The sequence below is a fragment of the Streptacidiphilus sp. EB103A genome, assembly GCF_041261405.1.
Lineage (GTDB): Bacteria > Actinomycetota > Actinomycetes > Streptomycetales > Streptomycetaceae > Streptacidiphilus.
This window is the reverse complement of the sequence record NZ_JBGCAQ010000024.1, coordinates 1-114,747: the sequence shown is the minus strand read 5'-3', so window position 1 is coordinate 114,747 and position 114,747 is coordinate 1. Positions and strand designations below refer to the sequence as shown.

The following is a 114,747-nucleotide window of genomic DNA, read 5'->3' as shown; positions in this document are numbered from 1 at the left end:
CGTCTCGGCGACGAGACGCGTGCCCCGATCGAGGTCATCCCGACCGGCTCGATCGCGCTGGACATCGCCCTCGGCGTCGGCGGCCTGCCGCGCGGCCGGGTGGTGGAGGTGTACGGCCCGGAGTCCTCCGGCAAGACCACCCTCACCCTGCACGCGGTGGCCAACGCCCAGAAGGCCGGCGGCATCGTCGCCTTCATCGACGCCGAGCACGCGCTCGACCCCGACTACGCCAAGAAGCTCGGCGTGGACACCGACGCGCTGCTGGTCTCCCAGCCGGACACCGGTGAGCAGGCGCTGGAGATCACGGACATGCTGATCCGTTCCGGCGCGGTCGACCTGATCGTCATCGACTCGGTGGCGGCCCTGGTGCCCCGCGCCGAGATCGAGGGCGAGATGGGCGACTCGCACGTCGGTCTGCAGGCCCGGCTGATGAGCCAGGCGCTGCGCAAGATCACCGGTGCGCTGAGCCAGTCCAAGACCACCGCGATCTTCATCAACCAGCTCCGGGAGAAGGTCGGCGTGATGTTCGGCTCCCCGGAGACCACCACTGGTGGCCGGGCGCTGAAGTTCTACGCCTCGGTGCGGCTGGACATCCGCCGGATCGAGACCCTGAAGGACGGCACCGAGGCGGTCGGCAACCGCACCCGGGTCAAGGTGGTCAAGAACAAGGTCGCCTCGCCGTTCAAGCAGGCCGAGTTCGACATCATCTACGGCCAGGGCATCAGCCGCGAGGGCGGCCTGATCGACATGGGCGTGGAGCAGGGCTTCGTGCGCAAGGCCGGCGCCTGGTACACCTACGAGGGCGACCAGCTGGGCCAGGGCAAGGAGAACGCCCGCAACTTCCTCCGGGACAACCCCGAGCTGGCCGATGAGATCGAGACGAAGATCAAGGAGAAGCTCGGCGTCGGGCCGCGCAAGGTCGAGGGCGCCACGCCCGCGGTCAAGGAGATCACCCCGGTGGTGAAGTCGGTGACCACCCGCGCCAGCAAGGCCAGGGCGGAGAAGGCGGCCGCGGCTGCGGCGACCCCCGTGGTTCCCGAGCCCGCTGCCCCGGAGGCGGCCCCGGCCGCTCCCGCGACGCCGGCCGAGCCGGTGGCTGCCGCGGCCAAGTCCTGACCGTGCTGCCGGAGCGCGAGGCCTGGGGGCCGCTCGACTGGTCGGTCAACGGTGTCGGCGGGGAGGGGTTCGATCTCCTCCCCGCCGACACCGAGCCCCTGCCTGACCCGTCAGTGGACGAGCAGCCCGAGGAGCAGGCCCCCGACGGGCTCCCGGGTGAGCCGAAGGACCCGGTCGCGCAGGCGAAGGCGCTCTGCCTGCGGCTGCTCACCGGATCGTCGAAGACCCGGAAGCAGCTCGCCGACGCGATGCGCAAGCGGGAGATCCCGGACGACGTCGCCCAGGAGGTGCTGGACCGCTACGAGGAGGTCGGGCTGATCGACGACAGCGCCTTCGCCGGCGCCTGGGTCGAGTCGCGGCACCGCGGCCGGGGCCTGGCACGCCGGGCCCTGGCGATGGAGCTGCGCAGCCGGGGCGTGGACAACGGGGTGGTGGCCGAGGCCGTCGCCCAGCTGGATCCGGAGCGCGAGGCGGAGACGGCTCGCGAGCTGGTCGAGCGCAAGCTCCGTTCGACCCGGGGTCTGGAACGGCAGGTCCGGATCCGGCGCCTCGCCGGGATGCTGGCCCGGCGCGGCTACTCGGAGGGGCTGGCGCTGCGGGTCGTCCGAGCCGCGTTGGACCGGGAGGAGCTGGACCAGGAGGGGCTGGAGCAGCAGGACGGGGATCCACTGGAGTGAACACCTGGAGGACAGGGCAAGGAGGTTGTGTAAACCGGCTGGTGACGGATGGTCAGATCTGATCGCTATCTTGACCGTTTCGTAACCTACCCGTAGCCTCGCCTTCAGTGAGGGAGGGCCAATGGAGATCGCGCTTGTCGTATTGGCCGGTCTGGCCCTGGCGGCGATGCTGTACGCCGTTTTCACCCATCGCCGCCGCAGTCGCGAGGAAGCGGCCGGACTGCGCACCGAATGGGAACGCCGCGAACTCCGCAGTACCGAGCGCGAACGACGACTGGACGAGGAGCAGCGGCGGCTGCACGCCTGCGCCGTGGACGCGGCCGAGATCCAGGCGGTACTCGCCAGGCAGCGCGAGGAGCTGCGGGCCGAGGCGGCCCTGGCGGAGGCCGAACGGCGGCTGGCCCTGGAGCGGGTCGCCGGTCTGACCGGTGCCCAGGCCAGGGCCGAGATCGTGCGTGCGGCCGAGGAACAGGCCAAGCGGGAGGCGGTCCGTACGGTCCGCGAGATCGAGCGCAGGGCCCGTGTTGAGGGCGAGGCCCGGGCCCGGGAGATCGTCGCCACCGCCGTCCAACGGGTGGCCGCCCAGCAGACCGCCGAGTCGGTGGTCGCCACGGTGCGGCTGCCGGGGGACGACATGAAGGGCCGGATCATCGGCCGCGAGGGCCGCAACATCCGCTCCTTCGAGTCCGTCACCGGTGTCAGCCTGGTGATCGACGACACCCCCGCCTCCGTCCTGCTGTCCTGCTTCGATCCGGTGCGCCGGGAGGTCGGCCGACTCACCCTTGAGGCCCTGGTGGCGGACGGCAGGATCCAGCCGCTGCGGATAGAGGAGGAGTACGAGCGCAGCCTCGCCGCGGTGGAGCGGCAGTGCGAGCGGGCGGCCGAGGACGCGCTCGCCGAGGTCGGCGTCGGCGAGATGCATCCCGAGCTGCTGCGGCTGCTGGGCCGGCTCCGCTACCGCAGCTCCTACGGCCAGAACGTGCTGGGCCATCTGGTCGAGTCCGCCCACATCGCCGGGATGATGGCCGCGGAGCTGCGGGTGGACCCGGCGCTGGTGAAGCGCTGCACGCTGCTCCATGACGTGGGCAAGGCGGTCACCCACGAGGTGGAGGGCAGCCATGCGCTGATCGGGGCCGAGTTGGCGCGCCGCTACGGTGAGGCGGAGGAAGTCGTGCATGCGATAGAGGCGCACCACAACGAGGTCGACCCGCAGACCGTCGAAGCGGTGCTGACGCAGGCGGCGGACGCCTGCTCCGGCGGGCGCCCCGGTGCGCGCCGGGAGTCGCTGGAGCTGTACGCCCGTCGGCTGGAGCGCCTGGAGCAGATCGCCCGCCGCCACGAGGGCGTGCACAAGGTCTTCGCCATGCAGGCCGGGCGGGAGGTCAGGGTGATGGTGCTGCCGGAGGCCGTGGACGACCTCCAGGCCCAGGTCATCGCCAGGGACGTGGCCAAGCAGGTGGAGGAGGAGCTGACCTATCCCGGGCAGATACGGATCACCGTGATCAGGGAGAGTCGGGCCACCGAATTCGCCCGGTAGGACGGGGGTTTCTGTTTGGACTTCGGCTGCGGACCGTAGCGGGCATGTCGCGCAGTTCCCCGCGCCCCTGGGGGCTGCAACTGACCCACTGTGAGAAAATTGCACTATCAGGGGCGCGGGGAACTGCGCGACCAGCCAATTACGGTCCGCGGCCGAAAACGGTCAGAAACCCCCGTGCGCCGTCACCGGAAGGCCGGCCGCCGCCCAGGCTTGGAACCCGCCGATCAGGTCGGTGGCGCGGCTCAGCCCCAGCGCCTGCAGCGAGCGGGCCGCCAGGCTGGAGGCGTAGCCCTCGTTGCAGAACACGATGATCCGCAGATCGTGCCCGGTCGCCTCGGGCAGCCGGTAGTCGCACAGCGGATCCAGACGCCACTCCAGTTCGTTCCGTTCCACCACCAGCGCTCCGGGAACGGTCCCGTCCCGGTCCCGCAGCGCCGCGTAGCGGATGTCCACCAGCACGGCCCCGGACTCCGACACCGCCGCGGCGGCCTGCTCGGGGCTCAGCCGGTCCAGCTTTTCGCGCTCGCGTTCGAGCAGTTCATCGATGCCGACCGCCATGGGTCACCACTCCTCGGGGATCTCGACCAGCGCCAGCCGCAGCACGTCGCCGCTGCGCTCATAGCGTCGCAGCCTGGGCAGCGGCGGGTAGTAGCAGTGCACCGAGACGGCGTGCCGATCCTCGGAGGGGTTGATCACCTGGTGCACATGGTGCGGACCGAAGGACCGGCCCCGCCCCTCGGGCAGGCTGCGCTGCCGGTCGACCCCCTCCTCCAGTTCCAGGCTGCGCCAGCCGTCGGTGGGGATGGGCAGCCCCAGCGACAGCTCGCTGAGCTCCCCGTCCACGGTGACGAAGGCCCCGCTGGAGCCGCCGTGGTCGTGCCAGCCGGTCTCCGACCGGGGCGGCCAGCCGATCAGCCAGGCCTCGCTCCCGAGCGGACCTTCGAGGCGGACCCAGGTGCGCCGCCCGGGGTCGAGCGGCAGCTGTGCCAGTGCCGCCGGATCGGCGGCGGTCGCCCTGACGAAGTCCAGCATCTCGGTGAGGGTGGGGGCCGGCGTTCCTGTGCGGGTACGGGTGGTCGACATGGGGGCATCCTGAGGTCTGAAGGCGGCCGGGTGCGCGGAAGCGATGCGCGGCGCCGCGCACGGCCGCACCGACGGCAGGAGGAGCTGCCGGGGTGCGGGAGGACACGGAGCTGCGGGGGTACGGCACAGCGACCCCGGGAACGGGGCGTGCGCGAAGGTGCGGCGAAGCGGCCGCGACAGGTGCGGTGGGATCTACCGGGGCAGGACGGCTGCTAGCCGGCCGTACACAGGGCGCCTACGTACCGGACCAGGTCCAGGTGGGCGCGGCGGACCAGACGGACGCTGGTCGCACCGGTGAGGGGCAGCACTCCGACGTCCCGGGGGGCGACACCCGAGCTCTCCGCCGAAACACCGAGTGGCCGAAGCCACCTGCACTGCTGCCGCATGGGCGCCAGTGAAGCACGGAGCAGGGTGATCGTCAACACTGATCCTGCGTCAGATACCGGTCGGACAGCCCTGGAATCGCAGCCCTGCCACGGCCCGCCGAGCTGCCGCGTGCCGCTCAGGCCCGGTCACTGCCGACGCGCGTGTCGGTGGGCCGGGCCACACCGGCGGTCCGCGGCGTCGGCAGCTCGGCGGAGCCGCCGCGGGCCCGGTCGGCGAGCGCCCACAGATCGTCCGGACGGCAGCCGCGGAGCGCGGCGACCAGATGGCCGTCCGGGCGGATCAGCAGCACGGTGTGCGGCGGGGCGGACGGGTACTCCTCGGTGACCAGCAGTTCGGCGGGCAGCGGCAGCGCCCTGGTGGCCTCGCTGAGCTGCGGCATCAGACCGGCGCCGAGCCAGTGCTCGACCGCCCACACCCCGGTGCCCGGGGCGACCAGCACCACCAGGAACCCCCGGCCCAGCCTGGCCCGCAGCCGGTCCGCGGAGCCGTCCGGGGTCACCACCGGAACATCGGGGACCAGCACTCCCGGGCTGGTCGGCGACAGCGCCGGGCTCAGCGACGGACGGTTCCGCTCGGGGTAGGCCGGGGCCGCGCCGAGCCGGCCGCGTCCCAGGCTCCCGTCGGACAGCAGGGTCGCGTTGCGGCGCAGCGATCCGGAGAGCACGCTGCGCCGGGCCTCCAGCAGCGGTGTGGCCGGTTCCAGCAGCGGCATGGCCTGGTCGACCGCCCGCAGCCGGGCGATCACCGAACTGCGGCGCTCCTGCTGATAGGTCGTCAGCAGCCTCTCGGTGGCGCAGTTGTGCCAGACCAGGGCGAGTTTCCAGGCCAGGTTGTCGGCGTCGCGCAGGCCCTCGTCCAGGTTCTGCATCCCGAGCGCGCCGAGCAGGTGCGCCGCGTCGCCGGCCAGGAAGACCCGGCCGACCTGGAAGCGGGTGGCCAGCCGCTGCTGCACGGTGTAGTCGGCGGTGGTGACCAGCTCGTACCCGGGGACGGTGCCCTCGTGCCAGCTGGCCAGGGTGGCCTGGAGCTGCTCGACCAGGGCGTCGGGGGCGAGCGGCCGCTGCCGGACCGGCAGCCGCCAGTCGAGCCGCCAGACGCCGTCCGGCAGCGGGCGGGCGGTCACCTCGCGGCTGACCTGGGCCCGGTCGCTGTGCGCGTCCCGGTGCAGCCGGGCCTCGCCGGGGAAGGGGAGGTCGACGCGGACGGTGGCGACGGCGTAGTGGTCGGCGGCGGTTCGCCCGGGGAAGCGCAGCTGCAGCTGCTTGCGCACAGTGGAGCGCGGTCCGTCGCAGCCGACCAGATGGCTGCCGCGCCACCAGGTGCGCCGGGCGTGCACACTGACCCCGTCCTCGTCCTGTTCGATCTCGCTGACCGGCGAGTCGTGGACCAGCTCGATCAGCGGGGTGGCGGACACGGCGTCGCGCAGCCCGCGCTCCAGCCGGTGCTGGGCCAGGTGCAGCAGCTCGTCGTCGGGCAGCGGCAGGTGCAGCAGCTCGCGGTTGCGCCGCAGGGTGCGCCAGGAGGTCCAGGCGCGGCCGTCGGCGGCGACCCGGGCGTAGCCGATCCTGGCCAGGAACTCGGTGGTGTCGGCGCGCAGCACGGTCGAGCGCGCCCCCTCGGGAGACACTCCGGCGCCGTCGTCCAGGACGACGGTGGGCACCTGGTGGCGCGCGAGCGCCAGAGCCAGCGCCAGCCCGACCGGGCCGGCGCCGACGATGATCACGGGGTCCACGGCTGCCTCTCGACTCCGACGGGGCCGCCCGCGGCCTGGACGCCGACGGGTGCCGGACTTCCGGTGCGGGCAGGACCGGTCCTGGAGTCACTGCAACAGATCGCCTGGTGCGGCGTCAAGCAGCTTCGGGGGTACGCCGGTTCGTGGCGCGGCCCACCCGCGCTCGCGCCGCGCCCGCCCCGGCGGGCACGTCAGCGCTGCGCGCCCCCACTCGCCCCACCGGCCAGGAAATCACGGGCGCGGGCGGTGCGCGGGGTGGTGAAGAACTCCTCCGGGGTGGCGCGCTCGATGATGCGGCCGCCTGCCATGAAGAGGATCCGGTCGGCGGCGGCACGGGCGAAGGCGGGATCGCTGGTGGCGAGCAGTGCGGCCATACCGTCGGCGGCGAGGCCGCGCAGCACGGTGGGGGCGCCGGGGCCGCAGGGCTCGTCCAGCAGCAGCAGCCGGGGATTGGCCGCCAGGGCCCGGGCTATCGAGACCAGCTGGCGCTGGCCGTTGGTCAGCTCCCAGGGGTAGCTGGCCGCGCAGTCGCCCGCGCCCACCTGTTCGAGCAGGCCCTGCGCCCGCCGGGTGGCCTCGGCCTGGGTCAGCCGCCGTAGCCAGGCCTGTCCCAGGGTGACGTTCTGCAGGACGGTCCGGTAGGCGAACAGCTCTCCGGGACCCGGAGCGGGACGGTGCCTTCCGGGCAGCCAGCGCCGCCGGGGGAGCAGCTTCCGGCCCTCGACGCTGATGCTTCCGGAGTCGATCCGCTCGACCCCGTTGATCGCCCGGAACAGCGTGGACTTCCCGGCGCCGACCGGGCCGAGCACCGCGACGATCTCCCCGGCGCGCAGATCGAGGTCGATCTCGTGCAGGACCTGCACCAGTCCGTGGCGCTTGCTGACACCGCGCAGGGCGACCAGGCTTGCGTCCTCCTGCTGCACGCCGTCGCGCACGTCGGTGCCCCCTCGCCCACTGGTGATCAGCTCAGACGATATGCCTGCTCGCGGGAGTGAAGCGAAACATCTGAGCGGGATTTGAGGTAGCAGGGTTCCATCGCAGCATCGCAGCTCGGTAACGGTCCGTGTGCTCCCGGGGACTGCCCCTTGACCGGGAGGGCACAACCGGGATGGGGTACTGCACACGGGAATGCCCGGAACCGACCGGCCCGAGGGCCCCGACCGTAGAGGAGTCGACCGTGCGCCTGCTCCTCGTCGAGGACGACGACCATGTGGCCGCCGCGCTGGTGGCCGTGCTGACCAAGCACGGCTTCGAGGTGCGCCATGCCAGGACCGGCAACGAGGCACTGGACGCCCTGGTGCCGGACGGACGCGGCCCCTACCGGGTGGTGCTGCTGGACCTGGGGCTGCCCGACCGGGACGGCTTCGACGTCTGCGGCCAGATCCGGCGGCGCGGCGGCATCCCGGTGATCATGGTCACGGCGCGCTCGGACATCAACTCCCGGATCCACGGACTGAACCTCGGCGCCGACGACTACGTGGTGAAGCCCTACGACATGGGCGAACTGCTGGCCCGGATCCACGCGGTCGCCCGGCGCGGCACCGCTCCGCAGCCCGCCGCCGACCAGGCGCGCCCGGCCGAGACGGCCGCCGAGCGGATCAGCCGCTCCTGCGGTCTGCGGCTGGACCCGGCCGCCCGCCGGGCCCTGGTCCACGACCGGGACGTGCCGCTGACCCGCAAGGAGTACGACCTGCTGGCGCTGCTGGCGCAGAGCCCCGGGGTGGTGATCCGCCGCGAGCAGATCATCAGCGAGGTCTGGCGCAGCAGCTGGGAGGGGACCTCACGGACCCTGGAGGTCCATGTCGCCTCGCTGCGGCAGAAGCTCGCCGTCCCCTCGCTGATCGAGACGGTGCGCGGGGTCGGCTACCGGCTGGTCATCGACTCCGATGGGGAGCAGAACCCGCCGGCCGCTCCGGCCGCCGGTTGATGCGTACTCGCCTGCTCGGCATCCTGCTGGCCCTGATGGCCTGTGTGCTGGTCGCCCTCGGTCTGCCGCTCGCTGTCAGCGAGGCGGCCGCCGAGCAGCAGCGCCTGGTCGTGGACCGGATCGACGACACCGCGCGCTTCGCCGCTCTGGCCCAGAACCCGATCGGCCAGTCCGGCACGTCGACGGCGCAGGAACAGCTGCGCACCCTCACCACGGAGCTGCGCCGCTACTACGACGTCTACGGCATCAGGGCCGGCGTGTTCGGGCTCTCCGGAAAACCGGTCACCGCCGACCCGTCCAACTGGACCGACGCCGCACAGGGCGCATCGGCCCAGGCCTTCATGGAGGCCCTGGACGGGCGGCGCAGCCACGACCCGGCGCAGGCCTGGCCCTGGCAGTCGCACCGCGAACTGGTGGTCGCCTCGCCGGTGGTCTGGGACGGGGACGTGGTCGCCGTGGTGGTCACCGAGTCGCCCACCGGGGCGCTGGACGCCCGGATCCTGCGTCACTGGCTGCTGCTCGCCGGGGGTGAGGCAGGCGCCGTGCTGGTGGCCGTCGCTGCCGCGGTGCTGCTCACCGGCTGGGTGCTGCGTCCGGTCCAGGACCTGGACAAGGTGACCCATGACATCGCCACCGGACGGCTCGCCTCGCGGGTCGCCCCGGCCGGCGGGCCGCCCGAACTGCGGCGGCTGGCCCGGGCCTTCAACGAGATGGCGGACCATGTCGAGCAGGTCCTGGACCAGCAGCGGGCCTTTGTCGCGGATGCCTCGCACCAACTGCGCAATCCGCTGGCGGCGCTGATGCTGCGGGTCGAGGCCATGGGGATGGAGCTGCCGGACGGCCATGACGACGAGCTGGCCGGGGTCCGGGTGGAGGGGCGCAGGCTGGCCTCGGTGCTGGACGACCTGCTGGGCCTGGCCGTCGCGGAGCACGCGGGTCACGGCGCCGAGCCGACGGACCTGTCCGCGCTCGCCGCGGTGCGGGTCGAGGGCTGGACGGCGCTGGCCGGCGAGCGCGGGGTCGGCCTGGACTTCGAGCAGCCGGCCGGCCCACTGCTGGGGCTCGCCGACCCGGTCGGATTCGGCAGCGCGCTGGACGCGGTGATCGACAACGCCCTCAAGTTCACCCCGGTGGGGGAGCGGGTGCGGGTGTCGGTGCTGGCCGAGAGCGCTGCCGGGCGGGTCGCGGTCGCGGTCTCGGACGCGGGTCCCGGCCTGACCGAGGAGGAGCTGGACCGGATCGGCGACCGCTTCTGGCGCAGCCCGCGCCACCAGAACGTGGACGGCTCCGGGCTCGGTCTCTCCATCGCCAGGACCCTGCTGGCCGCCTCCGGGGGCTCGCTGGAGTTCGACCCCAACGAGCCGCGCGGGCTGACCGTCACCCTGGCCGTCCCCTCGGCAGGTGGGTCGGCAGGCGGGTCGGTAGCTGGGTCGGCGTCGGCGGAACGGCGGACCTGACGGTCAGACCCGGCAGAGCACCTCGCCGTGCAGCACGCTGAACCAGCCGTCCGGGTCGGCTGCCCAGCTGTCCCAGCCGGCCGAGATCCGCTTCAGGTCGTCCTCGGTGGCGAAACCCCCGTCCACGGCCTGGGCGGCGATCGCCGAGGCAGTGATCCGCTCCGCCCACATGCCGCCCCACCAGGCACGTTCCTCGTCGGAGGCGTAGCACCAGGTGCTGGATCCCGAGTGGATCTCCTCGAAGCCGGCCGCCCGCGCCCAGGACCGCAGCATCCGTCCCGCCTCCGGCTCCCCGACGTTGCTCCGGGCGACGCGGTGGTACAGCGCGTTCCACTCGTCCAGCTCGGGCCGGGCCGGGAACCAGGTGAAGGCGGCGTAGTCGGAGTCGCGGGCCGCGACCACCCCGCCGGGGCGGCAGACCCGGCGCATCTCCCGCAGCGCCTGCACCGGGTCGGCGACATGCTGCAGCACCTGGTGGGCGTGGACCACGTCGAAGGAGTCGTCCGGATAGGGCAGCGCGTGGACGTCGGCGGTCCCGAAGACGATGCCCTCGACGCCGGCCTCGACGGCCGTCCGCTCGGCCTGCGCCACCACCTCGGCGGAGCTGTCCACGGCGGTGACCCGGCCCGGGGCCACCAGCCCGGCCAGGTCGGCGGTGATGGTGCCGGGGCCGCAGCCGACGTCCAGCAGCTCCTGACCCCGCTTCAGCTCCGGTACCAGGTAGGCCGCGGAGTTGGCGGCGGTGCGCCAGCTGTGCGAGCGCAGCACGGAGGCGTGGAACCCGTGGGTGTAGGTGGCCTTGCCGCTCATCATGGTCTCCCTGTCGGTCCGTCAGCAGAACTTCCGTCACTCCGAACTCTAGGCAGTGTCTCTCTGGTCGAGAAGATTTGTCTCGTACCATGGGACGCCGAATTGCCTCGGCGCAACCATTGACCACGCCAGTGCCCACTGGCACATTGGCGCGTGACAGGGAACCGCGCAGGCGGAAGGGAACGACGATGATCCCCGGGGCCACCGAGCACCGAGTGCCCGCAGGCGATGTGGAGCTCGACGTTGTCGAGGCCGGCGACGCCACCCGGCCCACGCTGCTCTTCCTGCACGGCTACCCCGACTGCAAACAGGTCTGGGAACCGGTGATGAGCCGGCTCGCCGACCGCTACCACGTCGTCGCCTATGACGTCCGCGGCGCCGGGCAGTCCACCGCGCCCGCGCCCCGCGCCGAGAACTACCTGCTGGAACGGCTGGAGGACGACGTCCTCGCGGTCCTCGACGCCCTCGCTCCCTACGGTCCGGTCCACCTGGTCGGCCACGACTGGGGCTCGGTCCAGGGCTGGGAGTTCGCCACCTCGCCCCGGCTGTGCGGCGGCCTCGCCTCGTTCACCAGCATCTCCGGCCCCTGCCTGGACCACTTCGGCCTGTGGATGCGGGCCCGGCTGCGCCGTCCCACGCTCCGTCACCTGGTCCAGGCCGCCGGGCAGGGGATGCGCTCCTGGTACGTCTACGCCTTCCAGGTGCCCAGAGTGCCCGAGCTGCTCTGGCGCGGTCCGCTGGGGCGGCACTGGCCCGCGGTGCGCCGTGCCCTGGAGCGGCTGCCCGCGGCGGACGACCGCCCCTCGGCCACGCTGCCGGAGGACGCGGCCAACGGCACCTGGCTCTACCGGGCCAACGTCCGGACCCGGATGCGTCATCCGCGCCGGGACCGGGTCGCCACCGTGCCGGTCCAGTTGATCGTCCCGCTGCTGGATCCCTATCTGTCGCCGCATCTCTACGACGATCTGGACCAGTGGGCTCCGGTACTCCGTCGGCGCACCGTCCGTGCGGGCCACTGGCTCCCGCTGACCCGGCCCGACGAGCTGGCCGAGCTGATCGGCGGCTTCGTCGACGAAGTGCGTTCCGGCCTCGTAACCTCGCCCACACGCCCTCCGAAACCGGCGGTACGCTCGGTTCCGCGCTAGGGCCCTGCCGACGCACCTTTGCGGGCCGCGCTGGGGGAGTGGAGGAGCACGACGTGACGACGGTGCCCAAGCGGCGCGCGGAGTACCGGATCGACGACCTGGCCAGGGCGGCGGGAACCACCGTCCGCAATGTGCGCGCGTACCAGGACCGCGGCCTGCTCCCCCCGGCGGACCGGCGCGGCCGCGCCAACGTCTACCAGCAGGAGCATCTGGAACGGCTGCGGCTGATCGCCCAGCTGCTGGACCGCGGGCACACCCTGGCCGGGATCAAGGAGCTCCTGGACGCCTGGGAGAGCGGACGCGGCCTGGGCGGCGTCCTCGGCCTGGTCGCCGAGGTCACCGCGCCCTGGACGGACGAGGCCGCCGAGCGGATCAGCCGGGAGGCGCTGGTGGCCTCCTTCCACGGGGTGGAGGACCACCAGGCGATAGCCGACGCGGTCCGGCTCGGCGTACTGGAGCCGGAACCGCCCCTGGTCGACCCGGCCGAGGCGGACCTGTTCCTGGTGCCCAGCCCCGGCCTGCTCGCCGTCGCGGTGGAGCTGCACGAGCTGGGCGTCCCGCTGCCCGCGATCGTCGCCCACCTGGAGGAACTGCGCGGCGACATCGACCATCTCGCGCGCCGTTTCGTCGAGTTCAGCGCCATCCATGTCTTCGTCCGCTACGCCGGACACCAGCTCGGCGACGCGGAGGCGGCCGAGGCCATCGGCACCGTACGCCGGCTGCGGCCGCTGGCGCAGTCGGTGGTGGACGCCGAGCTGGCTAGGGCGATGCGGGTGGAGGCCACCCGCCTGCTGGAGGCCGCGGTGAGCGGCCCGCTGCGGGAGATGGTGCAGCACGAACTCGGCGGCGGATCGGATGGCGCCGGGTCGGATGGCGCCGGGTCGGGTACAGCCGGGGCACAGACGGCTCAGGGCTTGGCCGACACGTAGTACCTGCGGGCGCCCTCGGCCAGCGGCAGCGGGTCGGTGTAGATCGCCGAGCGGATGTCCACCAGCTGCGCGGAGTGCACCTGCTTCCCGATCGAGTCCCTGCTGTCGATCATCGCCGCGGTCACCCGCTGCACCAGCCCCAGCGGGACGTCCGCCCTGGTCACCATGAGGTTGGCGACGGCGATGGTGGACACCGCCCGGTCCGGGACGGTGTTCTGGTAGGCGCTGGCCGGCATGGTCGAGCTGCGGTAGATCTGGCTGTTCCGCGCCTCCGGGTCCTCCTGGGAGGCCAGCGTGTCCAGCGCGGTTGCCAGGGTGCCCAGCGGCACCAGCCGGACGTGGAAGGTGTCGGTGAGATTGGCGACGCCGGAGGTGGGGATGCCGCCGGACCAGAAGAACGCGTCGATCCGGCCCTGGGAGAGCTGCATCGGCGCCTCGTTGATGCCCAGCGACACGGCGGTCAGATCCCCGTTGGCCGGGTCGAGGCCGGACACCCGGAAGATCCGCGAGGCGATCAGCGCCACCCCGGAGTTGACCTGGCCGATCGCCACCCTCTTGCCGCGCAGGTCGGCGACGGTCCTGATGGTCGAGGCCGTCGGCACCACCAGCTGGACGTAGTCGTCGTAGAGCCGTCCCATCGCCCGCAGCTCGCCGGCGTCGGCCCCGCGGTAGTGCGCCACCGCGTCCGCGGTCGCGATGCCGAAGTCGTCCCTTCCGCTCGCGATCCGGGCCAGGTTGTCCGGGCCGCCCGCCGACGGGTCGAGCCGCAGCTGCACCCCGGGCAGGTCCTGGTCCACTTTCGGCCTCAGCAGGTGCCCGTACTTCTCGTAGACACCTCCGCTGGCACCGGTCGCCATCCCGTACACGCCCCGGGGGTAGGCCACCCCGTTCGGTGCGACCAGCCAGTAGCCGAGCGCGGCGGAGGCCAGCGCCACCATCACGGTCAGCACCCGGACGGCGGGTGAGCGCACCCCTCGGGAGAGGAGGTCGTGGAGCCGCCAGGTATCCGCCATGCGGGTGATCCTGCCAGTCGTACCCCCCTTCGGGAAGCTCGGGATCTGGGCGCTCCGCCCTGCCCGTACCCTTGGGGGCGTGGGTACCGCAGAAGCTTCCAAGACCTATGAGATCCGCACGCACGGATGTCAGATGAACGTCCATGACTCCGAGCGGCTGGCCGGCCTGCTCGAGGACGCCGGCTATGCCAAGGCGCCCTCGGGCGACAGCGCCGACGTCGTGGTCTTCAACACCTGCGCGGTGCGTGAGAAGGCCGACAACCACCTCTACGGCAATCTGGGGCAGCTGGCCTCGGTCAAGGCGGTCCGGCCGGGGATGCAGATCGCCGTCGGCGGCTGCCTGGCGCAGAAGGACCGGGACACCATCGTCAAGCGCGCCCCCTGGGTCGACGTGGTCTTCGGCACCCACAACATCGGTCACCTGCCGGCGCTGCTGGAGCGCGCCCGGGTCCAGGAGGAGGCCCAGGTCGAGATCCTGGAGTCGCTGGAGGTCTTCCCCTCCACCCTGCCCACCCGGCGCGAGTCCGCCTACGCGGCCTGGGTGTCGATCTCGGTCGGCTGCAACAACACCTGCACCTTCTGCATCGTCCCGGCGCTGCGCGGCAAGGAGAAGGACCGTCGTACCGGCGACATCCTCGCCGAGGTCGAGGCGCTGGTCGCCGAGGGCGTGGTCGAGGTCACCCTGCTCGGGCAGAACGTCAACGCCTATGGGCAGGACATCGGCGACCGGCAGGCGTTCTCCAAGCTGCTGCGCGCCTGCGGCGGGATCGACGGCCTGGAGCGGGTCCGCTTCACCTCGCCGCACCCCAAGGACTTCACCGACGACGTGATCGCGGCCATGGCCGGGACGCCGAACGTGATGCACCAGCTGCACATGCCGCTGCAGTCCGGATCGGACGCCGTGCTGCGGGCCATGAAGCGGTCCTACCGGCAGGAGCGGTACCTCGGGATCATCGAGAAGGTCCGCGCGGCCATGCCCGACGCGGCCATCTCCACCGACATCATCGTGGGCTTCCCCGGCGAGACCGAGGAGGACTTCGAGCAGACCATGCACGTGGTCCGCGAGGCCCGGTTCGCCCAGGCGTTCACCTTCCAGTACTCCAAGCGGCCCGGCACCCCTGCCGCCGACATGGAGGCTCAGGTTCCCAAGGAGGTCGTCCAGGAGCGCTATCTGCGTCTGGTCGCGCTGCAGGAGGAGATCTCCTGGGAGGAGAACAAGAAGCAGGTCGGCAAGGTCCTGGAGGTCCTGGTCGCCGAGGGCGAGGGCCGCAAGGACCAGCACACCGACCGGCTCTCCGGCCGCGCGCCCGACAGCCGCCTGGTCCACTTCACCCGCCCCGCCGAGGGCGTCCGCCCCGGAGACGTCGTGCAGGTGGAGATCACCTACGCCGCTCCGCACCATCTGCTGGCCGAGGGCGCGCCGCTGTCGGTGCGGCGCACCCGTGCGGGTGACGCCTGGGAGAAGCGGCAGGCGGCTCCGCCCGCTCCCGCCGGGGTGATGCTGGGGCTGCCGTCGGTCGGCGTCCCGGCCCCGCTGCCGGTGGCCGAGGCCCCCAGCTGCCGCTGAGCGGGACCGGGAGGCGCTGCAGAGGCTCGACCGACGACGGTAGGGTCGGACCCATGCTGGTCGCCGCCGCCGTCTGCCCCTGCCCGCCGCTGCTGGTTCCCGAGGTCGCCTCGGGCGCCGCGCCCGAACTGGACGGTCTTCGCAGCGCCTGCGACACCGCCCTCGGCGCGGTGCTCGCCGCGGAGCCCGAGGTGGTCTGGGTGGTCGGGCCCGACGCCGAACACAGCAGCTTCGACGAGGGCAGCACCGGCTCCTTCCAGCCGTACGGGGTCGACGTCTCGGTGACGCTGGGCGACGGGGCCGCTCCGGAGGCTCTGCCCGCCTCCCTCACCGTGGGAGCCTGGCTGCTGCAGCGCGCGGGCTGGCACGGGCGGGCCCGCGGCCTGGCCGTGCCCGACTACCTGGAACCGGCGCTGTGCGCCGCGAACGGCGAGCGGCTGGCGCAGTCGGCCGACCGGGTGGGCCTACTGGTGGTCGGCGAGGGCAGCGCCCGACGCTCGCTGAAGGCCCCCGGCTACCTGGACGAGCGGGCCGAGGGCTTCGACGCGGTGGTCTCCCGCGGTCTGGCCACGGCGGACGCCCAGGGCGAGCTGTCCACGCTGGACGACGAACTGGCCTACGAACTGATGGCCTCGGGCCGGGCGCCCTGGCAGGTGCTCGCGGGCGCCGCGGCGGGTTCGCTCGACGCCGAGCTGCTCTACGAGGACGCCCCGTACGGCGTGGGCTACTTCGTCGCCGCCTGGACCTGATCCCGCTCGGATCAGGTGGCCGGCGGGTCCTCGCGCTCCACGGTCTCGCCCTGGACGGTCTTCGGTTCGTGGTGGACCTTGTCCAGGGCCTCCTTGGCCTTGTCCCGGCCCGTAGTGATCTTGTCGCTGTACTTGTGCTTGGTGGCCTTGTCGGCCATCTCGCCGACCTTGTCCAGGCCGGAGTCGATGGTCGAGTTGTGCTTCTCCGCGAACTCGGTGGCCTTCTCCTTGGCCTGGCCGAGCGCGCCCTTGAGAGTGTCCGAGAGACCCATGGTTGCTCCTGCGTAGCGGGGCCGGGGCGACTTGGTCCAGCAACTGGACAAAACACCCTTACTTAGGGCATACCGTACTGTCGATCGCGGCGTAGCGCAGCAGTGGGGCGGGTGCCTGCGTGCGTTTGGGAGACTGAAGGGGTGAACAGCCCCCGCGCCCCTCGTGTCATCGCCGTCGTCGGCGCCACCGCCGCAGGCAAGTCGGACCTCGGCGTGGCCCTGGCCAGAGAGCTCGGCGGCGAGGTGGTCAACACCGACTCCATGCAGCTGTACCGGGGCATGGACATCGGCACCGCGAAACTCACCGTCGAGGAGCGGCACGGCGTCCCGCACCACCTCCTGGACGTCTGGGACGTGACGGTCGCCGCCAGCGTCGCCGAGTACCAGCGGATGGCGCGGGCGACCATCGACGCGCTGCTCGCGCAGGGGCGTACACCGGTGCTGGTCGGAGGCTCGGGGCTGTATGTCCGCGCCGCCATCGACGAGCTGGAGTTCCCGGGTACCGATCCGCTGGTGCGGGCGCGACTGGAGCAGGAGCTGGACGAGGTGGGTCCGGGCGAACTGCATCGCAGGCTCGCCGGTCTCGACCCGCTCGCGGCGCAGGCCATCCTCCCCAGCAACGGGCGGCGCATCGTCCGGGCGCTCGAGGTCGTGGAGATCACCGGGAAGCCCTTCACCGCCAGTCTGCCGGGCCACGACTCGGTCTACGACGCGGTCCAGATCGGTGTGCTGGTGCCGCGGCCCGAGCTGGACCGGCGGATCGCCCTGCGGGTCGACCGGATGTGGGAGGCCGGACTCGTCGCCGAGGTGGAGAAGCTGTCGGCGGTCGGGCTGCGCGAGGGCCGCACCGCCTCCAGGGCCCTCGGCTACCAGCAGGCCCTGGCCCAGCTGGACGGGGACTGCGGCGAGCAGGAGGCCCGCGAGGAGACGGTACGGGCCACCAAACGGTTCGCGCGCCGGCAGGAGTCCTGGTTCCGCCGGGACCCCCGGGTGCACTGGCTCGGCCGGGAGGACTCCGCCGACGAGTCGGACCTGTTGCGGCGTTCGCTGGCGCTGGTGGCCGGAGACCGAACGGTCGCCCCCTGACGCTCGGTGTCTGGCAGTCGGTGCCTGACGCTCGGCGACTGACAGCCACCGCACAGCGAGAGTCGCTGCCCAGAGGCGTGACGGCTCGCCAAAGTGCGCCCCCGGCGCACATCCGGGTGTACGCGTGGAGCCTTGCGGGGGCGGGCGGTTACGGGCTGATCACGTCATGGCCACGGATCACCGATCCGGCCCGAGAGAGCGTGGTCGCGCGGGGCCCGCGTGCCATCATCGAGCTCTGAGGGAGACATTCCGCCGTCGTGGATCACCACCGGCACCAATCGCCAGGGAGGCCGCGTGTCGATGGATACCGGCCCCGAAACGCATCGTCTGCCCGACGACCCCTTCGGCCTCGACGGATCGCCCGAGCCGCATCCGGCGCTGATCGACCTGTCCAAGCGCCCCCAGTCGGAACTGACGCCGCTTCCGCCGGCCGACAGCTTCGCCGAGGCGGCGCTCGAAGGCCGGGAGCTGCGACCCGCAGGTCTGCTCCGGCTCTGGCAGATCATCCCCATCGCCACCCTGGCCATCTTCGGTTCGCTGCTGTTCGCCTTCCCGCTCGCCTTCCAGTCGGGGGACGCCGGTCGGTTCGTGGGCATGCTGGGACTGCTGCTGACCACCGCCTCGGCCGGATGGGGCGGCATGGCCGCCCGCCGGGCCGGCTATGCCTGGCCGGGGCTGCCCCGGCAGGGTTCGGGACGCCGGGCCGGCTGGCGCGCCCTGCTCGCCTACGCGGCGCTGGTGGTGCTGGCGCTGGCGCTGGGCTGGTGGCGGGTCGCCCGCATCGGAGCCTGAGCCGGAGTCCTGAACGGGCGTCCTGAACAGGAGTCCCGCACTCGGCCCTACGATGGAGGGGTGAGTGAGATCTTGAACGACGTGCGACTCCTGCAGGGCCTCAGGTTCCTCAAGGGGCACGGAACGGAGAACGACTTCGTCATCCTGCCCGATCCGGACGGCGCGCTGGACCTGCCGCCCGCCCTGGTCGCCCGGCTGTGCGACCGGCGCGCCGGGATCGGCGCGGACGGCGTGCTGCGGGTCGTGCGCTCGTCCGCCCATCCCGAGGCGCTGTCGATGGCCGCCGAGGCGGAGTGGTTCATGGACTACCGCAACGCCGACGGCAGCATCGCCGAGATGTGCGGCAACGGCGTCCGGGTCTTCGCCCGCTACCTGGTACTGGCCGGGCTGGCCAAGGGCGGCGACCTGGCGGTGGCCACCCGGGCGGGCGTCCGGCAGGTCCATGTCGCGGCCGACCGCCCCGGGCTGCCGGGCGAGGTCACCGTGCAGATGGGACGGGCCGAACTGCCGGGCCCCGACGCCATCGTGGTGACGGTGGGGGAGCGCAGCTGGCCGGCGCTCAACGTCAACATGGGCAATCCGCACGCGGTGGCCTTCGTGGACGACCTCGCCCAGGCCGGCGACCTGTACGCGGCGCCGGCCGTCGCACCCGCCTCGGCCTACCCGACCGGTGTGAACGTGGAGTTCGTGGTGGACCGCGGACCCCGCCATGTCGCCATGCGGGTGCATGAGCGCGGCTCCGGCGAGACCCGCTCCTGCGGCACCGGGACCTGCGCGGTCGCGGTCGCCGCGGCCCGCCGGGACGGCGCCGACCCGGCGCTGACCGGGAAGCCGGTGACATACACCGTGGACGTGCCCGGCGGTCGGCTGGTGATCACCGAACGGACGGACGGCGTCGTCGAGATGACCGGGCCCGCGGTGATCCTCGCGGAGGGCGAGCTGTCCGCGGACTGGCTGCGGTCCTGAGGTTTCTGACGCTGCGGTTTCTGACGCTGCGAAGTTTTCGCGCAACCTTGGAGCCTTGCCATTTCCGCGCCGGTTCAAATCCCCCGAACGGGTGATCAAGGTGACGTTGGGAACACGCGGCATGGCTGCGCGTGTTGCAATCGCTAGCATGGACCATCGGGGTGCCGAGCCGCTCCGGTGATCGCTGCCGGAGGTGTGCATGAACGTCGATGCCGGTGATCTCCCAGCCGTTCCCCTGGGCGGTCGCAGAACCGTCTCTCCACCGAGCCAGGGCGGCGAGGCCGCCAGCGGTGGCCTGCGCCGGGCCAGGGCGCGTTCCGGACTGGGCCGGGCCGGATTCGCCGCGCTGCTCGTCGGCGGCGGGCGGCCGCAGTTCCCCGACGCGCTGGAGCCCGTGCTGCGGGCGCACCGGTCGCACCATCCCCAGGCCGACTTCGCCCTGCTCGACCGGGCCTACCAGCTCGCCGAGGCATCCCACCGCGGCCAGACCCGCAAGAGCGGCGAGCCGTACATCACCCACCCGCTCGCCGTCACCATGATCCTGGCCCAACTCGGCGCCGAGACCACGACCCTGGTCGCCTCACTGCTCCACGACACGGTCGAGGACACGGCGGTGACGCTCGATCAGGTCAGGGAGGGCTTCGGCCAGGAGGTCGCCTACCTGGTCGACGGCGTCACCAAGCTGGAGAAGGTCGACTTCGGCGCCGCCGCCGAGGCGGAGACCTTCCGCAAGATGCTGCTGGCCACCGGCGAGGACGTCCGGGTGATGGTCATCAAGCTGGCCGACCGGCTCCACAACATGCGCACCATCCGGCATATGAAGCCGGCCAGCCGGATCAGGATCGCCAAGGTCACCAGGGACGTGCTGATCCCGCTGGCGGAGCGGCTCGGCATCCAGGTCGTCAAGACCGAGTTGGAGGACATCGTCCTCGCCACCCTGCACCCTGAGGAGTACGCGGAGACCCGTGCGCTGATCTCCGCCAGGGAGGCCGCCCAGCAGGAGGGGATCGACCCGCTGGCGGAGTTCGCCGGCGCGCTGCGCCGCCAGCTGCGCGAGGCCAGGGTGCAGGCGGAGGTGACGGTACGCCCCCGGCACGCCGTCTCGGTGCACCGCAGCCGGCTGCGCCGGGGCGAGCTCGCGCCCTGCGACTTCGCCCGGGTCCTGGTGGTCGTGGAGGAGAACGCCGACTGCTACGCCGTCCTCGGCGAGCTGCACACCTGCTGGTCCCCGCTGCCGGGGGAGTTCAAGGACTTCATCGCGGCGCCCAAGTTCAACCTCTACCAGTCGCTGCACACGGCCGTCGCCACCGCGCCCGGCGGGGCCGGCGAGGACGTCGTCGAGGTGCTGGTGCGCACCGCGAGGATGCACCAGGTCGCCGAGTTCGGCGTGGTGGCCCTGAGCAGCCCGGGGGCCCGCGCGGACGAGGCGCACGCCGAGGAGGCGGCCGCCGGCCGGGACGAGCTGGACCGTACCGACCCGGCCCGGCCGGGCTGGCTCAGCCGGCTGCTGGAGTGGCAGCGGGAGACGCCGGACGCGGACACCTTCTGGTCCGCCCTCACCGCCGACCTCTCCGGCGACGGCGAGCTCACGGTCGTCACCGAGGACGGTCGCACACTGCACCTGCCGGTCGGCTCCAGCTGCGTGGACGCGGCCTATGCACTCGGCGAGGAGGTCGGCCACCGATGTATCGGGGTGCGGCTCGGCGGCAGGCTCGCCGCACTCTCCACCGAGCTGCACGACGGCGACGTCGTGGACGTGCTGACCGAGGACGCCCCCGTCGGGGCCGGGGAGCCGGGCGGCCCCGCCCCGGAGTGGCTGGCGCACGCGCGGACGGCGTCCGCGCGGATCGCCATCGAGCGCTGGCTCGCCGAGCATCCCCAGCCGGTCCAGGATGCGCCCGGGGCCGCCGAGACGGAGGCGGGGGTAGGGGCGGGAGCGGAGCGGGTCGGCACAGAGCCTTCGTCCGTCCCGGGCCGGGACGTCCGGGACCGGGCCCTGGTGATCGCCGCGGGCCGGCCCGGCGCCTCGGTACGGCTGGCCCGGTGCTGCACCCCGGTCCCGCCCGACCCGCTGCTCGGCTTCGCGGTCAAGGGCGGGATCGCGGTGCACCGCAGCGGTTGTCCGACCGGCAGCGGCATGGCCGGCGGCGGCCGCGCTCCGGTCGAGGTGGCCTGGGCGCACGACGCCCTGGGGCAGGACGCCGCGCCGGTCGGCTACATGGTCACCGTCCAGGCCGACGCCCTCGGCAGGCCGCGGCTGCTGGCCGACCTCACCGCGGCGATCTCCGCCGTCGGCGCCGACATCGTCTCGGCGTCCGTGGAGCCGCCCCAGGAGCTCCGGGTGCGGCACCGCTACACGGTCGAGCTGCCGGACGCCGGGCTGCTGCCGGGGCTGATGAAAGCGATGCTCCGGGTGGCCGGGGTCTACGACGTCTATCGGGCGGTCCCGCAGACGGCAAATCCGGATGACGGTCCAGGAGAGGGCGTGCGACCATCGTCGTCGTCGGGAATCCGCAGCAGTGCTGGAGCGTTGTCCGACGAGGAGGCGGTTCTCCCGCTTCCTGGACCTGATCCCTTCCGCTAAGGATGCAATGACCTCCACGTACGAAACCCGCGACGCCGCCACCGAGCAGGACCCCCAGCAGGACCCCCGGCGGACTCCTCCGCAGGACCGGGCCACCCGCCGGGCGGACGCACTGATGGACGAGGACCTCGCGGGATTCGACGAGGCCCTCGGCGGCGCAGGCCGCGGCAACGACTACGACGGCGACCAGTTCGAACGCAGCGACCGGGCCTCGCTGCGCCGGGTGTCCGGGCTCTCCACCGAGCTCCAGGACGTCACCGAGGTCGAGTACCGCCAGCTCCGCCTGGAGCGGGTGGTCCTGGTCGGCGTCTGGACCGACGGCACGGTGGAGGAGGCGGAGAACTCCCTCGCGGAGCTGGCCGCGCTCGCCGAGACGGCCGGTTCCGAGGTCCTCGACGGCGTGATCCAGCGCCGTGACCGGCCCGACCCGGCCACCTACATCGGCTCCGGCAAGGCCCGTGAGCTGCGTGAGATCGTCGAGGCCACCGGTGCCGACACCGTGGTCTGCGACGGTGAGCTCAGCCCGGGCCAGCTGATCCACCTGGAGGACGTGGTCAAGGTCAAGGTGGTCGACCGCACCGCCCTGATCCTGGACATCTTCGCCCAGCACGCCAAGTCCCGTGAGGGCAAGGCCCAGGTCTCGCTCGCGCAGATGCAGTACATGCTGCCGCGGCTGCGCGGCTGGGGCGCCTCGCTCTCCCGGCAGATGGGTGGTGGCGGCGGCTCCTCGGCCGGCGGCGGTGGCGGTATGGCCACCCGCGGTCCCGGTGAGACCAAGATCGAAACGGACCGGCGACGGATCCGCGAGAAGATGGCGAAGCTCCGCAGGGAGATCGCCGACATGAAGAAGGGCCGCGACACCAAGCGGCAGGAGCGGCGCCGCCACCAGGTCCCCTCGGTGGCCATCGCCGGGTACACCAACGCGGGCAAGTCCTCGCTGCTCAACCGGCTGACCGGGGCCGGGGTGCTGGTCGAGAACTCGCTGTTCGCGACGCTGGACCCGACGGTGCGCCGGGCCGAGACGCCGGGCGGCCGGGTCTACACCCTGGCCGACACGGTCGGATTTGTCCGGCACCTGCCGCACCACCTGGTCGAGGCCTTCCGCTCCACCATGGAGGAGGTCGGCGACGCCGACCTGATCCTGCACGTGGTGGACGGCTCGCACCCCGAGCCGGAGTCCCAGCTGGCCGCGGTACGCCAGGTCATCGTCGAGGTGGACGCCCAGAGCGTCCCCGAGATCGTCGTGATCAACAAGGCGGACGCGGCGGACCCCGAGGTACTGGCCCGGCTGCTGCGCCGCGAGCGGCACGCGATCGTGGTCTCCGCCCGCACCGGTGAGGGCATCGAGGAACTGCTGCGGCTGATCGAGGACCAGCTGCCGCGGCCCGCGGTCGAGGTGACCACGCTGGTCCCCTACACCAGGGGCGACCTGGTGTCCCGGGTGCACCGGGACGGCGAGGTGCTCTCCGAGGAGCACACCGGCGAGGGCACCCTGCTCAAGGCCCGGGTGCTGCCGGACCTGGCGGCCGAGCTGGAGCGCTACAGCCTGGCCGGCCAGGCGAGCTGACCCGGGCCTCAGGCGTCTTGCGAAGGGCGGCCGCTCCCCACGGGGAGCGGCCGCCCTTCGCTGTGTCGGGCGGATTCGTGATCGCGCGTGATTGGGAGGGTCCTGGCTCGTTAGACCAAAGGGGCGTCACCCGAGGGGGTGCCCATCCCAGTGCGCGGTGCGGTCCCTCCGGGGGCGGCTCCGAGCCCTGCGGACCGCCCTGACCAGCCAGGAGGAACCGAGGCCGTGCCGCCGACCGTCCTGCCACCAGCCGCTGCCGCGTCCGCCGTCGATCCCGAGGCGATCCTCGGCCGCCAGGCCGCCCGCGAGTCCGCAGCCCGTACCTACGCCCGCTCACTGCCGATCGTTCCGGTGCGGGCGCGCGGTATGACGGTCGAGGGCGCGGACGGCAGACGCTACCTGGACTGCCTCTCCGGAGCCGGGAGCCTCGCCCTGGGCCACAACCACCCGGTGGCGCTGCAGGCGATCCGCGAGGTGCTCGACTCCGGGGCCCCGCTGCACGTGCTGGACCTGGCGACCCCGGTCAAGGACGAGTTCACCACCGAGCTCTTCGCCTCGCTGCCGGAGGAGTTCGCCCGCGACGCCAGGATCCAGTTCTGCGGCCCGGCCGGTACCGACGCCGTCGAGGCGGCGCTGAAACTGGTCCGCACCGCCACCGGGCGCAGCGGCCTGCTCGCCTTCACCGGGGCCTACCACGGCATGACCGCGGGGGCGCTGGCCGCGGGCGGCGACAGCACCGCCGGTACCGGGCCCGGCGGTTCTGTGGGCCGGCCGGTACGGCTGCCGTTCCCCTACGACTACCGCTGCCCGTTCGGGCTGGGCGGCCCGGAGGCCGCCCGGATCGCCGCATGCTGGACCGAATCCCTGCTGGCCGACCCCAAGGGCGGGGTGGAGCCGGCCGCCGGGATGATCGTCGAACCGGTCCAGGGGGAGGGCGGCGTCGTTCCCGCCCCCGACGCCTGGCTGCGCGAGATGCGCCGGATCACCGCGGCGCACGGTATCCCGCTGATCGTCGACGAGGTGCAGACCGGCGTCGGCAGGACCGGGGCCTTCTGGGCCGTGCAGCACTCGGGCGTCCTCCCCGACGTCATGGTGCTGTCCAAGGCGATCGGCGGCAGCCTGCCGCTGGCCGCCATCGTCTACCGGGGCGAGCTCGACGTCTGGGCGCCCGGCGCGCACGCGGGCACCTTCCGGGGCAACCAGCTCGCCATGGCCGCCGGGGCCGCAACGCTTCGCTTCGTCCGCGCGGAGCGGCTGGCGGAGCGGGCGGCCGCCCTCGGCGAGCGGATGCTCGCCCGGCTGCGTGCGCTGCACTGCCTGCTGCCGGCCATGGGGGACGTGCGGGGACGTGGCCTGATGCTGGGTGTGGAGATCGTCGATCCGCAGGCGGACGCCGATGCGCTGGGCGCGCGTCCGGCCGCACCCGAGCTTGCCGCGGCGGTGCGGCAGGAGGCGCTGCAGCGCGGGCTGATCGTGGAGCTGGGCGGCCGCCACCACAGCGTGGTGCGGCTGCTGCCACCGCTGACCATGACCGACGAGCAGTCGGAAGCCGTGCTGGAACGCCTCGGAGAGGCCGTCCATGCCGCCTCCGCGGCGCACCGGACGGTGCCCGCAGCCCGGGCGGGAGAGTGCGGGTGATCGCGCCGGGTACGCCGGACCCGCTGCCGGGAGCCGCACTGGCCGGCGGGGTCGCGGGCCCGGACGCGCTGGAGCCGCTGGTCTCCGAGGCGCTCGCGGCGCTGCGCCAGGGCGCCGGACATCGGGGCGGTCCGCTGCCGCCGGGCGGCCCTGCGGCCGTGGCGGACGGGATGCGGGCGCTGCTGGAGCCGTCGGAACTGTTTCCGGAGCAGGGCGACCCGTCCGCGCTGGGCAGGCTGGTCGAAGCACTGGCCGCCACCGCGGCCGATCCGGCCGACCCCGCCTGCGCTGCCCATCTGCATGTGCCGCCGCTGGCCGTCGCCGTCGCGGCGGAGCTGGCGACCGCCGCGGTCAACCCCTCGCTGGACTCCTGGGACCAGGCCCCCGGCAGCACCTCGGTGGAGCTCGCGGTGATCCGCGTGCTGGCCGGGCTGGTCGGCCTGCCCCGGCCCGAAGCCGCGGCCGGCGTCCTCACCAGCGGAGGCACCGAGTCCAATCTGATGGCGCTGCTGCTGGCCCGCGACTCCTTCCCGCGTGAGCAGTTCACCTCGGGACGGCTCACCGTCCACTGCTCGCAGGCCGCCCACTTCTCCATCGCCCGGGGTGCCGCGCTGCTGGGTCTGGACCGGGACGCCGTCGTCCCGGTCCAGACCGGGCCCGACGGCCGGATGGATCCCCGAGTGCTGGACTGGGCGCTCACCGACGCCCGGGCCGCCGGACGGGTGCCGATGTGCGTGGTCGCCACGGCCGGGACCACCGACCTAGGCGCCGTCGATCCGCTCCCCGCGGTCGCGGCCGTCGCCCGCCGGCACCGGGTGCGGCTGCACGTCGACGCCGCCTACGGGGGCGGCGCGCTGTTCTCGCGGCGCCTGGCACCGCTGCTGGACGGCCTGGGGGAGGCCGACACCATCGGCCTGGACCTGCACAAACTCGGCTGGCAGCCGATCGCGGCCGGGGTGCTGCTGGTCCGCGAGGCGGCGATGTTCGCCCCGCTGGAGCAGCGTGCCGCCTATCTCAATCCGGAGGACGACGAGGAGGCGGGCTACACCTCGCTGCTCGGACGTTCGCTGCGGACCACCCGCAGGGTGGACGCCTTCAAGATCGCCGTTACCCTGCGCACCCTCGGGCGGGCCGGCCTCGGCGCCCTGGTGGACCGCTGCCACGACCTCGCCGGGTACGCGGCGCAGCGGATCGCCGCCGAACCGCGGCTGGAACTGACCGTCGAACCCGTGCTCACCACCGTGCTGTTCCGGTATCTGCCGTCGCAGGGCATTGCGGGCCCGGTGGTGGCGGACCGGGTGAACGCCGCGCTGAGACGGCGACTGCTCGAACAGGGGAGCGCCGTCGTGGGCCGTACCGAACTCGGGCGCGGGCCGGGCTCGGTGCGGCTGAAGCTCACCCTGCTGAATCCCCGCACCACCACGGCGGACCTCGACCGCCTGATCGCACTCGTCCTCGCCGCAGGCGCCGCAGCCGAGGACGCCATCGAACAACCGGAGACCAACACATGAGCACTGCTGCCCGTGGCGGGGTTCCCACGCAGGGCCAGCCTGGACCGCTCCCGGCCGTGGCCGACCCCGACCCGCTGCTGCATCCGGACCCGGCGGTGGCCGCCGACTGCGCGGCCACCGAGAGCCTGCTGCGCTGCTGGGTGCGGGAGAGCGGCATCACCGATCCGCCGGGCAGCCTGCTCACCGTGGCCCTCGGTGACGGACTGCACCTGGTGATCCCGGTCCGCTACTGGTCGCCCTGCGGCTGGCACCGCTTCGGCCGTGCCGCTCTGGTCGCCGGAGCCGGCGAGTACGAAGGCGGCCACCCGGTCGACGCGGTCACCGTCGCCGCGCTGCTGGCCCGAGGCGGTTCCGGCGGCGAACCCGTCGCGCCGCGCCATGTCGCGGACCTCGCCGGGCGCGTCGTCGACTCGGTCCGGCGCACCGCCGCGTTCATCACCGAGCACCGGCGGGCGCCGGAGCCGCCGCCCGGTACCAGCCCGTTCCTGGACGGCGAACAGGCGCTGCTGCTGGGGCATCCGTGCCATCCCACCCCCAAGAGCCGCGAGGGTCTCGGAGAGTCCGAGGCAGCCGCCTACTCGCCCGAACTGCGCGGTGCGCACCGGCTGCACTGGTTCGCCGTCGACCAGGACCTGGCCGCCTCGGACTCCGCGCTCCATTCCCCGGCCGCGGCCATCACCGCCGCGCTGCGCGGGCCCGATGCCGGACCGCTTCCGTCCGGAACCGTGGCCCTTCCCCTGCATCCCTGGCAGGCCCGGGAACTGACGCACCGACAGGACGTCCACCGATTGTTCGGCGAGGGGCGGCTGCACGACCTGGGCCTGGCCGGACCGCTCTGGTACCCCACCTCCTCCGTGCGGACGGTCCACCGGCCCGGCGCCCCGTTCATGCTGAAGCTGTCGTTGGGGCTGCGGATCACCAACTCCCGCCGGGAGAACCTGCGCAAGGAACTGCACCGGGGCGTGGAGGTGCACCGGTTGCTTGCCGGCGGACTCGGCCAGGAGTGGCAGGCCGCCCACCCGGGGTTCGACATCGTCCGCGACCCGGCCTGGATCGGTGCCGACCTGTCGGCCGGAGTCGGCACGGCTGCCGCCGGCGGCCTGGACACCGTGATCCGGCAGAACCCCTTCGGCCCCGAGGACCGGGTCCTCTGCGTGGCCGGCCTGGTCGCCGAGCGCCCGAGCCGCACCGAGGGCGGCGTCCCGGCCGGCTCCCGGCTGAGCGACCTGCTGCACCGGCTCGCGGCCCGTACCCGGCGCCCGACCGCGACCGTGGCCACCGAGTGGTTCCTGCGTTACCTCGACGTCGTCGTACTCCCGCTGCTCTGGCTGGACGGACAGGCCGGGATCGCCCTGGAGGCGCACCAGCAGAACAGCCTGGTCCTGCTGGACGCCCACGGCTGGCCGGTCGGCGGCCGCTACCGGGACAACCAGGGCTACTACTTCCGTGATTCGTGTGCCGCAGCCCTGGACGCCAGGCTGCCCGGGATCGGCAGACGGAGCGACACCTTCGTCCCGGACGCGGTGGCCGACGAGCGCTTCGCCTACTACCTCGGCATCAACCATCTGCTGGGCCTGGTCGGGGCGTTCGGCTCGCAGCGGCTCGCGGACGAACGCGTGCTGCTGGCCGCACTGCGCAGGTTCCTCACCGGATCCGCCGCGGCCGCCACCGGGTCCACCCTGCCTGCCCTGCTGCTCGACGCGCCCACCCTGCGCTGCAAGGCCAATCTGCGCACCCGGCTGAACGGACTGGACGAACTGGTCGGCCCGGTCGAGACGCAGTCGGTCTACGTCACCATCGACAACCCCCTGGCGGAGGTGACCGCGACCGCGGCCGTCACCGCCGCACACGCCCCTGGGGCCGCCCGGTGAACCGGCCGCCGATTCCCGGGCCCGGATCAGGGTCGGGGTCGTGGCCCGGACACCCGGTGCCGCCGTACCAGGTGCTCAACCCGCACCACCTCCGAACGTCCCGAGCCCCCGTCCCGGCGCAGGCCGCGGCACGCCCGACCCGGCCCCGGCTGCCCGCCGCCGACCTGCTCGACGGGGTCAGCCGCTGGGGCGTGATGGACACCCCGGTCGGCCAGTTCCGGCTGCACCCGGTACGGCTGCCACGGGACCTGGCCCTGGTCGCCGCCTGGATGAACGATCCGGTGGTCGCCGCCTTCTGGGAACTCTCCGGGCCGACAGAACTGACGGAGCAGCACCTCAGGACGCAGCTCGACGGCGACGGCCGCAGCGCGCCCTGCCTCGGACTGCTGGACGGCACCCCGATGAGCTACTGGGAGCTCTACCGGGCCGATCTGGACCCGATCGCCCGGCACTACCCGTCCCGGCCGCATGACACCGGGCTGCATCTGCTGCTCGGGCCGCCGGAGTGCCGGGGCCGCGGATTCGGCCCCCGGCTTCTCCGGGCCGTCGCCGAACGCGCCCTGAGGGAGCGTCACTCGGCGGGACGGGTGGTGGCCGAACCCGATGTGCGCAACATCCCCTCGGTGCGGGCCTTCCTCAGAGCGGGCTTCCGCTACGAGCAGGACCTCGACCTGCCCGCCAAGCGGGCCGCCCTGATGGTCCGCGACCGCCTCTGACCGTTCGTCACCAACCCCATTCCCCCTGACCGAAAGCACCTCCGCCGTGGACACCACCACCGACGCCCGCAGCGCCGCGCCCTACGACCTGGTGGGCGTCGGCCTGGGGCCGTTCAACCTCTCCCTGGCCGCCCTCGCCGACGGCGTCGCCGACCTCCGGACCCTGTTCCTTGACGCCAAGGCCGAGTTCAGCTGGCACCCAGGCCTGATGGTCGAAGGGGCGACCATGCAGGTGCCCTTCCTCGCCGACCTGGTCTCCCTGGTCGATCCCACCAGCCCCTGGACCTTCCTCGCCTACCTGCGCGAGCACGACCGGCTGTTCCCCTTCTACTTCGCGGAGCGGTCCCATCTGAGCCGCCGCGAGTACGAGCACTACTGCCGGTGGGCCGCCGCGCGCCTGCCCAACTGCCGCTTCTCCAGCCCGGTCCACGCCGTCGCCTGGGACGCGCGCACCCGGCTTTTCCGGATCGGGCTGCCGGACGGCGAGGCGGTCGCCGCCCGCAACATCGTCCTCGGCATCGGCACCGAGCCGGTCGTTCCGGCGGCCTTCGCGGAGCTTCACGCGGCGGGCGCGGTGCACCACGCCGAGGACTACCTCACCGTCCGCGACACGCTGGCGGACAGTACGGACGTCACCGTCGTCGGCTCCGGCCAGTCCGGCGCCGAGGTCTTCCTGGACCTGCTCCGCAGCCGCGGCCACGCGCCCGGCCGACAGCTGCGCTGGCTCACCCGTACCCGGGCCATCGCCCCGATGGAGTACTCGAAACTCGGCCTGGAGCACTTCACCCCCGACTACACCCGGTACTTCCACGGCCTGCCGTCCCACACCAAGGACGCCCTGGTGCCCGCCCAGTGGCAGCTCTACAAGGCGGCCAGCGCCGAGACCCTCGCCGACATCCACTCCGCCCTCTACGACCGCACACTCGGCGCGGCCGCCGCCGACGTGGAGATCCTGCCCGGAACCGAGGTCGAGGCCGCCCGACGCGGTTCCTGCGGCGGCCTGGAGCTGCACTGCCGGCACCTGCAGACCGGTATCACCTACACCCGTCGCACCGGCGCGGTGATCCTGGCCACCGGCCATGCCTCGCGCCACCCCGCCCTGCTGGACCCGCTGGGCGAGCTGGTCATCCGGGACGACCAGGGACGGCTGGTAGTGGATCTGGAGCACCGGGTCGGCCTGGACGACGACGTCACCGGCGGGATCTACGTCCAGAACGCGGAACTGCACACCCACGGGGTGGGTACGCCCGACCTCGGCCTCGGCGCCCACCGGGCCGCCACCATCCTCAACGCCGTCGCCGGTCGCCCCGTCCACCGCCTGCCGCCCCGCACCGCCTGGACCACCTTCGGCGTGCCCCGGCCCGGTGCGCCCGCTTCCGAGCCCACGCCCGCTTCCGCATCTGTGCCCGCGCCCCGGAGCGCCCCCGGGTCCGGCCGGCTGCCGCAGCGCTCGGTACGCTGACCATCCATGGACCAGCACCCCGCCGCCGGCCTGACCGTCGCGGCAGGCCAGGCCGCCTGCGCGGCCCTCGATGTCGCCGCCAACACCGCCACCGCCGTGGATCTGCTGCACCGGGCCGCCGACCAGGGCGCACGACTCCTGGTGCTCCCCGAACTGTGGCTCACCGGCTACGAGTTGCCGGACATCGCGGCCGACCCGGACGGCCGCACCATCGCCCCGGACGACCCGCGCCTTGACCCGCTGGCCGCGGCCTGCGCCGACACCGGCACCGCGGTCGTCGTCGGCGCGCCGACCCGGGCTCCCGACTCCGGCGAGCTGCGGATCTCCGCCCTCGTGATCGACGGCAGCGGACAGCGGGTCGCCCGGTACGACAAGCAGCATGTCACCCCCAGGGAGCGTGCCAACGGGTTCACTTCCGGCGCCGGCGGCTGCACGCTCGACGTGGACGGCTGGCGTCTCGGCCTGGGCATCTGCTGGGACCTCGGCTTTCCCGAGCACGCCCGCGCCGCCGCCCTGGACGGCTGCCACGGTTACCTGGTCGGGGCCATGCTCGGCCGGGGCAGCGGGGCCAGGGAGCGCGCCGTCCGGCTCCCCGCCAGGGCCCTCGACAACACCTCCTACATGCTGCTGGCCAACCACAGCGGACCGTCCGGCCCCTACCTGGGCTGCGGCGGCAGCGCCGGCTGGAACCCCGACGGGACCCTGCAGAGCGACGCCGGCGAGGCCGACCCGGGCATCGCCGTCGCCTTCCTCGACCCGGACGCACTGGCGGCGGCCCGGGCCGAGGAGCCGGTCCTGGTCGACCCCTCGCTGCGTGCCGCGACCGGCCCGCGGCTCCACACCACCCTGCGCTGATGGCCGCCTGTCAGTGCCGACCTCTACGCTGGGCAAGCCATGACTGAACTTCCCACGCCCGGCGAGGGCGCCACCGACGACACCCCATCGGCCTCTCCGGCAGGCGAGGGGGAAGCCCCCGCCGGGTCCGGCCGGATCGGGGAACTCCTGCACGCCGCCGTCACCGCAGTCGGCGGCGTCGAACGCCCCGGGCAGATCGCCATGGCGGAGGCCGTCGCCGCCGCCGTGGACGGCGGCGAGCATCTGCTGGTGCAGGCCGGCACCGGAACCGGGAAGTCGCTCGCCTACCTCGTTCCCGCCCTCGCCCACGGCGACCGGGTGGTGGTGGCCACCGCGACTCTCGCCCTGCAGCGGCAGCTGGTGGAGCGGGACCTGCCACGCACCGTGGACGCGCTGCAGCCGCTGCTGCGCCGCCGCCCCCAGTTCGCCATGCTCAAGGGCCGTTCCAACTACCTCTGCCTGCACCGGGTGCACGAGGGCGCGCCCAGCGACGACGGGGACGGGCTGTTCGACCCGGCGGAGGTGCTCGGCGGTCCCACCAGCAAGCTCGGCCAGGACGTCATCCGGCTCCGTGACTGGGCCGATGAGACCGAGACCGGCGACCGTGACGACATGTCGCCCGGCGTCTCCGACCGGGCCTGGGCGCAGATGGCGGTCAGCTCCAAGGAGTGCCTGGGCGCCACCCGCTGTCCCTATGGGGGCGAGTGCTTCGCGGAGTCCGCCCGCGAGCGGGCCAAGCTGGCCGACGTGGTCGTCACCAACCACGCGCTGCTCGCCATCGACGCACTGGAGGGGGCCCCGGTCCTCCCCGAGCACGAGCTGCTGATCGTCGACGAGGCGCATGAGCTGGTCTCCCGGGTCACCGGGATCGCCACCGCCGAGCTGACCACCGGCGCGGTCAACCGTGCGGTGAAGCGGGCGGCCAAACTCGCCAACGAGAAGGCGGTGGACCAGCTCCAGGCCGCCGCCGAGAACTTCCACGGCCTGATGGAGATCGCCCAGCCCGGCCGGGTCGAGGAACTGCCGGAGAACATCGGCTACGCGGTCGCCGCAATCCGCGAGGCGGCACGGGCCGTCATCACCTCGATCGGTGAGGTCCGCGACAAGGGCGTCAGCGACGAGGACGCGGTCCGCAAGCAGGCGCTGGCCTCGGTGGAGACCGTCCACGACACCGCCGACCGGATGCTGGAGGGCTCCGAGTACGACGTGCTGTGGATCGAGAACAACGACCGCTTCGGCGCGGGTACCTCCTCGCTGCGGGTCGCCCCGCTGAGCGTCTCCGGACTGCTGCGGGAGAACCTCTACAAGGAGCGCTCGGTCGTCCTCACCTCCGCCACGCTCAAGCTGGGCGGGGACTTCAACGGTGTCGGGCTCTCACTGGGCCTCGGCCCCGAGGGCCGCGTGGGCGAGGACGGCAGGGCCCCCGCCGCCGGTGCGGGCCGTGACGACATCGGTGAACCGCTGGCGGAGTCGACCCCCGCCTGGCGCGCCATGGATGTCGGCTCGCCCTTCGACTACCCCAAGCAGGGCATCCTCTATGTCGCCCGGCATCTGCCGCCGCCGGGCCGTGAACCCGACCGTCCGGCGATGCTGGACGAGCTCGCCGAGCTGATCGAGGCCGCCGGGGGCCGCACTCTGGGCCTGTTCTCGTCGATGCGCGCGGCCAAGGCGGCCGCCGAGGCGCTGCGGGAGCGGGTGCCCGGCGAGATCCTGCTCCAGGGCGAGGACACCCTGGGGGAGCTGATCCGGAACTTCTCGGCGTCCACCGAAAGCTGCCTCTTCGGCACGCTCTCGCTCTGGCAGGGGGTCGATGTCCCCGGCTCCGCCTGCCAGTTGGTGGTGATGGACCGCATTCCCTTCCCGCGGCCGGACGATCCGCTGATGAGCGCCCGGCAGAAGGCGGTCGAGGAGCACGGCGGCAACGGCTTCATGGCGGTGGCGGCCACCCACGCCGCGCTGCTGATGGCCCAGGGCGCGGGCCGCCTCATCCGGGCGGCGGAGGACCGCGGCGTGGTCGCGGTGCTCGACTCGCGGCTGGCGACGGCCCGTTACGGCGGCTTCTTCCGCTCATCCATGCCGGACTTCTGGTACACCACGGACCGCAACCAGGTCCGCCGTTCGCTGGCCGCCATCAACGCCGCCGCCGCGCCGCCCCGTCCGGTCAAGGCCCGGTAGCGCAGGGCCCGGTAGCGCAAACGGTCTTGCGGCGGTCACCCTCCTCCGGGGACCGCCGCAAGACCGTTGTGTCGCCGGCCTGAGCCGTCGAGTTCAGAGCCGGCGGAGCACCGCCACGACCTTGCCGAGGATCGTCGCGCTGTCGCCGGGGATCGGCTCGTACGCTGCGTTGTGCGGCATCAGCCAGATGTGGCCGTCCTCGCGCTTCAGACGCTTCACGGTCGCCTCGCCGTCGATCATCGCCGCGACGATGTCGCCGTTCTCGGCCACCGGCTGGCGTCGCACGGTGACCCAGTCGCCGTCCATGATCGCTGCCTCGACCATCGAGTCGCCGCTGACCTTGAGCACGAACAGTTCGCCATCGCCGACCAGTTGCCGGGGCAGCGGGAAGACGTCCTCCACCGACTGCTCGGCGAGAATCGGCCCACCGGCGGCGATCCGCCCGATCAGCGGGACGTACGAGGTCGCCGGGCGTCCGGTGGTGCTTTCCGGCACCGGGCGGACCACATCCATACCGCGTACTTCGTAGGCGCGCGGACGATGCGGGTCGCGGCGCAGGAATCCCTTGCGCTCCAGCGCCATCAGCTGGTGGGCGACCGACGAGGTGCTGGAGAGGCCCACGGACTGGCCGATCTCCCGCATGCTCGGCGGATATCCGCGCCGCTGCACGGAATCCCGGATGACCTCGATGACCCGGCGCTGCCTTTCGGTCAGCCCGGCCTCGTCGGTGCGGATTCCGGGCGGGCGGCCCGGGAGGGAGCGTGCGGGGCTTTCACCCGCAAGGGTCTCGTCCACGGCGATGTCGGCCGCGGCATTCTCTGGAGCGTCCAAGGAGTGTCCCGAGGAGTGGGGTTCGGAGTGGGGTTCGGAGGAACCGGACGACTGGCTCGGAAGGAGTCCCGAGACGGTATTCCCGAGGTCTTCCCGGCTACGGGTCCGGGTCTGGCTGCTGTTCGCGGTGCTGGAGTGCTGGGAGCTTTCCTGCACCGGGACGGTGCTACTTTTTGCGGTGGTCACGGCGGCCCCTCTCGACGGACGTTCTCCCTTTGAATAGGCCAACGGTATGACCGATCGAAAGGTTGCGCCAAACACACGTTCGAGTGAATTATTCCTGGGTCGCCTGACGTGATCAAGGTTGGCGGTGTACAAGGCGCGGGTACGGCTGATGATGCGATCGTTTGTTCGAGCAGCAGGATCTCATGAAACCCGGCGCAGTGGTCCCTTCCCGTGCTTTTCGTGCCTCGCGGGCCAACCGGGTGAGAGTTGCGCGGACGCTCCGGCAGCCCCTCCGGCCTGACCTGCGGTGATCGCTGGGCGTGAGCTGCGGGCTACGACACGCGGTAAGCGAAGGCTTGGCGCGAGCACCAGATCTAGTGGTTACATAGGTCTCCGACGGCCACAGGTAGTGGTTCCCCGGGTGGAACCCGTCCTCGGCCATCGCCTAGGATCAGAGTGGAAACCCGGGGCCCGTACGGCCGGGAAGCGGACGACAGAAGGGACACCAGCACCATGCACTGCCCCTTCTGCAGGCACCCGGACAGCCGGGTGGTCGACTCCCGTACCACCGACGACGGCACCTCGATCCGCCGCCGCCGCCAGTGCCCGGACTGCAACCGCCGCTTCACCACGGTGGAGACCGCGGCCCTGATGGTGATCAAGCGCAGCGGGGTCACCGAGCCGTTCAGCCGCGACAAGGTGATCAGCGGCGTACGCAAGGCCTGCCAGGGGCGCCCCGTCAGCGAGGACGCGCTCGCCCTGCTCGGCCAGCGGGTGGAGGAGTGCGTCCGGGCGACCGGCAGCGCCGAGCTCTCCACCCATGACGTGGGCCTGGCCATACTCGGCCCGCTCAAGGAGCTGGACGTGGTGGCGTATCTGAGGTTCGCCTCGGTGTACCGGGCCTACGAATCGCTTGAGGACTTCGAGGCCGCCATCGCGGAGCTCCGCGTGGACCGGCCTCCAGCGGCGGAGGAGGGCGCAGCCGTGCCCGCTCCCGCCACCGCGTCGCAGTAGGCACCGTTCCAGCAGCCTGAGCGCGCACCACACGACACGGCACGCACCACACGCCAACGCACCAGGGACGCCCGAGGGGCGCTTCTGCCTGCGCGGAATTGATTTGCGGATTTTGCGGATACGACGGGTCCCCGGGAAGCAGCGGGGCGCCCAGGGCGTTTGCCCAGGAGGAGGCGGCAATGACGGACACCACCAGCGGTACCCGGGCAGGCAAGGGCGGTGCGGCCAAGGGCGGCAAGGCCACCGGCTCGAAGGCCGGCGCGGGTCTCCGCATCGAGCGCATCTACACCACTCCCGGCGTGCACCCCTACGACGAGGTCCAGTGGGAGCGGCGCGACGTCGTCATGACCAACTGGCGGGACGGCTCGGTCAACTTCGAGCAGCGCGGCGTGGAGTTCCCCGACTTCTGGTCGGTCAACGCCACCAACATCGTCACCAGCAAGTACTTCCGCGGTGCGCTGGGCACCGAGCAGCGTGAGTGGAGCCTCAAGCAGATCATCGACCGGGTGGTGCTGACCTACCGCGCCGCCGGTGAGAAGCACGGCTACTTCGGCTCCCCGGCCGACGCCGAGATCTTCGAGCACGAGCTGACCCACGCCCTCCTCCACCAGGTCTTCAGCTTCAACTCGCCGGTCTGGTTCAATGTCGGCACCCAGCAGCCGCAGCAGGTCAGCGCCTGCTTCATCCTCTCCGTCGACGACTCCATGGACTCGATCCTGGACTGGTACAAGGAAGAGGGGATGATCTTCAAGGGCGGCTCCGGAGCCGGCCTGAACCTCTCCCGGATCCGCTCCTCCAAGGAACTGCTGACCTCCGGCGGCAACGCCTCGGGCCCGGTCTCCTTCATGCGCGGCGCCGACGCCTCCGCCGGAACGATCAAGTCGGGCGGCGCGACCCGCCGCGCGGCCAAGATGGTCGTGCTGGACGTGGACCACCCCGATGTCGAGGCCTTCATCGAGACCAAGGTCAAGGAGGAGGAGAAGATCCGCGCCCTTCGTGACGCGGGCTTCGACATGGACCTCGGCGGTGACGACATCACCTCGGTCCAGTACCAGAACGCCAACAACTCGATCCGGGTCAACGACGAGTTCATGACCGCGGTCGAGAACGGCTCCGAGTTCGGCTTGCGGGCCCGCCTCACCGGCGAGGTCATCGAGACCGTCGACGCCAAGGGCCTGTTCCGCAAGATGGCCGAGGCCGCCTGGGCCTGCGCGGACCCCGGCATCCAGTACGACAGCACCATCAACCACTGGCACACCTGCCCGGAGTCCGGCCGGATCAACGCGTCCAACCCCTGCTCCGAGTACATGCACCTGGACAACTCCAGCTGCAACCTGGCCTCGCTGAACCTGATGAAGTTCCTCCGTGACGACGACAGCTTCGACGCGGTCACCTTCGCCAAGGTCGTCGAGCTGGTCATCACCGCGATGGACATCTCCATCTGCTTCGCGGACTTCCCGACCCAGAAGATCGGCGAGACCACCCGCGCCTACCGCCAGCTCGGCATCGGCTACGCCAACCTCGGCGCCCTGCTGATGGCGACCGGCCACGCCTACGACTCCGACGGCGGCCGGGCCCTGGCCGGCGCCATCACCTCGCTGATGACCGGCACCGCCTACCGGCGTGGCGCCGAGCTGGCCGACATCGTCGGCCCGTACGACGGCTACGCCCGCAATGCCGAGCCGCACCAGCGGGTCATGCGCCAGCACGCCGACGCCAATGCCGAGGCCCCGCGGGGCGACGAGCTGGACGCCCCGATCTGGGCGGCGGCGACGGAGACCTGGCAGGACGTGCTCCGCCTCGGCGCGAAGAACGGTTTCCGCAACGCCCAGGCGAGTGTGCTGGCGCCCACCGGCACCATCGGCCTGGCAATGTCGTGCGACACCACCGGTGTGGAGCCTGACCTCTCCCTGGTCAAGTTCAAGAAGCTGGTCGGCGGCGGCTCCATGCAGATCGTCAACGGCACCGTGCCGCGGGCGCTGAAGCGCCTGGGCTACCAGGACGAGCAGGTCGAGGCGATCGTCGCGCACATCGCCGAGCGCGGGAACGTCGTGGACGCCCCCGGCCTCAAGCGTGAGCACTACGAGGTCTTCGACTGCGCGATGGGCGAGCGTCCCATTTCGGCCCTGGGCCACGTCCGGATGATGGCGGCGATTCAGCCGTTCATCAGCGGCGCGATCAGCAAGACCGTCAACATGCCCGAGTCCAGCACGGTCGAGGACGTCGAGGAGATCTACCTCCAGGGCTGGAAGCTGGGCACCAAGGCGCTCGCCGTCTACGTCGAAGGCAGCAAGGTTGGCCAGCCTCTGTCAGTCAAGAAGAACGACGACAAGGCCGAGGACGACACCATCGCGACGGCAGCCCCCGCCGCCGTGGAGAAGATTGTCGAGTACCGCCCGGTCCGCAAGCGTCTCCCCAAGGGCCGTCCCGGCATCACCACCTCCTTCACGGTGGGCGGCGCCGAGGGCTACATGACCGCCAACTCCTACCCGGACGACGGCCTCGGCGAGGTCTTCCTCAAGATGTCCAAGCAGGGCTCGACCCTCGCGGGCATGATGGACGCCTTCTCCATCGCGGTCTCGGTCGGCATGCAGTACGGCGTCCCGCTGGAGACCTACGTCTCCAAGTTCACCAACATGCGCTTCGAGCCGGCCGGTCTGACCGACGACCCCGACGTGCGGATGGCCCAGTCGATCGTCGACTACATCTTCCGCCGCCTGGCGTTGGACTTCCTGCCCTTCGAGACCCGCTCCGCGCTCGGCATCCACTCCGTCGAGGAGCGTCAGCGGCACCTGGAGACCGGCTCCTACGAGCCGACCGACCAGGACGTCGACGTCGAGGTCGAGGGCCTGTCCCAGTCCGCCCCCCGGGCCGTCACCAGGCCCCAGGCGGTCCCCGCCGCTCCGACCGCCCCGGCTGCTCCGGCGGCCGTGGTCCAGCCGCTCCCCACCCCGGTGGTGCACAACTCCACCGAACTCCTGGAGCTCCAGCAGGGCATCAACTCCGACGCCCCGCTCTGCTTCTCCTGCGGCACCAAGATGCGCCGCGCGGGCAGCTGCTACCTCTGCGAGGGCTGCGGCTCCACCAGTGGCTGCAGCTGATCCTGCCCAGCCGTGACGTGGCCCCCGGAGCCCAGCGCTTCGGGGGCCGCGCCCTTTCCCGGCGCGCTGCGGAGCAGCACGGCGGCGACCACCAGGGCGGTGGCCAGCAGTCCCGCGCCGACGGCGAAGGCCAGGTGGTAGCCGCCGGTCAGTGCGGCGGCCGGGGTGCTGCCGTGGGAGAGCAGGCGACCGGTGCGTGCGGCGGCGAGAGTGGTGAGGACGGCGACGCCGAGGGCCATGCCGATCTGCTGGGTGGTGTTGAACAGCCCTGAGGCGAGCCCGGCGTCGTCGGACTTCGCGCCGGACATGCCCAGCGTGGTCAGCGCGGGCAGGGCGAGCCCGAAGCCGGCGGCGAGCAGCATCACCGGCAGCAGGTCGGCGGCGTAGTGGGCGCGGACCGGGATCCGGGCGAGCAGTCCGAGGACGCCGACCAACAGGGCCAGCCCGGTCAGCAGGACGGCGCGCTCGCCGAAGCGGTCGTTGAGCCGGGCGGAGACGCCCAGCGACACCACGCCGATGACGACGGCGGCCGGGAGCATGGCCAGGCCGGTCCGGGTGGCGCTGTAGCCGAGCACATCCTGCAGGTAGAGGGCGACCAGGACCTGGAACGAGAAGAGCGCGGCGACCATCAGCATCTGCACCAGGTTGGCTCCGGCGACGGCACGGGAGCGGAACAGGCGCAGCGGCACCAGCGGGTTCCGGGCCGTCGCCTGCCGGACGGTGAACCCGGCGAGCAGGGCCGCGGCCAGGGTGCCGAAGCCCAGCGTGCGGGCCGAGGTCCAGCCGTACTCCTCGACCTTGACGACGGTGTAGATGCCCAGCATCAGCCCGGCGGTGACCAGGACGGCGCCCATGGCGTCGGCTCCGGCCTTCAGGCCGAGTCCCCGGTCGGCGGGCAGCACGACCGCGGCGACAGCCAGGGTGGCGAGCCCGATCGGCAGGTTGATGAAGAAGATCCAGTGCCAGTCGAGGGCGTCGGTGAGGACGCCGCCGAGGACCTGGCCGATCGACGCGCCGGCCGCGCCGGTGAAGCTGAAGACGGCGATGGCCCTGGAGCGTTCCCGTGCTTCGGTGAAGAGGGTCACCAGGATGCCCAGGCCGACGGCCGAGGCCATGGCGCTGCCGATGCCCTGCAGGAAGCGGGCCGAGATGAGCAGGGCAGGGGTGGTGGCGGTGCCGGCGAGGACTGAGACCGCGGTGAACACGGCGGTTCCGGTGAGGAACATCCGTTTGCGGCCGATGAGGTCGCCGAGCCGTCCGGCGAGCAGCAACAGGCTGCCGAAGGCGATCAGGTAGGCGTTGACGACCCAGCTCAGCCCGGCGGCGGAGAAGCCGAGGTCGTTCTGGATGGCCGGCATCGCCACGGTCACGATGCTGCCGTCGAGCACGACCATGAGCAGGCCGGTGGCGATGACGGCGAGAGCGAGTGTGCGGGAGTGGGAGTGGGAGCGGGTGCTGGGTGTGGCAGGCATGCGGACTCTCCTGTCGAAGGGGCGGCAGAAGAGACGCTAGCAGATGGTTTCGTTATAGACGATCTGTTTCAGTTCTAATTCTCGCGCTGCCGTGCCCGGCGGGCCGACCTCGGGGCCGCGGCCGGCACTGCCAGATGGTCGCTGACCAGCAGGTTCAGGGCGTTCAGCAGCGCTTCGCGGGCTTCCTTCGGCAGGGTGGCGAGAGCACGCTGGTGGACCCCGTCGACGATCTGCTGGCTCTGTTCGGCGATCCGGGCGCCCTCCTCGGTCACCGCGATGATCCGGGCCCGTCGGTCCCGGCTCGACGGGCGGCGCTCGGCCAGTCCGGCCTGCTCCAGGGCGTCCACGGTGACCACCATGGTGGTCTTGTCCATGTCGCCGATCTCGGCCAGCTGGGCCTGGGTCCGCTCCTCCTCCAGGGCGTGGATCAGCACGCAGTGCATCCGTGCGGTCAGCCCGATCTCGGCCAGCGCCGCCGACATCTGTGTCCGCAGCACATGACTGCTGTGGTCCAGCAGAAAGGACAGGTCGGGCTCGGTGCGGGTGGGCGTCATGGAGGTCATGCCCACCAGGGTAGCAATTCGATTTGTAGCGGATTATCCGGAAGGGAACATTGCAGGAGGGGGCGCCGCGCCTGCCGTGAAACGGCCGGTTAGGGTGGTCGCATGGCACGTCCACAGCGCATTGTGCTGGTCAGGCATGGGGAGTCGCAGGGGAACGTCGACGAGACGATCTACGAGCGAGTACCGGATCATGCGCTGGAATTGACCGCGAAGGGCCGGGAGCAGTCGCGGGCGGTGGGGGAGGAGTTGCGGGCGCAGTTCGGACTGGATCCGGTCCAGGCGTATGTCTCTCCCTATCTGCGCAATCGGCAGACCTATGCGCTGCTGGGGATGAATCCGACGCGGACCCGGGTGATGGAGGAACCGAGACTGCGGGAGCAGGACTGGGGGAATCTCCAGGACGCCGAGGACATCCGCCGGCAGCGCAAGGCGCGGGACGCCTACGGGCATTTCTTCTACCGGTTCACCCAGGGCGAGTCGGGCGCCGATGTGTACGACCGGGTCGGTGCGTTCTTCGAGACCCTGCACCGCAATTTCGAACGCCCGGACTATCCGCCGAATGTGCTGCTGGTGACGCACGGTCTGATGATGCGCCTGTTCTGCATGCGCTGGTTCCACTGGTCGGTGGAGGAGTTCGAGGCGCTCTCCAATCCGGACAACGGCGAATGCCGGACCCTGCTGCTGGGATCCGATGACCGCTACACCCTCGACCGGCCCTTCGATCGCTGGATGTGAGTGGCCAGTCCGGTCAGGCCGGGACTGTCGCCAGGGCGCCGGCCATCGCTGCGGTGAGTGCGGCGGTCAGTTCCGGTGAGGCGTCGACCAGCGGCAGCCGTACCGGACCGGCGGGCAGTCCCCGGTGGCGCAGCAGGGCCTTGCTGGTGACCGTGCCGGGGGCGCGCGTCATCATCGCCTCCGTCAGCGGGATCAATCGCTGGTTGAGTCGGACGGCCGCGCGCGGATCGCCGCCGGTGTGGGCGACCAGGACAGCCCTGGTCTCGCCGGGGGCCACATTGGCTACGGTGCTCACCGCGCCGACGGCGCCCAGGGCGTAGAGCGGGAGGTTCAGTTCGTCCGTGCCCGAGTAGTACTGCAGATCGGTGCGGGCGATGATCCGGGCGCTTGTGGCGAGGTCCGCCGTGGCGTCCTTCACGGCGGTGAGCCGCGGGTGTTCGGCGAGCCGTAGCAGGCTCTCCTCGGTGAGGCGGGTTCCGGTGCGCTCGGGGACGTCGTAGAGCATGACGGGCAGCGAGGTGGCGTCGGCGACGGCGGTGAAGTGGCGGCACAGCCCTTCCTGGCCGGGCCTGTTGTAGTACGGCGTGACGAGCAGCAGGCCGTGCGCCCCGGCGTGCTCGGCGGCGCGGGCCAGCTCGACGGTGTGGCGGGTGTCGTTGCTGCCCACCCCGGCGGTCACTCGGGCCCGGTCGCCGACGGCCTCCAGGACCGCCCGCAGCAGGGCGTCCTTCTCGGCGTCGCTGGTGGTGGGGGACTCCCCGGTGGTGCCGCTGAGGACCAGCCCGTCACAGCCCTGGTCGACCAGGTGGACGGCGAGGGCCTGCGCGCCGTCGGTGTCGAGGCTCCCGTCGGCGTGGAACGGGGTGATCATCGCGGCGGCGGTTCGGCCGAAGGGGGGTTCCATGGCTCAGCTCCTGGGTGAGGGGTGGTCCCAGGGTGCCGGTCGAGGATTCAGTGACACCAGCAAATTGTTCTACCGCTGACAGTTGAGCAGGTGTTAATGGTTCTGTGAAAGGGACGAGTCAGGCCGCTTCGTCGTCCGGCTGTTTCGCCAGTTCGTCGACCGGTGCCGCGTCATGCAGTCCCGGACCGCCCGGCGCCTGCGGAACCGGGGGCCTCTTGATGACGAACACCGAGATGATCGCGGCCAGCAGGGCGAAGACCAGGCCCATCTCGAAGGCGGTGGAGATGCCGTGGGTGAGAACCAGGTCGGCGTACTGCTTCGGCAACTGCCCGCTGTGCCTGAAGTCGGCGAGCTGCTGCGGGGTGGCGTGGGCCAGGAACTGCGCGGCCTGGTGCTTGCCCTCGTGGCGGCTGGCCGTTCCGAACACGGTGACCAGGATGGACAGGCCCAGCGATCCGCCCACCTGCTGGGTGGCATTGAGCAGCCCGGTCGCGGCCCCGGTCTCGGCCGGCGCGACGCCCGCGACGGCCGTCAGCATGATGGGGACGAAGATGCTGCCCATGCCCAGGCCGAACAGCAGGGTGGGGCCGAGGATCCCGCTGACGTAGCTGGTGCCGACGTCGATCTGGGTGAGCCAGGAGATGCCCCCGGTGACCAACAGGGAGCCGGCGATGAAGAACGGTTTGGGGCCGAGCTTGATCTGCAGCCGGGCCGATATCTGCGCGGCGGTGACGATGGCGAAGCTGATCGGCAGGAATGCCAGCCCGGCACGCAGCGGGCTGTAGCGGAGGACGTCCTGCACGAACAGGGTGACGAAGAAGAAGATGCTGAACATCGCCGCTGCCAGACAGAGCATGATGCCGTAGCTGCCGGAGCGGTTGCGGTTCCGGAACATCCGCAGCGGGGTGATCGGCTGGGCGGTGCGCGACTCGATCAGCAGGAACCCGGCCAGCAGCACTACGGCGAGACCGAAGGCGCCCAGGGTCCAGGGGTCGGACCAGCCGTTCTGCGAGGCCCTGATGAAGCCGTAGACCAGCGAGACCATGCCGACGGTGGAGCTGAGCGCTCCGGGCAGGTCGAAGCGGCCGGGGCGGCGTTCGGAGTCGTTGATGTAGAGCGGCGCGAGCAGGGCGATCGCGATGCCGATCGGCACATTCACAAACAGCACCCAGCGCCAGGAGAGCCAGGTGGTGAGCATGCCGCCGGCCAGCAGGCCGATGGCGCCGCCCGCTCCGGCCACTGCGGAGAACACCCCGAAGGCACGGTTGCGGGCCGGTCCCTCCTCGAAGTTGGTGGTGATCAGCGCCAGTGCGGTGGGCGAGGCGATGGCGCCGCCCATGCCCTGGAGCGCCCGCGCGGCCAGCAGCATCCACGGTGCCGTGGCCAGTCCGCCGAGCAGCGAGGCGAGACTGAACAGCAGGACGCCGGCCATCAGCGTGGAGCGGCGCCCCATGATGTCGCCGATGCGGCCGCCGAGCAGCAGCAGCCCGCCGAAGGTGAGGGTGTAGGCGTTGATGACCCAGGACAGATTGGTGGTCGAGAGCTTCAACGCCGTCGCGATGTGGGGCAGGGCGATGTTCACGATGGTGGCGTCGAGGATGACCATCAACTGGGTGGCGGCGATGACCGTGAGGGCGATGCCCGGGTGCTGACCGCGGCGTGCCTGGGGTGGTGACGAGCGGGTGATGGTGCTGGGTACGGCCACAATGTCCCCTTGTGGACCTGGAGTGAACGGGGTCGTTCACTACAATCGACGGTAGTGGTGCTGATGTAGTGAACACAACCGTTCACTAAAGATTTTCTGGAGGCGGCTTCCTTGGTGACGGCAGGGGCGACCGGGGGCGCCGGTCCCCGTTCCTCGCGCAGGCGCGGCACGGTACTCGAACAGGCGATCTTCCAGGCGACCCTCGACGAGCTCATCGCCTCCGGGTACGCCCGGCTGAGCATGGAGGCCGTGGCCACCGGAGCGCGGACCGGGAAGGCCGCCGTCTACCGCCGCTGGTCCTCCAAGGAGGAGCTGGTCCTCGGGGCGATGCGGGCCACGCTGCCCCCGTTCGGTCCGGTGCCCGACACCGGGAGCCTGCGCGGCGACCTGCTGGAGCTGATGCAGCGGGCCAGGGCGGCGATGCTCTCGCTGCCCGGCTGCGCGGTCCGGGTGATCATGGGCGAGCTCGACCATGAACGGGCGCGCCCGTTCCTCGGACTGATGAACGAATGCGTGACGGATCCGGGCAAGGCCATGATGCTGGAGGTCCTGCGCCGCGGGGCGGAGCGCGGGGAGGTCCGCGTCGAGGCGGTGACTCCGCTGGTGGCGGATGTCGCCCCGGCCCTGATGCTGTACCGGGCCAAGATGCACGGCCCCCCGACCGAGGCGGACGCGGTCGCCCTGGTCGACGAGGTCATGCTGCCCATGGTCCGGGCCTGACTGGGCTCGCACGGTGCGCTCCCTCCTGACGGACGGACCCTCCTGGCGGGCTGAGAAGACCGCCGCGACTGGGACACTGGAACGGTGCACTTACCACTGTGCACCCGGCCACTGACAGTCGGGACGTTGCCCCGTCGACCTCGGAGAGACCGCAGATGCCCGTGGAACCCCCGGACCACCGTGTCGAACGCGCGCTGCGCAGGGCCGGAGCGCAGGTGGTGGCCGGTGTCGACGAGGTCGGCCGGGGCGCCTGGGCCGGTCCGGTCACCGTGTGCGCCGCCGTCACCGGGCTGCGCCGGCCGCCGCAGGGGCTCACCGACTCCAAGCTGCTGACCGTCCGGCGCCGGACCGAACTCGCCCCGGTGCTGGCCGAGTGGGTCACCGCCCATGCGCTGGGCCACGCCTCGCCGCTGGAATGCGACGAACTGGGCATGACCGCCGCCCTGCGGCTGGCCGCGATCCGCGCGCTGGAGGCCCTTCCGGTGCGACCCGACGCGGTGATCCTGGACGGTAAGCACGACTATCTGGGCGGCCCCTGGCAGGTACGCACCGTGATCAAGGGCGACCAGTCGTGCGTCTCGGTCGCCGCGGCCTCAGTGCTGGCCAAGGTCCAGCGCGACGGCATGATGGCCGACCTCGGCGCCCACTTCCCCGCGTTCGCCTTCGCGGACAACGCCGGGTATCCCTCCCCGGTCCACCGGGCGGCGCTCGACGAGCACGGACCCACTCCGCACCACCGCCTCTCCTGGTCGTACCTGGACGACCTGCCCGCCTGGCGGCATCTGCGGACCTACCGTCTCCCCGACGGTTGCCTGCCGGACGGTTCGGAGCAGCTGTCACTGGGTTTCTGACGGGGATTCGACAAATTCTTGTGCGGTTCCCGGAGCGTCCGCGTGGAGTTCACGGAGTGTCCCCGGGGGACGGGCGGACCCCCTACCGGCTGTTCGACGCCAGCGAGTAAGCTCTGGGGCGCTGTGCGACGCCATCCGGTGTGCCGCCAGATTCTGCCGAGGAGCTGGAGATCCACAAGACCGCCCCGGGCCCTCGTGTTCCATCCAACGACGAGACGGACGCGACAGCCCGCACCATGCCTTCTGTGACACCGCCCGCAATCCCAGCCGTACACAGTCCTGCCACTGCCGCGCGTCCGGTTCCGCGCCCCGGGCCGCCGCGCATTCCCAAGCCGGGTCCGGTCCCACGTCGCCCGGCTGCCCCGCTGCACCCGCATCCCGCCGCTCCGGCGGCACCGGTCGTGCCCGTCCCGCCCGCCGTGGAGATCCAGTCCGTTCCGGCCGGTTCGGCGGGCGCGCTGGAGCGTGCCGACGACTCGGTCGACCTGCTGCTGGACGCCGGCCGACGGCCCGGTGAGGTGCTGGTGCTGACCACGGGTGAGCCGCACCCGTGGCAGCAGCACGAGCAGTCCTTCGGCGCCGACCGTTACTGGGCGCAGTTGGAGGAGGGCAACGATGTCTTCTACGCCGATGCGGCGCAGTGCCGTCCGGTCCGCCGCGAGGTCGTCGTACTCGCGGTGAACGGGGGTTCGCCGGCGGTCGCCAGGCAGGCCCTGGCCGCGGCCCTGGACCGGGCGACCCGACTGGTGGTGCTCTGCGGCGATCCGGGCCTGATCCCGGCGCAGCAGGGCTGACGCCTTCGGGGCCCGCAGCCGTCCGCTGTCAGTGGACGGCCGCTCTGGCCTGCTCGGGCGCGGCCTCCAGGACCCGCAGCGGCTGGATCGTGGCGTGCGCGGGCAGCGCACTGATGGAGCGGACGGGTGGCACCGCCTCCTCGGCCCAGGAGCCCGCGTGCGGATGGCGGCCGCCGCGGTCGTCCCCGAGCACCTGCCAGCCCGCGTCGGTGAGGGTGACGTAGGCGCCGCAGCGGAGACCGTGCAGTCCGCTGGCGTCGCGCAGGGCCCACATCCAGGCGCCGTCCGCCTCGGTCCACTCGGGGGTGCCGCGCCGGCACAGCATCAGGACGACGGTGCGGACCGGTCGGGCCAGCCGCAGGTCGTGCGGGACGATGCCGCGCAGGTGGGCCAGGATGGCGTTGCGGTACTGCCAGCCGTCGCCGTACCCCACTCTGGCCGAGAACGACGCCCCGGCGACCATCCGGCCGTCCTGTTCCAGCACGCCGAGCACCGCGGTGCCCGGTTGCGGCCGGTGCACCCGGTGGAGGTCGTTGACGAGCTCGCGCGGGGCCCGCAGCAGCGGGGGAGTGGTCTGGACCCAGCTCTCCTGGTCGATGAGGCGGGTCGAGGCGCCTGGCAGGGACACCGCGTGCAGGGTGATGCGGGCCGGGCGTCTGCTGGAAGGCCTGCGATTGCCGGAGTCCATGCTCAAGGCCCTCCCTCCCCGTGCCCCATGTGCCGGTCGGTCCAATTCTCACGTCCTGGGGTCGAATGCGGCAACGGGCACTCTGTCGGAAGTGTCCGTGTTCAGCCGATCCGGCGGCAATCTTCTGTCAGTTATTTTCATTATCAGCACCGTTGCGATGATGTGCTGGCAGGCGCGGCTGGGTCCTTCCGCTCACGCCCGCGTCCTGCCGCTCATGCCTGCTGGGCCAGCACCAGGGGGAGCACCCCCGGGGCACCGGCGCGGCGCAGCAGTCTGGCGGTGACGGCCAGGGTCCAGCCGCTGTCCGTGAAGTCGTCCACCAGCAGGACCGGACCCTCCAGCGCGGCGAGGGCCGCGCTGAGCTGTTCGGGTAGTTCGAAGGAGCCGTGCAGGGTCCGGAGCCGCTGTGCGCTGTTGCTGCGCGAGCCGCGCGGGGGCTGACCGGGCGTGTACTCGACCCGGCCGAGCAACGGGAGCCTGCCCACCCGGGCGATGCCCGCCCCCAGGCTCTCCACCAGCTGGGGGCGGCTGCGGGAGGCCAGGGTCACCACGCCGGAGGGACGGGCCACCGCGGCGTCGGGCCCGGCCCAGCCACCGGGGCCGCGGGCCCAGTCGGCCAGGACCGTGACCACCGCGTCCAGCACGTCGGCCGGCACAGGGACGTCCGGCGCCCCCGGTGCCATCAGGCCCCGGAGCCGGGTGCCCCAGCCGATGTCCGACAGCCGGCCCAGGGCCCGACCGGCGGCGGCCTGCTCGCCGGGGGCGATCCTGCCCTTGAGGTCGATCCCGGCCGCCGCGAGGCCGGTCGGCCACTGCCGCCGGGGCTCCAGCTCGATGCCCGGCCGCCCGAGCGCCGCCCGGGCCGCGTCCAGGGCCTCGGAAGAGGCCTCCACCGGGAAGCGGGCCCCCGCGCAGTTGTCGCAGCGGCCGCAGGGCGCGGACTCCCCGTCGTCGAGTTGGCGGCGCAGGAAGTCCATCCGGCAGCCGCGGGTCGAGGCGTAGTCCAGCATCGACTGCTGTTCGGCCCGGCGGGTCTCGGCGACCCTGGCGTAGCGCTCGCTGTCGTAGGACCAGGGGCGGCCGGTGGAGATCCAGCCGCCGCGCACCCGCTTCACGGCGCCGTCCACGTCCAGGACCTTGAGCATGGTCTCCAGCCGGGTGCGCCGCAGGTCGACCCGGGCCTCCAGGGCCGGGGTGGACAGCGGGAGCGGGACGCCGTCCGGGTCGGTGTGGCCGGCCAGGGCGGAGAGAGTCGCCCGGACCTGTTCCTCGGGCGGGAAGGCGAGGCCGGCGAAGTAGCGCCAGATCGCCTGGTCCTCGGGGCCCGGCAGCAGCAGGGCCTCGGCGCGTTTGATACCGCGCCCGGCGCGGCCGACCTGCTGGTAGTACGCGATGGGCGACTGCGGCGAGCCGAGGTGCACCACGAAGCCCAGGTCGGGCTTGTCGAAGCCCATGCCCAGGGCGGAGGTGGCGACCAGGGCCTTCACCCGGTTGGCGAGCAGGTCCGCCTCGGCGCTGCGGCGGTCGACGTCCTCGGTGCGCCCCGAGTAGGAGGCGACCGGGAAGCCGCGCTGCCGCAGGAAGGCGGTGACCTCCTCGGCGGCGGCCACGGTCAGGGTGTAGACGATGCCGGACCCCGGCAGGTCGGGGAGGTGGTCCGCGAGCCAGGCGAGCCGGTGCGCCGGATCGCCGAGCGGCAGCACCGACAGGGCCAGGCTCTCCCGGTCCAGCGGCCCCCTGAGCACCAGCGCCTCGGCGCCGCCGGTGCCGAGCTGCTCGGCCACGTCGGCGGTGACCCGGGCGTTCGCGGTCGCGGTGGTGGCCAGCACCGGAACGCCGGGGGAGAGCTCGGCGAGCATCGTCCGCAGCCGCCGGTAGTCGGGGCGGAAGTCATGGCCCCAGTCCGAGATGCAGTGCGCCTCGTCGACCACCAGCAGCCCGGTGGAGGCGGCGAGGCGGGGCAGCACCCGGTCCCGGAAGTCGGGGTTGTTCAGCCGTTCCGGGCTGACCAGGAGGACGTCCACGGCGCCCGAGGCGACCTCGGCCTGGACCGTCTCCCACTCGTCGGCGTTGGCGGAGTTGATGGTGCGTGCGGTGATCCCGGCCCGCGCGGCCGAGTCGATCTGGTTGCGCATCAGGGCCAGCAGCGGGGAGACGATCACGGTCGGGCCCGCGCCGGCCGCCCGGAGCAGGGCGGTGGCCACGAAGTAGACAGCGGACTTCCCCCAGCCGGTGCGCTGCACCACCAGGGCTCTGCGGTGGTCCACCACCAGGGCCTCGATGGCGCGCCACTGGTCCTCGCGCAGCCGGGCGTCGCCGCCGGCGAGATCGCGGAGCACGGCGTCGGCCCGCTCGCGGACCGCCGCACGGTCGGTGAGTGGCTGGGTGTCCGGGGTCTGGTCCATGGCTCATTGATAGCCGCTGGGGCCGACAATCGGCGAACGGCGGTGGAGAAGCTGTGGATTCGGGCGGCATCCGGAGCGCAGGGACGTTTCCGCTTCACTCGGACGTGTGGCGGGGTTCTCCACAGCCCCCGAGTTGTCCACAGCTCGCGCCGGACCTCCCTCCGGGCCGCCCGGGACCGGACATGCTCGACCCATGAACGAGCACGCGCAGTCCCCGACCACTCCCTTCGACCATCCCGTGGTGACCATGCGGACGCCCGCCGACATGGTCGACGTCCTGCCCTTCCTGCTCGGCTTCTTCCCCAGTGACAGCGTGGTCGCGCTGGGGCTGCAGGGGCCCCGGCGCCGGCAGGGCGGCACGGTGCGGATCGACCTGCCCCCGCCCCCGGACTGGCCCGAGGCCGCGGCGGAGGTGGCCCGCTACCTGGTGGCGCTCTCCGAGCACCGGGACCGGCGTCCGGACGCGGTGATCCTCTACCTCTGCCGCGATCCCGAACCGGGCCAGGACGGCCGCGCGGTCCGCGACTCGCTGGCGCCGCTCGCCGACGCACTCGCCGAGGCGTTCCGCACCGCCGGCATTCCGGTGCACGAGTCGCTCTGCGTCTCGGGCGGGCGCTGGTGGTCCTACGCCTGCGGCAACCCGGTCTGCTGCCCCGCCGAGGGCACGCCCGTCGAGCGGCCGGGCAGCACCCCCGCGGTGGCCGCGGCCGCTGCCTACGCCGGGATCAGCGTGCGGGGCAGCCTCAAGGAACTGGAGCAGGAGCTCGCCCCGGTGGCGGCCTCCAGCGCCGAGGAGCAGTTGCGGGCCTTCGAGCGGGTGGTCCCCGTCCTGGTGGCGGAGCTGTCGCAGGACGGCGGCCGGGAGGCGGTCAGGGCGCGTACCGCGGAACTGGTGGACGCCGCTGTGCAGCGCTTCGGCGGCGGCGCCGCCGAACTGCCGCCGGAGGAGGCCGCCCGGCTGATCCTGGGCCTGCAGGACCGGCTGGCCAGGGACCGGGCCGCGGAATGGCTCGACCCGCCCGACGTGGAGCACGCCCAGCGGTTGTGGCGGTTCCTGGCCCGTCGCTGCACCGGCCCGTTCGACGACCACGCGGCCGCCCCGCTGTCCCTGCTGGCCTGGACCGCCTGGGTCACCGGGGACCAGGTCACCGCGAGGATCGCGCTGCGCCGGGCGCTGGAGACGGACGAGGACTACGCCTTCGCCAGGCTGCTCTACGAGGCGGTCAACACCGGGGCCCAGCCGCAGTCGCTCTGCGCCACCCTGCGGGCCGAGCGCCGCTCCCGGCAGCGGCGCGGGTCCGGACGCCGTCCCGGACGGGCCCCCGGCGAGCGCAGACGGGTCAGGACCGGTCGCGGGTCGGGTTGCGCCGCTCCACCGGGCGGGGGTGTTTATCGTCAGTGAGACGACTATGATCGCGCCCATGTCGCGTTACGATCCGTCGGCCTTTCCCCCGTTCGCGGTCACTGTTGACCTGGTCGTATTGACTGTTCGCGATCATGCGCTGTGCGCCCTGATGGTGCGGCGCGGCGAGCCGCCCTTCCAGGGATTCTGGGCACTGCCGGGCGGGTTCGTCCGCCCCGGCGAGGGGCTGATCGAGGCGGCGGCCCGCGAACTGGCCGAGGAGACCGGGCTGCGCACCCACGGTGCGGCCGGCCAGGGGCCCGGGGTGGGGGCCCATCTGGAGCAACTGGCGACCTACGGCGACCCGCAGCGGGACCCGCGGATGCGGGTGGTGAGCGTCGCCCATCTGGCCCTGGCCCCCGACCTGCCCACCCCGCGCCCCGGCGGGGACGTCCGCAGCGCCCGGTGGGCCCCGGTGGAGGAGCTGCTGGGGCGCGGCAAGGACGACGGTCTGCTGCTGGCCTTCGACCACACCCGGATCCTCGCCGACGGGGTCGAGCGCGCCCGCTCGAAGATCGAGTACTCCTCGCTGGCCACCGCCTTCTGTCCGGAGGAGTTCACCGTCGGGGAACTGCGGCAGGTCTACGAGTCGGTGTGGGGGGTCTCGCTGGACCCGCGCAACTTCCACCGCAAGGTCACCGGGACGCCGGGGTTCCTGGTGCCGGCGGGCGGCACCACGACCCGTCAGGGCGGGCGCCCGGCCCAGTTGTTCCGGGCCGGGGACGCGACGGTGCTGAACCCGCCCATGCTGAGGCCCGACGCCTGACGGCACGTCAACGCCATCGCCGTCGCCTACATGCCGTAGCGCCAATACCACGCAAAGTAACTAAGTCGGTCTATCGTGCTGGCAACGGGCGGAGGAAGGCTGCGCACCGGCATCGCGAGGTGAGGCCCTGTGTTCCAGGCGATCGGACTGACCAAGAGCTGTCGCAGGGGACGTCCCCCGGCTCTGCTCGACCTCTCCTTCGACGCGCGCGAAGGCCAGGTCACCGTGCTCCTCGGGCCCGAGGGGTCCGGTCGCACCACCGCGCTGAGGCTTGCCCTCGGGCTGGAGCGCGGCCAGGGCGTCGCACTCTTCGACGGGCGAACCTACCGCCGGCTGCGGCGTCCCGAGCGGCAGGTCGGCGTGGTCCTCGGTGATTCCGGGCGCCACCCGGGGCACCCCGGCCGGGAGGCCCGGGCGCATCTGCGCATGGTCGCCGCCGCTGTCGGGGTCCCGGCCCGCCGCGCCGACCAGCTGCTGGAGCAGACCAGGCTCGCCCCGGCGGCGGGTCACCGGCTGCGCACCTTCTCGCCCGGTATGAGCCGTCGGCTCGCCCTGGCCGAGGCCCTGCTCGGCGACCCCGGCACGCTGCTGCTGGACGAACCCACGTACGGGCTCTCGCCCAAGAACACCGAATGGTTCCACGCCTTCCTCCGGGCCTTCGCGGCCGGCGGCGGCTCGGTCCTGGCCACGGTGCGGGATCCGCGCGAGGCCGCGGCGCTGGCGGACCATGTGGTGACCCTGGACGGCGGCAGGCTCGTGGCAGACCAGACCAAGGCCGACTTCGTCGGCGGCAGTCTGCGTGACGAGGTGTCGGTGCGCGGCCCCCAGGTGAGCCGGCTCGCCGACCTGTTGGCCGAATCCGGCGCACAGGTGCGCAGGGAGGGCGGTGCGGGCATCGCCGTGGTCGGCGTCTCCCGTACCCAGATCGGTGAACTCGCCTACCGGCACGGCATCCTGCTGCACGAACTCGCCGACCGCAGCGCCGGATCCGCGCCCGGCGCCCCGGCCACGCCCCCGTTGCCCGCGCGCCGCGGCGCCGAGGCCGCCCCTGCCGGGGCGCCGGCCGCAGCGGCGGCGGCATCGGCGACTGCGACGGCGAATGCGACTGCGACCGCGCTGGCGCAGCCGGGCGAGACCGTCGTCGTACTGACCCCGGGAAGCGCTGTCTCCGCGTCGGTCCCGGTTCCGACGACGGACACCGCGACCCGGTCCCGTGTCCCGGCCGGCCTCGCCTCGGTCAGCGGTCCGCTCTACCGGGACGAGCCCCCCGTGTCCGACCAGCGAAGCGAGTGAGCACGTGCACGCACTGACCTATGAGCGCCGACGGCTCACCGGAATCCGGTCCACCTGGCTCGTCCTGGCGGCCGTGGTCCTCGTCGACGCCGCTGTGGCCGCCCTGACGGTCCGCCAGCCGTCCCTGGCCGACCCGATGCGGGTCCTCACCGCGGGCGTCCCGCTGCTGCCGCTGCCGATCGCGGCCCTCGGCGCCGGTGTGGTCGGCGCGCTGTCCTACGGGCACGAGGTCCGCTATCCGGTGCTGCAGCCACTGCTGGTGCCCGCCCGGCGCCGCCTCGGGCTGCTGCTGGCGAAGCTGCTGCTGTCCGCCGTCTACTCGGTGCTGCTGGTCGCGGCGACGCTGGCGGTGGACGCCGGGGTGTACGCCGTCGTCCTGCACCGGCGCCCGGCGCTGGAGCCCGCCCTGCTCGGCTTCGCCGCGCTCGCGGTGACAGCCGGCTGGATCGGGCTGCTCGCGGCAGCCCTGCTGCGCAGCGCCGCCGCCGGGATGCTGGTGCTGCTGACCCTTCCGGTCCTGGTGGAACCGGCGGTACGGCTGCTGCGCGACGGCAGTCTGACCGGGGACCGGCTGCGGGCCGCGCACTGGCACCGGCTGTTCCCGGTCGACACCGGCCACGCCTGGCTCTACGGACCGCTGAGCGGGCTGCACAGCACCGCTTCGCTGTCCCCGAGAGGCATGCTGCTCCTGGCGGCCGGGCCGGTTCTGCTGCTCCTGCTCGGCTACCTCGCCGTGCTGCTCCGCCGCCGCGGGGTCTGAGTCGCCTTCGTCGGGGGCGAGCGCTCGACCACGTGTGCTGACGCTGAGTGATCGTCAGGGGTCGTGCCTCGCCAGGCTCTGCCTGTTTTGCGCAGAAGATGCAGATAAATCGTCAATTGTCTGGTGACAGGCGATCACCCTTTCGTGTGCTTTTCACGAAAGTCCTCAAGGCGCGGGCCGCCATCGCCGACAAAGGAGACGTGAGTACCGTTGCGCATCCCCCCATGACCACCGCCCGCCTGTCCGAGCCGTCCCGCTCCGGCGTCGGCGAGCTGGACCGCTTCCCCGTCGGCGAACGCACCGCCGAGCGGGCCTTCCCCGAGCGCGGCGCCCCCGGCCCCTCGCTGCACTGGGACAGTTCCGACTCCGACCTCGGCCGGCCCGGCCGCCGGGTCGCCGGCGGCCGTGGCCGGGGACTGCACGGGCAGCTCGTCCAGCAGCTCGGGCAGATGATCGTCTCCGGCGACCTGGGCGCGGACCGCCCCCTGGTCCCGGAGGAGATCGGCCAGCGTTTCGAGGTGTCCCGCACCGTCGTCCGCGAGTCCCTGCGGGTGCTGGAGGCCAAGGGCCTGGTCAGCGCCCGTCCCAATGTGGGCACCCGGGTCCGCCCGGTCGCCGACTGGAACCTGCTCGACCCCGACATCATCGAGTGGCGCGCCTACGGTCCGCAGCGCGACGACCAGCGCCGCGAGCTGTTCGAACTGCGCTGGGCCATCGAGCCGCTGGCCGCCAGGCTCGCGGCCGGGCACGGCCGGGACGAGGTCCACCAGCGCATGGTGGACATGACCGAGATCATGGGCCACGCCGTGGCCCAGGGCGACCAGGTCACCTTCAGCCGGGCCGACAGCGAGTTCCACGCCCTGCTGCTGGAGCTGGCCGGGAACCGGATGCTGGAGCACCTGGCCGGGATCGTCGGCTCCGCGCTCACCGTGTCCGGAAGCCCGGTCACCGCGTGCGAGCGTCCGTCCGAGCCGTCGGTCGGTCTGCACGCGCGTCTGGTGGAGGCGCTCGGCACGGGCGACGGCACGGCGGCAGAGGCCGCCATGCGTGCGCTTCTGACGGTCCATCCCGAGGTGGACCACGTGGTCCCGGCGCCCCGCGAGCACTGAGCCCGCAGTCCCCGCCGAGAGCCGCAGTCCTCGCCGGCAGGCCGCCGCCCCGATCCGGGCGGCGGCCTGCTGTTGTTCCCGGGAACCTTCACCGGATCGGGCGACCGCAGGAATGATCCCCTCATCTCTCGGAGTTGTCCTGGGTAGGTTCCCGGCAGCAGCGTCGTCGGGCGACTGTGACCTGCACCACGAAAGCGAGGCGTAACACTTCTCCGCGGGCAGCGATGTCTACGGAGGCGGCGGCACTTCGTGTGCCGGACGCCGAACCAGGTTCAGCTCCAGATTTCACGTCCAGCAGTTACCAGAATCCGGCCTCCACAGGTCGGTTTCTGTTCACTCACGTCCGAGAGGTTGTTCGTGTCGGCCAGCACATCCCGTTCGCTCCCCCCCGAAATCGCCGAGTCCACCGCGCTGATGGCACTCATCGAGCGGGGTAAGGCACAGGGGCAGATCGCCGGCGATGACGTGCGCCACGCCTTCGAGGTGGACCAGATTCCGGTCACCAAGTGGAAGAACGTCATGCGCAGCCTCAACCAGGTCCTCGATGAGGAGGGTGTGACGCTGATGGTGAGCGCGGCGGAGTCGTCCGCCCCCAAGCGCCCCCGCAAGAGCGTCGCGGCGAAGAGCACAGCGACGAAGGCGACCGCGACCAGGGCGGTGCCTACGCGCACTCCGGCCGCGGCTCCCGCTCCCACGACCCGGGCGGCGGCACCGCGTGCCGCCGCCGTGACCCCGGCCCCGGCCGCTGCCGTGGTGGTTCCGGCGGGCACGGTCGACGACCTCGACGAGGCAGCACCCGTTCTGGAGGCCGCTCCCGCCAAGAAGGCGGCCCCGGCGAAGAAGGCTGTCGCCAAGAAGGCCGCACCGGCCAAGAAGACCGCCGCGAAGAAGACCGCCGCAGGCAAGGCCAAGTCCGACGAGGACCCCGGCGCCGAGGACGAGACGGCCGAGGACGCGGCACCGGCCAAGACCGACGGCGAGCCGGTCGAGGGCGAGGAGGAGTCGCAGGGCTTCACCCTCTCCGACGACGACGAGGACGATGCCCCGGCGCAGCAGGTCGCGGTCGCCGGCGCCACCGCGGACCCGGTCAAGGACTACCTCAAGCAGATCGGCAAGGTCCCGCTGCTCAACGCCGAGCAGGAGGTCGAGCTCGCCAAGCGGATCGAGGCCGGCCTCTTCGCCGAGGACAAGTTGGCCGCCGCCGACAAGCTGGCCCCCAAGCTCAAGCGCGAGCTGGAGATCATCGCCGAGGACGGTCGCCGCGCCAAGAACCACCTGCTGGAGGCCAACCTCCGACTCGTGGTCTCGCTGGCCAAGCGCTACACCGGCCGCGGCATGCTGTTCCTGGACCTGATCCAGGAGGGCAACCTGGGTCTGATCCGCGCCGTTGAGAAGTTCGACTACACCAAGGGCTACAAGTTCTCCACCTACGCCACCTGGTGGATCCGGCAGGCGATCACCCGGGCCATGGCCGACCAGGCCCGCACCATCCGCATCCCGGTGCACATGGTCGAGGTCATCAACAAGCTCGCCCGGGTGCAGCGCCAGATGCTCCAGGACCTGGGCCGCGAGCCCACCCCGGAGGAGCTGGCCAAGGAACTCGACATGACCCCGGAGAAGGTCGTCGAGGTCCAGAAGTACGGCCGCGAGCCCATCTCGCTGCACACCCCCCTCGGCGAGGACGGCGACAGCGAGTTCGGCGACCTGATCGAGGACTCCGAGGCCGTGGTCCCGGCCGACGCGGTCAGCTTCACCCTGCTCCAGGAGCAGCTGCACTCGGTGCTGGACACCCTGAGCGAGCGCGAGGCCGGCGTGGTCTCGATGCGCTTCGGGCTGACCGACGGCCAGCCGAAGACCCTGGACGAGATCGGCAAGGTCTACGGCGTCACCCGCGAGCGGATCCGCCAGATCGAGTCCAAGACCATGTCCAAGCTGCGCCACCCCTCCCGCTCCCAGGTACTGCGCGACTACCTGGACTAGCGGGCGGCAGGCGACAGACAGCAGGCGACAAGCAGCGGTACCGGCGGCGGGCGTCATCCCTCGAAGGGATGTGCCCGCCGTCTTCGTGCGCGCCGACCGGGCACCCAGGGTGACCATGGCAATACGCTGGGTCGCAGCCATGCGCATGTGCGCAGGGGTGCGGAAGCGGCGAAGGGCGACGGGTGGCGGGCAAGAGGCGTACGGCGGAGGCAGTCGGTACGACGGGGGCGGCGGCGCGACGCAGGGGACGCAGGGCGCTGCTGGTGCTGCTGGCGGCGCTGCCGGTGCCGGTGGCGACCAGTACTCCGGCGCTGGCGCAGGGGCAGCAGTTGCGGATCATCGGCGGCACCGGGGCCAGCACCCAGCAGGAGCCCTGGATGGTGGCCCTGGGCAGCCGGTCGGTCTACGGCGACTACCGCTCGGGACAGTTCTGCGGAGGGACCCTGGTCTCCCCGACCAAGGTGGTCACCGCGGCGCACTGCCTGTACGACGAGTCGACGATGCGGCCCGCGGACCGGCCCGACCTCAAGGTCATCGTCGGTCGTACCGACCTCTCCACCTCGGCCGGTTCCGAGGTGGCCGTCTCCCAGGTCTGGGTCGACCCCGACTACTCGATGACCAGCAACATGTGGGACGTGGCGGTGCTCACCCTCGCGGTGCCCCAGCCGGACCGCGCGGTGCTCCCGCTGGTGGACCAGGGCGCCACGGCGCCCTATGCGCCGGGGACGGCAGCTACCGTCTACGGCTGGGGCGACACCCGGGGCGACGGGCGCTATCCGATGACCCTGCACTCGGTCCAGGTGCCGATGATCGCCGACTCCACCTGTGCGCGGGACTATCCCGGCGGTCCCAACGGCGCCTTCCAGGCGAGCACCATGGTGTGCGCGGGCGAGCAGGCCCGCGGCGGCCGTGACGCCTGCCAGGGCGACAGCGGGGGCCCGCTGGTGGTCGCCGGGCGACTGGTGGGGCTGGTGTCCTGGGGGACCGGCTGTGCGGAGGCCGGGCACCCGGGGGTCTACACCCGAGTCGCCGCGATGGCCGACGCAGTGCGCGGGCAGCTGTGACCTGACGCACTGTGAACTGACAGCATGTGATATGCGTCACCTTTCGCTGGTCACGCAGAGGGCCGGGCCGCGACCTCTCGGTCGCGACCCGGCCCTCGTTCGCTGTTCAGCTCGTCGTCAAGGCTGCCTTGGACGCAGCCCGGTGGAGCGCCTCAGTGATCCTCTTCGCCCGGGGACGACGGTGCGGCCGTCAGCCGGCCGGTCTCGTCCTGTATCTCGGCTGCGATCTTCTTCAACTCCGGCTCGAACTTGCGGCCGTGGTGAGCGCAGAAGAGCAGCTCGCCGCCGGATGCCAGCACGACGCGCAGGTAGGCCTGGGCGCCGCACCGGTCGCAACGGTCAGCTGCGGTCAGCGGGCTCGCGGGGGTCAGAACTGTAGTCACGTCGCCTCTTCTCTAGCTCGACGAGCTGTCGTACCAGGGTCAACATCCAACCAGGCCGAAAACGTTCCCGCTTGCGGCTTTTCTTTTGTGACATCCGGCTGCGGGTCGGCCCGGCCGTTGAGCCGGGAAGGGGATCCCCCGCCGGAAGGGGCGGGGGGAGGGGAGACGGCGGTGACCGCGATGTCGCTGCCGCTTCTCTCCTTGGAGCCTCGGGGATTTTCTCTTGTTGGAGAGGACGTGCCCCGCGCTCCCTTGGTTCATGCCTGCTGCCGACTATGGCATGCGCGTCACTCGTGCGGGATATCGAACGCCTGTGCGACCGACCGTACGGGGTGCGCGTAGCATAAGCCGGGAGCAGGTCGGAGCAGAAGCCCCAGCCCACACACCGGTAGCCTGCATCCCGGCAGCATTGACGCCATGGTGCACCGGCCCCCCGCAAGGGGGCCAGGAAAAGGGCCCGTGTTCGCGCTCCGCGTAGCGACGGACCGACGGACCGACCAAGCCACCGCATCGAGAGACCGGAGTAGTAGCGCGTGACCGCCGAAACAACCGTGCAGACCGCCGCCCTCAGCGCCGGCGGGAGCTCCGCCACCGACGGTTCCTACACCGCGCGGCACCTCCTTGTCCTCGAAGGCCTGGAGGCGGTCCGCAAGCGCCCCGGCATGTACATCGGGTCCACCGACAGCCGCGGCCTGATGCACTGCCTCTGGGAGATCATCGACAACGCGGTCGACGAGGCGCTGGCCGGCCACTGCGACCGGATCGACGTCTTCCTGCACGCCGACAACTCGGTCGAGGTGCGCGACAACGGCCGCGGCATCCCGGTCGACGTCGAGCCCAAGACGGGGCTGTCCGGCGTCGAGGTCGTGATGACCAAACTGCACGCCGGCGGGAAGTTCGGCGGCGGCTCCTACGCCGCCTCCGGCGGTCTGCACGGCGTCGGCGCCTCCGTGGTCAACGCGCTCTCCGCGCGCCTGGACGTCGAGGTCGACCGCGGCGGTCACACCCACGCCATCAGCTTCCGCCGCGGCACCCCCGGTAGTTTCGCGGGCGAGGGCCCGGACTCGGACTTCACCGCCGCCTCGGGTTCGAGCGGCGGCCTGACCAAGGCGAAGAAGGCCCCGCGCGGCCGTACCGGCACCCGGGTCCGCTACTGGGCCGACCGGCAGATCTTCCTCAAGGACGCCCGGCTCTCGCTGGACAACCTGCACGCCCGGGCCCGGCAGACCGCCTTCCTGGTCCCCGGCCTGACCATCGTGGTCCGTGACGACCGGGCCCTGGACGGCGCCCCCACCGACGAGCAGACCTTCCGCTTCGACGGCGGCATCGCCGAGTTCTGCGACTACCTGGCCCCCGACAAGGCCGTCTGCGACACCCTGCGGCTCCAGGGCACCGGCAGCTTCAAGGAGACCGTGCCGGTCCTGGACGAGGTCGGCCACATGACCGCCACCGAGGTCACCCGCGAGCTCGGCGTGGACATCGCGCTGCGGTGGGGCACCGGCTACGACACCACCCAGCGCTCCTTCGTCAACATCATCGCCACCCCCAAGGGCGGCACCCATGTGGCCGGATTCGAACGGTCGCTCACCAAGACCCTGGGTGAGGCGCTGCGTTCGGCCAAGCTGCTGCGGGTCGCCGAGGACGACATCACCAAGGACGACGCGACCGAGGGCCTGACCGCGGTCATCACCGTCCGGCTGGCCGAGCCGCAGTTCGAGGGTCAGACCAAGGAGGTGCTGGGCACCTCCGCCGCGACCAGGATCGTCGCAGCGGTCGTCGCCAAGGAGCTCAAGAACTTCCTCACCTCCACCAAGCGCGACGACAAAGCCCAGGCCCGAGCGGTGATGGAGAAGGTCGTCGCCGCCGCCCGCACCCGGGTCGCCGCCCGGCAGCACAAGGAGGCGCAGCGCCGCAAGACGGCTCTGGAGACCAGCTCGCTGCCGGCCAAGCTCGCCGACTGCCGCAGCGACGACGTCGACCGCAGCGAACTGTTCATCGTCGAGGGCGACTCGGCGCTCGGCACCGCCAAGCTGGCCCGCAACTCCGAGTTCCAGGCGCTGCTGCCGATCCGCGGCAAGATCCTCAACGTTCAGAAGGCGTCCGTCTCGGACATGCTGAAGAACGCCGAGTGTGCCGCGATCATCCAGGTCATAGGAGCCGGCTCGGGCCGGACCTTCGACATCGACCAGGCCCGCTACGGGAAGATCGTGCTGCTCGCCGACGCCGACGTCGACGGCGCCCACATCCGGATCCTGCTGCTCACCCTGTTCCAGCGGTACATGCGGCCGATGGTCGAGGCGGGGCGGGTGTTCTCGGCGGTGCCGCCGCTGCACCGGATCGAGCTGACCAGCCCGCGCAAGGGCCAGGAGAAGTACCTCTACACCTACTCCGACAGCGAGCTGCGGAACACCCTGCTGGAACTCCAGCGCAAGGGGCAGCGCTGGAAGGAGCCGGTGCAGCGCTACAAGGGCCTCGGTGAGATGGACGCCGACCAGCTGGCGGAGACCACCCTGGACCCGCGGCACCGCACCCTGCGCCGGATCAACGTCGGCGACCTGGAGGCGGCCGAGAAGGTCTTCGACCTGCTGATGGGCAACGACGTCGCGCCCCGCAAGCAGTTCATCGTGGACTCGGCGGCGCTGCTGGACCGCTCGCGCATCGACGTCTGACCCCGCCTGCGCCGGGACCGGCCCTCCACCCTCGGGTGGAGGGCCTTCTCCATCCTCGCTTCCACCCCTGCTCCGAGCCCCTGAACCGTGCCGATCCGTACCTTCGAGAGCGTCTTCAGTAACCCCTCGAAACCCTCGAAATCCGGAGCAGATCATGGGAAGCACCGCGAACGTCGCCCTGGCCGTCGTGGTTGTGGTCTACATCGTCGCCCGACAGTTCCGGGCCCGGCGGATCGCCGGCGACAGCAGGAGGATGCTGGTCATTCCTGCGGTCCTGGCCGTCCTGGCCCTCAGGGACCACAACCTGATCGACCATGCCCACCGCAGCACCTCGGTGGCCCTGCTGGTGGTCAGCATCCTGCTGGAGGTCGCCATGGGCTTCGCCTGGGGCTTCACCACCAGGGTCTGGCGGGATGACTCCGGCGCGGTCTGGGCCAAGGGCACCGCCGCCACCGGGTTCGCCTGGGTGGGCATGATCATCGCCAGGATCGCGCTCTATGCGATCGGCAGCGCGATGGGTGTGGTCCAGGGACAGGGCGTGCTGCTGCTCTCGCTGGCCGCCGTGCTGCTGGTGCGTACCGCCGTGGTCAGCTGGAGGGCACGGGAGACGGGCCCGTCGTACGGTGTCCCTGCGGTGGGCTGACGGCCTGATGGGGATGACGGCCTGACGGACGGCGGACGGAAACGGCGTGGACGACTGGACCGAGTGGCCCTCCCGGGAGGCGTTGAACCGGGAGGGCCGGACCCGTGCCCGGCTCTGGTACTCCTACCTGGGCCGGTGCCTAGGGATCGGGGCGGCGCTGTGGGTGACCTTCGCCGAGGAGCACCGCGACGCCGCGCACACCTGGACGGTGGCAGCGGTCGCCGCGGTGGGTACGTTCGGGTTCTGGCGCTTCCTGCGGTGCAGCAGGGTGCAGCGGCTGACGCCGTCCCTGCTGTGGCTGGCCGTGGTCTTCGCCCAGGCCCTGCTCGTGGTGGTGAACGGGGGAGAGGCGCTCGGCATCCTGCTGATGTGCGCGATCGCGCTCGGCTCGGTGCAGCGCCTCCCGCTGATCGTGGCGCTGCCGGCGGCGTCGCTGGGCACGCTGGTGTTCATGCTGCTCGCGCCGGCCTCGGTGCAGAGCCTGGGCAATGCCGCCACCGTGGCGGGACTGGGCGCTCTCGGCTACGTCACCAGGGTGGACTGGGAGGCCAGGGTCGGAACCCAGCGGCTGCTGGTGCAGGAGCGGGCGGCGCGGGCCGCCGAGGCCGAGTCGGCGGCGCTGGCCGAGCGGGCCAGGATCGCCAGGGAGATCCACGACGTGCTGGCGCACAGCCTCTCGGCGCAGCTGGTCCATCTGGAGGCGGCCCGGGTGATGCTGGACGCGGGTGCGGACCGGGCACAGCTGCGCGAACGCATCGTCGCCGCCCGGCGGATGGCTCAGGACGGGCTCGCCGGGACCAAGCAGGCGCTGTCCGCGCTGCGCGGGGAGTTCGTGCCGGTGGCGGAGTTCCTGAAGACGCTGGCGGAGGCCGACGGGGCGACCGTGGCGATCGAGGGACTCGTCCGTCCGCTGGGTGCGGAGGCCGGCGTCGCGGTGCGGCGCACGGCGCAGGAGGCGCTGACCAATGTCCGTAAGCACGCCCCGGGTGCGCCCTGCGCGATCCGGCTGGCGTACCTGGACGGCAGCGTCGAGCTGGAGGTGCGCAACGGTGCGGGAACGGGCCGGCGGTCCGGCCCCGACGCCGCCGAACTGACCCGGAGCGGCAGCGGGCTGGGCCTGCTGGGGATGCGCGAGCGGGCCGAGCTGCTCGGCGGATCGCTGCAGGCCGGGCCTGATGGAGTCGGCTTCAAGGTCCTTCTGAGCGTGCCCGCTCCCTAGGGACCCTAGGGTGGAGCGATGAGCGACTCTGTGGTGCGGGTGCTGGTGGCGGACGATCAGAAGGTCGTCCGCGAGGGGATCGTGATGCTGCTCGGGCTGCTGCCCGGGATCGAGGTGGTGGGGGCCGCCGGGGACGGCGAGGAGGCAGTGGCACTGGCCGCCGCGCACCTGCCGGACGTGGTGCTGATGGACCTGCGGATGCCGCGCTGCGACGGCGTCGAGGCCACCCGTCGGATCCGGGCCGCCCAACCCTCCACCGAGGTGGTCGTGCTGACCACGTACGCGGACGACGACTCGCTGTTCCCCGCACTGCAGGCGGGCGCCCGCGGGTATCTCACCAAGGACGCCGGGGCCGAGGAGATCGCCCGGGCCATCACCGATGTCCGGGGCGGAGCCGCCGGGCTCTCGCCCCGGATCCAGCGCCGCCTGCTGGAGCGGTTCGCCGCGCCGTCCGCGGCTGCCGCCGACCCGGTCCCGACGCCCGCCCCTGGTGTCCCGTCGGCGCTGCCGGACGGGCTCACGGCGCGCGAGGCGGAGGTGCTCGGGCTGATCGCCGACGGGCTGTCCAACACCGAGATCGCGGCCCGACTGTTCGTCAGCATGGCTACGGTCAAGACCCATATCAACAACCTCTTCGCCAAGACCGGCGTCAGGGACCGGGCCCAGGCGGTCGGCTACGCCTATCGGCACGGCCTCTCGCACGGTTAGCTGTCGCATCACCTGATGGGGTGAACGTCCGCACACCGGACCACGTCGGAGCCCGTCGCTCAGCATGCTGGGGGAGACGGGAGGGGAATGTGGGGGCCCCGTCACTCCATCGACGCGGGAGCACAGTTGTTGAGACACCGGGAACCGGTACCGCCGCCGGAGGCGCACTCCGCCGAGGCGCCGGCTGAAGAGCGGAACGGTCGGCCGGGCGGCGCCGGCGGGTTCGACTGGTGGGCGGCGCCGGCCGCGCGGCCGAGGGCCGGGGCGGCACCGGAGCAGGCGGTGCCCGAGCGGACGACCCCCGTGCGGGAAATGCCCGTGCCGGAGATCCCCGTGCAGGCGCCGCCTGCACCGCCGCCGGGGCTTGATGCTCCGATCGATCCGGAGGTGGCCAGGGGGGTGGCTGTGGGGGAGGCTGAGCCCGCTGAAACGTTCCGCGAGCCCCTCCCCGAGGCGCCCGAGCGGGCTCCCCGGGCCGCCGAGGTCTACCGGCACGTCCAGGCCGGTGAGGAGTTCCAGGAGGTCCGCCGCGAGTACCGCCGGTTCGTCTTCCCGGCCTGTGCGGCCTTCCTGGCCTGGTACCTCGCCTACATCGTCGCCGCGGTGACCCTGCCCGGGCTGATGGCGCATCAGCTCGCCGGCCCGTTCACGGTCGCCTGGGCACTCGGGCTGCTGCAGTTCGGCTCGACCTTCCTGATCACCTGGCTCTATGCCCGGCATGCCCGCGACCGGCGGGACCGATTGGCGCTCGGCCTGCGCTGGGAGACCCAGGACCGGCTCCGATGAGGTCCTCACGAGGGGAGCAGCCCATGGACTCCACCACTGCGGCAGCCGCCGGGGGAAGTCATCACACGCTGGCCATCGGCCTGTTCGTCGGTGTCGTGGTGGTCACCCTGGCCATCACCGCCTGGGCCGGCCGCCGCAGCCGCGCGGCCGAGGACTTCTACGCGGGGGGCCGCGACTTCAGTCCTCTGCAGAACGGTTTCGCCATCGCCGGCGACTACATGTCGGCCGCCTCCTTCCTGGGCGTCACCGGTCTGATCGCGCTCTACGGCTACGACGGGCTGCTGTACACCATCGGCTTCCTGGTGGCCTGGCTGGTCGTCCTGATGCTGGTCGCCGAACTGGTCCGCAACTGCGGCCGCTACACCATCGGCGACGTGCTGGCGATGCGGATGCGGCAGCGGCCGGTGCGCGCGGCGTCCGGGATCTCCTCGGTCGTGGTGTCGCTGTTCTACCTGCTGGCGCAGATGGTGGGGGCCGGCAGCCTGGTGTCACTGCTGCTGGGGCTGCACTCGGGGCAGGCCAGGGGGTGGACCATCGTCGGGGTCGGCGCGCTGATGGTGATCTATGTGACGGTCGGCGGGATGAAGGCGACCACCTGGATCCAGATCGTCAAATGCGTCCTGCTGCTGTCGGGCACCCTGCTGCTCTGCGTGCTGGTGGTGGTCCGCTTCCACGGCGACCTGGGCTCGCTGGCCAGCTCCGCCGCCTCCGGCAGCGGGTTCGGCGACCGCTACCTCTCACCGGGCCTGAAGTACGGCGGGAGCGCCACCAACCGGCTCGACTTCGTCAGCCTGGGCATCGCCCTGGTCCTGGGCACCGGTGGTCTGCCGCACATCCTGGCCAGGTTCTACACGGTGCCGACGGCGCGGGCCGCGCGGCGTTCGGCGATGTGGGCGATCGGGCTCGTCGGTGCGTTCTACCTGATGACCATCGTGCTGGGCCTCGGCGCCTCGGCGCTGGTCGGCGCCTCGGCGATCCGGGCGTCCAACGAGGCGGGCAACACGGCGGTGCCGCTGCTGTCCGAGGTGCTGGGCGGCGGCAGCGGCAGCAACGGCGGCGCGGTGCTCTTCGCGCTGACCTCGGCGGTGGCCTTCGCCACCATCCTGGCCGTGGTCGCCGGCCTCACCCTGGCCTCGTCGGCGGCGTTCGCCCATGACCTGTGGGCGAGGGCCTTCCGGCACCAGGACGAGGAGCAGCCCACCGAGCACCAGGAGGTGGTCGTGGCCAGGATCGCCGCGGTGGTGCTCGGCGTGGTGGCCATCGTGCTCAGCCTGTTCGCGCAGAAGCTGAACGTGGCCTTCCTGGTCGGCATCGCCTTCGCGGTGGCGGCCTCGGCCAACCTCCCGGCGCTGCTCTTCAACCTCTTCTGGCGGCGCTTCACCACCCGCGGCGCCACCTGGGCCATCTACGGCGGGCTGGTTCCGGCCCTGGTGCTGGTGGTCTTCTCACCAGTGGTCTCCGGCAGCCCGGCGGCGATCTTCCCCGGAGTCGACTTCCACTGGTTCCCGCTGCAGAACCCCGGGATCGTCTCGATCCCCTGCGGCTTCTTCTTCGGCTGGCTGGGAACCGTCACCTCGGGCAGCCGTGCCGACCCGGACGCCTACGCGGAGTTGGAGGTGCGGGCGCTGACGGGGGCCGGCGCGGTCTGAGCCGCAGCCGGGCGGCGCCGCCGGGCAGAGTGAGACCCTCGGGTGCGACGGGGGAGGCGCACCCGAGGGCTCTTCCAGCGTAGCTCCTAGCGGGCCGGTTCTGTGGCTGGTTCGGATCGGTCGCGACCGGAACCCGACTGTGGATCCGCCGTGAGCAGGGTGGCCTCGAAGCGGTCGGGGCAGGTCGGAAAGGCCAGGCAGCTCTCGGCACGGGCCGGCCCGGCCTCGGTGCGGCGGACCTGGACCTGCCAGCGCCACCCGTTCAGATGGGCCACCGAAACGGACCAGAGGTCCTCGGCCAGCTGGTGCTGAGTGACCGTCAGGGCCTCGGCGTCGTCTTCGCCGATCGCCTCGCGGACCGCCAGCTCGGCGGCCTGGCCGGGACGCTCCCAGAAGGAGCGGCCGCGGCACCATTCCGGCACCATCCGGCCGTCCCTGGCGGCCTCCAGGATCTCCTTGGCGACGTGGGCGGACATCCGGCCGTAGGCGTACCCGTACGGCAGTACCAGCATGGTGGGCGAGAAGCGGTGGCCGCCGAGGTGGGTGACCTCCCAGACCTGCGCATGGCCGCCGGCGGCGAGTTCGGCGGCGAGCGGCCGGCCCAGCAGGGCGCAGCAGCGGTCCCGGCGCCCGTTGGTGCACACCAGAGCGAGCGGGTCGCCCCCAAAGGCACTGCCGACGTCGCCGTGCTCGCCTGCGGCGAGGGCGGCGAAGTCCAGCGCGAGCAGTTCGGCCGGGTCGTCGACGGTCAGGGTGCGGACCCAGGAGCGGCCGGGACGGGTGTGCGCCAGGTACACCTGCCGGGACGGCGTGGGCGGGGCGTCGGCGTGCCGGCCGGGGCGACGGATCAGCGCGATCCGCAGCCCGGTTCCCTCGGCCCGCGCCTCCAGGGCCCGCCCGAGTCCGGGGTCCAGATGGCTTTCCGTCAGCGCCCGGGCACCCCAGGGGCCCGGCTGCTCGAGCAGCAGCCAGGTGGCCCCGATGGCGGCGGTGCCGCTCAGGGGCTCAGCCAGTTCCCTGGAAAGGGTGGCGCAGGTACTCACGCTGGCAAGGGTAGCCTTACCAACGTCGATTTCTCGCTACAAGAACTCTTACGGCTTACAGCAGGGGGTTGGGCAGCGAGGTCCACTGGTCGCCGGCAGGGCCTCCGGCCAGGCGCATCCGGCACAGCGCCTTCACCTGGAGCGGTTGCTCCAGAAGTGCGCGCCGGTCCTCCGGGGACAGGACGTCGGCGGCCCGCTCGGCCTCCTCGGCCACTGCGGACCACAGCGCCGCCTCCACCCGGCGGTCAGCGCCGCCGAAGGCCGCCACCAGGGTGCTGAGGCTGCCGCCGACCACGGATCCGTAGAGCTTGCGGCGCAGCGTCACCGGATCGTCGTCCAGGATCCGCGCCCCCAGGCCGGCGGTGCTCACGCCGATGCCGGCCAGCCGCAGCGGACTCAGGCGTATGTCCGCGAGGTCCCGGTAGACCAGGCGCAGCGGCCGCCCCTCCGGGTCGAGGACCACCAGCAGGTTCTGCCCGTGCGCCTCCAGTGCCACGCCCCAGGCGAGCAGCCGCAGCAACGGCGGCCAGAGCAGCCGGGCGAGGGAGCGCAGCCAGGCCACCGGTTCGTGCGGCGGTACGGTCAGCGCCGCCACCGGCACCACCCGCTCGTAAGGGCCGGCCCGCAGCTCGGGGGACTCCCGCAGCATCACGGCGAGAGCGGGGCTGAGCGCTCCGTCGACCAGGACGCCCGCCGCGGCCAGGTTGCGCGAGATCGTCAACCGACCGTCCAGGCGTCCGGTCACCTCCTCCAAGAGCGCGGACAGCCGGGCGCTGTCGACTACCGAGCCGCCGGAGATGTCCCGCACCGACGAGGTCATCCGCAGGGACAGTGCCGTCTTGATGTGCGCGCCGCCGTCCGTGGGGGCGAGGGTCCGCAGGGACAGCAGCGGATGGGCCGGCAGCTCGGTGTCCGGCTCCACCCGCAGGCCGAGGCCCGGCAGCGCTTCCCGGGCCTGCCACGGGTGGACCGGCAGCAGCAGTCGGCCCCCGCCGTCCCTGAGCGCCTCGGGCCAGTCGCCCACGACCGTGCAGCGCGCGGCGGGGAGCGCGAGCAGCCGCAGGCCGACCACGGGGTGGTGCTCGGGCGCGTACGCCAGCTGGTCGGCCACGGTGAGACCTGGACGGCTGCGGCAGCAGGGGTGGTAGGGATGGCCGTCGACGATGCTCTGCTCGGCGGCGACCAGGCCGCCGACGGCGTGGGCTGCTGGTGGTTCGGCGGGGTCGGACAGGGCGGCCCCGGCCCGCGACAGGGCGAGCGAGGCCGTGCTGTGATCGAGCTCCGCGATCAGCCCGGCGCTGCCGGGCACGCCGAGCGCCGCGAACAGGGCCGCCGGATGGGAGTACTCCGTGCCGTCCGCCCACACGGTCAGCTCGTCCTTGGGCGCTCCTACGTCATAGGGCCGCACCGCGGGTCCGCGCAGCCTGCGCCGGTCCAGACCGGGCAGGTCCTCGAAGCACAGCGAGCGCCACAGCCGCGCCAGCACGGCGGCCCGCGCACCGGGCAGTGCCTCCCGGTACGGGGCGACGAGCCCGGGCCGGACCTGGCGCAGTTCGGCGGCGAAGGAGGTTTCCAGCGGACGCGGTTCGGAATGCATGAGACTAGGTCATACCCCAGCTCAGGACGGGGCCGCAGCTCTTGAAAGGGTGAACGTATGGGGACGGCTGATCTGGTGGCCCTGACCGGGCTGTTGAACTGCCTGGTCAGGGAGTTGGCGCAGAGCGCCGACGACGGGGCGCTGCTGCTCCCCGCGAGCGGTGCGGTGGTGCGTGTCGCACCCGGCCGCTGGCCCTCCGCGCCCGAACTGCGGACGGCGGGGGGCCGGCAGCCGCTGGATCTCGCCGGGCTGATCGCGGTGACCGAGCGGGAGCTGGAGGCCCGGACCGGTGTGCGGAACACCACACTCGCCGCCGAGATCCGCGACAGCAGGGACGTCGTCGCCGCGCTGCTCACCGCCCGCGCGGCGGCGCGGCCCGCCGACGACCTGTATCTCCGCTCCGAGCAGGCGCTGGTCGCCGGACACCGCTACCACCCGGCAGCCAAGACCCGGGGCGGCGGCCCGCCGGCGGAGTGGCTGCCGTTCGCGCCGGAGGCGTACGCGGTCTTCCCGCTGAGGCTGCTCGGAGTGCGCGAGGACCTGCTGGCGGGCGAGGGCGACACCGGCGCGGTCGACGCGCTCTGGGGCGAGCGGGCGCCGGAGGGCTACCGGGTGCTCCCGGCCCACCCCTGGCAGCTGCAGCTGATCGGTGATCACCCGGCCGAGCGGGACGGACGGTTGATCGACCTCGGCGTGACCGGTGAGCTGGCCTGGGCGACTTCGTCGGTCCGCACGGTCTATCTGCCGGAGGCCGACCTGTCGCTGAAGTTCAGCCTGGACGTCCGGATCACCAATGACATCCGCCGCCTGTGGCTGCGCGACCTGCGCTGGCTGGCACCGGTGGACGAGGTGGTGGCCAAGGCCTTCGCCGACGCCCCGGCCGGGGCGTCCATGCTGGCCGACAGCGGGTACCGCACGGCGGGGGTCGGCGGCGAGGACGCCTACGAGGCATACGCGGTACTGGTCCGGGAAGGGTTCGGCGCGGGGGCGCGGCCGCTGCTCTCGGCGGGGCTCAGCGAGGGCTTCGACGGCAGTCCGCTGGCCGCGGCGATGCCGCGGGCTGTCGAGTGGTGGCGGCGGTATGTGGAGCGGGTGGTGCCGCCGGTGCTGCATGCGTTCTTCCAGCACGGGGTGGTACTGGAGTGCCATCTGCAGAACGTCCTGGTGGCGATGGACGCGGACGGGATGCCGAGCCGTGCGGTGTTCCGCGACCACGAGGGGGTGAAGCTCCTGACGGAGCAGCACGCCGAACTGCTGGCGAGCATGGGTCCTGCCGTCCCCACGCCCGGAGTGGACGCGGGGTACGGCTGGGAGCGGCTGGTCTACTGCCTGGTGACGAACCATCTGCTGGAGATCGCCGGAGCGGTGGCAGAACGCTGCCCTGCCGCGGCCGACGAACTCTGGCCGCAGGCGCGCAAGGTCTTCCAACGCTTCACCGACCACCCCGAGGTCCGCACCCTGCTCGCCGCCCCGTCCGTCCCGGCCAAAACCAACCTGCTCCTGCGCTGGACCGACGCGGACGGAGGCGACTCGACCTACACCCCGTTGGCGAACCCCCTGCGGGGCTAGCTGTCAGGTATCGGGGATATCAGCCTTCGCGCGCAGCAGGGTGTCCCGGCTGATGACAACGATCTTCTCGTAGTCGGCGCGGGACGCGTCCGCGGGCAGCAAGCCGTCGAGTTCCGCGGTCATCTCCGTGCCGATGACCGCGAAGTTCCCGTCCGACAGCTCGAAAATGTCGGGACAGTTGTTGCCGCTCACGCTGCCGCGTTGCCGAGGGGTGGCTCCGATCCTGCGAACGATATGCACGGGACTGAAGACTCCAAGGGTCCGCCCACACATGCGGGCAAGAGCGACTACCCCGGGTCGGCCGGTCCGATCGGGCAGGGCTCAACCCTAGCCCGCCGGTCGATGGCGACACGCCGGATTCATGTCATGCGCTGGAGTGAATCTCCACGATGCCATGTGATTCTGGCCGTACTTCAGGCGGCGTACAGTCCGTCCGGTGGTTCGGGCGGATCGGCGGCCATCGCCTCGTCCACGAGTATGCCGAAGTAGTGCTCGGCCGAGCTCTCCGCCAAGAACCTACGCCCCGGTTCAGCAGCAATCCAGTACTGCCTGAATACGGTACTCGTGGTGATGTCCCGAAGGTAGGCGCGCATCTCGGTCTCGCTGAAGATCTCCAGCTTGTAGTTGAGAAAGAGGTGCGAAAAAATCAAGTTTGCATATAGGTACTGGCGCCGCTGCTGCGGGGAGACCTCGCCACGGAAGTTGCTCCACACCTCCGCTAGCGACGGGTCGTCAATCGCCATCTTGAGCAGTTCCATGTGCAGTCGCCGAAGGTCGGCCTCCGCAGAGCGGTGGAGCTCCCTATGGGACTTGCTCAGTTCCTGGCGCTGTATGGACAACTCACGACGTTGCATGGCCGCTGTGCCGATAACGAGCAGGAGTGCCAGTCCGGAGAAGACAGCACTCACTGCGTCGAAGTACTGCCCGATAGTTCCGAGGCGCTGCGCCTGATCGGTACCGCCGTAGAAGGCTTCCACGGAGCGGTTCATCCAGCCGCTCAGTGCGACACAGGCCACGATGACCACAGCCAGCAGAACAAGAGCGATGGCGATCCCTCGGATGCAGCGCCAGAGCATTCCCTTCATCGTCTCGGTGCCTTCCACGGAGAACCCCCGATCCGTGCCAGGGCGCGCCGGAGTAAAGATCGGCGGAACAGGAACTCACAACACGCCTGGTGGATGTACGCGTGACTGCCGAGCAACGCTGGCCGGCTGGCCACGGGCGTTCGGGTGGTGGGTACGACCCGGCCGCCTCCATAGGTTGGGATGCCCGTGGGGGAGCGCCGGAAACTGCGACATCGCGCCAGTTCAGCGGCCCATGCCTGGCTCCCGGTACCCCCGGTGACGGTGCGTCGGAGGGGTGCGTCAGGGACGGTGAAATCCCGGACGCACCCCTCATTCGTGCCTCTGTACGCCCTGCAATGCGCCCCGCGCTACCGGGGCCGGGCGCCAGCCCTATGCCGGGCCGGCCACCGCCGTGATCTCCTTGGCGAGCGGGACGCCGGAGCCGTCGCGGCGGGGGTCGCGGCCGGGGAGCTCGGCGGGGGAGCCGTTCGCGGTGGCTGCGCGGGCGGGGGTCGGGCCGGCCCAGGCGAGGACCAGCTTGTCCTCGCCCTTCAGGAACCGCTGGCAGCGCACCCCGCCGGTGGCCCGCCCCTTGCGCGGGTACTGGTCGAACGGCGTCGCCTTCGCGGTGCCCAGGCCGCCCAGCCCCTCCAGGGTGTCGGAGGAGGAGCCCGCGACCGTCACCACCACGCCCTCGCCGGACGGGTCCACCGCCGTGAACGAGAGCACCTTCGCGCCGTCGGCCAGCTTGATCCCGGCCATGCCGCCGGCCGGCCGCCCCTGCGGACGGACCTGCGAGGCCTGGAACCGCAGCAGTTGGGCATCGGAGCTGATGAACACCAGATCCTCCTCGCCGGTGCGCAGCTCGACCGCGCCGATCAGCCGGTCGCCGTCCTTGAGGCCGATCACCTCGAACTCGTCCTTGTTCTCCGGCCAGTCCGGCACCACCCGCTTGACCACGCCCTGCTCGGTACCGAGCGCGAGGCCGGGCGAGGACTCGTCCAGGCTGGTCAGCGCCAGCACCCGCTCGCCCGCGTCCAGCTTCAGGAACTCGGAGACCGGGGCGCCGCCGGACAGCGTCGGCGCGGTGGAGCTGGGCGGCAGCGCCGGCAGGTCGATCACCGGCAGCCGCAGCACCCGTCCCGCCGTGGTGACCGCGCCGATGTCGGCCCGCGCGGTGGCGGCCACGGCCGAGACGATCACGTCATGCCTGGCCCGGCCGCTGTCGGAGTCGACCGTCTGTACGGCGTCGGCGGTGCGGGCCAGCAGCCCGGTCGAGGAGAGCAGCACCCGGCACGGGTCGTCGGCGACCTCCAGCGGCACCGCCGCCGTCTGCACGGCTCCCGCCTCCAGCAGCACGGTGCGCCGCTCGGTGCCGAACTTCTTCGCCACCGCCCCCAGCTCGTCGGAGACGACCTTGCGCAGCACCGTGTCCGACTCCAGGATCTCGGTCAGCGCCTGGATCTCGTTGTGCAGCTTGTCCTGCTCGGCCTCCAGCTCGACCTGGTCGAAGCGGGTGAGCCGGCGCAGCGGCGTGTCCAGGATGTAGACGGTCTGCGTCTCGGACAGCGAGAAGCGCTCCATCAGGCGCTCCTTGGCCATCGCGGTGTTGTCGCTGGCCCGGATGATCGCGATGACCTCGTCGATGTCCAGCAGCGCCACCAGCAGGCCCTCGACCAGGTGCAGCCGCTCCTGGCGCTTGCGGCGGCGGAAGTCGGAGCGGCGCCTGACCACCTCGAAGCGGTGGTCGACATAGACCTCCAGCAGCTCCTTCAGACCCAGCGTCAGCGGCTGTCCGTCCACCAGCGCAACGTTGTTGATGCCGAAGGACTCCTCCATCGGCGTCAGCCGGTAGAGCTGCTCCAGCAGCGCCTCGGGGACGAAGCCGTTCTTGACCTCGATGACCAGCCGCAGGCCGTGCGAGCGGTCCGTCAGGTCCTTGATGTCGGAGACGCCCTGGAGCTTCTTGGCGTTGACCAGGTCCTTGATCTTGGCGATGACCTTCTCGGGCCCGACGTTGTACGGAAGCTCGGTCACCACCAGGCCCTTGCGGCGCGGGGTGACGTCCTCGACGCTCACCTTGGCCCGGATCTTGAAGGTGCCGCGGCCGTTCTCGTAGGCGTCCCTGATCCCGCTCAGCCCCACGATCCGGCCGCCGGTCGGCAGGTCGGGGCCGGGGATGAAGCGCATCAGCGCGTCCAGGTCGGCGTTCGGATGCCGGATCAGATGCCGGGCGGCGGACACCACCTCGCCGAGGTTGTGCGGCGGCATATTGGTCGCCATGCCGACCGCGATCCCGGTCGCGCCGTTCACCAGCAGGTTGGGGAAGGCCGACGGGAGAACGCCGGGCTCCTGCTCGCTGCCGTCGTAGTTGGGGCTGAAGTCGACGGTGTCCTCGTCGATCGACTCCACCATCGCCATCGAGGCGGCGGTCAGCCGGGACTCGGTGTAACGCATGGCGGCCGGCGGGTCGTCGTTGCCGAGCGAACCGAAGTTGCCGTGACCGTCGATCAGCGGCAGCCGCATGGAGAACGGCTGGGCCATCCGCACCAGGGTGTCGTAGATGGAGGCGTCACCGTGCGGGTGCAGCCGGCCCATCACCTCGCCGACCACGCGGGCGCTCTTCACATGGGAGCGATCGGGGCGCAGCCCCATCTCGTTGGCCTGGTAGAGCACCCGGCGGTGCACGGGCTTCAGTCCGTCCCGCGCGTCGGGCAGGGCGCGCGAGTAGATCACGGAGTAGGCGTACTCCAGGAAGGAGCCCTGCATCTCGTCCACGACATCGATGTCGAGGATCCGCTCCTCGAAATCCTCGGGCGGTGGGGTCTGCGAACTGCGGCGGGCCATCGCGGCGGGGCTCCCTTGCCAATTGCTAGTTCTGTTCCGGTACGGGCAGACCCCATTGTGGACCCTGCTACCGACAGCGCCGCGCCGAGGCCACGCTGGCAGCGAACAGGAGCACACTTCGGGGCCGGTGCGCGTTGGACCACAATGGACCCCCGAGCAACCTGCAACCGATCCAGACAAGACAGCGACCGGAAGGACGAGGAGCGGATGGCCAACACGGCCCCCAGCACCACCGACGGATTCGTCATCACGGAACACACCCTGGCCAACGGGCTTCGGGTCGTGCTCTCCGAGGACCACCTCACCCCGGTCGCCGCCGTGTGCCTCTGGTACGACGTCGGATCGCGGCACGAGGTGGCGGGCCGTACCGGTCTTGCGCACCTGTTCGAGCACCTGATGTTCCAGGGCTCCGCGTCCGTCCCCGGCAACGGCCACTTCGAGCTGGTCCAGGGCGCCGGCGGCTCCCTCAACGGCACCACGAGCTTCGAGCGGACCAACTACTTCGAGACCATGCCGGCCCACCAGGTCGAGCTGGCCCTGTGGCTGGAGGCGGACCGGATGGGCTCGCTGCTCTCCGCGCTGGACCTGACCGGCCTGGACAACCAGCGGGCGGTGGTGAAGAACGAGCGCCGCCAGCGCTACGACAACGTGCCCTACGGCACCGCCTTCGAGCGCCTGGTCGGCATGGCCTTCCCGGACGGTCACCCCTACCACCACACCCCGATCGGCTCGATGGCGGACCTGGACGCGGCCACCCTCGCCGACGCGCAGGACTTCTTCCGCACCTACTACGCCCCCAACAACGCGGTCCTGTCCGTGGTGGGCGACATCGACCCCGAGCAGACCCTCGCCTGGATCGAGAAGTACTTCGGCAGCATCCCCGCGCACGACGGCAAGCGTCCGCCGCGGGACGGACGCACCGTCAGCCGCGAGCCCGGCGCGGTGCTGCGCCAGCACCTGGTCGAGGAGGTCCCCTCCCAGGCGCTGATGGCCGCCTACCTGCTGCCGGTGGACGGCACCCGGGAGGCCGACGCCGCCGACCTCGCCCTGACCATCCTCGGCTCCGGCGAGTCCAGTCGGCTGTACAACCGGCTGGTCCGCCGCGACCGCACCGCCGTCACCGCGGGATTCGGCCTGCTGCGGCTGTCCGGCGCGCCCTCGCTGGGCTGGCTGGACGCCAAGACCTCCGGCGAGGCCGCGATCACGGACGTCGAGGCGGCCGTGGACGAGGAGCTCGCCCGCTTCGCCGCGGAGGGCCCGACGCCGCAGGAGCTGGAGCGTGCCCAGGCGCAGATCGAACGCGAGTGGCTGGACAGCCTGGACACGGTCCACGGACGCGCCGACGAGCTGTGCCGCTACGCGGTGCTGTTCGGCGACCCCAAGCTGCTGAACACGGCGCTGGCCAAGGTCCTCGACGTCACCGCGGAGGAGGTGCGGGCCGTCGCCGCCAGGTATCTGACCCCGGAGAACCGGGCCGTGCTGACCTACGAGCCCGCCGAGAACGACCCCACCGAGAACGACCCGACCGAGAACGATGCCGCCGACGAGGACGTGACCGCATGACCATCGCGCCCACCATGACGTTCCACCCGCGCCCCGAGCCCGGCGAGGCCACCCCCTGGGCGTTCCCCGCGCCGGTCCGCAGCACCCTGCCCAACGGCCTCACCGTGCTGCGCTGCGACCGTCCCGGCCAGAAGCTGGTCGCCGTCGACCTGCTGCTCGACGCCCCGCTGTCCGCGGAACCGGTCGGCCTGGACGGTGTCGCCACCATCCTGGCCCGCTCCTTCTCCGAGGGCACCGAGAGCCTCACCGCCGAGGAGTTCGCGGGCGAGCTGGAGCGTGCCGGGGCCACCCTGGACGCCCACGCCGACCACACCAGCCTGCGGCTGTCGCTGGAGGTCCCGGCCTCCCGCCTGGAGCGCGGTCTCACCCTGCTCGCCGAGGCGGTCCGCGCGCCGGCGCTGCCGGCCGACGAGATCGAGCGGGTCGTCGCCAACCGGCTGGACGAGATCGTGCACGAGCTCGCCAACCCCGGCCGCCGGGCCGCCTTCGCCCTGTACGGAAGCCTGTTCGACGCGGCGGACCGGATTTCCCGGCCGCGCGCCGGCACCGCGGACACCGTCAAGGGCATCGACCGGGACGCCGTCGCCGACTTCTACGCGGCGCACGTCCGCCCGGCCACCGCGACCGCCGTCATCGTCGGTGACTTCGCGGCCGTCGACTTCGACGCGGTCCTCGCCGCCACCCTCGGCGCCTGGACCGGCGACGCCGGCACCCCCTCCGTCCCGGAGCCGGTCACGGCGGACGACCGCGGCCGGGTGATCATCGTGGACCGGCCCGGATCGGTGCAGACCCAGCTGCTGATCGGCCGGATCGGCCCGGACCGGCACGACCCCTCCTGGGCGGCGCAGATCCTGGGCACCTACTGCCTCGGCGGTACCCTCACCTCGCGGCTGGACCGGGTGCTGCGCGAGGAGAAGGGCTACACCTACGGGGTCAGGGCCTTCGCCCAGCCGCTGCGCTCGGCGGCGGACGGCTCCGGCCGGGCCATGCTGGCGATCTCGGGCTCGGTGGACACCGACTCCACGGCTCCCGCGCTCGCCGACACCTGGACCATCCTGCGCACCCTCGCCGACGAGGGGCTCACCGACGAGGAGCGCGACGTCGCCGTGCAGAACCTCGTCGGCGTCGCCCCGCTGCGCTACGAGACCGCCTCGGCGGTCTGCTCGACCCTGGCCGACCAGGTGGAGCAGGAGCTGCCGGACGACTACCAGGCCCAGGTCTACCGCCGTCTCGCGGAGACCACCACGGCCGAGGCCACGGCCGCCGTGGTGGCCGCCTTCCCGCCGGACCGGCTGGTCACCGTGCTCGTGGGTGACGCCGCGTCAATTGCCGGACCGCTCAAGGACCTCGGCCTGGGCGAGGTCACCGTCGTACACGTCTGACCCCTGCCGGTGACCTCAGCCGGTGACCTCAGCCGGTGATCCCCGCCGGGCAATCGCCGGTGGGCGGGCGGCTCCACGCCGTCCGCCCACCGCCGCGGCATCGACGGCGAGCCCGGCCGCCGAGGGCGCGCCGGCCGAGCAGGGCGGAGAGCAGAAGGGCCACGCCCGAGCAGGAGAAGCCGGCCCGTGCGCCGAGGCTCTCGCCGACGCCGGAGATCAGGAAGCCGGTCAGGGTGGTGGTCCCCGGCAGCGCCATGCTCCACAGGCCCATCACCCGGCCCAGCATCCCCGGCTCGGTGCGCAGCTGCACCAGGGTGTTGGCGGTGGCGATGAACCAGATCGAGGCGAAGCCGGTCAGGGCCATCGCGGCGAAGGTCAGGACCAGGGCGGGGGACCAGGCGACCAGCAGCACGGATACCCCGGTGGCCACGCAGAGCGTCAGCACCCGGGCGCCCGTGGGGGCGCTGGTGCCTGCCGCCAGCAGCGCTCCAGGCAGGGCGCCGACGCCGAACATCGCCATCAGCGCCCCGTATCCGCCGCCGCCCAGGTGCAGCGCCCTGGTGGCCAGCGGGGTGAGCGCGATGCCCATGTTGAAGAGCATCCCGCCGGCGGCGGCCATCGGCAGGCAGGCCCGCACCGCCGGGGTGCGCCAGGCGTAGCGCAGCCCGGAGCGGATCGCTCCGGGCTGCTTCGGCGGGCGTGCCGGCGTCTCCTTGGACGGCGTCTTGTTGGACGGCGTCTTGTTGGACGGCGTCTCGTTGGACGGCGTCTCGTAGGACTCCGTCTGCAGCCGCCACAGGACGAGCAGCGGGGCGAGGAAGGTCAGGCCGTTGGCCAGGAAGCAGCCGGCCGGTCCGCTGGTGGCCAGCAGCAGCCCGCCGAGGGCCGGGCCCAGCACCCGGGAGGAGTTGATCACGACCTCCCACAGTCCGACCGCGCTGGCGACCCCCTCCTTGCCGACCAGGTCCACGATGTAGACCTGGCGGGCCGGGGAGTCGACCGAGGTGACCGCTCCGGCCAGCAGCGACATCCCCAGCATGATCCACAGCGGTAGCCCGGAGGTGGCGGCCAGCACGCCCAGCGTCACACTGCTGACCAGCAGCAGCGACTGGGTCACCAGCAGGATCCGCCGACGGTTGTGGCGGTCCACCAAGGAGCCGGCCCAGGGGCTGAGCACCAGCATCGGACCCCAGGAGCACACGGTCGCCACGCTGAGCCAGAAGGCGTTGCCGGTGCTCTGCAGCACCAGCCAGGACAGGGCGACCGCCTGGGTCGCCCCGCCGGAGGCGCCGAGCACCTGGCTGCCGAACCACCAGCGGAAGTCACGGCGGCGCAGCACCCTGCCGATCCGGGTCAGAGCGGCACCCGCTCCGGTGGCCATGGACTCCTGCGCTGCCGTCCCCGCCGTCATTGGTCTGGACCTCCCCGAGTCGGCTGCAACCTACCGTCCGGCTGGCGGACCCGTCGATCGATATAAGAGACAGCTGTGAATGTGACTCAGGTCACACCCCTGGACGGGATTTCCGGGGAGCCTCTCCCCGTTTAGCTGATTGACTGAAGCAAGCGGGGAGGAAATCCCCGGTTCATTGACCGTCGTCCACCGGGACCGAAGCAGACAGAGGAGCGCCACCATGGTCAGCCAGACCGCCGTCAAGCCCGGCACCCCCCGCCTGCGTGCGGACGCCACCCGCAACCGCGAGCGCATCGTCGCCGCCGCGCAGGAGGCGTTCATCGAGTTCGGTGCGGACGTGCCGCTGGACGAGATCGCCCGCAGGGCCGGCATCGGCAATGCCACGCTCTACCGGCACTTCCCGGACCGGCGCGACCTCGCTCGCAGCGTCGTCCTCTCCGTCTTCGGCACCATGGCCAAGGAGGCGGAGACCATCGCCGCCGAGGCCGCTGATGCCTTCACGGCGCTCGAGGAAATCGTCCACGGCGCGGTGGAATGGAAAATCGGCGCCCTCTGCCCGATGTTCTCGGAGTGGATGGACGTCGACGACCCGGAGCTGCTCGCCGCACGCAACCGCCTCGACAACGTGGTCGAACGGGTCTTCGCCGGCGCCCAGGCGGACGGCACGCTGCGTACTGACGTCGGAACCGGCGACGTCATGATCCTGGCGTCGCAGATCGCCCGGCCGCTACCGGGAACCACACCCCTCCAGCACGTCAACTTCGTCCACCGGTACATCCAGATCGTCCTGGACGGACTGCGCGCACCGCAGCGCTCAGTGCTCCCGGGCCAGCCAGCCATCCTGCAGGACCTCCGCGGCGAGTGCGCCGCAGTGACGGACCCGCAGCACTGACCGTTCGCTGAGCCGTACAGCAGCAACCGCCAACAGCCCGAACGGCGGAATTTCGGGCACGCGAGCACCGCGTGCCGGCCCGAGTTCAGACATGCCTACACAGCCATGGGAAACGTCATGCCCAAGACAGACCAGACAGACAAGACGGCCCAGCCCGTCAGCCTCGAACCAGACCCGCAGCGCTGGAAGGCGCTCGCCTTCATAGCCATTGCCCAGCTCATGGTGGTGCTCGACGCCACCGTCGTGAACATCGCCCTGCCGCACGCCCAGGCGTCCCTGCACATCTCGGACGCCAACCGGCAGTGGGTCATCACCGCCTACAGCCTGGCCTTCGGCGGTCTGCTGCTCTTCGGCGGCCGCATCTCCGACCTGTGGGGCCGCAAGCGCGCCTTCATCCTCGGCCTGGTCGGCTTCGCCGCCGCCTCGGCCCTGGGCGGAGCCGCCGTCAACGAGGGCATGCTGCTCGGTGCCCGTGCCCTGCAGGGTGTCTTCGGCGCCCTGCTCGCCCCCGCGGCCCTCTCGCTGCTCGCCGTCACCTTCACCGAGGCCAAGGAGCGCGCACAGGCGTTCGGCATCTTCGGTGCCATCGCCGGCGCCGGCGGCGCCGTCGGCCTGATCCTCGGCGGTGTGCTCACCCAGTACGTCAACTGGCGCTGGGCCCTGTTCGTGAACATCGCCTTCGCGATCGTCGCGGCTGTCGGCGCGGCCCTGTACATCCACGAGCGCGAGGAAGGCCGCAACCGCGACCGTCTCGACATCCCCGGCGTACTGCTCGCCACCACCGGCCTGGTCGCCCTGGTGTACGGCTTCACCAAGGCCTCCACCCCCGGTGACGGCTGGGGCGCGCCCATCACCGTCGGCATGTTCATCGCCTCGGCCGTGCTGCTCGCCGCCTTCGTCGTGGTCGAGAGCAGGGTCAAGGCACCGCTGCTGCCGCTCCGGGTCATCACCGAGCGCAACCGCGGCGGCGTCTACCTCTCGCTGGGCCTGGCCGTGATCGGCATGTTCGGCCTGTTCCTCTTCCTCACCTACTACCTGCAACTGGTCAAGAACTACTCGCCGGTCATGACCGGCGTGGCGTTCCTGCCGATGATCGCCGGCATGATCATCGGGTCGACCCAGATCGGCGCCCGCCTGATGAACCGGGTCCCGGCCCGGCTGCTGATGGCTCCCGGCTTCGTGGTCGCCGCGATCGGCATGCTCATCCTGACCCAGCTCTCGGTCAACAGCTCCTACCCCGGAACGCTGCTCCCCGGCTTCCTGCTGCTGGGTCTGGGCATGGGCACCGCGTTCATGCCGGCCATGAGCCTGGCGACCTACAAGATCGCCCCGCGTGACGCCGGTGTCGCCTCGGCGATGATCAACACCTCGCAGCAGATCGGCGGCTCCATCGGCACGGCGCTGCTGAGCACCATCGCGGTCAACGCCACCACCAGCTGGGCCAAGTCGCACCACGCGGCCACCCCGGCGCTGGTCGCCCAGGCCCAGGTGCACGGCTATGTGATGGCGATCTGGTTCGCCGTCGGCATCCTGGTCGTCTCCGCGATCATCGTCGCCACTCTGGTCACCGCCGGACGCGACGCCGTCGTCCCGCCGACCGGCGGCGTGGGCGAGGAGATCGGCGAGGCGTCGATCCCGGTGATCGCGCACTGACGCCCACTCGGCAACAACCACGCAGCGGCGCCCGCCTCGTACCCGGAGGCGGGCGCCGCTGCTTTTCCGTCTGCCCCGATATCCCTTTGCGCGCCGGTGGGCGGCCGTGGCTAGATGGTTCCTGTGACCGGCACCACCGCCGGTCCGTGGGCAGTGGAGAGGAGGCGGTCACCATGCGGGTCGAGTCGATGCGCGGGCGCGTCAGCGCCTGCTCCTCCCCCGGGCGACGCCCCTCCACTGCCTGTACCAGGCGCTAGTCCCGTCCCGGTACACGTCTGCGTCCCTTGTGCGGACGCCCTTCTGACGTAGTCTCATCTCTTCCCCGACCGCGGAGGTCGATCAAGCATGTCGTACACCGAAGTACCTGGCGTCCGGGTCCCGATCCGGATGTGGGCGGACCCGGCCACCGTCGAGAGCCAGGCCATGCAGCAGCTGCGGAACATCTCCTCGCTGCCCTGGATCGCCGGCCTCGCGGTGATGCCGGACGTCCACCTCGGCAAGGGCGCCACCGTGGGCTCCGTCATCGCGATGAAGGGCGCGGTCTGCCCGGCCGCGGTCGGCGTCGACATCGGCTGCGGAATGAGCGCGGTCAAGACCTCGCTCACCGCCCGCGACCTCCCCGACAACCTCAGCCGGCTCCGATCGGCCATCGAGCGGGCCATCCCGGTCGGCCGCGGCCTGCACTCCGACCCGGTCGACCCGCGCAAGCTGCACGGCTTCCCGGCGGCGGGGTGGGACCACTTCTGGTCCCGCTTCGACGGTGTCGCCGACGCGGTGAAGTGGCGGCGCGAGCGGGCGATGCAGCAGATGGGGACGCTCGGGTCGGGAAATCATTTCATCGAGGTCTGCACGGACAAGTCCGGTGCGGTCTGGCTGATGCTGCACTCCGGCTCGCGCAACATCGGCAAGGAACTGGCGGAGCACCACATGGGCATCGCCCACGGCCTGCCCCACAACCAGGGCCTGGTCGACCGCGACCTGGCGGTCTTCATCGCGGACACCCCGCAGATGCAGGCATACCGTCAGGACCTGTTCTGGGCGCAGGAGTACGCCAAGCACAACCGCTCGGTGATGATGGCGCTGTTCCAGGACGTCGTCCGTAGGGAGTTCCCCAAGGCGAAGGTCGCCTTTGACCAGGTGATCAGTTGTCACCACAACTACGTCAGCGAGGAGCGCTACGACGGCCAGGATCTTCTGGTCACCCGTAAGGGCGCGATCCGGGCCGGCTCAGGGGATTTCGGCATCATCCCGGGGTCGATGGGAACCGGCTCCTACATCGTCAAGGGCCTGGGCAACGACAGCGCATTCAACTCGGCGTCGCATGGCGCCGGTCGGAAGATGAGCCGGTCGGCGGCCAAGCGGAAGTTCGGCGTGCGGGACCTGGAGGAGCAGACCCGGGGCGTGGAGTGCCGCAAGGACTCCGGCGTCGTGGACGAGATCCCGGGCGCGTACAAGTCGATCGAGAAGGTGATGTCCCAGCAGACCGACCTGGTCGAGATCGTCGCCCAGCTCAAGCAGGTCGTCTGCGTCAAGGGCTGACTGTAAGAGAGGCCCAGTGGGGTACGGCTTCAGGAGCCGTGCCCCACTGACCACTGATCCGCATCAAAGCCGGGACGGCGACCGCGAGAGTGGGTTCAACAGGCGCTCGCCGGGCGCTGGTACCCGCCGGGAACCTCGTCTCCGTTCCGGAAGGTCACCGTAGCGAAGCAAGAGACCACCCAGACCACGATGCACCCCGGCTCGTAAATCGCCTCGAAGGGATAGTCGGGCCAGTCCCCGTAGGACGTGACCATGAACGACTCCTTGGGTTTCAGCCAGTAGTCCTGCCCGGACGGTTCGAGGATCAGTTCCAGGAGCTCGTTGCCATGGTTGACCACGAGCATCGGCAGTGGGTTACCCAACCTCTGGATTCCCTCGTGGCTGAAGTCTCCGGCCAACCTCGGCATGTTCTGCAGGAGCGGCGCCGTTATCTGTTCAGCGGTCAAGCCCTTAGCACGGGTGTTCTCGGGGGTGTTCGACATGGCCCAGAGTCTGCCCGAAGCCTCCGGCCAGGCAGTCTGCGGCAGCATGACCACCCACCAAGTGGAAAGCGGTAGTATGGCTACCGAATCTACCGCCCCGTCGAAGCCGGGCCGGGTTGCCGGTGCCGCTTCGAGAGGCGTCGCGACCAGGAGTTCAGGTTGACTGCCGCAGCACAGCGCGCGCCGCGCAAGGACCAGGTCCGCAATCGGCGGCGGCTGCTCGACGCCGCCCGCCAGGCATTCGCCGAGCAGGGGCCCGATCTGAGCATCGAAGCTGTGGCGCGGGCGGCGAAGGTGGGGGCGACTACCTTCTACCGACACTTCCCGACCAAGGACGACCTCGTCCTGCAGCTGCTGGAGGACCTGGCAGGCGACGCGCGCCAGGTCACGGAGGCGGCCGCCGCCGTCTCCGACGACTGGGAGGCGTTCCGCACGGTGTTCATCCGCGGATGCGCGCTCGACGATGAGGGGTTGCAGCTGTTCGACGCCTTGTGCAGGACGAGTGAGCGGGCGGCCGTGCAGGGACAGATCATCGCGATTTCACTGATCGCCCCGGTCGCCGACCGGGCCCGGAACAGCGGCCGACTGCGCCAGGACATCACTGCCGAGGACGTGGCGGCGCTCATGCGCATGGCCGGCTCGGCCTCGACCCCCCGGCAGCGTGAGATCACGCACGAGGTGATGCTGGCCGGGCTCCGCACCCCGGCCGCGTAGCGGCGCCCATCTCCGGGCGGATCAGCAGCGCAATCACTGCGACGGCTGCGGCGGTGGGCGTTGCCGACCCTGCGCCAAGCCGCCGCTCCACGGTGTGCCGCCGGCGATGTACTCCCGGGAGCGCCGTGAGCGCGATGACGACGACTCCCGATGCGGGCCTGGCAGCGTCACCACCTACAACGAAGTGATCCGGTTGTACCACTACCGTTTTGTGCTACGGTGAAGAGGTAGTCATACTACCGTTTTGCGAGAAAGGCGCCGCCATGCGTGCACTCATCCCCACCGGCAACCCGGAGACCCTCACCGAACTGGGCGATGTCGACCTTCCCACCCCGGCGCACCACGAGGCGCTCGTCCAGGTGACCGACATCTCGCTCAATCGGGCGGACTTCCTGTACCTGAGCGGCCCCGCCAACGACTTCCGCCCCGGCATCGACGCGGCCGGGACGGTCGCCAAGGCCGCCGCCGACGGGAGCGGTCCGGCAGAGGGCAGCCGCGTGGTCCTGCACTTGCCCTCGGGCGGAGGAGGGGCTGAGTACGTCGCCGCCTCGGCGGACCGACTCGCGGTCATCCCCGACAACGTGGACTCCGCCTCCGCGGCCGCGCTTCCTCTGGGTGGGCTGGTCGCCCGGCGACTGCTCGACCTGGCCGGTCCGCTCAAGGGGCGCAGGATCCTGGCCACGGGCGTCGGGGGCGGAGTCGGCCAGGTCCTCATCCAGCTTGCCATCGCCGAGGGCGCCGAGATCACCGCCGTCGCCGAGCAGGGACAGCCGACCGAGCACATGGCGGCGCTGGGCGCCGAGATCGCCCGCGACATCGACGCCGTCGAGGGCAACGCCTTCGACATTGTGCTCGAATCCGTGGGCGGCGACCTGGGGTCGAAGACAGTCCACAAGCTGCGCCCCGGTGGCCAGTACCTCTGGTTCGGCCAGGCCAGCGGCAATCCCATCACCCTGGACTTCTTCCGCCTGCTCCAGGAGGGCACCGCGCTGACCCTGCGTCATTTCGTCTACGCCGACGGCGACGGTAGCCGTGACGCCGAGGACATCGACGCACTGCTGAGCCTTGCATCGCAAGGCAGGCTTCAGGTCGAGATCGGCCACCGCGGCGACTGGAGCAGCGCCGGTCCTGTACTCAAGGAGATGTCCACCGGCCGCCTGCGCGGCAAGGCCGTCCTGAGCATCGCCTGACCCCACCCGGGCCCGCCGGTCGTTGACGGCGACGGCGTCTGACGAATACTCATTCCCCGGAGGGCTACTCCACCGTGGGAGATGGCGTTCGGAGCCATGGCGTAACCGTCTCCAGACGGGTGCGGCGAAGAGGTCGGGCGTGGGGTTGCCGTCGGGCTCCACGCCAAGGAAGCGCCAGAAGTCATGGACCGCGTAGGCATCCGCCAGGGGCTCCCTGCTGTCCGCTATCGGGTCAGTGAGGTGTAGAGCTCGGGGCGGCGGTCGCGGAGGTACGGGTTGGCGGTGCGGGAGGTGTGGAGGAAGGCGGGGTCCACGTCGGCGATGAGGAGTTCCTCGGTTCGACCGGCGCGGGCGCGGACCACGCCGTCGGGGCCGGCCAGGCAGCTGAGGCCGACGAAGTCGAACTCGCCCTCGGTGCCGATCCGGTTGACGTAGGCCACGTAGAGCTGGCTCTCGAAGGCGCGGACCGGTACGACGGTCTCGGCGACCAGCTCGTACGGGTGCATCTGGGCGGTGGGCACGACCAACAGGTCGGTGCCGGCGAGGGCGTGGGCACGGACGTTCTCCGGGAACTCCACGTCGTAGCAGATCATCAGACCGATCCGGGTGCCGTGCAGTTCGGCCTGGACGACGGGCTCGTCGCCGGGCGTGAAGTGGGCGCGCTCGAAGTCGCCGAAGAGGTGCGACTTCCGGTAGTTCGCCAGTGGTTCCCCTCCCGGGCCGACCAGTCGGACCGAGTTGTAGACCTCGCCCGAGGGACCCAGCTCGGGGTAGCCGTAGGCGACGGCGACCCCGGTCGCCGCGGCGATGCCGGCGATGCGCCGGGCGCTGGGCCCGTCGGCGGGCTCCGCCAGGCGGTGCACGTCGTCCCCGATCGCGTAGCCGGTCAGGAACATCTCCGACGTGATCAGCAGTCGGGCGCCCGCATCGGCCGCGCGTCGGGCGGCGTCCTCGATCAGGTCGCCGTTGGCTTTGGTCTCCCGCAGCTGTCCTGAACTCTGGAGCATGGCGACGCCGAGCGGCTCGGGCGACGGCTGGGTCAGGGGCATCGACATGGGTCTCCTCCGGTGGATCGGCGTTCCAAGGAGCCACGGTAATGGTGCGTCGGCAGGTCGATCGGGCAGGGTGGGGGTGCGGTCGGGAGGACCCATCCTGGCGGGTTCTTCCGACCGCACCCGTACCCTGTGCGAGGGCTATCCCGCGACCGCGTCCAGCGCTGCCTTCAGCAGCCTCGCCAGGCCGGCGCTGCGCTCGGCCTGGCCGGGCCCCCTGGTCGGCAGTTCCACGTTCATCACCAGGTAGAGCCAGGCCCGGTAGAGCCGCACCCGGGCCACGGACCCGGCGTCCCAGGTCCACTCGCCCTGCTCGCGGGCGACCGACGCATAGCCCCGCAGCAGCGGGTGCCCGTCCTCGTCCTCGATCGCCCCGAAGAGCACCGGTGAGACGAAGTCCACCAGCGGGTCGCCGTACAGCCAGCGCTCGCCGTCCACCAGGCCGGACAGCCGCAGCCCGGTGCCGTCGAGGCGTGGTTCGGCGAGCACATTGCCGTCCCACAGGTCGAAGTGGACCGGGGTGGGCCGCCGTACCTCGTCCAGGACCCCCGCTGCCGCGCCGATGGTCCGTCGAATCTCGGCCGCGGGCACCGGGAGTTCGGAGCCCAGCTGCTCCGCGTCCGCGAGCAGGTCGTCGATGATCCCGAGGAAGGCCGCACGCCAGGTCGGGGCCTGGCGGCGGCCCTCGCCGGGGTAGCCGAACCAGGTCCCGTCCAAGGTGTGCAGCCGGGCCAGGGCCTGGCCGAGTTCGTAGCGGACGGCGCCGTCGGCGGCAGGTCCGGCGTCGAGCACGCTGAGCGGTGTGCCCGGCAGCAGCGACATCACCAGCCAGTCACCGTCGCAGAGGTCCCGGTCGGTGCCCAGGTGCAGTACCTCGGGGACCGGGATCCCGGCCAGTTCGCGGCGCACCCGTCGGAAGTACTCGGCCTCCGCGCCCAGCACCCCGTGCTCGTAGCGGAGCAGCACCGCGCCGGTCGGTGGCGAGGTCTTGAGCACCACGGCGCGGCCGTCTGCGAGCTCGACCCGCCAGACCGAGGCGAAGGTGCCGCCACCCAGCTCGGACGCCCCGGTGACCCGGCTGCCCGGACCCGGGCCGAGCGAGCGCCGCACCAGCTCCGCCGCGAGGTCCGGGGTCAGCGGGCGCTGGGTCGGGCTCGTCACCATGCGGTCACTGCGGTCACCGGGATCACCGCCGTCACACCGACTCCGCGATGATCCCGGTGACCTGCGTCACCGTCCCCTGGGCCGGCATCGGCGCCTGGGCCGCGGCCCCCTCGGCGTACGGATGCCTCGGGGCCGGGATCGGCAGCTGCCGGGCCGGCGTCGGGTAGGGCGTCGAGATCAGGGTGTAGTCGTCGCCCAGGGAGCCGGGACCGACCGTGATGTCGGTCGGCTCCCGGCCAAGCGCCAGCTGCATCGCCGCCCAGGGGAAGTTCACCCCGCACCGGGAGAGCTGGTGCAGGCCGCCCGAGGGCCGGGTGTTGATGTCCAGCAGCATCGGCACGCCGTGGTGGTGCCGGAACTGAACATTGGTCAGATAGGCCAGTCCGAAGGTCTCCACCAGCAGTCCGGTGGGCTCCAGGTACGCCGGGTCCAGGGTGAAGCCGCGCCGGCGGCCCTCCTTGCTGCGGCCGACCGCGCCGCGCAGCCGTCCGTCCGCGTCGGCCAGGCAGTCCACCGACACCTCGGGGCCGGCCAGGTGCGGCATCACCAGCCAGTCCACCGGGCGTTCCTCCGGCGCGTCCTCCAGCGCGCGGACCACCAGCTCCAGCGGCACGTACCAGCTGGGCGCCCCGGCCAGCCGGGCCAGCGAGAAGGGGTTGCGCGACAGCACCCGGAAGCCCTCGCCGCCGGCGCCGCTCACCGGCTTGAGGCAGGGCTTGTCGCCGGCGGCCTCGATCTCCTCCACGGCGGCCAGCAGTTCGTCGGCGTCCTGCACCCGCCACCAGGGCGGTACCGGCAGCCCGGCCGCGGCCAGCTTCCCGTAGGCCGTCGCCTTGTCGCTGAACAGCTCGATGGCCTCGCTCGGCGGGCTCAGCACGGTGGTGCCCACGGCGGCGAAGTCCTCACGCCGGGCCGCCACGGCGTACTGGTGCAGCCGGGGGAGGAACAGCTGGATGCCGTGCCGGGTGCAGTAGTCCAGCGCGAACTCCACATACGCTGCCGGTGACAGCTGTTCCGGTTCCAGTGAGGAGACGTCGGCGGCCCTCAGCACCGGCGAGTCCGCGTCGATATGGCTGGCGTGGATCTCCAGCTCGACGTTGTCGCGGTTCTCTCTCAACAGGCCGATGAAGAAAGCGTTCTCGGCGTAGGTCCGGTTCAGCCAGATGCGCAGCGGGTGGTTCAAATCGGTGTCTCCAGGACGAAGGCCGGCAGGACGTGGAAGGGCTTCGTGGTGACACAGGTTCACAGCGCCCGTGAGGGCGGGGGCCATGGCCGTGGTCGGGTGCGACCGAACGTGCAACAGGACATGGAATGCCTGTGCCGCGTGGGGGTCGTGGGCGTATCAGACCACGCCGGGGGGTGGTTGCGCGAGTGGCAGATTCGTCATCGTCCGCTGTGTCACCCGTTGTTAACACAACGGCGCGGAGGTTAGGGCTGTTCCCGGCGGAAATCCTCCTCCCAGAACTCGGTTCGGCCGCGGCCGGGACCGCGTTCCGGGGCCTCAGGACCGCCGTGGAGGTCGTCCTCGCGCCCGCGCAGTTCGATCCTCCTGATCTTGCCGGAGACCGTCTTCGGCAGCGCGGCGAACTCCACCCGCCGGACCACCGGATCCGGTGAGGGGACCACGGCGGCCTCGGCCACCGCGGGGTGCTCGATCAGCACGCTCTCCAGCTCGAACGGCGAGATCCGGTAGTCCTGGACTTGAACAGACGTACGACCTTGGGCGCCCTATCGTTCCGAATGGAGATCGCCGTCTGACCTGTGTGAACACGAGGAGCCGGGCTCGTCGGCCGACATGTATCCGCTCAAGGTGAGGTCCCTGCCCGCGTATTCCGGGCGGCAGCCATCGATCTCGTACGTCTGGAACCGACCCTGGGCTCCACCTGTCATCGCAACCGGTGCCTCAGGCGAGCTCACGGAGCTCGCGATTCACCTGTCGTCGCATGGCTGATTCCTGCGTGCTGGGCTGTGGGCCGACTTGAGGGTCCAGTCCACGTCGGCAAGATTGTGATGAGTATCACAGTCGGACGGCGGTCGGGATCTCGGTCGAGCGGCTTGCGCTGCGCCGTAACACCGTGGAGCGCGTCGTCACTGATCTGCTCGCCCGTCAGCGGTGGAGCCCTGCCGCACCCTCGGAGTGTCGCAGGCCCTTCCCTGCGCGCCAGAAGGCCGACAGGACCTAACCGTCCTTCAAGCCGGGGAGGTCTTCCTCCCAGAATTCGCGGTCGCCCCGAGGCGCTGCGGAGCTTGGGCCGCTGACGTCGTGCAGCTTTTCCTCTTGGCCGCGCAGTTCGATGCGGCGGATCTTGCCCGAGATGGTCTTGGGGAGGTCGGCGAACTCGACACGGCGGATGCGCTTGTAGGGGGCGAGCCGCTGGCGGCTCCAGGCGAGGATGGAGCGGGCGGTCTCGGCGGTCGGCTCGTAGCCCGGAGTCAGGACGATGAAGGCCTTGGGCACGGAGAGCCGCAGCGGATCGGGGGAGGGGACGACGGCCGCCTCTGCGACCGCCGGGTGCTCGATCAGCACGCTCTCCAGCTCGAACGGTGACAGCCTGTAGTCGCTACTCTTGAATACGTCGTCACTCCGACCGACGAAGAGGTAGTAGCCGTCGGCGTCGCGCTGAGCGACGTCGCCGGTGTGGTAACGGTCGCCGGCCATGGACTCGGCGTGGCGCTGGGGGTCGTTCTGGTATCCGGTCATCAGGCCCAGCGGCTGGCTTGCCAGCGCCAGGCACAGCTCGCCGTCGACGCCGTCCTCGGTGATCTCTACGCCGGTCACCACGTCCACCAGGACCACCTCGTAGCCGGGTAGCGGGCGACCCATTGAGCCGGGCTTGACAAGCTGACCAGGGGTGTTGCCGATCTGCGCGGTGGTCTCGGTCTGTCCGTACCCGTCGCGCAGGGGTACGCCCCAGGCCTGCTCGATCCGCTCCACCACCTCGGGGTTGAGCGGCTCCCCGGCCCCGACCAGTTCGCGGATCGGGGGGTGCCACTGGGTCAGGTCCTCCAGCAGCAGCATCCGCCAGACCGTGGGCGGCGCGCAGAACGAGGTGACCTGGTGGCGGACCATGGCGTCGAGCAGCGGCTTGGCGGCGAAACGGGGCTGGTTGACGATGAGGATCTCCGCGCCGGCGTTCCAGGGGGCGAAGAAGTTGCTCCAGGCGTGTTTGGCCCAGCCCGGCGAGGAGACGTTGAGGTGCACGTCGCCCGGCCGCAGGCCGATCCAGTACATGGTGGACAAGTGGCCGACCGGGTAGGAGCGGTGGGTGTGCTGCACGAGCTTGGGGCTGCTGGTGGTGCCGGAGGTGAAGTACAGCAGCAGCGGATCTTCGGCGCGGGTGAGGCCGTCCGGGGTGAAGGCGCCGGTGTGATGGGCCGCACCGGCGTAGTCGACCCAATCCGTGACGGGGGTGCCGACGGCGATCCGGGTCCAGCCGCCCTCCAGGCCGGTGAAGCCGGGGGTGAGCGCGGACTCGGCGACGACGTGCCGCACACGGCCCCGGGACAGGCGGTCCGCCAAGTCCTCGGGAGTCAGCAGAGTGCTCGCGGGGATGACGACCGCGCCCAGTTTGATCGCGGCGAGCATCACCTCCCACAGCGCCACCTGGTTGCCGAGCAGCAGCAGGATCCGGTCGCCGCGGACCACTCCCTGGGCACGTAGCCAACCGGCCGTGCGGTCGGAACGCTCCCGCAGTTCGGCGAAGGTCAGAGCGGTCTCGCAGAGCTGTGCGCCGTCCGCGTCGATGTCGACCACTCGCAAGCCGACTGCGTTGTTGCCTTCGGCCTCCACGTCGAACCAGTCCAGCGCCCAGTTGAAGTGCTCGCCCTGGGGACGTGGGAAGGCGCGGGCGGCCTCCAGATCGGCGCGATGCCCCAGCAGATGGTCCCGGGAGGCCCGGAAGTCGCGGTAAGCGGCGGAATCCCGTCGAGCGGTCGTGCCCGAAGCCATGTGGTCGTCCCTTGGTCTCGTCCGCCCGGCCTCATGTCCAGCGGCCGGCAGTGGGTGCATCGGCACGCTGCCATTGCTGCTGAATCCTGGTCAAGGAACTCGCCGTGCAGCGTTTTCTCCGCGGCGGGCTGCTCGATGGTTACCTGCGGCCGGAGCGGAAGGAGAGCAGTGCCGTTCGTGAAGCAGGCGCTACCTCCAACCACCCATGCGGCGCCGACCGAGAGCAGCAGGTCAGCGCGACCTTCGCCGCCGGGGCCGTGGTCAGGTCAGCGCGACCTTCGCCGCCGGGGCCGTGGTCGCCGGCTACCAACCGTGGTTCACCCCTGTCGGCGTTCGGGATCAGGCCGACGTGTGCACGGGGGCGAGCAGGTCCAGCGCGATGTCGGTGATCATGTCCTCCTGGCCGCCGACCATTCGGCGTCGGCCGACCTCGACCAGGATGCTGCGGGTGTCCAGGCCGTAGCGGGCGGCGGCGGTCTCGGCGTGGCGCAGGAAGCTGGAGTACACCCCGGCGTAGCCGAGGCTGAGAGTCTCGCGGTCCACCCGTACCTCGCGGTCCTGGAGCGGTCTGACCAGGTCGTCGGCGGCGTCCATGAGGGGGAACAGATTGCAGGCGTGCTCCCAGCCCATCAGATCGGCGACCGCGATGAACGCCTCCAACGGGCAATTGCCCGCCCCCGCGCCCTGCCCCGCGAGTGATGCGTCCACGCGTACCGCGCCGCTCTCGACGGCGACCACGGTGTTGGCGACGCCGAGGGCGAGGTTGTGATGGGCGTGGATGCCGAGTTCGGTGGTGGGATCGAGTACCTCGCGGTAAGCGCGGAAGCGGTCGCGGACCCCGTCCATGGTGAGGCGGCCGCCGGAGTCGGTGACGTAGACGCAGCGGGCTCCGTAGGACTCCATGAGCTTGGCCTGGCGGGCGAGTTCGGTCGGCTCAGCCATGTGGGACATCATCAGGAAGCCGGCCACGTCCATCCCCAGCTCCCGCGCGGCGGCGATGTGCTGGGCGGAGATGTCGGCCTCGGTGCAGTGCGTGGCGATCCGTACCGAGCGGATGCCCAGGGCATGCGCCTGCCTCAGGTCGTGCAGGGTGCCGATGCCGGGCAGTAGCAGCGTCGTGGGAACGGAGTGTTGCACGACGTCGGTGACAGCCTCGATCCACTCCCAGTCGGTGTGGGCGCCGACGCCGTAGGTGATGCTGGAGCCGGCCAGTCCGTCGCCGTGGGCGATCTCGATGGCGGCCACCCCTGCGGCGTCCAGGGCGCCGGCTATGGCTCGGGCCTGGTCGACGGTGTAGCGGTGCCGTACGGCGTGCATGCCGTCCCGCAGGGTGACGTCCTGGACGTAGAGAGGGGTCACTTGACGGCCTCCTTGCTGTGGTGGGCGGCCATGCGTTCCGCGGTGCGCAGCGCGGCCGAGGTCATGATGTCGAGGTTTCCGGCGTAGGCCGGGAGGTAGTGGGCAGCACCCTCGACTTCCAGGAACACCGACACCTTGAGGACCTCGCCGGCACCGCGGGCCAGGGTGCGCAGCGGGTCGTCGGCCGCTACCCGGTCGTACTGCACCTTCTGCTTGAGCCGGTAGCCGGGTACGTACGCCTGGACGCGGCCGACCATCTCCTCGACGGATGCCGTGACCGTCTCGGTGGAGACGTCGGACACCAGGCAGTGCACGGTGTCCCGCATGATCAATGGGGGCTCGGCCGGGTTGAGGACGATGATCGCCTTGCCCTGCGCGGCCCCGCCGACCTTCTTGATGGCCGAGGAGGTGGTCTCGGTGAACTCGTCGATGTTGGCCCGGGTGCCGGGGCCGGCGGAGCGGGATGCGATCGAGGCGATGATCTCGCCGTAGTGCACCGGGGTGACCGCGTTCACGGCGGCCACGATCGGGATGGTGGCCTGGCCGCCGCAGGTGACCATGTTGACGTTCGGGGCGTCGAGATGGGCGTCGCCGTTGACCGGCGGGACGACATAGGGGCCGACGGCCGCAGGGGTGAGGTCGATGAGAGTGCGCCCGAGCGGGCGCAGGACCTGGTCGTGGTGGCGGTGCGCTCCGGCCGATGTCGCGTCGAAGACGAAGTCGACGCCGGCGAACTCGTCCAGCGCGACGAGTCCCTCCACACCCTCGTGGGTGGTGGCGACCTTCAGGCGCCGGGCGCGGGCCAGGCCGTCGGAATCCGGGTCGATACCGGCCATGGCGGCGACCTCCAGGCTCTCCGAGAGCCGCAGGACCTTGATCAGGAGGTCGGTGCCGATGTTGCCCGAGCCGATGATGGCGACCCTGGTCCGCGGTTCCGGGGTGCTGCTCATGTGTCGTCTCCCTCGTTCCGGGCCGTCGCGAAGCGGACCTGGACGGAGCCCAGTCCCGAGATCGTCGCCTCGAACACGTCTCCTGCCGCAGCGGGCACCATGGGCCCGAGCGCCCCGGTCAGCACGAGGTCGCCGGCCCGCAGCGGGTCACCGCGTCGGGCGAGGGCTGAGGCCAGCCAGGCCGTCGCGTTGAGCGGGCTGCCGAGGCAGTCGGCACCGGTTCCCTCAGAGGCCACTACATTGTTCCGCGTCATGGACATCGCCACCGAGCGCAGGTCCACGGACGTCAGAGACACGGGAGTGCCGCCCAGGACGTAGCGGCCGCAGGAGGCGTTGTCGGCCACGGTATCGATGATCGAGATATTCCAATCGGCGATCCTGCTGTCGACGATCTCCAGCGCGGGCAGTGCGAAGTCGACCGCGCGCAGCACGTCGACGACCGTGCAGTCGCGCTCCGGCAAGTCAGCGCCGAGCACAAGGGCGACCTCGGCCTCCACCTTCGGCTGAAGCAGCAGGCCGGCTACCACCTCGCCGCCTTGCTCCACCGCCATGTCGGCGAAGAGCGCACCGAAGTCGGGTTGGTCCACTCCGAGCTGGGCCTGCACGGAGGGCGAGGTCAGGCCGATCTTGCGGCCGACGATGCGGCGCCCTGCGGCTTGAGCGCGCTGGATGTTCAGGCGCTGTACGAGGTACGCGCTCTCCAGGCCGCCGTCGTCCAGCAACGGGCGCACCGGCGGGCAGGCAACCCGCGTGCGGGCCGCCTCGGTCAGGGCGTCTGCGGCTTTGACCACGGCCGGGGGGACGGCCTCAGCCGGTGAAGCGGCTGACGACATGGGCGACCTCCAGATGGTGCGGAAGGGGCCGGGGGCTCTCGGCCCTCGGTGTTGAGCCAGGTATAGACAATGGAGATACGAAGCGACAATGTTTATTCCATGACACGGAACAGTGCGGGCGGCAACATGCTGGAGAAGTCCGCCGGAATCCTGGAGAGCTTCCTGCCGAGTGGAGGACCGTATCGCCTGTCCGAGCTCGCGGAACGGACCGGCCTGCCCAAGCCGACGGTCCACCGGCTTGCCGCTGACCTCGTGCGCCTCGGCTGGCTTGAGCGCACGGGCCCCCACTACCGGCTCGGCGCCAAGCTCTTCGAGCTCGGATCCCTGGTACCACGGCGCCGCGACCTGCGGGAGACGGCGCTGCCCTTTCTGCAGGACCTGTTCGAAGCCACCCATGAGACCGTCCACCTGGGCGTACGTGAGGACCTCGATGTGGTCTACCTGGAGCGCATCCATGGCCACGAGGCTCCGTGGCTGCCCTCCCGCATCGGTGGCAGTCTCCCGTTGACCTGCACCGGCGTGGGCAAGGCCCTGCTCGCGTTCTCCGAGGCCGAGCTGACGGAGAAGGTGCTCTCCGAGCCGTTGCGCAGGCTGACCCGCTACTCGATCACGGATCCGGAGCGGCTGCGTACGGCACTGGAGAAGACCCAGGTCTCCGGGCTCGCCTACGAGGAGCAGGAGGCTGCGGAAGGCGTCAGCTGCATCGCTGCCCCGGTGTTCGCGGGCGGTGCCGTCGTCGCCGCACTTTCCGTCGCGGTGCCTCGGGCCCGCTTTCGCCCCGCTCAGCTGGCCCCGGCAGTACGCACAGCGGCACTCGGTCTTTCCCGGGTGCTGCGCGGCGCAGTCTGAGCTCAGCGGGCGGAGGCCGTCGCAGGCTCGGGCACGTGCTGTTCGGGATCCGCCGCCGCCGTGCGGCGGCCGGGCAGGACGAGCGCTACCAGGACGGTTCCGACGGACAGGACGATGCCGCCGATCAGACTCGTGTGGGCGACCGCGTGGGTGAAGGCGTGGTCGGCCGCGGCGATCAGGGCCTGGGCCTGCTGGGCGCCGCTCGCCGAGCTGTGGGTGAGCTGCTGAGCCACGCCGAGGGCGCCGCCGATCGAGTCCTTGGCAGTGCTCAGCGCCTCCGTCGGCAGCTGGCCCGCGAGCGCCGCACCGATCCTGTCCTTGTAGGCGGTGGCCAGGATGGATCCCAGCAGGGCGATGCCCAGGGAACCGCCGAACTCCACCGCGGTGTCGTTGATGCCGCCTCCGACGCCGAGTTCGGACTCGGGGAAGGAACCCATGATCTGGTCGGTGCACGGGGACGAACTCAGTCCGATCGCCAGCCCGAGCAGGGCCAGGGTGGGCACGAAGTCGGTGTAGGTCGCGCCGTTGCCGATCCGGGCAAGCAGGAAGATCGCGGCAGTGCCCAACAGCATCCCGGCGACCACGACCGGCTTCATGCCCAGCTTCTGGCTCAGTTTCCCGGTGAGCGCGGCGCCGAGGAACACCCCGCCGGCGAGCGGCAGCAACCGCACGCCGGTGGACAGCGCGTCGTAGCCGAGGACGAACTGGAGGTACTGGGTGGCGTAGTAGATGGTGCCGAAGGCCCCGAGGAAGAAGAAGAGGACCGCCAGGACAGAGCCGCTGAAGGCCCGGTCGCGGAACTTGCGGACGTTCAGGATCGGGGCCGGGTGGCGCAGCTCCCAGAGCAGGAACGCCATCAGCCCGGCCGCGCCGATCGCGACCGCGCTGATCGCGGGAGCGTGCCAGCCGAAGTGCGGTCCCTCGATGACGGCGTAGACGAGCGCGCCCACGGTGACGACCGACAGCAGACCACCGACGAGGTCCAGCCGTCCCATGCCCTCGGCCTTGGACGGAGGCACCAGTACGAGGGCGGCCAGGATGGCCACCGCGGCGATGGGTACGTTGATCAGGAACGTCGACCCCCAGGCGTGCTGCTTGAGCAGCGCCCCGGCGATCAGCGGACCCATGGCGATACCCAGGCCGGAAGTGGCGGACCAGGCGGTGATCGCTTTGGCGCGTTCGGCCCGGGGGAAGGTGGCGACCAGCAAGGACAGCGTCGCCGGCATGACGATTGCCGCGCCGACACCCATGATCGCCCGCGCGGCGATGACGGTTGCGGCGCTGTGCACCAGGCTGCCCATGACCGATCCGGCGCCGAAGACGACCAGGCCCGCTATCAGCGCCCCGCGACGGCTGTACTTGTCGCCCACGGCACCCAGGATCAGCATCAGTGCGGCGTAGGGGACGGTGTAGCCGTCGACCACCCACTGCAGGTCGGCACTGCTCAGGCTCAGGTCGCGGGTCATGTCCGGCGCGGCCACGATCAGCGAGGTGTTGGCCATCACGACGATCAGCAGACTCAGGCAGAGCACCAGCAGCGCCCACCACCTGCGCGGATAAGGGGCTTTCATGCGGTCCGCCGGGACCGAGGCAAGGAAGGGCACAGGAAACCTCCACTGGAGAAACTTGCACGGCTATGTGCAACCATAGAAACATGCACGATGATGTGCAAGTATGGAGGCGGTCGACCAGACAGGGAGCCGCACCCATGACCGTCAGCCAACTGCCTGCCCCCCAGCGCAGCCACGCCCGCTCCAACAGGGCACGTATCCTTGCCACCGCCCGCGAGGAGTTGAGTCGCAATGCGGACGCGAGCCTCGACGAACTGGCCCGCGCCGCCGGCGTCGCCCGGCGCACCCTCTACGGCCATTTTCCGAACAGACAGGTGCTGGTCGCGGCCCTCGCCGAGGAGGCGACAGCGTCCGTGGAGCAGGCGTTCACCGCAGCGCGCCGGCCCGATGACGACCCTGTGTCCTCCCTGGCCCGGGTGACCCTGGCCGTGTGGGCGGTCGGCGACCGCTACCGCATGCTCATCTCCCTCGCCAGGCGCGACCTGGGGGAGGAAGGCATCCGGGCCGCTCTCGCTCCGGCGCGGGCCGAGGTGACCTCCATCCTCGAACGCGGCCAGGTCGACGGCGTCATCGCCGATCACGTCCCCGCGCCGGTTCTCTCCCAAGCGTTGGAGGCGCTGACCCTTGCGCTCATCGAGGCGCAGAACGCACCGGGGTGGAGCGATCCCGCAGGTGAGGCGGCAGCCCTTTCACTGCTTCTCGCCGCCGGCGTCCCATGTGCCGCCGCGCGGGATCGTGTGCACGCCATTCTCGCGGAGGCCGGCCGGGGGCCGGAATCGCTGTTCGCACCGCAGATGCCGACAGGGCGCTGAAGCGTGGACGCTTCGGGGCCTTCACCGGCGGGTCACCGGAGCCGGTGCCGGCGCGCAGCCACCGGTTTCGCGGGTCGCAGTCAGGCATCCGGGATGCCCGCTCCGCTGAGGGCCGGGACGGTGTTCTCCGGGCGGGCGAGGGAGAAGGCGCCGAGCCGGAACTGGTCGAGCTTGTCGACGATGGTCTGGCCGACGGGGGTGTGGCCCCAGATGCTGATGCCCCGGTGGGTGCTGGGCTGCCAGGTGGACTCGTCGATCACCAGGGGGTTCCAGCCGACCTCCCACTCGAAGCCCGAGGGGTTGCGGGCGTAGTAGGAGAGTTCCTTGTCGTTGGTGTGCTGTCCAACGGACAGGGCCATGTCGAAGCCGAGTTCGCGCACGCGCTGGTAGCTGCGGGCCACGTCGTCGAGGGTGGCGGCCTGGATGTTGAGGTGCTGGATCCGGGTGCGGACGGGGTCGATGGGCAGGCCTCGGACTGCTGCGATGGCGATGGAGTGGTGGCGTTCGTTGACCCGCAGGAAGCGGATCTTGAGCTTGATACCGCTGATGGTCTCGTCGATGTAGTCGGTCAGGCGGGCGTCGAAGACGGTGTCGAAGTAGCCGCGCAGCTGGGCCGGCTTGGTGGAGGTGATCGCGATGTGGCCCATGCCGGAGTCACCGGTGACGAAGCCGGAGGCGAGCATCCGCAGCGGCTCTGCGGACTTCACCGGGGTGGTGCAGATCTCCTGGGTGATGCCCTTGGGGCCGGGGAAACGCAGCAGGCGTTCGACGCCGCGCAGGGCGGCCTCCTCGGCGGTGCCCTCGACAGCGGGCACGCCATGGGCGCGGATGCGGGCCTCGATCTGCTCGAAGGCGGTGTGGTCGTCGAGGTGCCAGCCGGTGGCCAACACGTCCTCGGCCGGCCCGCGCCGCAGCAGGAAGCGGCACTCCTGGTCGTCGAGGCGGAAGCGCATCAGGTTCGCGTCCAGGGCGTCGTGGTGCATGCCGATGGCGTCCGTGCCGAAGCGACGCCAGTCGGTGCGGGGCACCGGTGCGAAACCGGCCGGGGGCGGCGAGAGTTGGGCACCGGCAGTCGCAGCGGCGTACACGTAGGCGTCGGGGCGCAGCGCGAGGGTGGCCGCTCGGTGTGCGGTCATCCACGGGAGCAGTGCGCCGTCGCTGTCGACGAGTGCGCCCTCGGCCGGCCGGGAGCCGGCCGGGAGAACGGTGATCGAGGGGATGTCCAGGCGCTCCCACGCGGGCTGGGGCATGGACTGATCGCCGTGCAGGAGCAGCCATCGGCTGCCGAGCGCATCGTCCAGCCGCACCCGGCTGCCGTCGGGGCCGGTCATCCAGGGCTGCGGTATCTGGTGTCCGGTGGCCTTGGCGCGGGACCGGTCCCGGAAGCCGTCGGCGTAGTGGGCGATGGGAATCCACTGGGAGTCCTGGAGCCAGTTGCCGAAGCCGGGCACGTGGTTGAGGCCGCGTAGTGCAATGTTCCGGAGCCGGGTCACCGCGCTGCTTCGCTCGGTGATGATCCGTCCGACGAACACCACCCGCTTGGTGATCTCCTTGACGTGCGGCTTGCGTTCGGACTCGTAGCTGTCCAGCACTGTCTCGGGCAGTTCGCCGTGCAGCACGGCGTCCAGCTTCCAGCAGAGGTTCGCCATGTCGCGCACTCCGGCGGCCATGCCCTGGCCGATCCACGGCGGCATGGCGTGGGCCGCGTCGCCGGCGAGGAAGACCCGGCCGGCCCGGAAGCGGGAAGCGAAGCGGACGTGGTGGCTGTAGACGGTGGCCCGCAGGATCTTGACGCTGTCCCGGCTGATCCCGTACCGGGACACCATGGTGTAGATCGCGTCGTCGCTCGTCAGGTATGTCTCGTCGTCACCGGGCAGGATGGGGAACTCCCAGCGGTGGTGGCCGAGCGGGGTCGGACAGTCGACCGCCGGGCGCGCCGGGTCGCAGCGAAAGCGCAGCCGGTCGTGGTCCGGCCAGGGCTTGAGCATCTCGGTGTCGATGACCACCCAGCGGTCCTCGTAGGTCTTGCCTTCATAGCCGATGTTGAGCTGGGCCCGGGTGAGGCTGGAGCCGCCGTCGGCGGCGATCACGTACGAGGCGCGCAGGCGTCGTACGGAGTCGTCCGCGGTGCCGACCACGGTCAGTTCGACGCCGTCGGCGTCCTGGCGCAGCTGCACGCACTCGTGCCGCAGCAGCACCTCCACGTTCGGGTAGCGGTCGACGCCATCCCGCAGGACCCGCTCCAGGGCCGGCTGGTAGATGAACATCTGTGGCGGATGGCCGTGGCCGCGCGGGGTGGGATGCGCGCTGAGAAACGTACGACCGTTCGCATCGACGAAGTCCAGGGGTCGCTCGGCCAGCACGTCCTGCTTCAGGCGTTCGGCCAGACCGATGCGCTGCCAGATCCGCATGACCTCCTCGTCGGTGGAGATGGCCCGCGCACGGGAGAAGACCTCGGCGTCCCGTTCCAGTACGACGATCCTCAGCCCCATCGCCCCCAGCAGGTTCGCCGCGGTCACACCCGTGGGCCCGTAGCCGATCACCGCCACGTCGTGCGTACCGCCGTCGGCTGCGCCTTCGGCACGGGTTCCGCTCACCGGTCCACCTCACTGTTCACCCTGCGGGCCCTTGCTGTAGTGCTCGCTCCAATTGGAATAGTCGCTACGGTAGGCTGGCCGACGGAGACGGGTCAAGGGCTGGCACGTGAGGAAGGGCACATCGGATGACCAGGTCACAGACGACGCGCACGAAGCGCGCGAACGGCGTCGAGTCGCGTCAGCGCATCCTCGACGCCGCGGTCGAGATCGCAGGCGAGCGGGGCTACGAGGGCACGTCCATCGCGGCGGTCAGCGCCAAGTGCGGGCTTCCCGCCAGCTCGATCTACTGGCATTTCAAGGACAAGGACGACTTGATCGCCGCAGTCATCGAGCGCAGCTTCGAGAGCTGGCTGGCGGCCGTCGAGCTGCCGGGGGAGGAGACGGGTACCCCACTGGAGCGGGTCACCGCCATGGCGGCCAACGTGGCGAGGTCGCTGGTCGACGCGCCGGACTTCCTGCGTCTGGGCCTGATGCTCGCTCTGGAGCGGCGCCCGACCGAGCCCCGTGGCCGGACCGTGTTCCTGCAGGTCCGTGACATCGCTCGCCACAAGATCACCGAAATGATCGGGATCCTGGCCCCGGACCTGGACGAGAACACGCTCGAAATCCTCGCCTCATACACCGTTGCCGGCGCTGACGGCTTGTTCATCCAGCGGGAGATCGGCGGCGACGCCGTCGACCTGGTGGCTCTGTTCGAGCTGCACGCGCAACTGGTGTACGAGGCGGCGACCCGCATGGCACAGGCCGGCATGCGCTGACCCCCAGCTCGTCACCTCCCCGCGTCCGCAGGCCCTGCTCTGAACACCCACCCCACCTTCAACCCCACCCGAGGACTCCAGGAGTTCACCTATGCCATCCGCACCTCGCCGGATCGACGTCCACCAGCACGTGGTTCCGCCCTTCTACCGCGACCTGCTCACCAAAGCCGGAATCGCTGAGGCGGGCGGCCGCGCCCTGCCCGACTGGAGTCCCGAAGGGGCTCTGGAGCTGATGGACCTGCTGCGCACCGCCACCGCGATCGTCTCGGTCTCCACTCCCGGCACCGGCTTCCTCAGCGACCCGGGCGAGGCCGCCGGACTGGCCCGGAGGCTCAACGACTTCTCCGCCTCCCTTGCCGCCGAACACCCCGGCCGCTTCGGATACTTCGCCACCCTGCCCATGCCCGATGCCGACGCCTCTGCCGCCGAGGCGCAGCGGGCCCTGGACGGCCTCGGCGCCGACGGGGTCACCCTGCTGGCCAACAGCCAGGGTGCCTATCTCGGCGCGGACGGCCAGGATCCCCTGTGGCGAAGCCTGAACGAGCGCAGTGCCGTGGTCTTCGTCCACCCCGCGGATCTTCCCGCGCCCGCCGTCGAGAACATTCCGCCGTTCGCTGCCGACTTCCTCCTCGATACCACCCGGGCCGCCTACCTCCTGGTCCGCAACGGCATCGTCCGACGTTACCCCGACATCCGGTTCGTCCTCAGCCACGCGGGCGGCTTCGTCCCGTACTCCTCCCACCGCATGGCCGTCGCCATCGCCGGTGACACCGGACGCAGCCCACTCGACGTCCTGGACGACTTCCGCGGCTTCTACTTCGACACCGCCCTGTCGTCGAGCCCCGCAGCGCTGCCCACGCTGCTGGCCTTCGCCCGCCCCGGACACATCCTCTTCGGCAGCGACTGGCCCTTCGCCCCCGCCTCCGCCGGCCAGTACTTCGCCAACGGTCTGGACACCGGCGTGGACCCCGGTGTCCTCGCGGCCGTCAACCGCACCAGCGCCGAAGCTCTCTTCCCCCGGCTGGCCTCGGCCCCGACACCGGTTCCGAGCCGCCCGACCCCGATACGCCTGCGCCAGGCCGCCCAACGGACCGCCGCCCGCCTCCTCTTCAACCTCATCCAGCCCGGCACTCGATGATGCTCCGTCCCCGCCGGGCCCGATGTCCGCGACGGCGGCCACCCGTGCGATCCGGATGGGGCCGGACAGGACAGCTCAAGGACCAGCGGCCTGCGCGGGCGCTTCGCCTCATGCGCGCTGGGCCACGCGCCTACTCGGGTCCTCGTCCCACCGGGGCGCCCGCAGCCGCGCCAGCGCCGAGCAGAGGTCGTTCACCGAGCTCTCGCGGCATTCAGTCTTCGAGGGTTGCGCGGTCCAGGCCCGTGCTACCGGCTGCCGTGCCGGACCGCCGTCGGTGTCTGTCCGAACCAGCGCCTGCAGGCGCGTGTCAGGGCTGACTGTTCGGAGAACCCGAGGGCGAGGGCCACCTGGGACATCGGCAGGCCGGACTCGGTGAGCTACTGGTGCGTGAGTTCCCGCAGCACCACTTCTCGCCCACCGATCACGGCTACTGGCCCTCATCCCCCACCGTGGGCACCGCCATCCCTCCGAACTGGCGATGCGGCGGGATCGCCGAGGTCCGTCGGATGAGCATCGCCGCCGAACTCACCATCCCGTTCCACATGCGCGAGGTCTACCTCGACGAACAGAACGTCTTCGACCGGGTGCTCGGCAACCTCACCGGCCCCCGAGGAGGGCGCCGGTGGACCCCCGGCCATGACGCCACCGTCGGCCACCGCACGGTCCTCCTGCTGCGCCGGCGCCGTGGGGTGCGCCGCCGCGAGTTCCGCCGGTACGTGCACGACCGCATCGGTCCCGTACTCCAGGAGGCGGGCGCACACGACCTGCGCACGTACGCCTTCCTGCCGTGGACCGCGCTGCCGCACCCCACGCCCGGCATCTCGCACGACAACCCGACGTTCCGCCGTGACCACGGCTGCGTCGTCCTTGGAGCCGGCAGTCGCGCCGCCATGGCTGAGATCCTGGCCTCGAAGCACGTTGCCGGCCTCGTCGCAGACCAGCACACGGTCATGACAGCCGTCCACGCCTTCGCCGTCGAGCACACCGTGCCGGTCATCGGGACAGGCTCAGGTGCCCGGCGGTGAGCGAGGGCGTCCGCGCGCACGGACGAGGTCGCGCACAGCCCCACCGTGGAAGGACTACGAGGCGGCCCCAGAGCTCGTGAGCTGACCTCACGGGCGAGCGCCTTCAACTCCGAGAACTTGCAGCCCGGTGCCCGCCTGCGTCTCCGGCACCGCCTTGGCAATTATGCGCGGCATCTCGGCGAAGCCTGCGACCAGGAGCACGTACTCGTCGTCGCCGTTGAAGCCGACATAAGAGATGAACTCGACGAGGAGCACGCGCAGACCTGACCGCCTCGAGCCCACCCGACGATGCAATTTCAGGGACTGGACCGATTCCCACTGGCAAAAGCTCGGTTCGCGCAACCGTCGCGATGCCAGGTAACGCTGGTGGTCACAGCCGCTCGGAGCTCGACTGGGCCTTCAGCCAGGCCGCCCTCAACCAACGTGCGGTCTCCGGGTTCCTATCGTTCCCAATGGAGATCGCCTTCTGACCCGGCCCGGCGCTGATACTCCAGACCCTCCCGGCCGAGCGAGCACGCCGAGGCAGCTGCGGGACAGCCGAGGCCGGGATGGTCGGTGAGCGTTCCGAACGCTGAATTGGGGCATGCCGTAGTCGCGAGGCAGGGATCAGCGTCCGCGCACCCAAGCCACGTTTGAGTAAACGAGCCCTCAGGTCGCCTCCGGACTGGCAAGCTCCCTGCATGGGTGCGTATCTCCGCTCGAGCCTCAAGGCCGGCCCGTTCCGTTTCAACCTCTCCAAGTCCGGGATCGGCGTATCCACAGGTGTCCCCGGATTCCGCATCGGAACCAGCCCCCGCGGGAACTACGTCCGTGTGGGAGGCCGCGGAGTCTCCTACCGCGCCACACTTCCGTCCCAGCGCTCTGGCGCGCGGCAGCTGGGCGGACCCGCACCCCAGCACTGGAGCCCGGGCGTGCCGGAGCTGCAGTACGGTGCCGTCGCGGTCCAGGAGATTCCCACCGCAACGATCGAGGCACTGCAGGGCTCGAACCAGAGTGACTTCGTCGCCCAGTTGCAGGCTGCGGCCCAGCGCCGCTCCGTCTGGACCTGGGTTCTCGTCGCGTCCCTGCTGATATCCCTCCCGCTTGCGCTGCTGCCGATGCTGCTCCTCGGGCCACTGGTGTACTGGCTGTACCTGCGAGACCGCGCGGCGCAGAGCGTGGTCGCCTTCTACGATCTGGAATCAGGTCCAGCCGAGTACTACGGTCGGCTTGTCGATGCAGCTGGTGCGGTTCAGCAGTCGCACAAGAATTGGGCTGTCACCGGGTCTGGCGCTGTGCGGACCACGACCCAGTACAAGGTGAACAGCGGGGTCGACTCGATCGTCAAGCGCAAGGCTGGCAAGGTGAATATGAACGGGCCACAGGAACTCGTCACGAACATCGCCGTCCCGAGCTTCCACTGCGGTGACCACCAGCTCTTCCTGCTGCCCGACCGTGTCCTGGTGAAGCACCGTCGGGCCTTCGCGGACCTGCCCTACCAGGAGCTGTCCGTGTTCATGGATGCGCTGCGCTTCCATGAGAAGGGTGCAGTTCCTCGCGACAGCCAGCAGGTGGGAACGACGTGGCAGTTCGTCAACAAGAAGGGCGGCCCGGATCGCCGATACAAGAACAACCCCAGGCTGCGAATCATGCAGTACGGGCGCCTTACGTTTGCGACCCGCACCGGAATGAACCTGCAGATGCAGTGCTCCCGCCCGGAGGCGGCCTCGCAGTTCGCCCACGCCGTCAAGTCTTATGTCGTACCTGCCCAGGCACAGGGTTGGTAGAGCCCGACTCTTACGAGACCTGTAGCGCATGCCATCCTTGGCGGGTGGGTCCGAGCGAACTGCTTCAACGTTGGGCGGCTTCGACCGCTTTGCGCGTCCAAGCCGTGGGTCCTCTCGGGCCGTATCTATGCTCTGGGACCTGATGCAGCGCCCCGCAGCTCCCGCTCGGCCGTTGGGCTTACCCGTACGTCCAGTGATTTTAAAGCCGCGTTGGGCGGCATGGGCGAGCCTTCCGGCCAGAGTGCTGGCGGGGATGACCACGGTGCCCAGCTTGATCGCCGCGAGCATTACCTCCCACAGGGCCACCTGGTTGCCGAGCAGCAGCAGGATCCGGTCGCCGCGGACCACCCCCTGCGCCCGCAGCCAGGCGGCCGTGCGGTCGGACCGCTCCCGCAGCCCGGCGAAGGTCAACACGGTCTCGCGCAGCACCGTGCCGTCTGCGTCCAGGTCGACCACGCGCAGGCCGACGGCGTGGTTGTCCTCGGCTTCGACGTCGAACCAGTCCAGGGCCCAGTTGAAGTGCTCGCCCTCCGGACGCGGGAAGGCCCGGGCGGCGTCGAGATCACCGCGGGTCCCGAGCAGGTGGTCCCGGGCGGCGCGGAACTCGCGGTACGCGGCCTGGTCCCGTGGAACGGTGGAGTCCGGTGTCATGCGACCCTCCCCTTCCTGTTCACCCAGCGATGGGCCAGGCGGCACGCTGCCAGCACCATCCGGCCCGGGTCAGGGACCTGTGGCGAGTCGCCCGCGCCCGGCGACCGGGAGACGGGTGGTTCAGAGCCTCCGTACCCCGAGGTCGGCGAAGAGCTTCCTGGTGACAGGGTCGACCGAGTAGAGCACCGTGCCGCGGATGGAACGGGACATCAGCACACCGTAGGCGTTGCGCAACGCGCGCGTGAGCTCGGCATCGTCCTTGATCTGGGACGCCTTGCTCTTCACGTACCGGCGGTGGGGAACCCAGGCACCGTCCTCCCAGGTGAGGTCCGGGCCCATGATCACGCCGCCCCACTCGTACTCGAGCCCCTGGGCCGTGTGCACGCACCCGATCTGCCCGAAACCTCCGGGATCGGTCGCCCAGAACTTCCGCCGGGGCACTCCCGGGGTGCTGTGCGTGTCGCCGGCGTTCCAGGGGCGTGCCCAGTCGGGGTCGGGGCTGACGTCGGGGTGGGTGCCGGAGTCATCAGTCCAGTCCCAGCACATTCCGGCGCTCATCCGGGCGCTCGTGCCCGCCGGGTCCTTGCTCAGGAGGAAGGACTCCATCTCGGCGGCGCTCTCGGCGTAGCAGAGCTCGAAAGGCTCGGGATCGTCGGCGTCATCGGGGTGCCACGCGATAGGGTCCCCGGCCATGAGCCGCCGGGCCCAGGTGTCATAGGTCGAGCTGCCGACGGTGCGCAGCACCCGGTCCAGGGTGATCGGCACGATCTCCACGCCGAGGCTCTGGATCTCGGTCTTGAGCCTCTCCGGGGACCAGACCTCCTCCGGGAAGAGGCGTTGGTCGCCATCTATGAAGAAGACCGGCACGCGGGCGCCGGTGACGAGGACCTCCACCGAGCTCGGTCCTGTGGCCCGCATGCCGAATGAGCCGGTCTTGGGTCGCAGGCTGAGGCGGTGGGCCTCGTCGCAGACGATCAGGTCCAGTTCGTCGGGTCCGACCTTGTCGGCGACCTGCTTCAGCGTCATGAAGGCCTTCTGACGCCCCTTGGCGGCCCGTTTGAAGGTGTCGCGCGAGGCGATGCCGCCGGATACGAAGGCAGCCGAGTACTTGGCATCCAGCGCCTCTCCCAGAGCGGTGAGCGCGACGAGCGACTTGCCGCTGCCCGCGTGTCCCTCGATGACGAAGACCTTCTTCACTCCCGGCGCCCCGACGGCTTCAGTGGCGTCTTCTATCGCCCGGACGGCCCGCAACTGGTGCTCGACGAGGCTGAACCGGGTGTGGCCGTTGACGATCGCCCCGATCTCGTCGGCGAGAGGGGCATTCGTGCGCCGGCGCCCGAGCAGCTCCTGTGCGGCCTCCGCGCCGGAAGCCGGGCTGAAGTTCGTGACCAGGAACTTCTCCAGGTCCAGGGGCTGCCGTGCCGTGAACGTGGGAATCCCGGGGCGAGGGGACACCTGGCTGATCCACTGGTAGTCCGGGTGCTTGAGGTTGTGCAAGTAGGCCGCGCCCACCAGGTTGACGTAGCGGTCGTCGAACATGCTGTGGTGCCTGCGCAGGTCGTCCATGTTGGTGCTGACCTGGACGGCCGGGTGTTTGACGTGCTTCTCGTACCCTGGGAACGGCGCGTAGACCAGATCCCTGGCGCATACCTGGCAGAGCATGCCGTTACCCGGCCTCTTGCAGGACGCGCAGAGCCCGGTCGGCTTCGACGCCGTCGGACGCTCGATGCTGCCCCACTGCTTGAGCTCGATGACCGCGTAGCTGAGCCGTCCCGACGGATGCTGTCCTGCGAGGACCACGTCGATGTGGTTCATCTCGCCGTCGGCGAGGTACTCGATGAACATCCACACCTGGCTGAGGCCGAGGTTGTCCAGCGTGGTCGCCAACTCGTAGACGCTTTCACGCCACGCCTTGACCTCCCAGGACTTCGGCTTCTTGTCGTTCGGATGCGCCGCGGTGTAGCAGTCGCTGATCTTGCGGACCATCTGGTGGCGGTCCCGCACCAGACGCTGTACGGGCCAGAATGCCTCCAGTGGCTTCCAGCCGCTCCCGACCGCCATCCCGTCTACCCCCGCCAGTGAGTGGATGCTCTTGCGAGCCAAGTCTCCGGGAACCTAGCAGAATCGTTTCTTCTCTCCGCTTGTGTGCCACTAACTGAGCCGGGCCATGAGCATGAGGCGCTCTGCCGCCCATGATCGCCCCCAAGTGGCCTGGTGTGGGTTGAACCTGTAAGGGCCAGTCCAGGCGCGCGCCCTTCGGGCGCCGGATGGCTCGGACGGCGCTCAGGCCGCCGTGGTGCTCTAACAGATAGTCATGCGTGGTCCGGGAGTCGCGGTACGCGGCGGAGTCCCGCCGTCAGGCCGGGGGCAGTTCGTCGAGGCCCTCGCTGACCAGTTTGGCCATCCGGTCCAGCGCGGCGTCGGCGCCCTCGGCGTCCGAGGCGAGCACGACCTCCTCGCCGCCCTGCGCGCCCAGGCCCAGCAGCGCCAGCATCGAGGCGGCGTTGACCGGGGTCCCGCCGACCTTGGAGATGGTGAGCGGAACGCCGACGGCGCCCGCCGCGCGGACGAAGACGGAGGCGGGACGGGCGTGCAGGCCCTCGGCCCAGCCGATGGTGACGTGGCGCTCGGCCATGATGCGCTGCCTTTCGGGTGGCATGTGTCGGGTCGGACCGGTCCCGCGCCGGGCCGGCGGGCTCCTCCCCAGCCTGCCGCCTGGCCTGCCGCCGCGCATCCTGCGGCCGCCGGTCCTGGGAGCCCGTAACCTGACCCCGTGACCCGTACGCAGGACCCGTCCGCCGGGGACCCGCCGCCCTCCTACCCGGCCCACTGGGAGGCGGACGTCGTCCTGCGCGACGGCGGCACCGCCAGGATCCGCCCGCTCACCCCGGACGACGCCGGCCGCCTGGTCGCCTTCTACACCGACGTCTCGGACCAGTCCAAGTACTACCGGTTCTTCGCGCCCTACCCCCGGCTCTCCGACCGGGACGTCCGCCGGTTCACCCACCACGACTACGTCAACCGGGTCGGTCTGGCGGTCCTGGTCCGCGACGAGATCATCGCCACGGTCCGCTTCGACCGCATCGACGAGACCGGCCGGCCCACCGAGACCGGGACCGACGCCGAGGTCGCCTTCCTGGTCCAGGACGCCCACCAGGGCCGCGGCGTCGCCTCCGCGCTGCTGGAGCACATCGCCGCGGTCGCCAGGGAACGCGGCATCCGCCGCTTCATCGCCGAGGTGCTGCCCGACAACCGCAAGATGGGCAAGGTCTTCACCGACGCCGGCTACACCCAGCACCGCAGCTTCGCCGACGGGGTGATGCACTTCGAGCTGGACCTGGAGCCCACCGAGGAGTCCCTCGCCGTGATGCGCTCCCGCGAGCACCGGGCCGAGGCCCGGTCCACCCAGCGGCTGCTGGCCCCCGGCTCGGTCGCCGTCATCGGCGCGGGCCGCAGGCCGGGCGGCGTCGGCCGCAGTGTGCTGCGCAACCTGGTCGGCAGCGGTTTCACCGGGCGGGTCCAGGCCGTCAACCGCAACGCCGACACCGACGAACTGGACGGCGTCCCGCTCCGCCGCAGCCTCGCCGAACTGCCGGAGCCGGTGGACCTCGCGGTGATCGCCGTCCCCGCCGACCAGGTTCCCGCCGTGGTCGCCGAGTGCGGAGCCCATGGTGTGCAGGGCCTGGTCGTGGTCACCGCCGGCTATGCCGAGACCGGGGTCGCCGGACGGGCCCGCCAGCGCGATCTGGTCCGCCAGGCCCGCGCCGCCGGGATGCGGGTGATCGGCCCCAACGCCTTCGGGCTGCTCAACACCGATCCCGCGGTCCGGCTGAACGCCTCCCTGTCGCCGCAGCTCCCGGCCCGGGGGCCGCTCGGCGTGTTCAGCCAGTCCGGCGCCATCGGCGCCGCCCTGCTGGAGGCCGCGCACCGGCGCGGCCTCGGTATCTCCAGCTTCGCCTCCACCGGCAACCGCGCCGACGTCTCCGGCAACGACCTGCTGCAGTACTGGGAGGAGGACGAGGCGACCCGGGTGGTCCTGCTCTACCTGGAGTCCTTCGGCAACCCGCGCAAGTTCAGCCGGATCGCCCGCAGGATCGCCGCCGACAAGCCGATCGTGGTCATCAAGGGCGGCCGCCACACCGGCAGCGTCCCGGCGGGGCACGCGGCCGCCGTCACCCGCATCGAAGACAGCACCGTGGACACCCTGTTCCAGCAGGCAGGGGTGGTCCGGGTGGACACCATCACCGAGCTCTACGACGCCGCCGACCTGTTGGCGCACCAGCCGCTGCCGGCCGGCGACCGGATCGCGATCGTCGGCAACTCCGACTCGCTCGGGCTGCTCACCCATGACGCGGCCCTCAGCGCCGGACTGCGCCCGCTGCCGCCGCAGGACCTCACCACCAGCGCCGGCCCCGAGGACTTCACCGCGGGCCTGACCGCAGCCATCGACTGCCCCGACAGCGATGCCGTGGTCGCCGTCGTCATCCCGCCGATCGGCGCCGCCGCGCTGCCCAGGTTCCCCGGCTCCGGACTGCTGGAGGCGGACCGGCCGAGCCCCGGCGCACCCACCCTGGACCGGATCGCCGACGCCCTCACCGCCGCCGCGGCCAGGGCCAACGCGGCCGGCAAACCCCTGCTGCTGATCCACCTGGCCCTGCCCGAGCTGGCCCACCCGTCACCCGGCCACCACCCCTATTCGAAGCGCTCCGCGCCCCTTCTTTCCGGCCTGCCCGCCTACCCCCGCCCCGAACGAGCGGTCCGGGCGCTGGCCCACGCCGTCCGCCACTCCGCCTGGCGCCGGGGCAACGCCGACATCGGCCGCATCCCGGAACTGGACGGCGTCGCCGAGGCGCCGGCCCGGCGCCAGGTCGCCACCGCGCTGAGCAGCGCGTCCGACGTACAGCTGGACGAGACGGCCTCCGCCGCGCTGCTCGCCCACTACGGCATCCGGGTGCTCCGCGCCCGCCCGGCCGCCGACGAGCAGTCAGCTGTCGCGGCAGCCGCCGGACTCGGCTACCCGGTGGCCCTCAAGGCGACCGGTACCGGCCTCCGGCACCGCCCCGACCTCGGCAGCGTCCGCCTCGATCTGGCCAATGAGACGGAGCTGCGCCGCGCGCACCGGGAGACCACCGCGCTGCTGGGCCCGGACGCCGGGCTGGTGGTCCAGCCGATGGCCGCGCGCGGGGTGGACACCGTCGTCTCCGCCACCGTGGACCAGGCCGTCGGCGCCATCCTCTCCTTCGGCCTCGCCGGGGTCGCCTCCGAACTGCTCGGCGACCTGGCCCACCGGCTCGTCCCGGCGACCGACCGCGACGTCGCCGGGCTGGTCCGGGAGATCAAGGCGGCGCCGCTGCTGTTCGGCTGGCGCGGCGCGGAACCGGTCGACACCGACGCCCTGGAGGAGCTGCTGCTACGGGTGTCCCAGCTGGTCGACGACCTGCCCGAGATCGCCGCGCTGACCCTGGAACCAGTGGTCGTCGCCCCGCACGGTCTCGCCGTCCTCGGCGCCACGGTCCGGCTGGCCCACCTCCCGGCTCGGACCGACCTCGGCCCCCGGGCCCTCGGCTGACATCCCGCCCGTGCGGCGGGCGCCGACAGACCGGGCGCGGTGGCGCACACTGTCAGCAGTACGTGCCAGGATGGAGGTATGGCGAAGACCGGTATGACCACCACCCAGGGGCTGCGCTCCGCGATCGAGCGCAGCGGCTACTACCCGACCCTCGTCATCGAGGCCGTCGAGTCCGCGGTCGGAGCCGAGCCCGTCACCGCCTTCCTGGTCCACCAGGAGACCACCTTCGACGCCAACGAGGTCCGTCGGCACGTCACCGTCCTGGTCCTCACCGACAGCCGATTCATCGTCAGCCACACCGACGAGCAGGGCGCCGACGACAGCTCGCCGGTGCCGTACGCGACCACGTCCACCGAGAGCGTCCGGATCGACCGGATCTCCTCCGTCGTGGTCAGCCGCGTCGTCGCCAACCCGGAGACCTACACCCGGGGCCAGCTGCCCCGCGAGGTCGTGCTGACCATCGGCTGGGGCGCCGTCTCCCGGATCGACCTGGAGCCCGCCGCCTGCGGCGACCCCAACTGCGAGGCGGACCACGGCTACACCGGCTCCTCGACCGCCGACGACCTGTCCCTGCGCGTCAGCGAGGCGGGCGACGGTCCGGAGACGGTGTCCCAGGCGCTCACCTTCGCCCACGCCCTCTCCGAGGCCACGGTGGCCGCGGGCGCGGGCGCCTGAGCCGCACTCCGGAACCCTGTCCCGCGAGCCCATTCCTGAAAGCGCTGTCCTGAGCACCACCGTCCGCCGCCGCCTCCCAGCAAAGACCCGATGACCTCCACCGCGATACTCGATCCCGCCGATGCCCCCGTTCCCGCCTACGGCAGTGGCGCCCTCAGCGATCTGCTGCCGGCCCTGGCCAAGGGCCTCGGCATCCCGGACGCCCCGGAGACCGGCCTGGTGCTGGCGCCGGCCGACCGCGTCTGCGTCTTCCTGGTGGACGGACTCGGCTGGGAGCAACTGCGCGCCCACCCCGCCGAGGCGCCGTTCCTCAACTCGCTGCTCGGCAGCTCCCTCGGCGGCAGCGGCCGTCCCATGACCGCGGGTTTCCCGGCCACCACCGCGACCAGCCTCGCCTCGCTCGGCACCGGCCTGCCCCCGGGCAACCACGGCCTGGCCGGATACATGGTGCGCATCCCCGGCGAGCGCCGGCTGATGAACCAGCTGCGCTGGCAGCCGCACATCAGCCCGCGCACCTGGCAGCCGCACGCCCCGGTCTTCCGGCTCGCCGAGCGGGCGGGCGTGGCGACCTTCCAGGTGTCCTCGCCGAAGTTCGAGTTCACCCCGCTCACCGAGGTCGCCCTGTCCGGCGGCAGCTTCCTGGGTCGCCTCCCCGGTGAGGAGCGGATGGACCTCGCCGCCGAGTGCCTGGCCAGCGCCGACCGGACCCTGGTCTACACGTACTACAGCGAGCTCGACGGCATGGGCCACCGCTATGGCGTGGACTCCGACGCCTGGCGCGGCCAGCTGATGGCCGTGGACCGGCTGGCCCAGCGCCTCGCCGAGCAGCTCCCGCCCCGCTCGGCGCTCTATGTCACCGCGGACCACGGCATGCTCGACATCGCCGCGGGCGACCGCGTCGACGTGGACGAGGACGCCGAGCTGCGGTCGGGGCTGCTGCTGCTCGGCGGCGAGGGCCGGGCCCGGCACCTCTACGCCCACCCCGGCGCCGAGGCCGACCTGCTCGCCGTGTGGCGCGAACGCCTCGGGGACCGGATGTGGATCGCCGAACGCGACCAGGCCATCGCCGCGGGCTGGTTCGGCCCCGTGGTCGAGGACCGGGTGTACGGGCGGATCGGCGATGTGGTCGCAGCCGCCGTCGCCGACATGGCCGTGATCGCCACCCGCCGCGAGCCGGGGGAGTCCGCGATGGTCGGACTGCACGGCTCGATGACCCGGGCCGAACAGCTCGTCCCGTTGCTCGAAGCCCGGCGCTGAACTCCCTCACCCCCGCTGAAAGGTATCTCCCCTCCCATGGCTGAGCTGGTCTTCTTCTCCGGAACGATGGATTGCGGGAAGTCGACCCTCGCCCTGCAGATGGACCACAACCACGGTGCGCGCGGCCGTCAGGGCCTGATCTTCACCCGCAACGACCGCGCCGGCGCCGCCACCCTGTCCAGCAGGCTGGGACTGGCCACCCAGGCGGTGGAGGTCGGCGACGGCCTGGACTTCCACGCCCATGTGGTCGCCGAACTCTCGGCCGGGGGCCGTTGCGACTATCTGATCTGCGACGAGGCACAGTTCTTCACCACCGAGCAGGTGGACCAGCTGGCCCGGGTCGTCGACGACCTGGGCGTCGACGTCTTCACCTTCGGCATCACCACCGACTTCCGCACCAAGCTCTTTCCCGGCTCGCAGCGCCTGATCGAGCTCGCCGACCGGGTCGAGGTGCTCCAGGTCGAGGCCCTGTGCTGGTGCGGCTCCCGGGCCACCCACAACGCCCGCACCGTGGGCGGGGTGATGGTGGTCGAGGGAGCCCAGGTGGTGGTCGGCGACGTCACCGCGGAGGAAGCGGTGCGAAGCACCTCGAACAAGGGTGGTGGTGGGCGACGGGTGGGCGATGAGGTCGGGTACGAGGTGCTGTGTCGGCGGCACCACATCCACCGGGTCACCGCGGCGACCTCCGGCGCCGGCGCGCTCTCGCCGGATGTTCTCCCCTTCGGCAACGGCGATCCAGTCTGTTCGAATTCGGGGTCGTGAATGCGCCACCCCGGATCGTCCTTACGGTGTCCTGAACACAGTGGACCTTTGGCCGACTCCGGCCCCTCGTTGGGGACACAATGATCCCCATGGAGTCGACCCCACTGATCACCGCCGACGAGCTCTCCGCAGCGCTCGCCGCTGAGCACCCGCCAGCGCTGCTCGACGTCCGCTGGCAGCTCGGCCGCTGGGAGCCGGGCACCCCTCCCCCTGGCGCCGCGGACTACGCCGCGGGCCACATCCCCGGCGCGCACTTCATCGCGCTGGACGCGGAGCTCGCCGCCCCGCCCGGGCCGGGCGGACGCCACCCGCTGCCGGAGCCCGAGGTGCTGGGTACGGCCATGCGGGCGGCCGGCGTGAGCGCGGACCGGGAGGTGGTCGTCTACGACGCCGCGACCTCGGCCTCGGCGGCCCGCGCCTGGTGGCTGCTGCGCTGGGCCGGGCACAGCAGGGTCCGGGTGCTGGACGGCGGCCTCGCCGCGTGGACGGCCGCGGGCCTGCCGCTGCAGCAGGAGGCTCCGCCCGCGGAGCAGGGCGACTTCATCCCCGCCCCCGGCACGCTGCCCACCGTGGACGCGGACGCCGCGGCGGTGCTGGCCCGCACCGGACTGCTGCTCGACGCCCGTGCGGGCGAGCGCTACCGAGGTGAGACCGAGCCGATCGACCCGCGCGCGGGCCACATCCCCGGCGCGGTCAGCGCCCCCACCACGGACAACCTGCTCCCGGACGGCCGCTTCCGGCCTGCGGCCGAGCTCGCTGAACGCTTCGCCGCGCTGGGGGTCAAGCCCGGCACCGAGATCGCCGTCTACTGCGGCTCCGGCGTCACCGCGGCCCACGAACTGCTGGCACTGAGCCTCGCCGGAATCGACGGAGCCCTCTACCCAGGCTCCTGGAGCGAATGGTCCTCAGACCCGAACCGCCCCGCTGAGACCAGCAACTGACTACATAGGGGCGGGGGGGGGGGGGGGCCCCCCCCCCCCCCCCCGGGGGGGGGGGGGGGGGGCGGGGGCCCCCCCCCCCGCCAGACCCACACACGGGCCCCGGGGGGCGGCCGGGGGGGT

Annotated in this window: 92 protein-coding genes and 6 pseudogenes (1 of these 98 only partly in view); 60 read left to right on the top strand and 38 right to left on the bottom strand. The window is 71.5% G+C overall.

Annotated features, from left to right (window positions below):
- From recA to rny, 3 genes are all read left to right on the top strand, one after another.
- Positions 1 to 1,116, top strand: partial view of a recombinase RecA gene (recA, locus tag ABH941_RS33575; protein WP_370133401.1) — the 3' portion only. 81 nt of this gene lie to the left of the window's left edge; the window shows 1,116 of its 1,197 coding nt (coding positions 82-1,197); its start codon lies off the left edge, out of view; the stop codon is at positions 1,114 to 1,116.
- Positions 1,117 to 1,118: 2 nt separating this feature from the next.
- The gene (gene recX / locus ABH941_RS33570; RefSeq protein WP_370133399.1) at positions 1,119 to 1,793 is read left to right on the top strand and encodes a recombination regulator RecX; all 675 of its coding nucleotides are present in this window, start codon (positions 1,119 to 1,121) and stop codon (positions 1,791 to 1,793) included.
- Positions 1,794 to 1,914: 121 nt separating this feature from the next.
- Positions 1,915 to 3,330, top strand: coding sequence for a ribonuclease Y (rny, locus tag ABH941_RS33565; protein ID WP_370133397.1), 1,416 nt, complete (start codon positions 1,915 to 1,917; stop codon positions 3,328 to 3,330).
- 162 nt (positions 3,331 to 3,492) lie between these two features.
- On the opposite strand, the gene ABH941_RS33560 is transcribed toward rny, so the two are convergent.
- The 4 genes from ABH941_RS33560 to ABH941_RS33545 form a co-directional block, all read right to left on the bottom strand.
- A complete protein-coding gene (locus tag ABH941_RS33560) occupies positions 3,493 to 3,888 on the bottom strand; it encodes a rhodanese-like domain-containing protein (protein WP_370133395.1) in 396 nt (131 codons plus the stop codon).
- Positions 3,889 to 3,891: 3 nt separating this feature from the next.
- Entirely contained in the window at positions 3,892 to 4,413 is a 522-nt protein-coding gene (locus ABH941_RS33555; RefSeq protein WP_370133394.1) for a cysteine dioxygenase, read from the bottom strand.
- 502 nt (positions 4,414 to 4,915) lie between these two features.
- Positions 4,916 to 6,532, bottom strand: coding sequence for an FAD-dependent monooxygenase (locus ABH941_RS33550; RefSeq protein ID WP_370133393.1), 1,617 nt, complete (start codon positions 6,530 to 6,532; stop codon positions 4,916 to 4,918).
- A gap of 191 nt (positions 6,533 to 6,723) precedes the next feature.
- Positions 6,724 to 7,467: an amino acid ABC transporter ATP-binding protein gene (locus tag ABH941_RS33545; protein WP_370133392.1), complete on the bottom strand. Its 744-nt coding sequence runs from the start codon at positions 7,465 to 7,467 to the stop codon at positions 6,724 to 6,726.
- A gap of 242 nt (positions 7,468 to 7,709) precedes the next feature.
- On the opposite strand from ABH941_RS33545, the gene ABH941_RS33540 reads away from it, so the two are divergent.
- Together ABH941_RS33540 and ABH941_RS33535 are read left to right on the top strand one after the other, a co-directional pair.
- Entirely contained in the window at positions 7,710 to 8,459 is a 750-nt protein-coding gene (locus ABH941_RS33540) for a response regulator transcription factor (RefSeq protein ID WP_370133390.1), read from the top strand.
- The gene (locus ABH941_RS33535; protein ID WP_370133388.1) at positions 8,459 to 9,916 is read left to right on the top strand and encodes an ATP-binding protein; all 1,458 of its coding nucleotides are present in this window, start codon (positions 8,459 to 8,461) and stop codon (positions 9,914 to 9,916) included. The genes ABH941_RS33540 and ABH941_RS33535 overlap by 1 nt, the downstream gene beginning before the upstream one ends.
- A 3-nt stretch (positions 9,917 to 9,919) precedes the next feature.
- Here the strand turns inward: ABH941_RS33535 and ABH941_RS33530 are convergent, their stop codons facing one another.
- Entirely contained in the window at positions 9,920 to 10,729 is an 810-nt protein-coding gene (locus tag ABH941_RS33530; protein ID WP_370133386.1) for a class I SAM-dependent methyltransferase, read from the bottom strand.
- Between the two features lie 185 nt (positions 10,730 to 10,914).
- Here ABH941_RS33530 and ABH941_RS33525 point away from each other — a divergent pair, with 185 nt between their 5' ends.
- Both ABH941_RS33525 and ABH941_RS33520 read left to right on the top strand, forming a co-directional pair.
- Positions 10,915 to 11,871, top strand: coding sequence for an alpha/beta fold hydrolase (locus ABH941_RS33525; RefSeq protein WP_370133384.1), 957 nt, complete (start codon positions 10,915 to 10,917; stop codon positions 11,869 to 11,871).
- 53 nt (positions 11,872 to 11,924) lie between these two features.
- Complete coding sequence (locus ABH941_RS33520) at positions 11,925 to 12,800, top strand: MerR family transcriptional regulator (RefSeq protein ID WP_370133383.1); 876 nt, start codon at positions 11,925 to 11,927, stop codon at positions 12,798 to 12,800.
- Here the strand turns inward: ABH941_RS33520 and ABH941_RS33515 are convergent.
- Entirely contained in the window at positions 12,779 to 13,813 is a 1,035-nt protein-coding gene (locus ABH941_RS33515) for a TAXI family TRAP transporter solute-binding subunit (protein WP_370133381.1), read from the bottom strand. The genes ABH941_RS33520 and ABH941_RS33515 overlap by 22 nt on opposite strands.
- Before the next feature lie 79 nt (positions 13,814 to 13,892).
- On the opposite strand from ABH941_RS33515, the gene miaB reads away from it, so the two are divergent.
- Positions 13,893 to 15,380 carry a tRNA (N6-isopentenyl adenosine(37)-C2)-methylthiotransferase MiaB gene (gene miaB, locus ABH941_RS33510; protein WP_370133380.1) on the top strand — a complete coding sequence of 496 codons (1,488 nt, stop codon included), beginning with the start codon at positions 13,893 to 13,895 and terminating at the stop codon, positions 15,378 to 15,380.
- Positions 15,381 to 15,433: 53 nt separating this feature from the next.
- On the top strand, positions 15,434 to 16,129 hold the full coding sequence (locus tag ABH941_RS33505; RefSeq protein WP_370133378.1) for a class III extradiol dioxygenase subunit B-like domain-containing protein: 696 nt from the start codon (positions 15,434 to 15,436) through the stop codon (positions 16,127 to 16,129).
- 11 nt (positions 16,130 to 16,140) lie between these two features.
- On the opposite strand, the gene ABH941_RS33500 is transcribed toward ABH941_RS33505, so the two are convergent.
- The gene (locus ABH941_RS33500) at positions 16,141 to 16,401 is read right to left on the bottom strand and encodes an antitoxin (RefSeq protein ID WP_370133377.1); all 261 of its coding nucleotides are present in this window, start codon (positions 16,399 to 16,401) and stop codon (positions 16,141 to 16,143) included.
- Between the two features lie 141 nt (positions 16,402 to 16,542).
- On the opposite strand from ABH941_RS33500, the gene miaA reads away from it, so the two are divergent.
- The 12 genes from miaA (at position 16,543) to ABH941_RS33440 (ending at position 33,624) form a co-directional block, all read left to right on the top strand.
- Positions 16,543 to 17,487 carry a tRNA (adenosine(37)-N6)-dimethylallyltransferase MiaA gene (gene miaA, locus ABH941_RS33495; RefSeq protein ID WP_370133376.1) on the top strand — a complete coding sequence of 315 codons (945 nt, stop codon included), beginning with the start codon at positions 16,543 to 16,545 and terminating at the stop codon, positions 17,485 to 17,487.
- Between the two features lie 300 nt (positions 17,488 to 17,787).
- The gene (locus ABH941_RS33490; protein ID WP_370133440.1) at positions 17,788 to 18,279 is read left to right on the top strand and encodes a hypothetical protein; all 492 of its coding nucleotides are present in this window, start codon (positions 17,788 to 17,790) and stop codon (positions 18,277 to 18,279) included.
- Between the two features lie 60 nt (positions 18,280 to 18,339).
- Positions 18,340 to 19,245 carry a diaminopimelate epimerase gene (gene dapF, locus ABH941_RS33485; protein ID WP_370133375.1) on the top strand — a complete coding sequence of 302 codons (906 nt, stop codon included), beginning with the start codon at positions 18,340 to 18,342 and terminating at the stop codon, positions 19,243 to 19,245.
- A 199-nt stretch (positions 19,246 to 19,444) separates the two neighbouring features.
- On the top strand, positions 19,445 to 21,829 hold the full coding sequence (locus tag ABH941_RS33480) for a bifunctional (p)ppGpp synthetase/guanosine-3',5'-bis(diphosphate) 3'-pyrophosphohydrolase (RefSeq protein WP_370133373.1): 2,385 nt from the start codon (positions 19,445 to 19,447) through the stop codon (positions 21,827 to 21,829).
- A gap of 7 nt (positions 21,830 to 21,836) precedes the next feature.
- Positions 21,837 to 23,396 (top strand): GTPase HflX, encoded by a 1,560-nt coding sequence (hflX, locus tag ABH941_RS33475; protein ID WP_370133372.1) that lies wholly within the window; start codon positions 21,837 to 21,839, stop codon positions 23,394 to 23,396.
- A 225-nt stretch (positions 23,397 to 23,621) separates the two neighbouring features.
- On the top strand, positions 23,622 to 25,034 hold the full coding sequence (locus tag ABH941_RS33470) for a diaminobutyrate--2-oxoglutarate transaminase family protein (protein WP_370133371.1): 1,413 nt from the start codon (positions 23,622 to 23,624) through the stop codon (positions 25,032 to 25,034).
- Positions 25,031 to 26,545, top strand: coding sequence for an aspartate aminotransferase family protein (locus tag ABH941_RS33465; RefSeq protein WP_370133370.1), 1,515 nt, complete (start codon positions 25,031 to 25,033; stop codon positions 26,543 to 26,545). The genes ABH941_RS33470 and ABH941_RS33465 overlap by 4 nt, the downstream gene beginning before the upstream one ends.
- The gene (locus ABH941_RS33460) at positions 26,542 to 28,416 is read left to right on the top strand and encodes an IucA/IucC family siderophore biosynthesis protein (RefSeq protein WP_370133369.1); all 1,875 of its coding nucleotides are present in this window, start codon (positions 26,542 to 26,544) and stop codon (positions 28,414 to 28,416) included. Before ABH941_RS33465 ends, ABH941_RS33460 begins: the two co-directional genes overlap by 4 nt.
- Positions 28,413 to 29,132: a GNAT family N-acetyltransferase gene (locus ABH941_RS33455; protein ID WP_370133368.1), complete on the top strand. Its 720-nt coding sequence runs from the start codon at positions 28,413 to 28,415 to the stop codon at positions 29,130 to 29,132. Before ABH941_RS33460 ends, ABH941_RS33455 begins: the two co-directional genes overlap by 4 nt.
- Positions 29,133 to 29,178: 46 nt before the next feature.
- Positions 29,179 to 30,594, top strand: a complete 1,416-nt coding sequence (locus ABH941_RS33450; protein ID WP_370133367.1) for a lysine N(6)-hydroxylase/L-ornithine N(5)-oxygenase family protein — start codon at positions 29,179 to 29,181, stop codon at positions 30,592 to 30,594.
- A 6-nt stretch (positions 30,595 to 30,600) separates the two neighbouring features.
- Positions 30,601 to 31,449, top strand: a complete 849-nt coding sequence (locus ABH941_RS33445; protein WP_370133366.1) for a carbon-nitrogen hydrolase family protein — start codon at positions 30,601 to 30,603, stop codon at positions 31,447 to 31,449.
- A 39-nt stretch (positions 31,450 to 31,488) separates the two neighbouring features.
- A complete protein-coding gene (locus ABH941_RS33440) occupies positions 31,489 to 33,624 on the top strand; it encodes an ATP-dependent DNA helicase (RefSeq protein WP_370133365.1) in 2,136 nt (711 codons plus the stop codon).
- Positions 33,625 to 33,717: 93 nt separating this feature from the next.
- On the opposite strand, the gene lexA is transcribed toward ABH941_RS33440, so the two are convergent.
- Positions 33,718 to 34,455 carry a transcriptional repressor LexA gene (gene lexA, locus ABH941_RS33435; RefSeq protein WP_370133364.1) on the bottom strand — a complete coding sequence of 246 codons (738 nt, stop codon included), beginning with the start codon at positions 34,453 to 34,455 and terminating at the stop codon, positions 33,718 to 33,720.
- A gap of 678 nt (positions 34,456 to 35,133) precedes the next feature.
- Between lexA and nrdR the strand changes: the two genes are divergently transcribed.
- Positions 35,134 to 35,634 carry a transcriptional regulator NrdR gene (gene nrdR / locus ABH941_RS33430; RefSeq protein ID WP_134005655.1) on the top strand — a complete coding sequence of 167 codons (501 nt, stop codon included), beginning with the start codon at positions 35,134 to 35,136 and terminating at the stop codon, positions 35,632 to 35,634.
- A gap of 179 nt (positions 35,635 to 35,813) precedes the next feature.
- Positions 35,814 to 38,735, top strand: coding sequence for a vitamin B12-dependent ribonucleotide reductase (locus tag ABH941_RS33425; RefSeq protein WP_370133363.1), 2,922 nt, complete (start codon positions 35,814 to 35,816; stop codon positions 38,733 to 38,735).
- Here the strand turns inward: ABH941_RS33425 and ABH941_RS33420 are convergent.
- Positions 38,693 to 40,207, bottom strand: a complete 1,515-nt coding sequence (locus tag ABH941_RS33420; RefSeq protein WP_370133362.1) for a DHA2 family efflux MFS transporter permease subunit — start codon at positions 40,205 to 40,207, stop codon at positions 38,693 to 38,695. The genes ABH941_RS33425 and ABH941_RS33420 overlap by 43 nt on opposite strands.
- Before the next feature lie 74 nt (positions 40,208 to 40,281).
- Positions 40,282 to 40,770 carry a MarR family winged helix-turn-helix transcriptional regulator gene (locus tag ABH941_RS33415; RefSeq protein ID WP_370133361.1) on the bottom strand — a complete coding sequence of 163 codons (489 nt, stop codon included), beginning with the start codon at positions 40,768 to 40,770 and terminating at the stop codon, positions 40,282 to 40,284.
- 102 nt (positions 40,771 to 40,872) lie between these two features.
- On the opposite strand from ABH941_RS33415, the gene ABH941_RS33410 reads away from it, so the two are divergent.
- Positions 40,873 to 41,505, top strand: coding sequence for a histidine phosphatase family protein (locus ABH941_RS33410; protein WP_370133360.1), 633 nt, complete (start codon positions 40,873 to 40,875; stop codon positions 41,503 to 41,505).
- Positions 41,506 to 41,518: 13 nt separating this feature from the next.
- On the opposite strand, the gene dapA is transcribed toward ABH941_RS33410, so the two are convergent.
- Both dapA and ABH941_RS33400 read right to left on the bottom strand, forming a co-directional pair.
- Positions 41,519 to 42,409: a 4-hydroxy-tetrahydrodipicolinate synthase gene (gene dapA / locus ABH941_RS33405; RefSeq protein ID WP_370133359.1), complete on the bottom strand. Its 891-nt coding sequence runs from the start codon at positions 42,407 to 42,409 to the stop codon at positions 41,519 to 41,521.
- 118 nt (positions 42,410 to 42,527) lie between these two features.
- The gene (locus ABH941_RS33400) at positions 42,528 to 44,114 is read right to left on the bottom strand and encodes an MFS transporter (RefSeq protein ID WP_370133357.1); all 1,587 of its coding nucleotides are present in this window, start codon (positions 44,112 to 44,114) and stop codon (positions 42,528 to 42,530) included.
- A 114-nt stretch (positions 44,115 to 44,228) separates the two neighbouring features.
- Between ABH941_RS33400 and ABH941_RS33395 the strand changes: the two genes are divergently transcribed.
- From ABH941_RS33395 to ABH941_RS33385, 3 genes are all read left to right on the top strand, one after another.
- The gene (locus tag ABH941_RS33395; RefSeq protein ID WP_370133438.1) at positions 44,229 to 44,834 is read left to right on the top strand and encodes a TetR/AcrR family transcriptional regulator; all 606 of its coding nucleotides are present in this window, start codon (positions 44,229 to 44,231) and stop codon (positions 44,832 to 44,834) included.
- Between the two features lie 155 nt (positions 44,835 to 44,989).
- Entirely contained in the window at positions 44,990 to 45,685 is a 696-nt protein-coding gene (locus ABH941_RS33390; protein WP_370133356.1) for a ribonuclease HII, read from the top strand.
- Positions 45,686 to 46,086: 401 nt separating this feature from the next.
- Positions 46,087 to 46,479 carry a hypothetical protein gene (locus ABH941_RS33385; protein WP_370133355.1) on the top strand — a complete coding sequence of 131 codons (393 nt, stop codon included), beginning with the start codon at positions 46,087 to 46,089 and terminating at the stop codon, positions 46,477 to 46,479.
- 28 nt (positions 46,480 to 46,507) lie between these two features.
- On the opposite strand, the gene ABH941_RS33380 is transcribed toward ABH941_RS33385, so the two are convergent.
- Both ABH941_RS33380 and ABH941_RS33375 read right to left on the bottom strand, forming a co-directional pair.
- Positions 46,508 to 47,167 carry a hypothetical protein gene (locus ABH941_RS33380; protein ID WP_134000140.1) on the bottom strand — a complete coding sequence of 220 codons (660 nt, stop codon included), beginning with the start codon at positions 47,165 to 47,167 and terminating at the stop codon, positions 46,508 to 46,510.
- A gap of 212 nt (positions 47,168 to 47,379) precedes the next feature.
- Positions 47,380 to 49,572: a RecQ family ATP-dependent DNA helicase gene (locus ABH941_RS33375; RefSeq protein WP_370133354.1), complete on the bottom strand. Its 2,193-nt coding sequence runs from the start codon at positions 49,570 to 49,572 to the stop codon at positions 47,380 to 47,382.
- Positions 49,573 to 49,765: 193 nt separating this feature from the next.
- On the opposite strand from ABH941_RS33375, the gene ABH941_RS33370 reads away from it, so the two are divergent.
- The 7 genes from ABH941_RS33370 to ABH941_RS33340 all read left to right on the top strand — a co-directional run bounded on the left by ABH941_RS33370 (position 49,766) and on the right by ABH941_RS33340 (position 57,946).
- Complete coding sequence (locus ABH941_RS33370) at positions 49,766 to 50,974, top strand: DUF4192 domain-containing protein (RefSeq protein WP_370133353.1); 1,209 nt, start codon at positions 49,766 to 49,768, stop codon at positions 50,972 to 50,974.
- Between the two features lie 19 nt (positions 50,975 to 50,993).
- On the top strand, positions 50,994 to 51,740 hold the full coding sequence (locus ABH941_RS33365; protein WP_370133351.1) for an NUDIX domain-containing protein: 747 nt from the start codon (positions 50,994 to 50,996) through the stop codon (positions 51,738 to 51,740).
- A gap of 129 nt (positions 51,741 to 51,869) precedes the next feature.
- Positions 51,870 to 53,033 (top strand): ATP-binding cassette domain-containing protein, encoded by a 1,164-nt coding sequence (locus ABH941_RS33360; RefSeq protein ID WP_370133349.1) that lies wholly within the window; start codon positions 51,870 to 51,872, stop codon positions 53,031 to 53,033.
- A 4-nt stretch (positions 53,034 to 53,037) separates the two neighbouring features.
- The gene (locus tag ABH941_RS33355; protein ID WP_370133347.1) at positions 53,038 to 53,793 is read left to right on the top strand and encodes a hypothetical protein; all 756 of its coding nucleotides are present in this window, start codon (positions 53,038 to 53,040) and stop codon (positions 53,791 to 53,793) included.
- A 146-nt stretch (positions 53,794 to 53,939) separates the two neighbouring features.
- Positions 53,940 to 54,902: a FadR/GntR family transcriptional regulator gene (locus ABH941_RS33350; RefSeq protein ID WP_370133345.1), complete on the top strand. Its 963-nt coding sequence runs from the start codon at positions 53,940 to 53,942 to the stop codon at positions 54,900 to 54,902.
- A gap of 357 nt (positions 54,903 to 55,259) precedes the next feature.
- Positions 55,260 to 56,882, top strand: a complete 1,623-nt coding sequence (locus ABH941_RS33345; protein ID WP_370133343.1) for an RNA polymerase sigma factor — start codon at positions 55,260 to 55,262, stop codon at positions 56,880 to 56,882.
- 182 nt (positions 56,883 to 57,064) lie between these two features.
- Positions 57,065 to 57,946: a trypsin-like serine protease gene (locus ABH941_RS33340; protein ID WP_370133342.1), complete on the top strand. Its 882-nt coding sequence runs from the start codon at positions 57,065 to 57,067 to the stop codon at positions 57,944 to 57,946.
- A gap of 152 nt (positions 57,947 to 58,098) precedes the next feature.
- Here ABH941_RS33340 and ABH941_RS33335 read toward each other — a convergent pair whose 3' ends face one another.
- Complete coding sequence (locus ABH941_RS33335; protein ID WP_134000113.1) at positions 58,099 to 58,329, bottom strand: hypothetical protein; 231 nt, start codon at positions 58,327 to 58,329, stop codon at positions 58,099 to 58,101.
- A 533-nt stretch (positions 58,330 to 58,862) separates the two neighbouring features.
- Between ABH941_RS33335 and ABH941_RS33330 the strand changes: the two genes are divergently transcribed.
- The 6 genes from ABH941_RS33330 to ABH941_RS33305 all read left to right on the top strand — a co-directional run bounded on the left by ABH941_RS33330 (position 58,863) and on the right by ABH941_RS33305 (position 66,003).
- On the top strand, positions 58,863 to 60,998 hold the full coding sequence (locus ABH941_RS33330; RefSeq protein ID WP_370133341.1) for a type IIA DNA topoisomerase subunit B: 2,136 nt from the start codon (positions 58,863 to 58,865) through the stop codon (positions 60,996 to 60,998).
- A gap of 154 nt (positions 60,999 to 61,152) precedes the next feature.
- On the top strand, positions 61,153 to 61,641 hold the full coding sequence (locus ABH941_RS33325; RefSeq protein WP_370133340.1) for a DUF1453 domain-containing protein: 489 nt from the start codon (positions 61,153 to 61,155) through the stop codon (positions 61,639 to 61,641).
- Between the two features lie 46 nt (positions 61,642 to 61,687).
- Entirely contained in the window at positions 61,688 to 62,860 is a 1,173-nt protein-coding gene (locus tag ABH941_RS33320) for a sensor histidine kinase (RefSeq protein ID WP_370133339.1), read from the top strand.
- 18 nt (positions 62,861 to 62,878) lie between these two features.
- Complete coding sequence (locus ABH941_RS33315; RefSeq protein ID WP_370133338.1) at positions 62,879 to 63,568, top strand: response regulator; 690 nt, start codon at positions 62,879 to 62,881, stop codon at positions 63,566 to 63,568.
- Positions 63,569 to 63,880: 312 nt separating this feature from the next.
- Positions 63,881 to 64,354, top strand: coding sequence for a DUF485 domain-containing protein (locus tag ABH941_RS33310; protein WP_370133435.1), 474 nt, complete (start codon positions 63,881 to 63,883; stop codon positions 64,352 to 64,354).
- 23 nt (positions 64,355 to 64,377) lie between these two features.
- Positions 64,378 to 66,003: a cation acetate symporter gene (locus ABH941_RS33305; protein ID WP_370133337.1), complete on the top strand. Its 1,626-nt coding sequence runs from the start codon at positions 64,378 to 64,380 to the stop codon at positions 66,001 to 66,003.
- 86 nt (positions 66,004 to 66,089) lie between these two features.
- On the opposite strand, the gene ABH941_RS33300 is transcribed toward ABH941_RS33305, so the two are convergent.
- Both ABH941_RS33300 and ABH941_RS33295 read right to left on the bottom strand, forming a co-directional pair.
- Positions 66,090 to 67,046, bottom strand: coding sequence for a sucrase ferredoxin (locus ABH941_RS33300; protein ID WP_370133335.1), 957 nt, complete (start codon positions 67,044 to 67,046; stop codon positions 66,090 to 66,092).
- 55 nt (positions 67,047 to 67,101) lie between these two features.
- On the bottom strand, positions 67,102 to 68,643 hold the full coding sequence (locus tag ABH941_RS33295) for an IucA/IucC family protein (protein ID WP_370133333.1): 1,542 nt from the start codon (positions 68,641 to 68,643) through the stop codon (positions 67,102 to 67,104).
- 57 nt (positions 68,644 to 68,700) lie between these two features.
- Between ABH941_RS33295 and ABH941_RS33290 the strand changes: the two genes are divergently transcribed.
- Complete coding sequence (locus ABH941_RS33290; protein WP_370133332.1) at positions 68,701 to 70,212, top strand: IucA/IucC family siderophore biosynthesis protein; 1,512 nt, start codon at positions 68,701 to 68,703, stop codon at positions 70,210 to 70,212.
- Positions 70,213 to 70,215: 3 nt separating this feature from the next.
- Here the strand turns inward: ABH941_RS33290 and ABH941_RS33285 are convergent, their stop codons facing one another.
- The 3 genes from ABH941_RS33285 to ABH941_RS33275 form a co-directional block, all read right to left on the bottom strand.
- The gene (locus ABH941_RS33285; protein ID WP_370133331.1) at positions 70,216 to 70,452 is read right to left on the bottom strand and encodes a hypothetical protein; all 237 of its coding nucleotides are present in this window, start codon (positions 70,450 to 70,452) and stop codon (positions 70,216 to 70,218) included.
- Between the two features lie 173 nt (positions 70,453 to 70,625).
- Positions 70,626 to 71,315 (bottom strand): DUF6082 family protein, encoded by a 690-nt coding sequence (locus tag ABH941_RS33280; RefSeq protein ID WP_370133330.1) that lies wholly within the window; start codon positions 71,313 to 71,315, stop codon positions 70,626 to 70,628.
- A gap of 351 nt (positions 71,316 to 71,666) precedes the next feature.
- Positions 71,667 to 74,123, bottom strand: coding sequence for a DNA topoisomerase (ATP-hydrolyzing) subunit A (locus ABH941_RS33275; RefSeq protein ID WP_370133329.1), 2,457 nt, complete (start codon positions 74,121 to 74,123; stop codon positions 71,667 to 71,669).
- Between the two features lie 207 nt (positions 74,124 to 74,330).
- Here ABH941_RS33275 and ABH941_RS33270 point away from each other — a divergent pair, with 207 nt between their 5' ends.
- Both ABH941_RS33270 and ABH941_RS33265 read left to right on the top strand, forming a co-directional pair.
- Positions 74,331 to 75,686 carry a M16 family metallopeptidase gene (locus ABH941_RS33270; protein WP_370133328.1) on the top strand — a complete coding sequence of 452 codons (1,356 nt, stop codon included), beginning with the start codon at positions 74,331 to 74,333 and terminating at the stop codon, positions 75,684 to 75,686.
- Complete coding sequence (locus ABH941_RS33265) at positions 75,683 to 77,068, top strand: M16 family metallopeptidase (RefSeq protein WP_370133326.1); 1,386 nt, start codon at positions 75,683 to 75,685, stop codon at positions 77,066 to 77,068. The genes ABH941_RS33270 and ABH941_RS33265 overlap by 4 nt, the downstream gene beginning before the upstream one ends.
- A gap of 28 nt (positions 77,069 to 77,096) precedes the next feature.
- Here the strand turns inward: ABH941_RS33265 and ABH941_RS33260 are convergent, their stop codons facing one another.
- Entirely contained in the window at positions 77,097 to 78,479 is a 1,383-nt protein-coding gene (locus ABH941_RS33260; protein ID WP_370133325.1) for an MFS transporter, read from the bottom strand.
- A gap of 220 nt (positions 78,480 to 78,699) precedes the next feature.
- Here ABH941_RS33260 and ABH941_RS33255 point away from each other — a divergent pair, with 220 nt between their 5' ends.
- The 3 genes from ABH941_RS33255 (at position 78,700) to ABH941_RS33245 (ending at position 82,563) form a co-directional block, all read left to right on the top strand.
- Positions 78,700 to 79,371 carry a TetR/AcrR family transcriptional regulator gene (locus tag ABH941_RS33255; RefSeq protein WP_370133323.1) on the top strand — a complete coding sequence of 224 codons (672 nt, stop codon included), beginning with the start codon at positions 78,700 to 78,702 and terminating at the stop codon, positions 79,369 to 79,371.
- Positions 79,372 to 79,488: 117 nt separating this feature from the next.
- Positions 79,489 to 81,024: an MFS transporter gene (locus ABH941_RS33250; RefSeq protein WP_370133322.1), complete on the top strand. Its 1,536-nt coding sequence runs from the start codon at positions 79,489 to 79,491 to the stop codon at positions 81,022 to 81,024.
- Positions 81,025 to 81,369: 345 nt separating this feature from the next.
- Positions 81,370 to 82,563 (top strand): RtcB family protein, encoded by a 1,194-nt coding sequence (locus ABH941_RS33245; protein ID WP_370133320.1) that lies wholly within the window; start codon positions 81,370 to 81,372, stop codon positions 82,561 to 82,563.
- A 95-nt stretch (positions 82,564 to 82,658) separates the two neighbouring features.
- On the opposite strand, the gene ABH941_RS33240 is transcribed toward ABH941_RS33245, so the two are convergent.
- Positions 82,659 to 83,045, bottom strand: a complete 387-nt coding sequence (locus tag ABH941_RS33240) for a hypothetical protein (protein ID WP_370133318.1) — start codon at positions 83,043 to 83,045, stop codon at positions 82,659 to 82,661.
- 159 nt (positions 83,046 to 83,204) lie between these two features.
- Between ABH941_RS33240 and ABH941_RS33235 the strand changes: the two genes are divergently transcribed.
- Both ABH941_RS33235 and ABH941_RS33230 read left to right on the top strand, forming a co-directional pair.
- Positions 83,205 to 83,759, top strand: a complete 555-nt coding sequence (locus ABH941_RS33235) for a TetR/AcrR family transcriptional regulator (protein ID WP_370133317.1) — start codon at positions 83,205 to 83,207, stop codon at positions 83,757 to 83,759.
- Positions 83,760 to 84,022: 263 nt separating this feature from the next.
- Positions 84,023 to 84,949 carry a zinc-binding dehydrogenase gene (locus tag ABH941_RS33230; RefSeq protein ID WP_370133315.1) on the top strand — a complete coding sequence of 309 codons (927 nt, stop codon included), beginning with the start codon at positions 84,023 to 84,025 and terminating at the stop codon, positions 84,947 to 84,949.
- 224 nt (positions 84,950 to 85,173) lie between these two features.
- Here ABH941_RS33230 and ABH941_RS33225 read toward each other — a convergent pair whose 3' ends face one another.
- The 8 genes and pseudogenes from ABH941_RS33225 to ABH941_RS33190 all read right to left on the bottom strand — a co-directional run bounded on the left by ABH941_RS33225 (position 85,174) and on the right by ABH941_RS33190 (position 94,256).
- Positions 85,174 to 86,004, bottom strand: a complete 831-nt coding sequence (locus tag ABH941_RS33225) for a carbon-nitrogen hydrolase family protein (RefSeq protein WP_370133314.1) — start codon at positions 86,002 to 86,004, stop codon at positions 85,174 to 85,176.
- A 138-nt stretch (positions 86,005 to 86,142) separates the two neighbouring features.
- Positions 86,143 to 87,165, bottom strand: coding sequence for a phosphotransferase family protein (locus ABH941_RS33220; protein WP_370133312.1), 1,023 nt, complete (start codon positions 87,163 to 87,165; stop codon positions 86,143 to 86,145).
- A 31-nt stretch (positions 87,166 to 87,196) separates the two neighbouring features.
- Positions 87,197 to 88,348 carry an ATP-grasp domain-containing protein gene (locus ABH941_RS33215; protein WP_370133310.1) on the bottom strand — a complete coding sequence of 384 codons (1,152 nt, stop codon included), beginning with the start codon at positions 88,346 to 88,348 and terminating at the stop codon, positions 87,197 to 87,199.
- A gap of 245 nt (positions 88,349 to 88,593) precedes the next feature.
- Positions 88,594 to 88,869 (bottom strand): annotated as a pseudogene (locus tag ABH941_RS33210) (AMP-dependent synthetase); the annotation flags it as partial.
- 475 nt (positions 88,870 to 89,344) lie between these two features.
- Positions 89,345 to 91,114 (bottom strand): AMP-binding protein, encoded by a 1,770-nt coding sequence (locus ABH941_RS33205; protein ID WP_370133308.1) that lies wholly within the window; start codon positions 91,112 to 91,114, stop codon positions 89,345 to 89,347.
- A gap of 339 nt (positions 91,115 to 91,453) precedes the next feature.
- Positions 91,454 to 92,473 carry a 4-hydroxy-2-oxovalerate aldolase gene (gene dmpG / locus ABH941_RS33200; RefSeq protein WP_370133306.1) on the bottom strand — a complete coding sequence of 340 codons (1,020 nt, stop codon included), beginning with the start codon at positions 92,471 to 92,473 and terminating at the stop codon, positions 91,454 to 91,456.
- Positions 92,470 to 93,423 carry an acetaldehyde dehydrogenase (acetylating) gene (locus ABH941_RS33195; RefSeq protein ID WP_370133305.1) on the bottom strand — a complete coding sequence of 318 codons (954 nt, stop codon included), beginning with the start codon at positions 93,421 to 93,423 and terminating at the stop codon, positions 92,470 to 92,472. Before ABH941_RS33195 ends, dmpG begins: the two co-directional genes overlap by 4 nt.
- Positions 93,420 to 94,256: a 2-keto-4-pentenoate hydratase gene (locus tag ABH941_RS33190; protein WP_370133303.1), complete on the bottom strand. Its 837-nt coding sequence runs from the start codon at positions 94,254 to 94,256 to the stop codon at positions 93,420 to 93,422. The genes ABH941_RS33195 and ABH941_RS33190 overlap by 4 nt, the downstream gene beginning before the upstream one ends.
- A 99-nt stretch (positions 94,257 to 94,355) precedes the next feature.
- On the opposite strand from ABH941_RS33190, the gene ABH941_RS33185 reads away from it, so the two are divergent.
- Positions 94,356 to 95,105, top strand: a complete 750-nt coding sequence (locus ABH941_RS33185; protein ID WP_370133301.1) for an IclR family transcriptional regulator — start codon at positions 94,356 to 94,358, stop codon at positions 95,103 to 95,105.
- A 2-nt stretch (positions 95,106 to 95,107) separates the two neighbouring features.
- On the opposite strand, the gene ABH941_RS33180 is transcribed toward ABH941_RS33185, so the two are convergent.
- Positions 95,108 to 96,709 carry an MFS transporter gene (locus ABH941_RS33180; RefSeq protein ID WP_370133300.1) on the bottom strand — a complete coding sequence of 534 codons (1,602 nt, stop codon included), beginning with the start codon at positions 96,707 to 96,709 and terminating at the stop codon, positions 95,108 to 95,110.
- Between the two features lie 104 nt (positions 96,710 to 96,813).
- On the opposite strand from ABH941_RS33180, the gene ABH941_RS33175 reads away from it, so the two are divergent.
- Complete coding sequence (locus ABH941_RS33175) at positions 96,814 to 97,488, top strand: TetR/AcrR family transcriptional regulator (protein WP_370133299.1); 675 nt, start codon at positions 96,814 to 96,816, stop codon at positions 97,486 to 97,488.
- A gap of 80 nt (positions 97,489 to 97,568) precedes the next feature.
- Here ABH941_RS33175 and ABH941_RS33170 read toward each other — a convergent pair.
- Positions 97,569 to 98,504 (bottom strand): annotated as a pseudogene (locus tag ABH941_RS33170) (VOC family protein); the annotation flags it as partial.
- Positions 98,505 to 98,516: 12 nt separating this feature from the next.
- Positions 98,517 to 100,085 (bottom strand): annotated as a pseudogene (locus ABH941_RS33165) (bifunctional 3-(3-hydroxy-phenyl)propionate/3-hydroxycinnamic acid hydroxylase); the annotation flags it as partial.
- Positions 100,086 to 100,210: 125 nt separating this feature from the next.
- Here ABH941_RS33165 and ABH941_RS33160 point away from each other — a divergent pair.
- The gene (locus tag ABH941_RS33160; RefSeq protein ID WP_370133297.1) at positions 100,211 to 100,843 is read left to right on the top strand and encodes a TetR/AcrR family transcriptional regulator; all 633 of its coding nucleotides are present in this window, start codon (positions 100,211 to 100,213) and stop codon (positions 100,841 to 100,843) included.
- Positions 100,844 to 100,934: 91 nt separating this feature from the next.
- Positions 100,935 to 101,981 (top strand): amidohydrolase family protein, encoded by a 1,047-nt coding sequence (locus tag ABH941_RS33155; protein ID WP_370133296.1) that lies wholly within the window; start codon positions 100,935 to 100,937, stop codon positions 101,979 to 101,981.
- A gap of 245 nt (positions 101,982 to 102,226) precedes the next feature.
- Here the strand turns inward: ABH941_RS33155 and ABH941_RS33150 are convergent.
- A pseudogene (locus tag ABH941_RS33150) lies at positions 102,227 to 102,346 on the bottom strand (helix-turn-helix domain-containing protein); the annotation flags it as partial.
- Positions 102,347 to 102,364: 18 nt separating this feature from the next.
- On the opposite strand from ABH941_RS33150, the gene ABH941_RS33145 reads away from it, so the two are divergent.
- Complete coding sequence (locus ABH941_RS33145) at positions 102,365 to 103,006, top strand: hypothetical protein (protein WP_370133294.1); 642 nt, start codon at positions 102,365 to 102,367, stop codon at positions 103,004 to 103,006.
- A gap of 87 nt (positions 103,007 to 103,093) precedes the next feature.
- Here ABH941_RS33145 and ABH941_RS33140 read toward each other — a convergent pair whose 3' ends face one another.
- The gene (locus ABH941_RS33140) at positions 103,094 to 103,261 is read right to left on the bottom strand and encodes a hypothetical protein (RefSeq protein WP_370133292.1); all 168 of its coding nucleotides are present in this window, start codon (positions 103,259 to 103,261) and stop codon (positions 103,094 to 103,096) included.
- Between the two features lie 425 nt (positions 103,262 to 103,686).
- Here ABH941_RS33140 and ABH941_RS33135 point away from each other — a divergent pair.
- A pseudogene (locus tag ABH941_RS33135) lies at positions 103,687 to 103,833 on the top strand (DUF4236 domain-containing protein); the annotation flags it as partial.
- Positions 103,834 to 103,917: 84 nt separating this feature from the next.
- Positions 103,918 to 104,772: a hypothetical protein gene (locus ABH941_RS33130; protein WP_370133442.1), complete on the top strand. Its 855-nt coding sequence runs from the start codon at positions 103,918 to 103,920 to the stop codon at positions 104,770 to 104,772.
- Positions 104,773 to 105,021: 249 nt separating this feature from the next.
- On the opposite strand, the pseudogene ABH941_RS33125 reads toward ABH941_RS33130, so the two are convergent.
- The 3 genes and pseudogenes from ABH941_RS33125 to ABH941_RS33115 form a co-directional block, all read right to left on the bottom strand.
- A pseudogene (locus ABH941_RS33125) lies at positions 105,022 to 105,423 on the bottom strand (AMP-binding protein); the annotation flags it as partial.
- Positions 105,424 to 105,543: 120 nt separating this feature from the next.
- Positions 105,544 to 107,484 (bottom strand): DNA/RNA helicase domain-containing protein, encoded by a 1,941-nt coding sequence (locus ABH941_RS33120; protein ID WP_370133291.1) that lies wholly within the window; start codon positions 107,482 to 107,484, stop codon positions 105,544 to 105,546.
- 295 nt (positions 107,485 to 107,779) lie between these two features.
- Positions 107,780 to 108,058, bottom strand: coding sequence for an HPr family phosphocarrier protein (locus tag ABH941_RS33115; RefSeq protein ID WP_370133289.1), 279 nt, complete (start codon positions 108,056 to 108,058; stop codon positions 107,780 to 107,782).
- Between the two features lie 138 nt (positions 108,059 to 108,196).
- Between ABH941_RS33115 and ABH941_RS33110 the strand changes: the two genes are divergently transcribed.
- The 5 genes from ABH941_RS33110 to ABH941_RS33090 all read left to right on the top strand — a co-directional run bounded on the left by ABH941_RS33110 (position 108,197) and on the right by ABH941_RS33090 (position 114,627).
- A complete protein-coding gene (locus ABH941_RS33110) occupies positions 108,197 to 110,992 on the top strand; it encodes a GNAT family N-acetyltransferase (RefSeq protein ID WP_370133288.1) in 2,796 nt (931 codons plus the stop codon).
- Positions 110,993 to 111,070: 78 nt separating this feature from the next.
- A complete protein-coding gene (locus tag ABH941_RS33105) occupies positions 111,071 to 111,667 on the top strand; it encodes a DUF5998 family protein (protein WP_134000037.1) in 597 nt (198 codons plus the stop codon).
- Between the two features lie 90 nt (positions 111,668 to 111,757).
- Positions 111,758 to 112,924 carry an alkaline phosphatase family protein gene (locus ABH941_RS33100; RefSeq protein ID WP_370133287.1) on the top strand — a complete coding sequence of 389 codons (1,167 nt, stop codon included), beginning with the start codon at positions 111,758 to 111,760 and terminating at the stop codon, positions 112,922 to 112,924.
- A gap of 36 nt (positions 112,925 to 112,960) precedes the next feature.
- Positions 112,961 to 113,686, top strand: coding sequence for a thymidine kinase (locus ABH941_RS33095; RefSeq protein ID WP_370133286.1), 726 nt, complete (start codon positions 112,961 to 112,963; stop codon positions 113,684 to 113,686).
- A gap of 89 nt (positions 113,687 to 113,775) precedes the next feature.
- Positions 113,776 to 114,627, top strand: coding sequence for a sulfurtransferase (locus ABH941_RS33090; protein WP_370133285.1), 852 nt, complete (start codon positions 113,776 to 113,778; stop codon positions 114,625 to 114,627).
- The last annotated feature ends 120 nt before the right edge of the window (positions 114,628 to 114,747 follow it).

Excerpts from the sequence above, each read along its gene's own strand:
- rny (WP_370133397.1), top strand. The coding sequence starts at position 1,915 with ATGGAGATCGCGCTTGTCGTATTGGCCGGTCTGGCCCTGGCGGCGATG.
- ABH941_RS33560 (WP_370133395.1), bottom strand. The coding sequence starts at position 3,888 with ATGGCGGTCGGCATCGATGAACTGCTCGAACGCGAGCGCGAAAAGCTG.
- ABH941_RS33555 (WP_370133394.1), bottom strand. The coding sequence starts at position 4,413 with ATGTCGACCACCCGTACCCGCACAGGAACGCCGGCCCCCACCCTCACC.
- ABH941_RS33535 (WP_370133388.1), top strand. The coding sequence starts at position 8,459 with ATGCGTACTCGCCTGCTCGGCATCCTGCTGGCCCTGATGGCCTGTGTG.
- ABH941_RS33530 (WP_370133386.1), bottom strand. The coding sequence starts at position 10,729 with ATGATGAGCGGCAAGGCCACCTACACCCACGGGTTCCACGCCTCCGTG.
- ABH941_RS33525 (WP_370133384.1), top strand. The coding sequence starts at position 10,915 with ATGATCCCCGGGGCCACCGAGCACCGAGTGCCCGCAGGCGATGTGGAG.
- ABH941_RS33515 (WP_370133381.1), bottom strand. The coding sequence starts at position 13,813 with ATGGCGGATACCTGGCGGCTCCACGACCTCCTCTCCCGAGGGGTGCGC.
- ABH941_RS33505 (WP_370133378.1), top strand. The coding sequence starts at position 15,434 with ATGCTGGTCGCCGCCGCCGTCTGCCCCTGCCCGCCGCTGCTGGTTCCC.
- ABH941_RS33500 (WP_370133377.1), bottom strand. The coding sequence starts at position 16,401 with ATGGGTCTCTCGGACACTCTCAAGGGCGCGCTCGGCCAGGCCAAGGAG.
- ABH941_RS33490 (WP_370133440.1), top strand. The coding sequence starts at position 17,788 with ATGGATACCGGCCCCGAAACGCATCGTCTGCCCGACGACCCCTTCGGC.
- ABH941_RS33480 (WP_370133373.1), top strand. The coding sequence starts at position 19,445 with ATGAACGTCGATGCCGGTGATCTCCCAGCCGTTCCCCTGGGCGGTCGC.
- hflX (WP_370133372.1), top strand. The coding sequence starts at position 21,837 with ATGACCTCCACGTACGAAACCCGCGACGCCGCCACCGAGCAGGACCCC.
- ABH941_RS33460 (WP_370133369.1), top strand. The coding sequence starts at position 26,542 with ATGAGCACTGCTGCCCGTGGCGGGGTTCCCACGCAGGGCCAGCCTGGA.
- ABH941_RS33445 (WP_370133366.1), top strand. The coding sequence starts at position 30,601 with ATGGACCAGCACCCCGCCGCCGGCCTGACCGTCGCGGCAGGCCAGGCC.
- ABH941_RS33440 (WP_370133365.1), top strand. The coding sequence starts at position 31,489 with ATGACTGAACTTCCCACGCCCGGCGAGGGCGCCACCGACGACACCCCA.
- nrdR (WP_134005655.1), top strand. The coding sequence starts at position 35,134 with ATGCACTGCCCCTTCTGCAGGCACCCGGACAGCCGGGTGGTCGACTCC.
- ABH941_RS33425 (WP_370133363.1), top strand. The coding sequence starts at position 35,814 with ATGACGGACACCACCAGCGGTACCCGGGCAGGCAAGGGCGGTGCGGCC.
- ABH941_RS33420 (WP_370133362.1), bottom strand. The coding sequence starts at position 40,207 with ATGCCTGCCACACCCAGCACCCGCTCCCACTCCCACTCCCGCACACTC.
- ABH941_RS33415 (WP_370133361.1), bottom strand. The coding sequence starts at position 40,770 with ATGACCTCCATGACGCCCACCCGCACCGAGCCCGACCTGTCCTTTCTG.
- ABH941_RS33410 (WP_370133360.1), top strand. The coding sequence starts at position 40,873 with ATGGCACGTCCACAGCGCATTGTGCTGGTCAGGCATGGGGAGTCGCAG.
- dapA (WP_370133359.1), bottom strand. The coding sequence starts at position 42,409 with ATGGAACCCCCCTTCGGCCGAACCGCCGCCGCGATGATCACCCCGTTC.
- ABH941_RS33390 (WP_370133356.1), top strand. The coding sequence starts at position 44,990 with ATGCCCGTGGAACCCCCGGACCACCGTGTCGAACGCGCGCTGCGCAGG.
- ABH941_RS33380 (WP_134000140.1), bottom strand. The coding sequence starts at position 47,167 with ATGGACTCCGGCAATCGCAGGCCTTCCAGCAGACGCCCGGCCCGCATC.
- ABH941_RS33375 (WP_370133354.1), bottom strand. The coding sequence starts at position 49,572 with ATGGACCAGACCCCGGACACCCAGCCACTCACCGACCGTGCGGCGGTC.
- ABH941_RS33370 (WP_370133353.1), top strand. The coding sequence starts at position 49,766 with ATGAACGAGCACGCGCAGTCCCCGACCACTCCCTTCGACCATCCCGTG.
- ABH941_RS33365 (WP_370133351.1), top strand. The coding sequence starts at position 50,994 with ATGTCGCGTTACGATCCGTCGGCCTTTCCCCCGTTCGCGGTCACTGTT.
- ABH941_RS33325 (WP_370133340.1), top strand. The coding sequence starts at position 61,153 with ATGGGAAGCACCGCGAACGTCGCCCTGGCCGTCGTGGTTGTGGTCTAC.
- ABH941_RS33315 (WP_370133338.1), top strand. The coding sequence starts at position 62,879 with ATGAGCGACTCTGTGGTGCGGGTGCTGGTGGCGGACGATCAGAAGGTC.
- ABH941_RS33310 (WP_370133435.1), top strand. The coding sequence starts at position 63,881 with ATGCCCGTGCCGGAGATCCCCGTGCAGGCGCCGCCTGCACCGCCGCCG.
- ABH941_RS33305 (WP_370133337.1), top strand. The coding sequence starts at position 64,378 with ATGGACTCCACCACTGCGGCAGCCGCCGGGGGAAGTCATCACACGCTG.
- ABH941_RS33295 (WP_370133333.1), bottom strand. The coding sequence starts at position 68,643 with ATGCATTCCGAACCGCGTCCGCTGGAAACCTCCTTCGCCGCCGAACTG.
- ABH941_RS33290 (WP_370133332.1), top strand. The coding sequence starts at position 68,701 with ATGGGGACGGCTGATCTGGTGGCCCTGACCGGGCTGTTGAACTGCCTG.
- ABH941_RS33275 (WP_370133329.1), bottom strand. The coding sequence starts at position 74,123 with ATGGCCCGCCGCAGTTCGCAGACCCCACCGCCCGAGGATTTCGAGGAG.
- ABH941_RS33270 (WP_370133328.1), top strand. The coding sequence starts at position 74,331 with ATGGCCAACACGGCCCCCAGCACCACCGACGGATTCGTCATCACGGAA.
- ABH941_RS33265 (WP_370133326.1), top strand. The coding sequence starts at position 75,683 with ATGACCATCGCGCCCACCATGACGTTCCACCCGCGCCCCGAGCCCGGC.
- ABH941_RS33260 (WP_370133325.1), bottom strand. The coding sequence starts at position 78,479 with ATGACGGCGGGGACGGCAGCGCAGGAGTCCATGGCCACCGGAGCGGGT.
- ABH941_RS33255 (WP_370133323.1), top strand. The coding sequence starts at position 78,700 with ATGGTCAGCCAGACCGCCGTCAAGCCCGGCACCCCCCGCCTGCGTGCG.
- ABH941_RS33250 (WP_370133322.1), top strand. The coding sequence starts at position 79,489 with ATGCCCAAGACAGACCAGACAGACAAGACGGCCCAGCCCGTCAGCCTC.
- ABH941_RS33245 (WP_370133320.1), top strand. The coding sequence starts at position 81,370 with ATGTCGTACACCGAAGTACCTGGCGTCCGGGTCCCGATCCGGATGTGG.
- ABH941_RS33240 (WP_370133318.1), bottom strand. The coding sequence starts at position 83,045 with ATGTCGAACACCCCCGAGAACACCCGTGCTAAGGGCTTGACCGCTGAA.
- ABH941_RS33230 (WP_370133315.1), top strand. The coding sequence starts at position 84,023 with ATGCGTGCACTCATCCCCACCGGCAACCCGGAGACCCTCACCGAACTG.
- ABH941_RS33225 (WP_370133314.1), bottom strand. The coding sequence starts at position 86,004 with ATGTCGATGCCCCTGACCCAGCCGTCGCCCGAGCCGCTCGGCGTCGCC.
- ABH941_RS33220 (WP_370133312.1), bottom strand. The coding sequence starts at position 87,165 with ATGGTGACGAGCCCGACCCAGCGCCCGCTGACCCCGGACCTCGCGGCG.
- ABH941_RS33205 (WP_370133308.1), bottom strand. The coding sequence starts at position 91,114 with ATGGCTTCGGGCACGACCGCTCGACGGGATTCCGCCGCTTACCGCGAC.
- ABH941_RS33195 (WP_370133305.1), bottom strand. The coding sequence starts at position 93,423 with ATGAGCAGCACCCCGGAACCGCGGACCAGGGTCGCCATCATCGGCTCG.
- ABH941_RS33190 (WP_370133303.1), bottom strand. The coding sequence starts at position 94,256 with ATGTCGTCAGCCGCTTCACCGGCTGAGGCCGTCCCCCCGGCCGTGGTC.
- ABH941_RS33185 (WP_370133301.1), top strand. The coding sequence starts at position 94,356 with ATGACACGGAACAGTGCGGGCGGCAACATGCTGGAGAAGTCCGCCGGA.
- ABH941_RS33175 (WP_370133299.1), top strand. The coding sequence starts at position 96,814 with ATGACCGTCAGCCAACTGCCTGCCCCCCAGCGCAGCCACGCCCGCTCC.
- ABH941_RS33160 (WP_370133297.1), top strand. The coding sequence starts at position 100,211 with ATGACCAGGTCACAGACGACGCGCACGAAGCGCGCGAACGGCGTCGAG.
- ABH941_RS33155 (WP_370133296.1), top strand. The coding sequence starts at position 100,935 with ATGCCATCCGCACCTCGCCGGATCGACGTCCACCAGCACGTGGTTCCG.
- ABH941_RS33120 (WP_370133291.1), bottom strand. The coding sequence starts at position 107,484 with ATGGCGGTCGGGAGCGGCTGGAAGCCACTGGAGGCATTCTGGCCCGTA.
- ABH941_RS33115 (WP_370133289.1), bottom strand. The coding sequence starts at position 108,058 with ATGGCCGAGCGCCACGTCACCATCGGCTGGGCCGAGGGCCTGCACGCC.
- ABH941_RS33105 (WP_134000037.1), top strand. The coding sequence starts at position 111,071 with ATGGCGAAGACCGGTATGACCACCACCCAGGGGCTGCGCTCCGCGATC.
- ABH941_RS33100 (WP_370133287.1), top strand. The coding sequence starts at position 111,758 with ATGACCTCCACCGCGATACTCGATCCCGCCGATGCCCCCGTTCCCGCC.
- ABH941_RS33095 (WP_370133286.1), top strand. The coding sequence starts at position 112,961 with ATGGCTGAGCTGGTCTTCTTCTCCGGAACGATGGATTGCGGGAAGTCG.
- ABH941_RS33090 (WP_370133285.1), top strand. The coding sequence starts at position 113,776 with ATGGAGTCGACCCCACTGATCACCGCCGACGAGCTCTCCGCAGCGCTC.